At 31.7% G+C, this 104,701-nt stretch carries 98 protein-coding genes, 1 tRNA gene, 1 rRNA gene and 14 pseudogenes; 12 read left to right on the top strand and 102 right to left on the bottom strand.

All coding sequences use genetic code 11. The features are described 5' to 3' along the window. From CS884_RS00095 to CS884_RS00140, 10 genes are all read right to left on the bottom strand, one after another. Positions 1 to 95 (bottom strand): 16S ribosomal RNA (locus CS884_RS00095); the annotation flags it as partial. Between the two features lie 264 nt (positions 96 to 359). Further along, entirely contained in the window at positions 360 to 1,565 is a 1,206-nt protein-coding gene (locus CS884_RS00100; protein ID WP_099320116.1) for a glycosyltransferase family 4 protein, read from the bottom strand. Next, on the bottom strand, positions 1,562 to 2,494 hold the full coding sequence (locus tag CS884_RS00105) for an ABC transporter ATP-binding protein (protein WP_257875709.1): 933 nt from the start codon (positions 2,492 to 2,494) through the stop codon (positions 1,562 to 1,564). The genes CS884_RS00100 and CS884_RS00105 overlap by 4 nt, the downstream gene beginning before the upstream one ends. After that, entirely contained in the window at positions 2,475 to 4,118 is a 1,644-nt protein-coding gene (locus CS884_RS00110; protein ID WP_099320117.1) for an iron ABC transporter permease, read from the bottom strand. Before CS884_RS00110 ends, CS884_RS00105 begins: the two co-directional genes overlap by 20 nt. 54 nt (positions 4,119 to 4,172) lie before the next feature. Continuing rightward, complete coding sequence (locus tag CS884_RS00115) at positions 4,173 to 5,327, bottom strand: ABC transporter substrate-binding protein (RefSeq protein ID WP_099320118.1); 1,155 nt, start codon at positions 5,325 to 5,327, stop codon at positions 4,173 to 4,175. Between the two features lie 58 nt (positions 5,328 to 5,385). Continuing rightward, a complete protein-coding gene (msrA, locus tag CS884_RS00120) occupies positions 5,386 to 5,871 on the bottom strand; it encodes a peptide-methionine (S)-S-oxide reductase MsrA (protein ID WP_099320119.1) in 486 nt (161 codons plus the stop codon). Then, entirely contained in the window at positions 5,868 to 6,338 is a 471-nt protein-coding gene (locus CS884_RS00125) for a threonine/serine exporter family protein (RefSeq protein WP_099320120.1), read from the bottom strand. Before CS884_RS00125 ends, msrA begins: the two co-directional genes overlap by 4 nt. Beyond that, entirely contained in the window at positions 6,335 to 7,120 is a 786-nt protein-coding gene (locus tag CS884_RS00130; protein ID WP_099320121.1) for a threonine/serine exporter family protein, read from the bottom strand. The genes CS884_RS00125 and CS884_RS00130 overlap by 4 nt, the downstream gene beginning before the upstream one ends. Positions 7,121 to 7,129: 9 nt before the next feature. Continuing rightward, complete coding sequence (locus CS884_RS00135) at positions 7,130 to 7,912, bottom strand: J domain-containing protein (protein WP_099320122.1); 783 nt, start codon at positions 7,910 to 7,912, stop codon at positions 7,130 to 7,132. Positions 7,913 to 7,969: 57 nt separating this feature from the next. Next, positions 7,970 to 9,739 (bottom strand): ABC transporter ATP-binding protein, encoded by a 1,770-nt coding sequence (locus CS884_RS00140; protein ID WP_099320123.1) that lies wholly within the window; start codon positions 9,737 to 9,739, stop codon positions 7,970 to 7,972. A gap of 125 nt (positions 9,740 to 9,864) precedes the next feature. On the opposite strand from CS884_RS00140, the gene CS884_RS00145 reads away from it, so the two are divergent. Beyond that, a complete protein-coding gene (locus CS884_RS00145; RefSeq protein ID WP_099320124.1) occupies positions 9,865 to 10,701 on the top strand; it encodes a sulfide/dihydroorotate dehydrogenase-like FAD/NAD-binding protein in 837 nt (278 codons plus the stop codon). After that, positions 10,694 to 12,094, top strand: a complete 1,401-nt coding sequence (gene gltA, locus CS884_RS00150; RefSeq protein ID WP_099320125.1) for an NADPH-dependent glutamate synthase — start codon at positions 10,694 to 10,696, stop codon at positions 12,092 to 12,094. Before CS884_RS00145 ends, gltA begins: the two co-directional genes overlap by 8 nt. A gap of 296 nt (positions 12,095 to 12,390) precedes the next feature. Here gltA and CS884_RS00155 read toward each other — a convergent pair whose 3' ends face one another. After that, on the bottom strand, positions 12,391 to 13,380 hold the full coding sequence (locus CS884_RS00155) for a hypothetical protein (protein ID WP_099320126.1): 990 nt from the start codon (positions 13,378 to 13,380) through the stop codon (positions 12,391 to 12,393). A gap of 175 nt (positions 13,381 to 13,555) precedes the next feature. Between CS884_RS00155 and ymfI the strand changes: the two genes are divergently transcribed. Beyond that, positions 13,556 to 14,284, top strand: a complete 729-nt coding sequence (gene ymfI / locus CS884_RS00160; RefSeq protein WP_099320127.1) for an elongation factor P 5-aminopentanone reductase — start codon at positions 13,556 to 13,558, stop codon at positions 14,282 to 14,284. Between the two features lie 15 nt (positions 14,285 to 14,299). Here ymfI and CS884_RS00165 read toward each other — a convergent pair whose 3' ends face one another. The 8 genes from CS884_RS00165 to CS884_RS00200 are packed head-to-tail and all read right to left on the bottom strand — an operon-like array spanning position 14,300 to position 28,520. Beyond that, positions 14,300 to 17,665: a UvrD-helicase domain-containing protein gene (locus tag CS884_RS00165; protein ID WP_099320128.1), complete on the bottom strand. Its 3,366-nt coding sequence runs from the start codon at positions 17,663 to 17,665 to the stop codon at positions 14,300 to 14,302. Then, on the bottom strand, positions 17,666 to 21,019 hold the full coding sequence (locus tag CS884_RS00170; RefSeq protein WP_099320129.1) for a PD-(D/E)XK nuclease family protein: 3,354 nt from the start codon (positions 21,017 to 21,019) through the stop codon (positions 17,666 to 17,668). Then, positions 21,016 to 24,072: an AAA family ATPase gene (locus CS884_RS00175; RefSeq protein ID WP_099320130.1), complete on the bottom strand. Its 3,057-nt coding sequence runs from the start codon at positions 24,070 to 24,072 to the stop codon at positions 21,016 to 21,018. The genes CS884_RS00170 and CS884_RS00175 overlap by 4 nt, the downstream gene beginning before the upstream one ends. Continuing rightward, positions 24,069 to 25,169: an exonuclease SbcCD subunit D gene (locus tag CS884_RS00180; protein WP_099320131.1), complete on the bottom strand. Its 1,101-nt coding sequence runs from the start codon at positions 25,167 to 25,169 to the stop codon at positions 24,069 to 24,071. The genes CS884_RS00175 and CS884_RS00180 overlap by 4 nt, the downstream gene beginning before the upstream one ends. Further along, positions 25,166 to 25,888: a YaaA family protein gene (locus CS884_RS00185; RefSeq protein WP_099320132.1), complete on the bottom strand. Its 723-nt coding sequence runs from the start codon at positions 25,886 to 25,888 to the stop codon at positions 25,166 to 25,168. Before CS884_RS00185 ends, CS884_RS00180 begins: the two co-directional genes overlap by 4 nt. A gap of 44 nt (positions 25,889 to 25,932) precedes the next feature. Next, entirely contained in the window at positions 25,933 to 26,742 is an 810-nt protein-coding gene (locus CS884_RS00190; RefSeq protein WP_099320133.1) for a metal ABC transporter permease, read from the bottom strand. Further along, positions 26,735 to 27,400, bottom strand: a complete 666-nt coding sequence (locus tag CS884_RS00195) for a metal ABC transporter ATP-binding protein (RefSeq protein WP_099320170.1) — start codon at positions 27,398 to 27,400, stop codon at positions 26,735 to 26,737. Before CS884_RS00195 ends, CS884_RS00190 begins: the two co-directional genes overlap by 8 nt. 1 nt (position 27,401) lies before the next feature. Then, positions 27,402 to 28,520, bottom strand: coding sequence for a metal ABC transporter solute-binding protein, Zn/Mn family (locus tag CS884_RS00200; protein WP_099320134.1), 1,119 nt, complete (start codon positions 28,518 to 28,520; stop codon positions 27,402 to 27,404). 102 nt (positions 28,521 to 28,622) lie between these two features. On the opposite strand from CS884_RS00200, the gene CS884_RS00205 reads away from it, so the two are divergent. Further along, positions 28,623 to 29,036: a Fur family transcriptional regulator gene (locus tag CS884_RS00205; RefSeq protein WP_099320135.1), complete on the top strand. Its 414-nt coding sequence runs from the start codon at positions 28,623 to 28,625 to the stop codon at positions 29,034 to 29,036. Positions 29,037 to 29,151: 115 nt separating this feature from the next. Here the strand turns inward: CS884_RS00205 and CS884_RS00210 are convergent, their stop codons facing one another. The 18 genes and pseudogenes from CS884_RS00210 to CS884_RS00300 form a co-directional block, all read right to left on the bottom strand. Beyond that, positions 29,152 to 29,457 (bottom strand): hypothetical protein, encoded by a 306-nt coding sequence (locus CS884_RS00210; RefSeq protein WP_099320136.1) that lies wholly within the window; start codon positions 29,455 to 29,457, stop codon positions 29,152 to 29,154. Positions 29,458 to 29,698: 241 nt separating this feature from the next. Further along, positions 29,699 to 29,896, bottom strand: a complete 198-nt coding sequence (locus CS884_RS00215; RefSeq protein ID WP_099320137.1) for a hypothetical protein — start codon at positions 29,894 to 29,896, stop codon at positions 29,699 to 29,701. Then, positions 29,883 to 30,617, bottom strand: coding sequence for a minor capsid protein (locus tag CS884_RS00220; protein ID WP_099320138.1), 735 nt, complete (start codon positions 30,615 to 30,617; stop codon positions 29,883 to 29,885). Before CS884_RS00220 ends, CS884_RS00215 begins: the two co-directional genes overlap by 14 nt. Before the next feature lie 158 nt (positions 30,618 to 30,775). Beyond that, positions 30,776 to 30,862: transfer RNA gene (locus tag CS884_RS00225), tRNA-Leu, on the bottom strand. Positions 30,863 to 30,896: 34 nt separating this feature from the next. Then, positions 30,897 to 31,454 carry a phosphatase PAP2 family protein gene (locus CS884_RS00230; RefSeq protein WP_257875710.1) on the bottom strand — a complete coding sequence of 186 codons (558 nt, stop codon included), beginning with the start codon at positions 31,452 to 31,454 and terminating at the stop codon, positions 30,897 to 30,899. Then, a complete protein-coding gene (locus CS884_RS00235) occupies positions 31,454 to 32,767 on the bottom strand; it encodes a CapA family protein (protein WP_099320139.1) in 1,314 nt (437 codons plus the stop codon). Before CS884_RS00235 ends, CS884_RS00230 begins: the two co-directional genes overlap by 1 nt. A gap of 76 nt (positions 32,768 to 32,843) precedes the next feature. Beyond that, entirely contained in the window at positions 32,844 to 33,428 is a 585-nt protein-coding gene (locus tag CS884_RS00240) for a DUF3841 domain-containing protein (RefSeq protein WP_099320140.1), read from the bottom strand. A 96-nt stretch (positions 33,429 to 33,524) separates the two neighbouring features. Continuing rightward, a pseudogene (locus tag CS884_RS00245) lies at positions 33,525 to 33,972 on the bottom strand (lysine--tRNA ligase); the annotation flags it as partial. Beyond that, positions 33,972 to 34,250, bottom strand: a pseudogene (locus CS884_RS00250) (MobA/MobL family protein); the annotation flags it as partial. The pseudogenes CS884_RS00250 and CS884_RS00245, both read right to left, overlap by 1 nt. 456 nt (positions 34,251 to 34,706) lie before the next feature. After that, complete coding sequence (locus CS884_RS00255) at positions 34,707 to 34,997, bottom strand: DUF3847 domain-containing protein (protein WP_099320141.1); 291 nt, start codon at positions 34,995 to 34,997, stop codon at positions 34,707 to 34,709. Between the two features lie 172 nt (positions 34,998 to 35,169). Then, a complete protein-coding gene (ltrA, locus tag CS884_RS00260; protein WP_099320142.1) occupies positions 35,170 to 36,450 on the bottom strand; it encodes a group II intron reverse transcriptase/maturase in 1,281 nt (426 codons plus the stop codon). A 531-nt stretch (positions 36,451 to 36,981) separates the two neighbouring features. Then, entirely contained in the window at positions 36,982 to 37,173 is a 192-nt protein-coding gene (locus tag CS884_RS00265; RefSeq protein ID WP_009430407.1) for a helix-turn-helix transcriptional regulator, read from the bottom strand. Between the two features lie 5 nt (positions 37,174 to 37,178). Then, positions 37,179 to 37,505: a hypothetical protein gene (locus tag CS884_RS00270; RefSeq protein ID WP_099320143.1), complete on the bottom strand. Its 327-nt coding sequence runs from the start codon at positions 37,503 to 37,505 to the stop codon at positions 37,179 to 37,181. A gap of 197 nt (positions 37,506 to 37,702) precedes the next feature. Then, positions 37,703 to 38,623, bottom strand: coding sequence for a toll/interleukin-1 receptor domain-containing protein (locus CS884_RS00275; RefSeq protein ID WP_099320144.1), 921 nt, complete (start codon positions 38,621 to 38,623; stop codon positions 37,703 to 37,705). Positions 38,624 to 38,634: 11 nt separating this feature from the next. After that, the gene (locus CS884_RS00280) at positions 38,635 to 39,012 is read right to left on the bottom strand and encodes a hypothetical protein (protein WP_099320145.1); all 378 of its coding nucleotides are present in this window, start codon (positions 39,010 to 39,012) and stop codon (positions 38,635 to 38,637) included. Positions 39,013 to 39,153: 141 nt separating this feature from the next. Beyond that, entirely contained in the window at positions 39,154 to 39,636 is a 483-nt protein-coding gene (locus CS884_RS00285) for a Csac_0668 family 2Fe-2S cluster-binding (seleno)protein (RefSeq protein ID WP_219350570.1), read from the bottom strand. Positions 39,637 to 40,085: 449 nt separating this feature from the next. Continuing rightward, positions 40,086 to 40,562, bottom strand: a pseudogene (gene metG, locus CS884_RS00295) (methionine--tRNA ligase subunit beta); the annotation flags it as partial. A 144-nt stretch (positions 40,563 to 40,706) separates the two neighbouring features. Then, positions 40,707 to 41,672: pseudogene (locus tag CS884_RS00300) on the bottom strand (tyrosine-type recombinase/integrase); the annotation flags it as partial. A 265-nt stretch (positions 41,673 to 41,937) separates the two neighbouring features. Between CS884_RS00300 and CS884_RS00305 the strand changes: the two are divergent. Both CS884_RS00305 and CS884_RS00310 read left to right on the top strand, forming a co-directional pair. Further along, positions 41,938 to 42,648 (top strand): annotated as a pseudogene (locus CS884_RS00305) (lantibiotic protection ABC transporter ATP-binding protein). After that, a complete protein-coding gene (locus tag CS884_RS00310; RefSeq protein ID WP_257875711.1) occupies positions 42,641 to 43,198 on the top strand; it encodes an ABC transporter permease in 558 nt (185 codons plus the stop codon). Before CS884_RS00305 ends, CS884_RS00310 begins: the two are co-directional and overlap by 8 nt. Before the next feature lie 181 nt (positions 43,199 to 43,379). Here CS884_RS00310 and CS884_RS00315 read toward each other — a convergent pair whose 3' ends face one another. From CS884_RS00315 to CS884_RS00385, 15 genes and pseudogenes are all read right to left on the bottom strand, one after another. Further along, complete coding sequence (locus CS884_RS00315; RefSeq protein WP_099320147.1) at positions 43,380 to 44,582, bottom strand: ABC transporter permease; 1,203 nt, start codon at positions 44,580 to 44,582, stop codon at positions 43,380 to 43,382. Further along, on the bottom strand, positions 44,582 to 45,007 hold the full coding sequence (locus CS884_RS00320) for an FMN-binding protein (protein ID WP_099320148.1): 426 nt from the start codon (positions 45,005 to 45,007) through the stop codon (positions 44,582 to 44,584). The genes CS884_RS00315 and CS884_RS00320 overlap by 1 nt, the downstream gene beginning before the upstream one ends. After that, positions 45,004 to 45,723 carry an ABC transporter ATP-binding protein gene (locus CS884_RS00325; RefSeq protein ID WP_099320149.1) on the bottom strand — a complete coding sequence of 240 codons (720 nt, stop codon included), beginning with the start codon at positions 45,721 to 45,723 and terminating at the stop codon, positions 45,004 to 45,006. The genes CS884_RS00320 and CS884_RS00325 overlap by 4 nt, the downstream gene beginning before the upstream one ends. Positions 45,724 to 45,734: 11 nt before the next feature. Next, positions 45,735 to 46,883 (bottom strand): FtsX-like permease family protein, encoded by a 1,149-nt coding sequence (locus CS884_RS00330; RefSeq protein ID WP_099320150.1) that lies wholly within the window; start codon positions 46,881 to 46,883, stop codon positions 45,735 to 45,737. Further along, entirely contained in the window at positions 46,873 to 48,156 is a 1,284-nt protein-coding gene (locus CS884_RS00335; RefSeq protein WP_023055694.1) for an ABC transporter permease, read from the bottom strand. Before CS884_RS00335 ends, CS884_RS00330 begins: the two co-directional genes overlap by 11 nt. An 8-nt stretch (positions 48,157 to 48,164) precedes the next feature. Continuing rightward, the gene (locus CS884_RS00340; protein ID WP_099320151.1) at positions 48,165 to 49,448 is read right to left on the bottom strand and encodes a DUF2318 domain-containing protein; all 1,284 of its coding nucleotides are present in this window, start codon (positions 49,446 to 49,448) and stop codon (positions 48,165 to 48,167) included. Between the two features lie 36 nt (positions 49,449 to 49,484). Continuing rightward, positions 49,485 to 50,186: an iron transporter gene (locus CS884_RS00345; RefSeq protein WP_099320152.1), complete on the bottom strand. Its 702-nt coding sequence runs from the start codon at positions 50,184 to 50,186 to the stop codon at positions 49,485 to 49,487. 9 nt (positions 50,187 to 50,195) lie between these two features. Further along, on the bottom strand, positions 50,196 to 51,533 hold the full coding sequence (locus CS884_RS00350; RefSeq protein ID WP_099320153.1) for an FTR1 family protein: 1,338 nt from the start codon (positions 51,531 to 51,533) through the stop codon (positions 50,196 to 50,198). Next, positions 51,508 to 52,212: an ABC transporter ATP-binding protein gene (locus CS884_RS00355; protein ID WP_099320154.1), complete on the bottom strand. Its 705-nt coding sequence runs from the start codon at positions 52,210 to 52,212 to the stop codon at positions 51,508 to 51,510. The genes CS884_RS00350 and CS884_RS00355 overlap by 26 nt, the downstream gene beginning before the upstream one ends. Continuing rightward, positions 52,212 to 52,607 (bottom strand): DUF4418 family protein, encoded by a 396-nt coding sequence (locus CS884_RS00360; protein ID WP_099320155.1) that lies wholly within the window; start codon positions 52,605 to 52,607, stop codon positions 52,212 to 52,214. Before CS884_RS00360 ends, CS884_RS00355 begins: the two co-directional genes overlap by 1 nt. Before the next feature lie 59 nt (positions 52,608 to 52,666). Further along, positions 52,667 to 52,803 (bottom strand): annotated as a pseudogene (locus CS884_RS00365) (FeoB small GTPase domain-containing protein); the annotation flags it as partial. A 1-nt stretch (position 52,804) separates the two neighbouring features. After that, positions 52,805 to 53,048: pseudogene (locus tag CS884_RS00370) on the bottom strand (ferrous iron transport protein A). Between the two features lie 3 nt (positions 53,049 to 53,051). Next, positions 53,052 to 53,282 carry a FeoA family protein gene (locus CS884_RS00375; RefSeq protein WP_099320156.1) on the bottom strand — a complete coding sequence of 77 codons (231 nt, stop codon included), beginning with the start codon at positions 53,280 to 53,282 and terminating at the stop codon, positions 53,052 to 53,054. A 147-nt stretch (positions 53,283 to 53,429) separates the two neighbouring features. After that, positions 53,430 to 53,918, bottom strand: a pseudogene (gene mobQ, locus CS884_RS00380) (MobQ family relaxase); the annotation flags it as partial. Between the two features lie 266 nt (positions 53,919 to 54,184). Continuing rightward, positions 54,185 to 54,465, bottom strand: a pseudogene (locus CS884_RS00385) (DUF3847 domain-containing protein). 325 nt (positions 54,466 to 54,790) lie between these two features. Here CS884_RS00385 and CS884_RS00390 point away from each other — a divergent pair. Then, on the top strand, positions 54,791 to 55,219 hold the full coding sequence (locus CS884_RS00390; protein WP_099320158.1) for a DNA starvation/stationary phase protection protein: 429 nt from the start codon (positions 54,791 to 54,793) through the stop codon (positions 55,217 to 55,219). A gap of 416 nt (positions 55,220 to 55,635) precedes the next feature. Here the strand turns inward: CS884_RS00390 and CS884_RS00395 are convergent, their stop codons facing one another. The 9 genes and pseudogenes from CS884_RS00395 to CS884_RS00430 form a co-directional block, all read right to left on the bottom strand. Continuing rightward, positions 55,636 to 56,130, bottom strand: coding sequence for a hypothetical protein (locus CS884_RS00395; protein ID WP_099320159.1), 495 nt, complete (start codon positions 56,128 to 56,130; stop codon positions 55,636 to 55,638). Positions 56,131 to 56,150: 20 nt separating this feature from the next. Then, a pseudogene (locus CS884_RS10735) lies at positions 56,151 to 56,348 on the bottom strand (hypothetical protein); the annotation flags it as partial. Between the two features lie 197 nt (positions 56,349 to 56,545). Next, positions 56,546 to 56,689, bottom strand: coding sequence for a hypothetical protein (locus CS884_RS10545; RefSeq protein ID WP_180753276.1), 144 nt, complete (start codon positions 56,687 to 56,689; stop codon positions 56,546 to 56,548). A 558-nt stretch (positions 56,690 to 57,247) separates the two neighbouring features. Continuing rightward, a complete protein-coding gene (gene ltrA, locus CS884_RS00405; RefSeq protein WP_099320160.1) occupies positions 57,248 to 59,107 on the bottom strand; it encodes a group II intron reverse transcriptase/maturase in 1,860 nt (619 codons plus the stop codon). A 720-nt stretch (positions 59,108 to 59,827) separates the two neighbouring features. Beyond that, positions 59,828 to 59,977 (bottom strand): annotated as a pseudogene (locus tag CS884_RS10550) (Maff2 family mobile element protein); the annotation flags it as partial. A 267-nt stretch (positions 59,978 to 60,244) separates the two neighbouring features. Then, the gene (locus tag CS884_RS00415) at positions 60,245 to 60,892 is read right to left on the bottom strand and encodes a cupin domain-containing protein (RefSeq protein WP_099320161.1); all 648 of its coding nucleotides are present in this window, start codon (positions 60,890 to 60,892) and stop codon (positions 60,245 to 60,247) included. Position 60,893: 1 nt separating this feature from the next. Then, positions 60,894 to 61,697: an ABC transporter ATP-binding protein gene (locus CS884_RS00420; RefSeq protein WP_099320162.1), complete on the bottom strand. Its 804-nt coding sequence runs from the start codon at positions 61,695 to 61,697 to the stop codon at positions 60,894 to 60,896. After that, positions 61,684 to 62,658 carry an iron chelate uptake ABC transporter family permease subunit gene (locus CS884_RS10740; RefSeq protein WP_099320163.1) on the bottom strand — a complete coding sequence of 325 codons (975 nt, stop codon included), beginning with the start codon at positions 62,656 to 62,658 and terminating at the stop codon, positions 61,684 to 61,686. Before CS884_RS10740 ends, CS884_RS00420 begins: the two co-directional genes overlap by 14 nt. 59 nt (positions 62,659 to 62,717) lie before the next feature. Next, on the bottom strand, positions 62,718 to 63,476 hold the full coding sequence (locus CS884_RS00430) for a class I SAM-dependent methyltransferase (protein ID WP_099320164.1): 759 nt from the start codon (positions 63,474 to 63,476) through the stop codon (positions 62,718 to 62,720). A gap of 95 nt (positions 63,477 to 63,571) precedes the next feature. On the opposite strand from CS884_RS00430, the gene CS884_RS00435 reads away from it, so the two are divergent. Continuing rightward, positions 63,572 to 64,165: a Crp/Fnr family transcriptional regulator gene (locus tag CS884_RS00435; protein ID WP_099320165.1), complete on the top strand. Its 594-nt coding sequence runs from the start codon at positions 63,572 to 63,574 to the stop codon at positions 64,163 to 64,165. A 150-nt stretch (positions 64,166 to 64,315) separates the two neighbouring features. On the opposite strand, the gene CS884_RS10745 is transcribed toward CS884_RS00435, so the two are convergent. The 12 genes and pseudogenes from CS884_RS10745 to CS884_RS00495 form a co-directional block, all read right to left on the bottom strand. After that, positions 64,316 to 64,450, bottom strand: coding sequence for a hypothetical protein (locus tag CS884_RS10745; protein ID WP_002840487.1), 135 nt, complete (start codon positions 64,448 to 64,450; stop codon positions 64,316 to 64,318). A gap of 207 nt (positions 64,451 to 64,657) precedes the next feature. After that, positions 64,658 to 65,134: pseudogene (gene metG / locus CS884_RS00440) on the bottom strand (methionine--tRNA ligase subunit beta); the annotation flags it as partial. 144 nt (positions 65,135 to 65,278) lie between these two features. After that, positions 65,279 to 66,514: a tyrosine-type recombinase/integrase gene (locus CS884_RS00445; protein ID WP_099320166.1), complete on the bottom strand. Its 1,236-nt coding sequence runs from the start codon at positions 66,512 to 66,514 to the stop codon at positions 65,279 to 65,281. 77 nt (positions 66,515 to 66,591) lie between these two features. Beyond that, complete coding sequence (locus CS884_RS00450) at positions 66,592 to 66,801, bottom strand: excisionase (protein WP_035109578.1); 210 nt, start codon at positions 66,799 to 66,801, stop codon at positions 66,592 to 66,594. Positions 66,802 to 67,236: 435 nt separating this feature from the next. After that, complete coding sequence (locus tag CS884_RS00455; protein ID WP_002836635.1) at positions 67,237 to 67,647, bottom strand: sigma-70 family RNA polymerase sigma factor; 411 nt, start codon at positions 67,645 to 67,647, stop codon at positions 67,237 to 67,239. 319 nt (positions 67,648 to 67,966) lie between these two features. After that, the gene (locus CS884_RS00465; protein WP_002836636.1) at positions 67,967 to 69,316 is read right to left on the bottom strand and encodes an MATE family efflux transporter; all 1,350 of its coding nucleotides are present in this window, start codon (positions 69,314 to 69,316) and stop codon (positions 67,967 to 67,969) included. A gap of 36 nt (positions 69,317 to 69,352) precedes the next feature. Then, the gene (locus tag CS884_RS00470; protein ID WP_002836637.1) at positions 69,353 to 71,086 is read right to left on the bottom strand and encodes an ABC transporter ATP-binding protein; all 1,734 of its coding nucleotides are present in this window, start codon (positions 71,084 to 71,086) and stop codon (positions 69,353 to 69,355) included. Beyond that, on the bottom strand, positions 71,083 to 72,825 hold the full coding sequence (locus CS884_RS00475) for an ABC transporter ATP-binding protein (RefSeq protein WP_002836638.1): 1,743 nt from the start codon (positions 72,823 to 72,825) through the stop codon (positions 71,083 to 71,085). The genes CS884_RS00470 and CS884_RS00475 overlap by 4 nt, the downstream gene beginning before the upstream one ends. A 35-nt stretch (positions 72,826 to 72,860) precedes the next feature. After that, positions 72,861 to 74,252 carry an ATP-binding cassette domain-containing protein gene (locus CS884_RS00480; protein ID WP_002836639.1) on the bottom strand — a complete coding sequence of 464 codons (1,392 nt, stop codon included), beginning with the start codon at positions 74,250 to 74,252 and terminating at the stop codon, positions 72,861 to 72,863. Further along, a complete protein-coding gene (locus CS884_RS00485) occupies positions 74,245 to 74,946 on the bottom strand; it encodes an energy-coupling factor transporter transmembrane component T (protein WP_002836640.1) in 702 nt (233 codons plus the stop codon). The genes CS884_RS00480 and CS884_RS00485 overlap by 8 nt, the downstream gene beginning before the upstream one ends. A gap of 24 nt (positions 74,947 to 74,970) precedes the next feature. Further along, positions 74,971 to 75,552 carry an MptD family putative ECF transporter S component gene (locus tag CS884_RS00490; protein WP_002836642.1) on the bottom strand — a complete coding sequence of 194 codons (582 nt, stop codon included), beginning with the start codon at positions 75,550 to 75,552 and terminating at the stop codon, positions 74,971 to 74,973. Positions 75,553 to 75,569: 17 nt separating this feature from the next. Continuing rightward, positions 75,570 to 76,163 carry a TetR/AcrR family transcriptional regulator gene (locus CS884_RS00495; protein WP_009345225.1) on the bottom strand — a complete coding sequence of 198 codons (594 nt, stop codon included), beginning with the start codon at positions 76,161 to 76,163 and terminating at the stop codon, positions 75,570 to 75,572. A 329-nt stretch (positions 76,164 to 76,492) separates the two neighbouring features. On the opposite strand from CS884_RS00495, the gene mobC reads away from it, so the two are divergent. Then, positions 76,493 to 76,849 carry a plasmid mobilization relaxosome protein MobC gene (mobC, locus tag CS884_RS00500; protein WP_016502679.1) on the top strand — a complete coding sequence of 119 codons (357 nt, stop codon included), beginning with the start codon at positions 76,493 to 76,495 and terminating at the stop codon, positions 76,847 to 76,849. A 1-nt stretch (position 76,850) separates the two neighbouring features. Then, on the top strand, positions 76,851 to 78,182 hold the full coding sequence (locus CS884_RS00505; RefSeq protein WP_094205834.1) for a relaxase/mobilization nuclease domain-containing protein: 1,332 nt from the start codon (positions 76,851 to 76,853) through the stop codon (positions 78,180 to 78,182). A 73-nt stretch (positions 78,183 to 78,255) separates the two neighbouring features. Here CS884_RS00505 and CS884_RS00510 read toward each other — a convergent pair whose 3' ends face one another. From CS884_RS00510 to CS884_RS00525, 4 genes are all read right to left on the bottom strand, one after another. After that, on the bottom strand, positions 78,256 to 78,522 hold the full coding sequence (locus tag CS884_RS00510; RefSeq protein WP_000676624.1) for a hypothetical protein: 267 nt from the start codon (positions 78,520 to 78,522) through the stop codon (positions 78,256 to 78,258). Positions 78,523 to 78,564: 42 nt separating this feature from the next. Continuing rightward, on the bottom strand, positions 78,565 to 78,933 hold the full coding sequence (locus tag CS884_RS00515) for a hypothetical protein (RefSeq protein ID WP_000470658.1): 369 nt from the start codon (positions 78,931 to 78,933) through the stop codon (positions 78,565 to 78,567). 168 nt (positions 78,934 to 79,101) lie between these two features. After that, the gene (locus tag CS884_RS00520) at positions 79,102 to 80,319 is read right to left on the bottom strand and encodes a tyrosine-type recombinase/integrase (RefSeq protein ID WP_001291561.1); all 1,218 of its coding nucleotides are present in this window, start codon (positions 80,317 to 80,319) and stop codon (positions 79,102 to 79,104) included. A gap of 81 nt (positions 80,320 to 80,400) precedes the next feature. Further along, entirely contained in the window at positions 80,401 to 80,604 is a 204-nt protein-coding gene (locus CS884_RS00525; protein ID WP_000814511.1) for an excisionase, read from the bottom strand. Between CS884_RS00525 and CS884_RS10750 the strand changes: the two genes are divergently transcribed. Further along, positions 80,588 to 80,839: a hypothetical protein gene (locus CS884_RS10750; RefSeq protein ID WP_001845478.1), complete on the top strand. Its 252-nt coding sequence runs from the start codon at positions 80,588 to 80,590 to the stop codon at positions 80,837 to 80,839. The genes CS884_RS00525 and CS884_RS10750 overlap by 17 nt on opposite strands. 225 nt (positions 80,840 to 81,064) lie before the next feature. Here CS884_RS10750 and CS884_RS00535 read toward each other — a convergent pair whose 3' ends face one another. Both CS884_RS00535 and CS884_RS00540 read right to left on the bottom strand, forming a co-directional pair. Next, positions 81,065 to 81,295 carry a helix-turn-helix domain-containing protein gene (locus tag CS884_RS00535; protein WP_000857133.1) on the bottom strand — a complete coding sequence of 77 codons (231 nt, stop codon included), beginning with the start codon at positions 81,293 to 81,295 and terminating at the stop codon, positions 81,065 to 81,067. Next, a complete protein-coding gene (locus tag CS884_RS00540) occupies positions 81,292 to 81,714 on the bottom strand; it encodes a sigma-70 family RNA polymerase sigma factor (RefSeq protein WP_000804885.1) in 423 nt (140 codons plus the stop codon). The genes CS884_RS00535 and CS884_RS00540 overlap by 4 nt, the downstream gene beginning before the upstream one ends. A 504-nt stretch (positions 81,715 to 82,218) precedes the next feature. On the opposite strand from CS884_RS00540, the gene CS884_RS00550 reads away from it, so the two are divergent. Next, positions 82,219 to 82,572, top strand: coding sequence for a helix-turn-helix transcriptional regulator (locus CS884_RS00550; protein ID WP_001227347.1), 354 nt, complete (start codon positions 82,219 to 82,221; stop codon positions 82,570 to 82,572). Positions 82,573 to 82,631: 59 nt separating this feature from the next. Here CS884_RS00550 and CS884_RS00555 read toward each other — a convergent pair whose 3' ends face one another. The 23 genes and pseudogenes from CS884_RS00555 to CS884_RS00675 form a co-directional block, all read right to left on the bottom strand. Then, on the bottom strand, positions 82,632 to 82,799 hold the full coding sequence (locus CS884_RS00555) for a cysteine-rich KTR domain-containing protein (protein ID WP_000336323.1): 168 nt from the start codon (positions 82,797 to 82,799) through the stop codon (positions 82,632 to 82,634). Positions 82,800 to 82,917: 118 nt separating this feature from the next. Beyond that, positions 82,918 to 84,837, bottom strand: coding sequence for a tetracycline resistance ribosomal protection protein Tet(M) (gene tet(M) / locus CS884_RS00560; RefSeq protein ID WP_000691727.1), 1,920 nt, complete (start codon positions 84,835 to 84,837; stop codon positions 82,918 to 82,920). Positions 84,838 to 84,852: 15 nt separating this feature from the next. Continuing rightward, positions 84,853 to 84,969: a tetracycline resistance determinant leader peptide gene (locus CS884_RS00565; RefSeq protein ID WP_001791010.1), complete on the bottom strand. Its 117-nt coding sequence runs from the start codon at positions 84,967 to 84,969 to the stop codon at positions 84,853 to 84,855. Positions 84,970 to 85,213: 244 nt separating this feature from the next. Continuing rightward, complete coding sequence (locus CS884_RS00570; protein WP_001224320.1) at positions 85,214 to 86,149, bottom strand: conjugal transfer protein; 936 nt, start codon at positions 86,147 to 86,149, stop codon at positions 85,214 to 85,216. After that, a complete protein-coding gene (locus CS884_RS00575) occupies positions 86,146 to 87,147 on the bottom strand; it encodes a lysozyme family protein (RefSeq protein ID WP_000769868.1) in 1,002 nt (333 codons plus the stop codon). The genes CS884_RS00570 and CS884_RS00575 overlap by 4 nt, the downstream gene beginning before the upstream one ends. After that, positions 87,144 to 89,321 carry a CD3337/EF1877 family mobilome membrane protein gene (locus CS884_RS00580; protein WP_099320167.1) on the bottom strand — a complete coding sequence of 726 codons (2,178 nt, stop codon included), beginning with the start codon at positions 89,319 to 89,321 and terminating at the stop codon, positions 87,144 to 87,146. Before CS884_RS00580 ends, CS884_RS00575 begins: the two co-directional genes overlap by 4 nt. 2 nt (positions 89,322 to 89,323) lie before the next feature. Beyond that, positions 89,324 to 91,771 (bottom strand): ATP-binding protein, encoded by a 2,448-nt coding sequence (locus tag CS884_RS00585; protein ID WP_099320168.1) that lies wholly within the window; start codon positions 91,769 to 91,771, stop codon positions 89,324 to 89,326. Next, on the bottom strand, positions 91,755 to 92,147 hold the full coding sequence (locus tag CS884_RS00590; RefSeq protein ID WP_000723888.1) for a conjugal transfer protein: 393 nt from the start codon (positions 92,145 to 92,147) through the stop codon (positions 91,755 to 91,757). Before CS884_RS00590 ends, CS884_RS00585 begins: the two co-directional genes overlap by 17 nt. Before the next feature lie 88 nt (positions 92,148 to 92,235). Beyond that, a complete protein-coding gene (locus CS884_RS00595; RefSeq protein WP_000342539.1) occupies positions 92,236 to 92,733 on the bottom strand; it encodes an antirestriction protein ArdA in 498 nt (165 codons plus the stop codon). A 116-nt stretch (positions 92,734 to 92,849) separates the two neighbouring features. Next, positions 92,850 to 93,071 carry a hypothetical protein gene (locus CS884_RS00600; RefSeq protein ID WP_001009056.1) on the bottom strand — a complete coding sequence of 74 codons (222 nt, stop codon included), beginning with the start codon at positions 93,069 to 93,071 and terminating at the stop codon, positions 92,850 to 92,852. Positions 93,072 to 93,113: 42 nt separating this feature from the next. Beyond that, positions 93,114 to 94,319 carry a MobT family relaxase gene (mobT, locus tag CS884_RS00605; protein ID WP_000398284.1) on the bottom strand — a complete coding sequence of 402 codons (1,206 nt, stop codon included), beginning with the start codon at positions 94,317 to 94,319 and terminating at the stop codon, positions 93,114 to 93,116. Between the two features lie 22 nt (positions 94,320 to 94,341). Then, positions 94,342 to 94,495: pseudogene (locus CS884_RS00610) on the bottom strand (conjugal transfer protein). Positions 94,496 to 94,497: 2 nt separating this feature from the next. After that, positions 94,498 to 95,892, bottom strand: coding sequence for an FtsK/SpoIIIE domain-containing protein (locus CS884_RS00615; protein WP_000808556.1), 1,395 nt, complete (start codon positions 95,890 to 95,892; stop codon positions 94,498 to 94,500). 39 nt (positions 95,893 to 95,931) lie between these two features. After that, on the bottom strand, positions 95,932 to 96,318 hold the full coding sequence (locus tag CS884_RS00620) for a YdcP family protein (protein ID WP_000985040.1): 387 nt from the start codon (positions 96,316 to 96,318) through the stop codon (positions 95,932 to 95,934). Positions 96,319 to 96,333: 15 nt separating this feature from the next. Continuing rightward, positions 96,334 to 96,648, bottom strand: coding sequence for a YdcP family protein (locus tag CS884_RS00625; RefSeq protein ID WP_000420681.1), 315 nt, complete (start codon positions 96,646 to 96,648; stop codon positions 96,334 to 96,336). Between the two features lie 681 nt (positions 96,649 to 97,329). Further along, entirely contained in the window at positions 97,330 to 97,683 is a 354-nt protein-coding gene (locus CS884_RS00635; RefSeq protein WP_000721289.1) for a hypothetical protein, read from the bottom strand. 24 nt (positions 97,684 to 97,707) lie between these two features. Beyond that, positions 97,708 to 98,442, bottom strand: coding sequence for an ABC transporter permease (locus CS884_RS00640; RefSeq protein WP_001125177.1), 735 nt, complete (start codon positions 98,440 to 98,442; stop codon positions 97,708 to 97,710). Beyond that, positions 98,417 to 99,301 (bottom strand): ATP-binding cassette domain-containing protein, encoded by an 885-nt coding sequence (locus CS884_RS00645; protein ID WP_004026777.1) that lies wholly within the window; start codon positions 99,299 to 99,301, stop codon positions 98,417 to 98,419. Before CS884_RS00645 ends, CS884_RS00640 begins: the two co-directional genes overlap by 26 nt. A gap of 212 nt (positions 99,302 to 99,513) precedes the next feature. Continuing rightward, entirely contained in the window at positions 99,514 to 99,912 is a 399-nt protein-coding gene (locus CS884_RS00655; protein ID WP_000751463.1) for a hypothetical protein, read from the bottom strand. Positions 99,913 to 100,042: 130 nt separating this feature from the next. Beyond that, positions 100,043 to 100,648 (bottom strand): response regulator transcription factor, encoded by a 606-nt coding sequence (locus CS884_RS00660; RefSeq protein WP_000698202.1) that lies wholly within the window; start codon positions 100,646 to 100,648, stop codon positions 100,043 to 100,045. Then, positions 100,620 to 102,167, bottom strand: a complete 1,548-nt coding sequence (locus CS884_RS00665) for a hypothetical protein (protein WP_000743725.1) — start codon at positions 102,165 to 102,167, stop codon at positions 100,620 to 100,622. Before CS884_RS00665 ends, CS884_RS00660 begins: the two co-directional genes overlap by 29 nt. A 287-nt stretch (positions 102,168 to 102,454) precedes the next feature. Continuing rightward, positions 102,455 to 103,111 (bottom strand): hypothetical protein, encoded by a 657-nt coding sequence (locus CS884_RS00670; protein ID WP_000455785.1) that lies wholly within the window; start codon positions 103,109 to 103,111, stop codon positions 102,455 to 102,457. A gap of 43 nt (positions 103,112 to 103,154) precedes the next feature. Further along, positions 103,155 to 104,701: pseudogene (locus CS884_RS00675) on the bottom strand (DNA helicase); the annotation flags it as partial.

Genomic DNA, 104,701 nt, shown 5'->3' on the forward strand with positions numbered 1-104,701 from the left:
ATTCCGAAGAATTCAAATGAGTTTCATCGTTCGACTTGCATGTGTTATGCACGCCGCCAGCGTTTATCCTGAGCCAGGATCAAACTCTCATGAAAATTTATATGAGAGCTTTTGATTCAAGCTCTTTAATTCATTTACACTGATTTTTATCAATGCGTGATTTAAGTTTATCCATCCATTTATCATAGATTGAAATCATTTTTTAGACAATTTGTTTTTGTCTATAAGGTTACTCAAATTAATTGATTTTTGTTTAATTACTATTTAATTTATTGGATAAGTTTTCTTATCCGGTTCTTTTGTCGCTTGTTAACGACAAGATATATAATACCAGATTTATTTTTTTTGTCAATACTTTTTTAATTTTTTATTATTTTTAGTATTTTATTTCCTATATTTGACCAAGATAAGCTTTTTATTTCTTCTCTTACTTCTTTTGTGAACAAACTTTGATTTATTCTTTTAATTTGTTTTTCTATATTTATGCTAAGTCTTTCTACGTAAGCTTCTTTGTCTTCTTCATAAGCCTTGTCTATGTCGTAAATTCTTGGTAGCTCTGTAAATTCTATAACTTTTGCTTGTTTTATTTTTTCTCCTAATGTTTCTATTAATCCATCTATATGACTTGCTACCACGAGTCTATCGCAGGCTAGTGCTTCTATTGCAATTAATCCCAAGGCTTCAAAGTATGATGGTAAGATAAATATGTCAGATTCTCGAAGCAAATGTGCTAATTTTTTCTGATCAAGTGCATGGCAAATTATAAGTCTTTTTGAGTAATTGGCGGATTCTTTCATTAAATGAATTGATTCTTCGCTAGCATTTCCAATTATATATAATTTGATATTTGGATATTTTTTTTCAAGTATCGGCAATGTTTTGCAAAGTTCAAAAACACCTTTTGACTGACTAACTTTGCCTGCGTAGACTAAATCTATTGTATCTTTAACGTGGGTAAATTTTGGCGGATAAAATATTTTATCGTTATATCCACCACCAACGTTATGAATTTTGCTAGGATCTATCTTTAATAAATTGATAATAGCTTCATCTTCTTTGTCTGTTACTGTTAATACATAGTCTAGATCTTTTATGTGGCTTAGTCTTTTTAGAAATTTCTTATGTTTTTTTATTTGCCTAATGTCTGTTCCATGAGATATGCCAACGACTTTTTCCTTATCGAAAATTTCTCTTACCAAATCGCTTATGAAAAATAAATGGTGGGTTATTACAAGATCCGGCTTAAATTCTTCCTTGATTTCTATTAATCTTTTTTTAAAAGCTTTTAGTAAAATTTCAATCTGCTCATCTGTCATTTCTGAATAAACGGTAGATTCGTAAGGCATTTCATCGCTCATTCCACAAATTCTAAAGGGAAGTTCTTCTGTATTATAGGTAACTGGCAAAGAAATTTTGCAATTTACTTTAAGGTCATGTTCTTTTTCATAGCCATATACCGCTGCATTTTCAATGCCTAGTTGATTTAAACTTTCTATTAAATTTGTAAAATAAACTCCGCTTCCAGTTTTGGCAGGAAGTTGAGTTAAAACGTGCAATATTTTCATGATATTTTTTCCATTTCGTATGATACTTTAACTTTATCTCCTATTTTCTTGTCAAAATTATTGTTTAATGTTAGCATTTTTAACTTTCGCAAATCATTTGATAGATATAGTTCAACAAAACTTCCAACAAATATTATGTCTGTGATGGTAAATTCTTCTCCATCATCTGCAAATGTGATTTTTTCAGGTCTTACGTAGGAATCATTTACAAAGTTTTTTTGACCAATAAAATCTAAGCTTTCTTTGTTTGAAGGATGATTATAAATTTTTGAAGGATTTCCTCTGTCTATAATTTTCCCTTTGTTTAATACTATGACTTCATCAGCCATTTTGAAGGCTTCAGCTTGATCGTGGGTTACAAAAATTGTTGTAAGCTTAAATTCCTTGTGAATTTTTCTTATTTCAAGTTGCATTCTTTCTCTAAGTTTTTGATCTAGTGCACTAAAAGGCTCATCCATTAGTAAGATTTTGGGTTTTACTACAAGACTCCTTGCTAGGGCAACTCTTTGTTTTTCTCCACCAGAAAGTTCACTTGGTTTTCTATTTTCATATCCTTTAAGCCCCACCATCTCTATGGTTTTTAAGGCTAGATCTTCTTTTTCTTTGTTGGTTAAGGATTTTTGATTAAATTTTAGACCATACATTACGTTTTTCATAACTGTCATATGAGAAAATAAGCCTAGACTTTGGAAAACTGTCGCAACTTTTCTATCATTTGGATCTTTGTCTGTTATATCTTCTTCATCTAAAAAAATACTTCCCTCATGATCAATAAAACCGCCAATAGCATGTAAAATCGTACTTTTCCCAGATCCTGAAGGTCCTAGTAAACAAAGAAATTTACCTTTTTCAAGATCTATATTAATATCATCTAGGACTTTATTTTTTCCATATGTTTTTGAAAGATTTTTAATTTCTAAATACATCATTAAACCTCAACTTATTTTGCGATTGTCTAAATAATAAATTTATTGCCAGGGTAAATAATAAACAAATTATCATAATCAATAGCGCTATTACTGATCCCTCGTTGTACTTGCCACTATTAATAACATCAAACATTACTAGAGTCATAAGTTTTTTTCCTGGATAAACTAAAAATATAATGGATCCAACGGTTGTCATTGTTGTTACAAATGAGTTTATCAGTGAAATTCTAATGGAAGCTTTTATATTTGGGATAATTCCATCTTTTATTTCATAAAAAGTATTGCCACCTAAATCTCTAATTGAGTTTACGATTCCAGGATCAACTGATTTCATAGCTGCATTTCCAACCCTACTAGAAAATGGTAATTGCTTAAACAAAACATTTAAGACTACAATTATACTTGTGCCAGTAATCATAATTGGAGGGGATTTAAAATACAACAAATATCCCAATCCAAAAAATGTGCCAGGAATTATATAAGGTAAGTTTGAAAAAACATCGATGATTTTCATAAACTTGCTATTTTTTATTATTATATAGTAGCCTATTAAAAGTCCTATTAAAGTTCCAAAAAATGCCGAAATCAAGCTATATATGACAGATCTTAGCATGGCCTTGTTTATATAATTTCTAGTTTTTGCAAAGTTTTCCAAAGTTAAAATCAAATGTCCATTTTTCATTCTGCTGAAAGCACTTAAAATAATCGATCCATAAAGCAAAACTAACAATAGCAAAATAAAGATAGAAAGAACTCTAAAGATTTTAAATATGAAGCCATCTCTTTTTATATTAACGTCATTTTGAGCGTAAGAATTAGCGACCAATGTTTTTTCTTTATTAAAAATATTTGAAATAATGAAAACAAGTAGTATCGGAAACAATAGAAGAATGTTTAGTGTGCTTGCTTTAGCAAGGTTTCCATTTGCTATTACTTCAAAATAACTTTCTAGCGCTAATACGTTAAATTTGCCACCTATAATTGAAGGCGTTGCAAAATCTGACATCGCTTTAAAAAAGCTTAAAAGGAAAACTGTTATAAGTCCATTTTTTAGTTGTGGAATTATTATATCAATTATTATTGAATTTGTATCAGCTCCCAAAGATCTTGCTGAGTTTAAAATATCCTTTGACATATTGTTTAACAAGCCCAACAAAACTAGACAATTTAGGGATAAAAAAGATAGGGTTTGCATAAAGGAAACGCCCCACATATTATATGGATTAAAACTTAAATGCAAAATATTGTAAGTGATAAAACCTCTTCTGCCGAATAAATTTATATAACTTAGACTTGTTACGAAGGGAGGACTGATAAGTGTAATTGCCAAAATTACGTTAATAATTTTTTGGATTTTTTTATCTGATAAATATGTGTAAACAGATACTATCACAGAAGTTATGAGAGATAGTAGAGATGTTAATATTCCTAATTTCAAAGAATTATATAGTAAGTTTTTATTGGCTAAAATATCCTTATAGTACTTGAAATTTAAAGATCCATCTATTATTAAGCTTTCTCTAAATACGCTTAAAAATGGCATCAGTATAAATAAAATAACGGACAAAGCAAGTAAAAGCTCAAGGCTAAAATCTATTAAGTTTATTTTTTTTGATTTTTTCATAATTTTCTATATACAAATATGGAGCTGATATATCAGCCCCACAATTTTTAAAATTTATTTTTCGCTTGCTTTATCTCCAGCAAGTTCTTTAAATCTGTTTAGCACTTCTTCTCTCATAGAACCAAATGTTGATAGATCTTCTTTGATTAGTTTATCTTTTGGTAAACCTAAGTCTAGACCCTCAATTCCTGGAACTATAAGTTGGTTAGAATCTTTTCCATCTATTTCAGCTATCATGCCTTGAGCTTTTTCGCCTAGCATAAAGTCAACAAAAGCTTTAGCCACATCAGCATTTTCGCTATCTTTAAAGATTGCTACGCCTTCTGGAACCCAAGCAATACCATCTTCTGGATAAACAACTGTTAGATTGTTATCTTTTGCAGTGTCAAAAGCCATTTTGTCAACAGGAATAATTCCTATAGCAAATTCACCTTGAGCTGTTTTTTCTTGAGGATCTTTTCCTCTTTTTGAATAGAAGTCTATATTGTCATTGATTTTGCTAAATAAATCCCAACCTTCTTCTTCGCCATATAGGTCAAGAAGTCCTTTTAGTGCAGCATAGTTTGTTCCAGAAATAGCTGGGTTACTCATAATTATTTCGCCCTTATATTTTGGATCTGCTAAATCTTTCCAAGATTTTGGTGCTTCTAGTCCTTTTTCTTTAAGAATAGAATCATTTAACAAAAATCCTACTACTGTAAGTCCTTTTGAGAAATAGAAACCATCTTTATCTTTGTATTCTTCTGGCAATTTATCTGTCATTTCAGATTGATAATTTTCTAAAAGTCCATCATCTTTTGCTGCCATAAATGCATCAAGTCCACCCCCAAACCATAAGTCAGCCATTGGCTTGCCTTCAGCTTTTGTTCTTGAAATTACTTCTCCACTTGACATAGATAGAAATTCTACCTTTGCTCCAGTTTCTTTGGTAAATTCATCAAAAAGTGGAACATAAGATTCACTTGTTGCAACTACATTTAGAGTTCTGCCATCAAAGTTAGTTGCTGCTTTTTCTTCATCTTTGTTAGCTTCTTCTTTTTTGTCGCTATCTTCAGTAGTTTCTTCATTTGCCTTTGTTTGCGCACTTTCTTCTACTTTTGTTTCTTCTGTTTTGCTTTCTTCTTTGTTTGAATTATCAGCTCCACAAGAAGTTAATGCAAAGATAGCAATTAGCGCTAGTGATAACTTACTTAAAAATTTATTTTTCATTCTCTCCTCCTTTAAGTTATAGCATAATTATTATAATGTATAGCAAAGAAAAATCAAGTTATATATCTGGTTTGTCGTTAATATTTATATGACAATAACCATTTAGATTTTTGTCTAAATAGTCCTGATGATAATCTTCAGCTATGGCAAAGTTTTTTAATTTTTCTACTTCTATTACGATTTTATTTTTCTCTTTTTCTTGTTTTTTGCCAATAAAATTAATAGCTTTTTCTAAATCGCTTGTACTAGTCAAAAATATCCCAGTCCTATACTGTCTACCTCTGTCATTTCCTTGTTTATTTATGCTAAAAGGATCTACTATATAGTAAAAATATTCGAGGATTTTTTCAAAAGTTATTATTTTATCGTCATATAAAATGTGGAGAGTTTCAGCGTGGTCAGTTTCTTTCACCCTTCTATAATTAGTAATTTCTGTCTTACCATTTGCATAACCTACTTCGGTATCAATAATTCCATCAATTGTCTTAAAATAGGCTTCCATTCCCCAAAAACATCCACCAGCCAAATATATTTCTCTTATCATTTATAATCTCCTAAATAGTTGGTTCTTTTGCTTTGTCTAATTCTATAGCTTTTTAATGACTTAGAAAATGAACTTGCTAACAAAACTCCAAATGCAATAGCTCCAGCTATTACAACAGCCTTATAAAAATAACTGATAGCAATATCAGAATGTCCATTGATAAAGCTACTCATGGTATTGTATATGGCTTCTCCAGGGCATAGGTTAATAATTCCTGGAATGTTAAAAATTGAGGCTGGATATCTAAGTCTTCTTGCTTGGATTTCTGCAATTGACGCTATTAAAAGCGAAGACAAAAAAGTTGCAAAATATATGCTACCACTATAATTAAGGGTAAGTCTATATATAATCCAACCAATTCCCCCGTTTAATCCTGCAACTAGCAAAGCTTTTTTGGGAATAGAAAATACTAAACCAAAACCTATTGATGAAAGTGAACTTATTATAAATTCTAATACGTATCTCATATTTTTAAAAACCCAAACAATCCAAGTGGCATTGCAACCCCAAGTGCTAGAGCAATTGATATTAAAATTGCAAGGCTTGCTCCAGTCATTCCACTAAGTGCATCTCCACTCATTAAATCTCTAACCGCATTTGTTATCATAATTCCCGGCAAAAAAGCCATAAGCGAGCTTATTATTACGACATTTACGCTTATTGGAATAAGACTATCAATTATCAAGGTCAAGCTTGAAATCAAAAGTCCATATAAAAAATGAACTACAAAATAACTTAACTTGTTATTTTCCAAAAATAAAGAAAAGACATAACCTAAAAATCCAACCAAAAATGAAAATATTACTTCCTTAATACCTGCACCAATTAGCAAAGAAAAGGCGCCAGCTGCAAGAGTTGCTCCAAGTATTTTTAAATTTCTAGAAGTGCCTTCTGATTTCTTAATTTTATCAATTTCCTCGATGGCTTGCTTAAGTGAATACTTTCCCAAAGAAAACTCTCTAGAAAAATTATTTAGCTTATCTACATAATAAAGATTATTGGATCTTGACTTAACTCTTCTGACATTGGTGTGAACTTGGCCCTTATAAGAAAAAGAAATTATTATAACATTGAAAGTTGCAAAAACATCCACATCTTTTATCATACTATTTGACCTTAACATTATTTCCGCAGTATCTTCAACTCTGTATGTTTCCGCACCATTTGCGAGCATCATTGCTCCTGTTCCTGCAGCAATTTCCGATAAAATGAAGGCTTCTTCTAGGGTGCTAATATTGTCGTATGTCATAATTTTTACCTAACTGAAATTTTGCTTATATTTTTTGATATTTTCTTCTGTCAAAAATTCATAAGCTTGGTTAATTTTCGTAAACATCTCAGTTGCATTTGGATCTTTATTTATATCTGGATGATATTTTTTAGCTAATTTCCTGTAATTTAGTTTTACTTGGTAGATGTCTGTGTCATAGCCAAGACCTAGGGTTTGACAAGATTTTTCGTATTTTTCCTTAAAACCAATATTTTGTGGGCCATTATAAGCGCCACCATAGCCTTGATTATTATAATCATTTTGATAATATTCGCCGTAAGCATTTGAATTTGTATAAGAAAATCCTCTCATAAATTCTTCAAATCTTCTATTCATCTCTTCTTGTTGGCGACGGGCAGCTTCTTCTCTTGCTCTTCTTTGAGCTTGTTCTTGTTCATATTTGTATTTATTTGAATAATCGGATATACTTTCGTAGCCCACTTTTTGGCCTGTTATCATAGAGTCAGCCCTATCATACATCCATTCTGTTAGTGTATAATTGGCATATCTTAATAGAGAGATAAATTTTGGTCCAAGAATTGGTATAAAAATTACCGCAAATATAAAATACATGGCTTCTTTTGGCAAAAGTAGTGGAATTATAGGGAATATAAAAATAGTAGAACATCCTACAATAAATAACATCAAAAGCAATTGTCTTATCCCTTCAAAGGTTACAACAATTACGTTCATTATATTTATTAAAACGTTGAAAAAGCTCCCGATTCCAGTTGCTAGTCCATGTATTATTTTTCCAAAAATCTTTTTCATATATTATTTCTCCATTCTATAAAAGATTTTAAGATTTAATATAAGGAAAACTAAAATTTAACCAAACAAGTCCTTGTTGTTGCTATAGTACAAATTGTAGTAGATTCCTTTTTGATCTAATAATTGTTTATGGCTTCCTCTTTCAACTATACCATCATAGGTCAAAACTAAAATCTCATCTGCATTAATAATTGTAGATAATCTGTGAGCTATTGTTATAGTAGTCCTTCCTTTTGATAAAATTTCTAGTGATTTTTGAACAATTGCTTCGCTCTTATTATCCAAAGCACTTGTTGCCTCATCTAGGATTAGAATTGGTGGATTTTTCAAAAATACTCTTGCAATTGAAATTCTTTGTTTTTGACCGCCAGAAAGTTTTACTCCACGCTCTCCAATATATGTGTCATATCCATAAGGCAAATCTTTGATAAATTCTGTTGCTCCTGCAAGTTCAGCAGCTCTTTCGATTTCTTCTTCGCTTGCATCTTCCTTGCCATATCTAATATTATCTCTAACACTTCCGCTAAATAAATACACATCTTGTTGGACAATTCCAATATTATCTCTTAAAGATTCTAAAGTTAGATCTCTAACATCTTTTCCATCGATTTTAATATTTCCACTTTCTATATCATAAAATCTTGGGATTAATTTCGAAATTGTTGTTTTGCCTGCACCAGATGGACCAACTAGGGCTATATTTTCACCAACATCAACTGAAAAAGAAATATCTTCTAGGACATAAGGCTCATTATCTTGAGTTTCTGGATATTTAAAATACACATTTTCAAAATCAATTTTGCCCTTAACATCTGCTAATTCAATGGCTCTATCATGGTCAAAAATATTGCTTGTCATATCCATAATGTCGACAAATCTTTCAATACCGGTAGCGCCAGCTTGGTAGACATCGGTAAAATTAATAAGTCTTTCTATTGTTGCAACCAGCATATTTAGATACATTACAAAAGCTATAAGATCTCCTGGAGTAATTTTTTTATTTAAAACAAAATATCCACCAAGGAAAATTAAGATAGCATACATTAGTCCTGAAAAAATTTCATTTATCATGAAAAATCCAGCCATATCAAAATATCTATCTTTTTTAATATCGACAAATTTATTATTATCAACCTTAAATTTACCTTTTTCGATCTCTTCATTGGCAAAAGATTTTACAACAGAAATTCCCAAAAATGTATCTTCAACTGAAGAATTTATATCTCCAATTTGTTTTTTGACATTCATAGTCGCTTGTCTAAATTTACGCCTTTTATTTGTAGAAATTACAAACATCAAAGGAATAATCAAATAAATTACAAGGGCCAGTTGCCAATTTATTGTAAGTAAAACCATAAAGGAGAAGATCAATTTTATCATGCCAACCAAAAACTCCTCGGGTACATGGTGAGCAAATTCTGTAATATCAAACAAATCTGTCGTTATTCTACTCATCAAAGCACCAATTCTTGCTTCGTTGAAAAATTCTGTATCCATAGTTAATAAATGGTTAAAAACATCTGCCCTCATATCTCGTTCAATCCTTGCGCCCATGATATGGCCTAAGGATTGCATAAAATATTTTGCAGCTATTTCAATAATTTTAGAAACTAAAAAGACGATTCCTACCTTAATAAGTCTACTAGCATCAAGTAAGCCCAATTGCGCCCAATCTGTTAGATAAGAAAGTAATATAGGTAAAAGCAAACCTGATACTGTAGTAAGTGAAGCAGAAATAAGATCTACTGTTAATATTTTTTTATAAGGTCTATAGTAAGGCAAAAATCTTTTTATAAGATATTTATTGCTATAAGTTTTCTTTTTCATCTAAACTCCTTTAATATTTTTAATAACACATATACCTTACCATTTTACTATGAATTTACTATAAAATAAGTAGTGATTAGTTGAAATTTCTAAAGTCATTTGTTATTATAATATGGGAGGGAATAATGGCAAGAATAATTGAAAAAACTAACTTAAATGATAATACTATAAAATTTGTAGTTAACGCTCCTGATATTGCTAAAAGAGCTTTGCCAGGACAATTTATTATATTAAGATTAGACGAAAAAGGTGAAAGAGTTCCTTTTACCATATCATCAACAGATGGTGAAAATGTTACTATTATCGTTCAAATTGTCGGTGCAACAACAATGAGAATGGATAAACTTAAGGCTGGCGATGGATTCTTAGACTTTGTAGGTCCACTTGGAATTCCAACAGAGCTTGATGAGCTTAAAGGCAAAAATGTTTGTGTAGTTGGAGGCGGACTTGGAACAGCAATTGCTTATCCACAAGCTAAATACCTACACGATATAGGCGCTCATGTTGATGTAATAATCGGTTTTAGAACAAAAGATCTTATTCTTTTAGAAGATGAGCTAAAAGAAGCTAGCGAAAATTTATACATAACAACAGATGATGGATCCTACGGTTTCCATGGTTTTGTAACACAAATTTTACAAGAAAATATCGATAAGGGCAAAAAGTACGACCACATCCTAACAATAGGACCAGTTATTATGATGAAAAATGTCGTTGAAGTTACTCGCCCATACGCAATTCCAGTTACAGTTAGCATGAACTCAATAATGGTCGATGGAACAGGAATGTGCGGTTGCTGCAGACTTACAGTTGACGGAAAAATGAAATTTGCCTGCGTAGATGGTCCAGATTTTGATGGATATAAGATAGATTTTGCTGAAGCAATGAATAGAGCAAAAAATTATATTAAAGAAGAAAAAGAACATATTTGCAGACTAACTGGGGAGGTAAGAAATGCCTAAATTTAATATGAGTTTAAAAAAGGTTCCTATACCTGAACAAGACCCAAATGTTAGAAACACAAATTTTAAAGAAGTAACTCTAGGCTACACTCTTGAAATGGCTAAAGAAGAAGCTACAAGATGTATCCAATGTAAAAATAGACCTTGCATGGCAGGATGTCCTGTATCAGTTCATATACCAGAATTTATCCACCATGTAGTAAACGATGATTTGGAAGCTGCTTACGATGCAATAGCTCAAACAAATAACCTACCTGCAATTTGTGGTAGAGTTTGCCCACAAGAAAATCAATGCGAGGGAGTTTGCACAAGAGGAAGAAAAGGCGAACCAGTTGCCATAGGTAGACTTGAAAGATTTGTTGCCGATTGGTATATGAATAATTCTTACAACAAACCAGTCGAAGTAACAAGCCAAAATGCAAAAGTTGCAGTTATTGGATCTGGTCCTTCAGGTTTAACAGCAGCTGCAGATTTGGCAAAACTTGGCTATCAAGTTGTAATATTTGAAGCCTTCCACACCGCTGGTGGAGTTTTGATGTATGGTATACCAGAATTCAGACTTCCAAAACAATTAGTACAAAAAGAACTTAAAAACGTAATTGGACTTGGTGTAAAATTACAAACAAATACAATAGTTGGTAGAACAATTTCTCTAAACGATCTATTTGATCAAGGATTTGAAGCAATTTATGTATCAACTGGTGCTGGTCTTCCATCTTTCTTGGGAATTGAAGGCGAAAACCTAAATGGAGTTTATTCTGCTAACGAATTTTTGACAAGAATGAACTTGATGAAAGCTTACAAATTCCCAGAATACGATACTCCAGTTCATATAGGCAAAAAAGTTTGCGTAGTTGGTGGAGGTAACGTTGCAATGGATGCTGCAAGATCTGCAAAAAGACTTGGTGCTGATGTAACTGTTGTTTATAGAAGATCTTTTGAAGAAATGCCTGCAAGAGTTGAGGAAAGCCACCACGCTATGGAAGAAGGAATAAATTTCCTAAATCTTCACAATCCAGTAGAAATCATCGGCAAAGATGGTTGGGTAAGTGCAGTTAAAGTTGAAAAAATGGAACTTGGCGAAGAAGATAAATCTGGACGTAGAAGACCTATTCCAACTGGAGAATATGAAGAAGTTGAATTTGATTCTGTTATAGTTTCCATAGGTCAAACACCTAACCCACTTATCAAACAAACAAACCCAGATATAGAAACCGAATCTTGGGGTGGAATCATCATAAACGAAGATACCACAATGACAACAAAAGATGGAGTTTTTGCTGGTGGTGACGCTGTAAGTGGTGCTGCAACAGTAATTCTAGCAATGGGTGCTGGTAAAAAAGCTGCAGAAAATATCGATAAATATATTAGAAATAAAAAAGCAAATAATTAATAAAAATATGGGATTGTTGCAAAACTATAAATAAATATCGTCCCATCATTAGAGTGTTCTCCTAGAAAATTTTTACTTACACGAAGGCGTATAGCCTGTCGGTAAGTGAGTCTTTTCCTTAAGCTTCATCTAATGATAAGGGACGATTTATTTCTTCTGCAAAAGTTCCTTTTTTTGAAAATATTGATTTAACATAAAAACTCGAGCCTTAGCCCGAGTTTTTATAAAGAAAATCTTGTCTTAATGATTTGTAATATTTCTTTTATATTAAATTAATGTTTTAAACAAGTGTTTTATTAATACTTAGCAAGTAATTCTTTTGCTTCTTTGATTAGGATTTCTTGTTCTTCAACAAGTTTATCTAGTTTGTCAACAACTTTTGCTATTGTCTTTGGTGTATTTTCTTTTAGGAATTTTACAGCTTCTATTTTGATTTCTGCTTGTCTGATTGCTTCTAGGAGTTTTTCTCTAGTTTCTGCAGAAATTCCCTTTTCTTCTTTCTTATCAGAATCTTTTGTAGTTTCTACTGATCTGTAATTATATCCAACTACATCAGCTTCATCACCAAGAATTTCTCTTACTATTGCTTTGTTTTTCTTTATTTGTCTTATTTCTTCTTCTAGATTTTTAATTTTTTCAGAAGTTTCTTCTTTTTCTTTGTTGATTTTTTCAATTTTTTCATTTATCTCTTTGTTCTTAGCTTCTTTTTCGTCTAATACCGCTTCTATTTTATCAAGTTGTTTATCTAATTCTTCTAATTTTTCACTTAAAGGTTTAATTTTTGGAAGATACTCATCATAAGCTTTTTTTGCTTCTGCGGTTATCTTTTCTTGATCGCCCCACTTGAAGGCAAGTTCAGATTTTTTCTTTTCCAATTCCTTATTATTAGGATCAGCTTTATATGCATCATTTGCTGCCTTCCATTGTTCGTATAATTCATTTGATTTTTTTACTTCAGCCTTGTACTTAGCTAGTATTGGTTTAAACTCAGTTAATATTGGTAAATATTCTTTATATAGCTTATCACGTTCTGGCCAAATCTTATCATATTCATCATAATCTTTACTTGTGTCTTCTTTTTGATTTTCTAAGTTAGAAATCTCATCATTTTTTTTCGCTATATCTTCTTTTAGACCATCAATTTCAGCTTCCTTTCTTGGAATTTCAACATCAATTGATAGGTCTTCCTGAGCATAAGCTACATTTTGATTTGCTTCTACAAGATATGCTCCTCCAAGAACAAGTCCTGCAGATAAAGTTAGGGCTAATATATTGTTTTTTTTCATTAACTATCCTCCAAGATTTTATATTATTATTTTAATTTATTATATATAATTATATAATAAATGTTAAAAATTTGCAATACTTTAAAGTAATTTGCTGGTTATTTATAAAAATATTTTAATTTTTTTAGAGAAATTCTGTTTTTAAAATTTTCTTTCTTTATGTTATAATTAAAACATGAAAACAGTTTTAATTACAGGATCTTCTCGTGGTATCGGTGCTGCTATCGCGCAAAGATTGAATAATGAATATAAAATAGTAATAAATTATAATAATAGTAAAGATGAGGCGATGAAATTATTAGAAAATTTGAGAAAAACTAATCCTTATGTCATCGCAGTAAAGGCTGATGTTTCCAAGGAAGATGATGTGAATTTGCTTTTTGATCTTGCCGAGAAAAATTTCTCCCATGTTGATATTCTCATAAACAACGCTGGGATTTCTCATTTTTCGCAGATTCAAGATATAGAATTTGAAACTTGGAAGAAAGTCATAAATACAAATCTCAATTCAGTTTTTCTTTCAAGCAAAAGGGCCATCCCCAATATGATAAAAAACAAGTACGGAGTTATTATTAATATGAGTTCGATTTGGGGAGATTTTGGTGCAAGTATGGAAGCTTTGTATTCGACAAGCAAGGGGGCTATAAACACTTTTACCAAAGCTTTGTCAAAAGAGCTTGCTCCTTCTGGAATTAGGGTAAATGCAGTTGCTCCAGGTATTGTCGATACTGATATGATGAGAAATGATTTTTCTTACCAAGAATTAGAGGAACTAAAAAAGGAAGTGTCAGTCAATAGATTTGCAAAGCCAGAAGAAATTGCAGATTTGATAAATTATTTGATTTCTGATCAGGCAAGTTACATAACTGGCGATATTATCCATATAAACGGAGGATTTTTTTAAGGGGATTTATTCCCCTTAAATTTCCTCAATTTGCCCAAAATTGTACCAATATATTAATGATTTGCTAACTTTTTTCTTTAGACTTTCTTCGATTGCTCTTCTGTAAATTGCTAGTTGTTTATCGTAAAAATCTTGTCTGATTATCCTATCAGTTTTAAAATCGAGAACTACTGCATAATCTTTAAACTCAAAGATCAAATCTATCTGACCATTTACAAAATAATCCTCGTATTTCATCAAAAACGACTCTTCTTTTCTTATATCTTTAGCATTTTCGTATAAGTTTTTTATAGAAGGATTAGAAAAATATTTTAGTATCTTATCTTTTTCTATAACTTTTAATTCTTCTTTTTTTATTTTATTTTCTCTAATTAACCTTGAAAATTCCTCATCTAATGAGTTTTTATCGTAATTTTTGTAAGTAAGTCCTTGAAAAACTTTGTGGATTATTGTTCCAATATCCGTTGGCTTAAATTCTTTTTTTTCTAGGATGAAATTTGCTTTTCTAAATTCATTTGCTAAAGGAATTTTATCATAAAGCGGAAGTTCATAGCCGTCATTTTCTGGATTAAAATTTTTAGTAATTTCTGTTACAGATTTTTTGATTGATTCCTTGCTATCATTGATAAATTCATATTCTTTTTCATATAAATTTACAAAATTTTGATAAAGGGCCTTTTCATAATCCTCTGATTCAAGAATTGGTCTTATGTCTTTAAGGCTGAATTTTTTGTAATCTTCCTCCTTATCATAGGTCATAATTTTTACTTCATTAGAAAAATAATTTGTCTTAAAAGGCCCATCAAAAATTTCAGATGAAATTTGATCTGTCGAACAAACTGCAAGAATCCAATCTATGTATGAAGTCATATTTTCGTAATCATCTCTTCCATAGATTTTAGAAATACTTTTTAGATTTTTTGCTCCAACTATTATCAGTTTATTTATTGGTCTTGTTAGGGCAACGTATAAAACTCTCATTTCTTCTTTTTTATTATCCAAGCTGATTTTTTCATTTATCAAATCTCTTCTGACAGAGGATAATTTTACTTTATTTTCATAATCGCTAACATTGATTCCAATGCCTAGTTCTTCGTCAAAAACTATATTTGCGCTAAGATGTTTGTTGTTAAATCTTTTTCCCGTATCTGCCAAAATTACAACTGGAAATTCAAGACCTTTGGACTTATGAATTGTCATAATTCTAACCAAATTTTCATTTTCTGATAATTCTCTTACTGCATTTAGGTTATCAGTTTGGTATAAGGATAAATTTTCAACATAAGTCAAAAATCCATAAATTCCATCATCGTTGTCGTTTTCATATTCGCTCATAAGTTCTATAAAAGCTTCAACGTTATTAACTCTATCACTTGCCCTATCGCGAGCCAAAAGATAAGTGTAGTAGGTGGATTTTTCAAATATATAATTGCCAAACTCATAAAGATTCATTAGCGATAATTGGTAGCTAAAATCTTCAAATTCAGTTTTAAAATCATTTATTTTTGCAAAAATTTCATCATCTTTATCGTAAGTTTCAAAATTTTCATAAAACTTAGATTTTTTGCCATAAAGTTTGATTTTTGCCAAATCATCTTCAGAAAAATTATAAATATCGCTTCTTAAAACAGCCAAAAGACTTAGGTCATCCTTTGGATTTGCTACATATTTTAGAATATTTGTAAAAAAATCCACTTCACTTGCTCCAAAGGAAATTTTGCTAATATCGTTAAAAAATGGTATGTCAAAATCTTTAAAAGCATTTTCATATTGGTAGGATTTTGCTCCCGAACGCAAAAGGATTGCTATATCTTTGTACTGATAACCATCACTAATCAATCCTTCGATAACATGGGCAATATGATTTGCCTCATCCAGATCCTTATCCAAAATGTGAATTTCACTTTTTGCCTTTAAGCTTTCAAATTCTTTTGAGGGATTAAGCCTGTGGCCACCATTTTTGTAATCAATTCCAGAAAATTTTTTGGTCATAAGTTTATCAAAAATAAAATTATCAAAATTTAAGATGTCTTTATCGGTTCTAAAATTTTCATTTAGGTTAATTCTAGTGGATTTTCCTCCATCATTTTCATAAAGATCAAGTTTTTCTAGGAAAAGTTTAGGATTTGCTCGTCTAAAACCGTAGATGGATTGTTTTACATCCCCTACAAAAAATAAATTCTCATCTGATTTTAATTTTTCAATTATATGGTTTTGAATTTCGTTGCTATCTTGATATTCGTCAAAAAATATATAGATAAATCTTTCTTTTAGGATTCCCAAGGCTTTTTCATTATCTAGAAGTTTTATAAAATAATGCTCCATATCGTTAAAATCCAAATAGGACTTTTCTTTTTTGTAAGCCTGATAAAGATCCATGAATTTTTCTGTAAGAATTTCTAGTTCTTTTAAAATATTGGTCTCTTTTATTGAAAATTTCTCAACTATATCCGAATTTGTGTTTAAAACAAGACTTGCTAGGTCTGTAATTTTTTTCTTGTACAAATCTCTTGTTGCTTTTAGGGTTGCTTGGATATCTTTTTCATCTTTTCTTGCCCTGACCATGGACTTAAACTTAATTTTGTTAATTTCTTCAATAAATAAGTCCCAATTTTTTTCAATCAGATTTAGCTTTTCATTTACCAAATTATAATCTTCGGCAAACAAATCTCTGTATTCATCTCTTAGAGCAAATTTTTCTGTTAAATTTTGATTTTCTTCTATTTTTTCTAAAACTTCTTTAAGGCTAGTCCTTATTTGATCTTTAAAAATTTCAAAATCAAAAATTCCACTTGTTTTCTCTTTTAGCCAAAATAGAGGATCTATTTCTGCCATACTTTTCTCAAAGGTCTTTAAAACAACATCTTTTGCTTCTTTGTCGTTTCTTGAAGTTGAAAAATTGTGAATAAATTCGTGAAAATTTTCATCGCCTATTTCATATTGGTCAGAAAAAACTTGGTCTATTGCTTTTTGCTTTAGCAAAACATTGGTAGAATCACTTATAACCTTGAAATTTGGAGATAAATTTTCGAAAAAATAAAAATATTCTCTTAACATATCTGAGGCAAAGGAGTGAAGCGTTTGGATATGGGCATGCTTTATTAATTTTAGCTGATTTTTTAAAAATTTACCGGAAGGATCCTTTTCAATTTGCTTTACAATCTCATTTGTGATCCTATCTTTCATTTCTATTGAGGCTTTGTTGGTAAAGGTTACAATAATCATCTTATCGATATCAACTTTATCATTGATAAGCAAATCAATTACCCTATCAACTAAAACCCTAGTTTTGCCAGAGCCAGCAGCTGCTGATACGATTATATTTTTATTTCTAGTTTTTATAGCCTTTAATTGGCTTTGTGTATAAATAATATCAGCCATCTAAATCTCCTCGTTTTCTAAATCTTTTACAGTTTTTTTAGAATCAAAATCCCTATATTTATCAAAATCTATACTTTCATCAAACTTACAAATTCCCTTATAATCGCAATATTGACATTCATTTCTTGAATCATTGTATCTAAGCGGATTAATTTTGATATTTCCTAGTTTAATTTCTTTGATATAAGAACTTACCAGTTTTTTGGCGAAATTTTCCAAGATTTCTTCTTCTTCAAGGCTTAGTATATCAGTATTTTTCTGATCGATTACATTCATAGTTTTAATATCTGTAAAATCCTTATCTATAAGCTGAAAAATTTCTTCATTAACTTTTACTATCAAGCCATTTATCCTAAATTTATCTCTATAAATTTCTGAAAGATTATTTTTTTCATAAACTTCATTTAGTTTTAAAAGTTCATCAGCCAATGGCATATAAAATGAACCGATTGGAGTGATTTCTTTATCACTTTCTTTGGCACTAATCATATAAACAAGCAGTTGCAAATCAAGACCATTTAGCACATTAACAATTTTAAAGGTTTTTTTGCCAGTTTTATAATCTATTATTCTTAGAAAATTTCCTGCTCTATCTATTCTATCAATTCTTCCTCTCAAATAATTTTTATCATCGACAAAAACTTTTGGCAGATCATTTTCTTTGCCATAACCAAAATCCACTTCTACATCAGAAATTCTAAACTCTCCAGATTTTAATTGGCCAAGAACTTCTTTGGAATTGTTTTTGGTGTTTTTTATAATATTGTTTAAAATAAAAATATTTCTTTTATCATCTCTACGAGCCTTATCCAAATTATTTTCTATACTTTTGCTAAAATTATCGGCAATAAGATTTTCTAAATCCTCATTTGTAATATCTTCTAAATTTTTATCCTTAATAAGCTTTGAAATTTCTTCATAGCAAGAATGAACAATAGTTCCAAGCTCCATATTATCCACATCAAAATTCTGTTCTCTTTCAATTTTTAAGCCATAATTTATGAAATATCTATAAGGGCATTTTGAATAAGTTTCAATTTCTGTGATATTAAAATGATTTTTCGAATAAAGATTTGTCGCTGTAGCTAAAGACAAATTATTTTTGTCATTGGAATAAAAAAGCGCTGCCAAAATAATTTCATAAAGACCGTAATTTTTTAGATAATTATTAAAAGCTTTTGTAAATTCTAAGCTTTTCTTATCCAAATTTTCGCCTAATTTTATTTTCCATAAATTATTCATGGCAAATTTTGTAGATAAATTTTTAGAAAATTTCAAATCTTCCAAGGAAATATTTGTAAAATTAAAGGCCTTTAGTTTTGGAAAAATATTTAAAATTCCATTTAAAACGATAGATTTATTAATTCCTCCCCCATTTTTGTCACTTAGAGCATAGTTTAGATAAATTTTATCCGAGCCTTCAAACATCTTATAAAGATTTAATTTTTCTTTCTCTTCCAAATCCTCTTCGTAAATCTTTAAATCTAGATCGATATTTTTAAGCTTTTCTTTTTCATCTTTTGCCAAAATAAATTCCCTGGCACTTTTTGACGGGAAAAATGAATCATTAAGGCCTAGGGCAAAATTTATTTTTTTGTTAGGAATTCTTGGAGATTGAAAGCTTGTGATAGTCAAATGGTCCTTGCTTGGTGGGATAATTCCAATTTCAATGTCGTTACAAAGGGCGTAAATTAGAGTGTAAATATCTTTTAGACTATTTTTTCTATTTCCCATAAGACTTGCAATTTCTTCTAAAATTCCTAAAAATTTATCCCAAATCTGGCTATTTTCCTCGAATTTATCAAGGTCAGATTTTTCATTTAAAATATTTTGATAATTTGTAATTCCTCTAATAAATTTTTCATTGCTAATTAATTCATAAATTGCAGTAACTATTTCTTTGCTTTCAGATTCTTTTTTTGAAAGATCTATTAATTTTGAAAATAAATCAAGAATTTGACTTCGGATATCATTTATAAATCCATATTCTTCTTCTATTGCGCTAATTTTCTCATCTTTTTGCGGATCATTTTCATAAAATTTTTGGTAAAATTCATAATCCATAAGAAAATATTTATCAGCTAAAAACATAGAGCCTTTTATTTTTCTTGTAAGTAGATAATTTTGCAAAGTAATGGCTTTTTTGTTGGCATTTTCTCCAAAATCAAAAATATTTGACCTTAAAAAATATGAAAGATCCTGATAATCAAATCCGTAAATCACAATTCTTAAACAAGATAGGAAAGTTTTTATTATGTGATTATTGATTAGTTTATTGGTTTTGTTTAAAAAAATTGGAATATTATATCTTGTAAAAATCTTTTTTATTTCATTTTCATATTCACTTTGATCGCTTATGTAAATTGCAATATCCTTATAACGAATTTTTTCTTTTGCTATGAGTTTATTTATAGTTAATCCCACATTTTCGACTTCTGATTTTGTAGATGTTGATTCAAATAAATATATATTTTTTGGTGTTTTATCATAAATTTTGGGATTATATTTTTCAAAATTCGTACAAAGATGCCTTATGTCTTCATTATTATTTATTTCTGACTGTAAATTAATCTCATGAACTTGATCAATTTCCTTTAAGCGATGATAAAATTTAATTGCCATATCATAAATTTCAATGTCTTTTGAAAGAGGATTTTCTATAAAATTTTTATCAAGAGTTAGGCAAATACTAACTTTTTTTGAAATTTTCACTAATTTTTCAATAAAGTCCATCTTGATATCTGAAACGTAGTCGAATTTGTCAAAATAAAAATTAGCATCTTTTATAAAATCACAGCTATCAAGCTTATCAACAACTAATTCTACCATATCTTCAGCATCGATAAAGTAATCCTTGATGGCTTTTTGATAGGCATCAAAAATTAGTTTACTTTCCCTAAATTTTAGTTTTAAAACCTCATCTTCAAGATCATTGTCGATTTTCTTAAAAAATTCCTCATCGAAATTATTATCTTTTATATTTGTAATTAAATCTTTTAGGTCATTTACAAAATCAATATTTTGATAGGCATTTTTAAATAAAATAAGCTCATCATTTATATCTTTTAAAATATTAGTAATTACCATGAGTTTTCCATTTTTTCCTAATATTTCACCATCAAAACCACCAGATCTATCAATTATATAGCGGCAAAAAGAAGAAAATGATAAGACTTTGGCATCCATTATCGTTGTAAAATCAACATTTTCCAAAAGATTTATATCAGATTGCAAAGTGTATTGTTCAGGGACTATCAAAAAAGATTTTTCGCCCTTTAAGAGATTTTCATCGATTTCTTTATAAATAAATTTGCTATTATTATTTGAAGATTTTGATATTATTAGATTTATCATGCTTTAACCTCTATAAAACTTCCCTGGTTACTTGTGTATGTGACAAGAATTTTCCCATCTATTGCATCTTTTAATTCCTTGACATGAGATATTAATCCTATAAATTTATTTTCATAGGAAAGTTTTTCAATTTGTTCTATAACATTGCTTAAATAATCTTCTGACAAGGTTCCAAATCCTTCGTCGATAAAAAGTGTATCGATTTTTATCGAGCCATTTTCTGCGCTTATTTCATCTGAAAGGCCCAGAGCAAGGGCAAGAGAAGCTAAAAAAGATTCTCCACCAGAAAGAGTTGAGGAAGGTCTTTTTTTGCCAGTATTATAATCAAAAATTTCTATATCAAGACCTTGTTTTTGCCTTAAATCGTTGCCAGTTGAAGATCTAACCATCATAAATTGTCCATTTGACATGGAATCTAGCCTTTTGTTGGCGTAAGATAAGACTTTATCGAAATAATAAGTAAGAACGAAGCTTTCAAAGTCGATTTTTTCTCTGCCTGAAACTTTTCCAAATGATCCATTTGCAACTTTTGAAAGTTTTGCCAAAATTTCTGCATCTTTTTTCTTATCATCGTATAATTTGGAAATTTCATCCAAATCACTTATAGTCTGATATATATTTGATAGATTTATATTTATTTTAAGCTTTTTCTCCCTTATATCTGACAAAGATTCATTAACTTCAGATAGATTTTCATCTATTTTTTTAGTATCAATTATATCCAAATCCTTATATTGGATGTAATTTTCACTAAGAGTGATTAGTCTTTCTTGGTCTTTGAAAAAACTTGTAATTTCATCTTTGTAGGCATTAATTTCATCAAATAAGTCTAGATATTTTTCAAATTCCTCTATATTTTCAAATTTTTCTAGCATTCTTTTTTCAAAATCTTCTTTGTAAGAAATCTTATCTGCTTTTGTTTTTTCAATTAGCTCCTTTGTGTTTTTCATATTTATTTTAAGCTCTTGATCTTTTAGCTTAATTTCATCGTATAATTTTTTGTTTTCTTCAATTTCTTTTGAGATTTTTGCTATTAATTTTTGCTTTTCAGCAATTTTTTCTGCTAATAATTTAGAATCAATTTCTTCCATCTTTTCTTTATTTGCCATGTAAGAAATTTTTGTTTTTTCAAAGTCTTGGTTTTTTTCTTCTAAATAGCTTTTATTTTTTTGAAATTCATCTAATTTTGCTGAAATTTCTGCGACATTAACTTTATATTTTTTTAATTCTTCCTCGATATTTTCAATTAAAAATTGATTTTCTTTTAAAGAATTTTCTTTTTCTGCTAATTTTTTTCCTAAAATTTCTAATTCTTTTAAAAGTTCTGATTTTTCTAAAACTTCTTTTAAGGAATTTTTGAATAAATTATTTTTGCTATTTAAAGTTTCAATATCTGAGCTTACTTGTACAATATTTCTATTTACTTTGTCAATATCAATTTCAAAAGTTTGGTATTTGCTAAAATTTTCCTGATGTTTTTCTTTACAAACTGGGCAAATACCGCTTTCATTTAGCTCATCAATAAATTTGTTGATTTGTATAAGTCTTTGATTTTCAAAATAAAGTTTTTGTTTTTCTTCTAATTTTATTTTTTCTTCTTTTTTTATTTCTATTAGTTTTTTATTTTCGGATATTTTTTCTAAAATTTTTTCATTTTCTTTTATTATATCAAGCTTATTTTTAATGCTTTCTTCTTTGTTTTTTTCCTGGTAAATTGATTCCTGAATGGCTAATTTATCTGCTTTTAATTGGTTTATTTCTTTAGATTTGTCGATAAATTTATCGTTATTTTCTTTAAGATTGTTATTTAGTTGAATAATATTTCCATCAATTTTTTTTATTTCTTTTTCATCTTCTTCCATAGATAAAAATTTTTCTTTAATAATTTGAAATTCATTAAAATCATCTAACAATTTTTTATTATCATTTAGAGATATTTTTAATAGGTTCAATTCTTCTTCTTTTTTCAAAAAAATTATCTGGTCTTTTTTAATTGCTTCTAATCTTATTGAATTTTCGACAAAAAGCTCTTTTAATTTCCCTAAATCATTTTCTTCTTTTTCAAGATCAGCTTTGGCTTTATTAAAGCTTTGATAATAAATTTTAATATTTTCTCCATAGCTAGCTTTTTTCAAATCTTGGTCTAATTTTTTGTATTTTTCATTTTTTGATAAATTTTCTGCCAAATCTTTTGCTATTTGCTTATATTTTGCGATATTTTCATTTTGAATTTTGGCTTTTTCTCTATCTTCTATTAGGAGTTTTTCTTTTTTTGAAAGATCTTTTTCATTTTTTTCTAAAATTTCGTATTCTACTTGATTTTTTTCTTGGTAAGACTTGACGGTTTTTTTGATATTAGCAAAATCATGAACCAAAACATCTTCCCTGTTGATATTTTTTGAAAGATTATCGTATTTATAAATTACATCTTCAAGCCTTCTATCGATGATATCAATATTTTTATTTGCTTCTAAGGCCTCATTTTTAATCCTTTCTTGGATTTCTTTATATTCATAAGTTTTAAAAATATCGCCAAGGATCTTACTTCTATCATCTGATTTAGCCTTTAAAAATTCCTGAAATTCTCCTTGAGCTAGTAGCATTACCTTAGAAAATTGATTTTTATCTAGTCCTATTATTTGCTTGATTTTTTCGTTAACTTCGCCTATTTTTTCAGCAATTATTTTCTTTTCATTTGTTATTTCATAAAAGATTGCTGAATTTTTTATATTTTGATTTTCTTTGGTTTTTTTGGCAAATTGACTAGGGATTCTTTCTATTTCATAGATTTTTTCATCGACTTTGAATGTGAGATTGACAAAAGTATAGGGATCATTTTCGTTAAGATAATCACTTCTTAAACTATAAACATCAATCCCTCTTGAAACTTCCCCGTAAAGACCATATTGAATTGCATCAAAAATAGAGGTTTTGCCTGAACCTGTATCTCCAGAAATTACAAAAACTTTTTTGTCGTAAAGTTTAGTAAAATCTATTTCTATTTGATTTTTATAGGTCAAAAATCCTCTAAATTTTAGCCTTATTGGCTTCATGATATCACCCTTTTTATTAGTTGTTCTTCTTCATCATTCAACTTTTCATTCATCTTAAACTTATAAAATTCTTCAAATAATTCTAGTGAATTTTTGGCTGATAAATCTATGGAAAAGTCATTATCTAGATCGAATATTCCCCTATTTTTGTAGGATAATTGCACTATATTAGGGAATTTTTCTTTTAGCTTTGCCATAGGATTTTCAATAGTCATATCATCTTCAAGGATGACTTTTATATAATCATCTGAGGATTCTTCTTTGATAATCTGGTCAAATTTGCCAGTGATTATTCTAAAATCTCTTAAAGCATTTATTTCAATCTCTTCAATTTCTAATTTATCTGTCAAATCGATAAGGGTAACAGACTTTGTTTTATTTACCTCATCAAAAGAATATTTCATAAATGTTCCAGCATATCTAATTTTAGGATCCATTACAAATTGTCTATTATGAAGATGGCCAAGCGCCACATAATCAAAGTCCATAAATAAATTGGCATCCATGGCATCCGATCCACCAATTGATAAGGGTTTTTGCCAAAGATTATAGGCATTTTCTTCTTCTATGGCGTATTTATTGGCATAACAATGACTTATTAGGACATTTCTATCTTTTAATTTTCTTTTTTTCAGTATTTTTTTATAAATATCTGTATAATTTTCTATATTTTCGTCAAATAAAATTTTCCCCTGGTTAAGAGAAATAAAGGGAATTAGATGAAAATTAACTATTCCATATTCATCTTTAAGACTTATTATTTCATCCTTGAACTCGCCAAATAAATGATAATTATTAGCCTTATAAAATTTAGAATTTACGTCAAATCTTTTGGCGGAATCGTGGTTACCACTAATAGCAAGAACAATTTTTCCCATTTTGAAAATTATTTCTTCAATAAAATCTGAATACAAGGTCAAAGCTTCAACGCTTGAAATTTGCGTATCGAAAATATCTCCTGCAATCATAATTACATCTACATTTCTCTTTCTAATTATTTCAAGTATTTGCTTTAGGCAATATTTTTGATCTTCTATCAGAGAATAGTTCCCAATAGCTTTTCCCAAGTGAAGATCTGCCAAATGTAGAAGTTTCATCGATTTCTCCTAAGGAAAACTAAATTATTAGCTTTTGATAGATCTTCCTGATATTTGTAGGAATCTATTTCAATTTTCTTAATTTGATCTATATCATCTATTTTTTTGCTGATAATTTCTTTTAGCATCTTTCCTCTCATCTGTTTGGTCCAAGCAACTATCGATTTTACTTTTCCATTCCTATAATCCTTAAAATCAAGGCTTACAAACTTATCTTTATCCTTTAGAAAAGGAGTGATTGTTTTGGAATATTCCTTGCTTGCAAGATTTATTATCAAATCATCATCTTTAAATAATTCCTTGTAGAGTAAATCTCCCCAAAATTCGTACAAATCAAAGTCTGGATTGTCAAAATATAATCTATAATCGGAAATTCCAGTTAATGGTTTTGCCAAACCCCATAAAGCTGAAATTATATAAAGATGATCGTTTAAATAGGCTAAATCATCAAAATCTTTTTTATTAAATTGCTTAAAAACCAAACCGTCATAGGCAAAAATTGCTGGATTGTCCAAATTTTCTAAGTTCATTTCCTGATAATCAAAATAAGCTTTTTCTGTTAATTTATCGTTGGTTTTATTTAGATTTCCCATGTCGTTTAGGTTGTAAGTTTTTAGTTTTTCTACTAAAATTTTTGTCTTTTCTTTAAATAAAAGTGGTTCGGTTTTTATATTCTTATTTTTCTTAAAACTTTTGGCTGGCGAAATAATTATTTTCATATCTTCCTCCGATATTTATATTATAACATAGAAAAAAGTAGGCCTTAACCTACTTTCTTCAAATTATTTTTTAAATATTTTATTAAGGAAACAAGCAAAAATGTTATAATTGCAATTATAACTATTGCTCCACCTGGTTTTAGACCCAAGTAATAGCTTAAACTTATACCAGAAATCATAAAAAATACCGACAATATTATGGAAATTCCATACATTTGCTTGTAGGATTTTGATATTATCATAGAAGTTGCAACTGGTATGGACATAAGAGATGTAATCATCAAAGCACCTACAGTTTTTGCTGAAATTGCAACGGTAAGAGCTGTAATAAAGGTAAATAAAATGTTAATTGCTTTAGTATTTACCCCAGCAAGTCTTGCCAAAACTGGATTTATCGATGTATACAAAAGTGCGTAGTAAAGATAAATCGAGCTTATTACTACCAAAATAAAAACCAGCAAAACTATAAATAGATCTTCATTTCCAACGGTTGTTATTGAACCGAAAATAAAGGATTCAAAACTATTTCCACCCGGCGAAAAATCTGAAAGAATTGATGCTATGGCAATTCCTGTACTCATTACAATTGCTGTTGCCATGTCCCCATATTTGGGAAATTTTGCCCTTAATATTTCTATGGCAAAACTTGCAAAAATACAAATTAATAGTGAAGATACAAGCAAATTTATGTTTAATATTAGGCCCAAGGCAATTCCTGCCAGCGAACTATGGCTTAAAGCATCGCCAATCATTGAAGTTTTTCTATTTATCATTATAATTCCAATCATAGGAATAATTATTGCAAGCATTATTCCTACAATTAGAGATCTTCTCATAAAGGCAAACTCAAGCATCTATTAACCTACCTTCTTGGATTTTCACAATTTTACTAACGTAATTTTTTATAAGCTCCATCTCATGACTTATGATAATTATACTTATGCCATGCTTTTTATTTAGATGTTTTAGCAAATTCAAAAAATCTTCCTTATTTGCCTGGTCAATGCCAACTGTCGGCTCATCCAAAATCAAAATATCCGGACTATTTACCAAACATCTTGCAATCATCACTCTTTGCTGTTGGCCACCTGATAATTTATTAAAACTTTTATCTTTCAAATCTTCTATATTTAAGATTCTAAAAATATCGTCGACTTTTTCTAGATTTTTTTTGCCAGGTCTTTTGAACTTGTTGAAATTATTGTATAAATTTAGGACTACATATTCCTTACAAGTAAGGGGAAATGTGATATTTGACGATTCATTTAGTTGTGGTACATAGCCAATTTTATCAAAGTTATCAAATGAATTTATATCTTCTCCCAAAATTTTCACCATATCATCTTTTACTTTTAATTGTTTGGTTAAAATTTTTACTAAAGTTGTTTTCCCACTGCCATTTTCCCCACTAATTGCCAGAAAATCTCCATTTTCTAGCACAAGATTAATGTCGTCTAAAAGTAATTTGTCATCATAGGAAAATTTTAAATTTTTTATTTCTATAATATTCATATTATTTGACAAGAGATTGGTAAATTGCTTCTAAATTCTCTCTTACAAGTTCTTGATAAGTAGTGTCGTTTTTGATATTTTCATCTGTCGCCAATTCAAGAGTATTTAGCGGCTTTGTGTCAGCTCCTATTTCATCTGCCAAAGTCTTGGCATTTTTATCTGATGAACCCATTTCATAAAAAATTGTTTTGATATTTAACTCTTTAGCTTTTAAGCTTGCATCTTTCAAAGTTTTTGCATCAGTTTCTTCTGTTGATGTTAGGCTTGTAAGAGCTATTTGATTTAGAGAAAAATCTTTTGCCAAATATGAGAAAGCCTTGTGATTTACCAAGAAATTTTTATTTTCACATTCATCAAATTTTTCTTTATACTCAGCTATTAAGGCTTCTAATTCATCTTCAATTTTCTTAAAATTATCCATATAATAATCCTTGTTAGTAGGATCTATCTCTGATAATTTTTCTGCTATTACCTTTGCTTGGGAAATTGCATTTTTTGGACTTAACCAAAGATGTGGATCGTATTCACCATGGTGGTGATGATGTTCTTCTTCATTAGCATCTTCATGGTCGTGATCTTCGTCATGGTCTTGATCCTCATCGTGGTCAGCGTCTTCGTGTTCATGGTCGTGATCGTGGTCAGCATCTTCGTGTTCATGGTCGTGATCGTGGTCAGTATCTTCATTTTCATGGTCGTGATCGTGATCGTCTTCTTCACTAGCTTTTATCAATTCTATATCTTTGCTAGTATTAACTAATTCAATGTCAGTTGAATTTTTTAGGGAATCTTCCCATTCTTCCATACCTGCTCCATTGATAAACATCAATTTTGCCTTAGAAACTTCTGCCATATCCTTTGCAGATGGCTCCCAATCGTGGCTTTCAGTTTTTAGATTGGTAAAAGATTTTACCTCGAATTTATCCCCTGCAATTTGCTTAGTTAAATTATAAATTGGATAAAATGAAGCGTAAATAGTAGATTTTTCTTCTTTATCATTTACCTTTGTAGCATTTTCATCACTAGTAACTTTGTTATCATTATTAGCCATATCTTTGCTATTATTGCAAGCTGTGAAAGCTAGAGATAAGGCTAAAATCAAAAATATATTTTTAAATTTCATAAATTCCTCCTAAAAAATCTTGTTGCAAGTGATTTGCATTTATAACTATATATTAATTTTTATCTCTGTCAAATAAATGTATAATAAAATTAGAGGGTACTTATGAGCATAGAAAATATACTAAAAAACAAAAATCTAAAAGTGACGAAACAAAGAAAATTAATACTAGAAATCATAGAAAATCAAGCAAATCCTACATCAGCTGAAGATATTTATAAACTTTTACAAAATAGCGATATGGATATTTCAACAATTTACCGCAATCTAAATATTTTAGAAGAAAAAAATGTCTTGTTAAAAACTACAAATATAGACGGAATTAATTATTATCAGCTAAATACTAGTGATCACAAACATTTTATAACTTGCAATATTTGCCACAAAAAATACACAATAGAAAGCTGCCCAATCCACGATTTGGAAGAAAAAATTGAAAGAGAAACAGGCTTTATAATAAAAGCCCACAATTTTGAATTCTCAGGAATTTGTCCTGATTGTCAAAAGAAAATTAAGTAGATTATTTTAAAATTTAACTTTATGAGCTTAATAAAATTTTGTTTATAATTTTTTTAAAATTTTAATATGTAATTTTGCAAATGGAATATTGTCTATTAATATTTTGAAATCCTTATTAGCAAAACTTAGTCTTTGCCCTTTCTTCCTCGGCTCTTTCCTCAGCGGTCATCTTTGCCCTTTTCTTTTCCTCAGCAACTCTAGCCTCGACTATTTCGTTGACCTTATCCTTTGTTAAAAGTCCCTTTTTAGCTTCTTCAACCGCTTCCTCAATCGCTTTATTAAGTTCTTCTTGACTGTAGTTTTTAACTTCTTCTTCCTTAGTTTCATCTTGACCTGCGATTTGAATATCTATTGTCTTAGGATCTTCTCCTCCCTCGGCAAATCTTTGTAAATCAAATCTTTTAAGCAACAAATCTTTCATAAAAACCTCCATTTATAGTCCGTATGACTTTTTTATTTCTCCATGATTCTTTTACGTCTATCAAGTAAAAGACAATAAAAAAATCGCACGATCATCGCACGATTAATTTGTTGATATTTAATTGTTTTGTATTACTTTCACACGATTAACTCACGATTAAGCACAAAAAAAGACGGTTTTAAACCGTCTAATTTAAATATTAAAATTTGTATCTATTAATCAACCTCAATTAGCATTTGTATTATTTATTAATTGGTTCTATCTCTCCATCTTTACAATCATATATTTTATATTCAATATTGCCATCTATGTCATATGTTTTTGTATTACTTTCAATTAAATAAACATTATCTCCATTAATTTTTGAAATATCAACCACTGTTCCAATTATTCCATTATTAATTATTCTAACCTTTTCAAATTCATCAATCTTTTTCATTATTTCTATAAGCTGTTATAAACTTTGGCTTATCTCCTTTCCTTTGAACTCCCCATACTGTTTTAAAATTCTTTTTATTTTCAACTCCAAGATCGATTCTAATGTAGAAATTTTCATGTAGATACTTATTATCTCTGTCATACACTCTATCGCCTTTAGCAAAACCAATAAATAATTGATCCAACAATTGATCAACATTTGCCTCGTTAAACCCCACATCTTTAAATTCTTTATAATGTTCGGTGTTACTCTTTAATAAATAATTATATATCTTGTCAGAATGAATGCTAAAATAGACATTATCGTATGTTTTTTCTTTTCTATTATAATTATACCCATTTATATACTTGTTTTTCCATTGAAAATACTTCATATCAAAAGGCACTTTCACATTCTTACCGTCTTTGTCCTTAGCAAGCCTTGTTCTGCCCTCGGTGTCTGGATTATACTTAATAGTTGTAGTCCTACAATTAGGGTGAAACGGCGGGTAATTAACCCCCACAGCTATCTCATCAACCTTGTAATGCAAGCCATCCTTGCCCTGGCAAATTTCACTAGTTCTACTATCAAGAGTCGCCAATATTTCGTATTCCTCGACTTCAAGAGTCTTATACATTTCTACATCAGCTTGACTTTTAACATAAGCCGTCTCAGTTCTTAAAAGCCTTCTTACATTAGATTTATAAAAGTCTCCAAAAGTTTTGATATATACACGAATCAGTGAATTAAAATAATTATATTTTGATAAATGCTTTTACGCAAATATTTGAAACAATCAAAAAAAATGGATAATAAAATTATTTGATCCATAAATCCATACGATATTAATATTTATTAAAAAAAATAAACGTTGATTAATCAACGTTTTTTTAAAAATATTGGTGCCGGTGGTGGGACTCGAACCCACACGCCCAGATGGACAACAGATTTTGAGTCTGTCTCGTCTGCCAATTCCAACACACCGGCTTAATAGTTACCTATTAATTATACCACATATTTTTTACTTGTAAAAAGATAAATTTAATTTTTTTAACTTACCTTCAAAATAAAGTTTCATTGTAAAAGTAGATATTAGAAAACCAATTATTAGTCCGCTGATTACATCGCTTGGAAAATGCACATAGAGATATAAGCGGCTAAAGGCTATAAGGATTGCTAGTGTTAGGGGGAAATATTTAATTAGTTTTGTTTTTCCCATAAAAAATATTATTGATGCAAAACTTGCTGCAAAGGAAGAATGGCCAGATGGGAATGATCCGTCTGATAATGGCGGAATTAGTAATTTGAAATTATTTACTAGCTCATAGGGCCTTGTTCTATCAACTATGTTTTTTACTAACAAATTAACTATTATCAAATTTGCCAAGAATGCCACTATGATTAATTTTGCGGTGGTTTTGTATTCTTTTGTTCCAAGCATTATTATTATAAATCCTATCCATATTATTCCAACATTGCCTAGACTTGAAATATTTACCATCAAGCCATCTAAAAATGGATTTCTTAGATTTTGTATTGCATCTAGGATTTTTAATTCAAATGATGTAAATAATCCCACTAGTTAATCACTCCTTTGTTAAGGCTTTCATTTGTCATATCATAGGCTTGTTTGATTCGCGCTCTTTGAACTTCATTTACTTGGTCATATTTTGCTCCACCGTCAAGATATTCGCTTGCCAAATATGTTTGGACATTTCCACCGTAGTCATTGTAAGTAATCCCTGTCCATAGAGGATTTGCTTCAATATTTTCAATACTTGTCCTATCTTCAGTGAAATTTTTTGCTAAGGTTATATCATAGCTTACAGATTGCTCAGATCTTATATTTCCTGTTACTTCTTGAAGTTGGTAGCTTATTACATTGCCCAAAGCGTAGGCTATAAAAGCAGTTCTGCCATCTAAAGTTTCGATTTTTTCAAAAGGTTGGATTACGTGAGGGTGATTGCCGATAATCAAATCTGCTCCCCATTCAGCCATATCTCTTGCTAATTTTATTTGATCTTCTGTAGGTTGATTTTGATATTCTATGCCCCAGTGAGGATAGACAACGACAAAATCAGCTCCCTTATCCTTGGCTTCTTCTATGTCTGCTCTTATTTTTTCTGGATGCAAATAATTTAATTCTTTAACTTCCTCTCTAGGGATAAATAAGTTTTCTATGCCATTTGTTCCATAAGTATAGGATAAAAATCCAATTTTTATTCCATTAACTTCTTTAATCAACAATTTTTCAGATTCATCTCTCATTGAGCCAACATGGTCCATGCCACAATTTTCTATAGCTTCGATAGTTGTAGTAATCCCCTCGATGCCAGAATCTAGCGAATGATTATTTGCTGTTGTTACAATATCAAATCCTGCATCTGCTATGGCTTTAAGATAAGCTTCTGGTGTATTAAATCTAGGATGACCAGCGTAGGCAAGGTTTGGATTGGTTGTAGTTTCATAATTTGCAATTGAAATATCGCTGTCGCTTACATAATCCTTGATTAAGGCGAAGGAATCTGAATAATCATAAGCTCCAGCACCTTTGTTGAAAGCGTATTGATTTTGGATAGTATTTGCCATTATATCTCCAAAAACTTTTATCCTAACTTTTGCTATCTTGCTTTCCTTTTTTTCCGCAATTTGGTCTTCTTTTTTATCTTCTATTTTTTCTTCTTTTTCTTCTTTTTTATTTTCTTTTTTTGCTAATTTCTCTTCTTTCTTAGCTTTTTCTTCTGCCAAAGTTTTCTCGTATTGATCTATATTTTCAATCAAATCAACAGTTCTTGTTGTTTCTTCTTCGGTATTTTCTCTTTTTTCGCTTTTACAAGAAGTTAAAAACGCAAAAACTAAGAATAAGTAAATAATTTTTTTAAAATTTCTCATCGTTTCCTCTAATTTCTAATAATCTATAATTTAACTTTACTAAGATAAAAAATAAGGTCAAATAAATTTAATAATATTAGATTTTTTCTCCAGGTTTTATAATTCTAAGAACCCAGTCTTTTTTGATATTCCAAATATTTGCTTGAACTACAAAATCAGACCAATTATCTATTTGAAAAATCCTATCCCAAGAATTTCTTATTTTTTCTTCGATTTCTGGATACATTCCCTTATATTTACCATCAATGAAGTTATATTCGTCATTTACTCCCAGAACATCAATTTCCTTGTGGTAATTTATCCTATCTTCTTCATCTTTTGGAATATAAATATTATTTAAAACGTAGTCCCACTTGCCTCCGTCAAAGTAAATGACTTCACTTTTTGGAACTTCTATTTCGTAAACTACTTCTTTTTCTATTGGTCTAAGACAATTTCTTTTGCTAATAGAACACCAAATCGGATACTCGCTTCCCTCAGGTCTTGGGACGATTTTTTCTGCCATTTTTACAAAAAGTCTGTATTTTTCAATAAAATATGGTGCGATATCTAGCATATGAAGCCTTACATATATTTCTTTATTAGTAATTCTTCCCTTGTTTTTTAGCTCATAGAGAGAATTTTCATGTTGCCTTGTGTATAAAATTACCTTATCATTCATAAATACTCCTCTTAATATTGATACCCTTTATGCTTTTGATAAAAAGTATTTATAAAAAAACAAACTCACTTTCATGAGTTTGTCTTTAGGAATTTTTTAATATAATTTTGCACCCGCCGGGATATTTTTATCCAACATTATAAGATTTAACAACTCCTTGCCATCATATTCACAAATTGCAGATATGATCATGCCATCAGAGTCAATGCCCATCATTTTTCTTGGTGGAAGGTTTGTTATGGCAAGTAGTGTTTTGCCTATCAATGACTCTGCTGAGTAATATTCCTTGATTCATGAAAGAATAACTCTTTCTTTTTCAGAACCATCATCTAGGGTAAATTTCAAAAGTTTTTTGGATTTTGGAACTTCTTCGCAATTTTTAACTTTTACAACTCTAAAATCAGATTTTGAGAATGTATCAAAATCAACCATATCTTCAAATAATGGTTCAACTTTTATTTTTGAAAAGTCGATTTTTTCTGTCGTAAGTTTCTTTTGACGAATCCATATTTTCTGCCTTTTCTAAGCCTATTGGCTTCATTGTAAAGATATGATGAAGTTTCTTGCAAGTTGGGCATTAGAATTTTTCTCAAAAAGTTCTACCGAGTTCCACAAGGTTTTTCGGTCTTTATATTCTTTTGGTGCGTGATCTGGTAAATATATTTCTTTGCTAATTACTCCTTGTTTTTTGGTGTAGTCATGGGTTACTCCGTCCCATTCATTTTTTATTTTTTCTCCACTTATATATGCTGCACTTGCTACTGCACTTTTTCCTTTTCCTCTTGATATTATGTTTACTGAAAAATGAAAACTGTCTGCCATTTTTATCACTTCCTTTCTTTCTTGTTGTTTTAGGTGGAGGCTTAGAAGATTTTTTATATCCTCTTTGTGAATGAGCGTTTTGAAATACCCTTTGCCTAATCATTCAATCCACTCGCAAGCTCGTGGTGAATGATTGGCAGGGGCAGACCCTGATAGAATTAAAAAAGCCGACTACTGAATTAATTTTGTTGTTTCAGTATGTCGGCTTAATTGTTTATTTCATTTCAAATTTTAAAAGTAAAGGGCGAGTGTTAGCGAGTTTATTTACCCTTAACTTTCAATACCCTCGCCTAATTATCTCTACAACTCAAATAAATTTTCGTTGGAGATAATTGGCTGGGGCAGACCCATTGTTGGTCTCTGCAAGGGTTTGGCTCTAAAGGCACGCAAGCACCCTTTAGGGTGTATAATTGCGCCCTTAGAAAATCTAGGGGAGATTTAATTATTTTATTTTTCTTAATTTTCTCTCATTATTTTTAGTGTTTCTTTAAATTCTTTTGTCTTTGTTGCTTCTTCTAATAGGATTTTTATTTCTTCATCTGTTAGTTCTTCTGCATTTTCTATAAGGCTTTCTAAAATTGCTCCTCTTGTTATGAGCCTATGAGTTCTTTCTTTTCTTCTTTTTACTATGTCTTGTTTTAATATTTTCTTTTCTTGATTTTTTAGTTGCCTTAATCTTTCTTCTGTGTCATCTATTTTGTCTTTTATTTCTTTTGACTCTTGTCTTATTTGATCTAATTTTTTCATATAAAACTCCTTTCTTTAAAATAAAAAAGAGATAACATTTTTGCTATCCATTTCAAAGATTAACTATTAAAAATATTATATTATCATCTCTAAAATCAGATAATCGAATAGGGGCTAAGATCTAGCCCCTTTCACACCACCGTACGTGCCGTTCGGCATACGGCGGTTCAATTTAATTTACACATGTCCTGCTTATATAGTAATCATAAGGGTCAATTAAGCCTGTTTTGCTTAACCTTTCTTTTGTGATTGCTCTTACTAAGCAGGTTTTCGTTGCTACAAAATAATACCTATCTCCACAATAGGATGTTAATCTTGCTAGGTCTTTTACTATTCCCATTTTCCTTAACGCCCATTGTCTTTTCTTCGGTACCTTCCACATTTTCCAGCAGATTATTCTTAGTCTTGTTCTTAGGTGCTCGCTGAAACTTTTTAGTTTACTTTTCATACTAGCTATTTTAAAGTAGTTTATCCAGCCTCTTATTACTTCATTTAACTTTTTGATTCTGTATTCTAAGGATACTGACCATTTTCTTGTGGTGAGTTTCTTCATTTTGTCTTTGAATCTTTTAAATGATGTTTCATGGACTCTTGCTTTCCATTGATTTGTTTTGTTGTCTTTCCAGTAGCCAAATCCTAGATATTTTATTTTGCTTGGTCTTGTTATTTTACTTTTTTCTGCATTTACTTTTAGGCCAAGTTTCTTTTCTATGAATCTTGTTATTGAGTGCATTACTCTTGTGGCTGCTGCTTTACTTCCTACAAATATTAAGCAGTCGTCTGCGTATCTGATGTATCTAAGTTTTCTTGCTTCTAGTTCTTTGTCTAGTTTGTCTAGCATTATGTTGCTTAGCAGTGGTGATAGGTTTCCTCCTTGTGGGGTTCCTATTTCACTTTTCTCGTATATACCTTTGTTCATTATTCCCGCTTTTAGGTATTTTCTGATTAGTGATTCTGTGTCTGGTGCTTTGATGTGCTCATGGACTATGCTCATTAGTTTATCTTGTGGCACTTTGTCGAAGAATTTTTCTAGGTCTATGTCTACTACCCATTCGTACCCGTCGTTTAAATATTCTAGGCTTTTGATTATTGCCATTTGACAGTTTCTTTCTGGTCTGAAGCCATAGCTTGTTTCAGAAAATCTTTTGTCTATTATCGGGGTTAGGACTTGTACGATTGCTTGTTGGATTATTCTGTCCATTACTGTTGGTATTCCAAGTTTTCTTTTTCCTCCGTTTGGTTTTGAGATTTCTACTCGGAGTACTGGTTGTGGTTTGTAGCGTCTTTCGATTATTTCTTGTCTTATCCCTGCCCAGTTTTCTTTGATGTATTCATCTATTTCTTCTACACTTATGCCGTCTGTTCCAGCTGCTCCTTTGTTGGAGATGACTTTTACTTTTGCTTGGTGCATGTTTTCTGGGTTTAGGATTTGACTGATTAGTTTATCTTCCATGTGTGCACTTGCTCCTTTCCGCTTACATAACTTTTTCTTAGGTGTAAGATTTTGATTTCATTTACGTTTCTTCTACTTTCTCTGTCAGATTTGTTATGCTACATACATTTTGCTTGTGCTTTTAAATTGTTCGGTCCTTCGGTGTTTCCACCTACTATGACTTCTGCTGACTTCTCACTATTCGTTGTTACTACTTCTTCGCTAGTGAGACCTCACGGGATAAGCCCTAATACTTTCATCGTTTACTTGCAGAATTTACGCCTTGGGTTTACGGTTACCTTTTGGGTCTTTGCTATCTACAGCTAGCTTGCCCACCTGTTACGCCTTATATTCTGTTCCTGTTCGTCAAGCCACGATTTCGCTACCCGTTCTTCTCTCCTAGATGTCGCCACCTAAAACTTCGGGGTCGCTATTAGATTCGTTGGTAACTACGCTCTGTAGGGATTTTCACCCCAGCATTAGAACATGCCCGTCATACTGCAAAAAGTGCCTAAAATCATAGGCACTTTAAGAAAATTTTACTCAATATTTTTATTCATAAATGAATAATTCATCTACAGTGGTCTCAAGAGCTGTTGCTAGTTTAAAAGCAAGCTCAAGAGTTGGATCGTACTTATTATTTTCAATAGCATTAACAGTTTGTCTAGTGACTCCGCATATATCTGCTAATTCTTGTTGCAACAATCCTTTATCGGTTCTAAATTCTTTGATGTGATTTTTCATTTGTCTTACCTATACTTCCTCATATTAATTAGGTAGGAAATATTAAAGGCTATTGATATTATACCGACATAAATTATCGGATTATCTTCAAATCCTATACTAGAATTTTGCTCAAAGAAAATGTTCCAAATTATGTTTAAAATTAGGAATATTATCCCAACCACTAATGCAGTTAATCCAGATTTTCTTACAACATATCCCTTTCTTTCATCTCCTTTTCTTATTAAGGTCACTATCATAATTAAGGTACATACTAGTGAAGCAACCAGAAACAACCATAGTAAACCTAAAACAAACATTTGATGTGATTCAATAAATTTTATAAGATTCATATTGACCTCCTTATGTCAAATTCTTTTGACATTATTATATACCCTTAGACTTTTAATGTCAAATACTTTTGACATTAAATAATGATATTAAGTTCATATAATTAGAAGTCATTTATCATCATCGGCAGATTCACTTGTATCCTTTCTTGTAATAAAAAAGAGATAACATTTCTGCTATCCCTTTCAAAGTTTCATTATTAAAATTTTAAGTCTTTTGAAATATCTTCTATATTTCTATAATGATTTTCTATTTCTTCTTGCTTTTTTGTTTTTAATTGTTCTTCTCTTCTTCTATATTGTTTTTCTTCTTCATTTGTTTTTTCTACACACAAAATCAAGGTATCTCTATGATATTGTTTTACCTCTTCGATTGTTGTTTCATCTAAAATGATTTTATCAGATTCAACTCTAGCTATTCCAGGTCTATGCATTGATGTAAAACTTGGTGGGTAATCCCAATTTCTTAAAAACAATTCAGACCATGTGCTAGTTGGTTTGCTAGATAATCTAAAATGGATTCTATACAAAGCAGAACCTCTTGTTCCATCATTTTTTGGCAAGGTAACTTCATTTGTTATAATGCCCACTATTTTTATATCCTCTCCCTCAATTGTTATTGGTTCATATTCATCAACATAATATGGTCTTATACCTACTTTAGGTTTCTTTTTAACTTTAAACATTGATGCAATAAGATCCTTATATGAATCTTCATTAAATGGATTACCTCTTAAATCTATTGCAAGTTTTCCATCTAGGTAAGTAGGCAAAGCTGAATTAAAATCTCCTTGTCTAATGACTGGAATAAACTTCCTATCATTGTGATTATTGTAGAGTTCCGCAGATATTATATGACTTTCATAACCTACACCTTTTTCTCTATTATTAGCTTTCCTTTTATACTCTTCAGTGCAAATTATAATTACATAATCACTATCTCTTATCGAGCTTTCCATAAATTTTGGAAGTCTATCCCCTGGACTTACATCATAACTATCTATTATGGCTTCAATACCATCTACTAACAATTTATCTGCTAGAGATTTAACCCAATCAGAGTGTTCTTTGCTTTCCCACGAATATGATATAAATACTTTTGGAATATTGTTTTCTATCATTTAACACCTCATTAAAATAAATCTTCTAGCCTTTTCCAGTTTTCATTATTCATTTCTTTTGTGTAGTTTGTATTGTTAATATAAAGTCTTGTATCTTTATCTCTAACAAACCCCCAATTTATTTTACGCCTATATGCGTAATCCTTAAAAGCATAGAATTTATTTTCGATTTGCTCATCAATATTTTCCAGCTGACCTTTCTTTACCATATCCTTAAGTTTCCTTGAATTAGTTTTTCTTTTTTCACTAATATAATCTGCAAGTGGTTGGCTTTTTTCATCGGCATCTTCTATAATCTTTTTCATAGCTTTTAAAATAGCCTTTGCTGAATACTGAGTCACTTTTATCTCAATATTTATAGCCTTATTATTAACTTCATCATTTACCATATAGGTGACCTCATTTCCGGGAAAAATAAAAAAGCGGCCCAGACTTTTACATCTGAACCGTTAAAATTTTAATTCTATAGTTTTTTATTATTTTTAATTTTATTACTGTTGTGACGTACTTTATAAATTATGTTTCGCAAACTATTGTTTGCTTTTTAATGCCTTATTGATGGTTTCTTGAATAAAAGGACTACAGCATTTTCCCAAAGGATTGTTAATTTCGCACTTTCCATTTTTCATTGCCCCTGTAAGTCTAATAATATCTTTAATATTCTTTGCACCATCATATAAAACAGCGTTTATAATTTGTTGTTCTGTAACTTGGTTGCAATAGCATATATATTTGGGATTTGCATCCTTTTTAAACCATATAGGAACTTTTACATCTTCCTTATAAAAAACTCTTTCATTGTTTAAGTTATAATACACGACATCACAATCTTCATTCATACATAAATAGTAAGTTTCTTCATCTACAACCTTTCCCATAAGGTTTTCTGATACCATATGCTTTACAGTTATATTCTTAACCTTTTCTCCTATTTTGTGACATTTGGGGCAATTCGCTTTTTCTTCCACTGTACCAGTGGTTTTTTGTATTGAACCTCAGCAAGATTGATTTATCTTATTTTCTTGACTCACTTTATTTCCTCCTGTCTAAATAAATATTATTTCTATAGTTAATCAGGATATCTAATACCTCTTTCAATGGATCTACAGGTTGCAGCTCTTTTTTAGTCTTCTTTGTTCATTTTTCTTTCTACCAATAAGTGCCATAATGGATATAAGAAATTACTATATTATTACCCCTTATCCGTTTTATTGTTAAGATATATTATATCATAAATAGGTTTATAAGTCACTTTAGCCTATTTTATACTTGTGCTTTCGTTAGTATTTATTGAGATAGTCCTGGTTTTTTATTTGTCCCACTTGGAACTGCTCCAAATCGCAAGACAAATATTCATTTACTAGTTTTACTTTAAATTCTTTTGTGTATTTTGGCATACAAAAACCCCTCCATCCGTATTCTGGATTTTGGGGTTCAGGTTATTTCATAATTAGCGTGTTCTTTAATATAATTTTGATCCTGCTCGAATATTATCATCCAACATTATTAAGTTAAGTTTTTCTTCTCCGTCGTACTCGCAAATTGCAGATATAATCATACCTTCTGAGTCGATTCCCATCATCTTACGAGGAGGAAGATTACAAATCGCAAGCAGTGTCTTTCCAATTAAGCTCTCTGCGCTGTAATATTCCTTAATACCAGATAAAATAACTCTTTCTTTTTCAGAACCATCATCTAATGTAAATTTCAATAGTTTTTTAGACTTTGGAACTTCTTCGCAGTTTTTAACTTTTACAACTCTAAAATCAGATTTTGAGAATGTATCAAAATCAACCATATCTTCAAATAATGGTTCAACTTTGATTTTTGAAAGATCTAGATTTATTGATTTCCCACTTTCTTGATTTGTATTTTCATTAGAAGCTTGACCAGAATTTTCAGTTTTTTCTTTGCCAACTGGCTTCATTGTTGGGAAAATCCCCTCTATCTTAGATAATTGTCTAAATCTCTATAAAAGTCTATTTTTTGGTACTTCTCCATTTACGACAATTTGCTAACCCTCTATAAGTGCCCATAGATTTCTAGCAAATTGTCGTAAATTTGTCGTAAGCTGTCGTAAATTCTAAAATATAAATTTCATCGCTTTTTCAAATTCTCCCATCTGTTCTATCTTAAAATCTTCTGTTGCATCTACATATATATCCATTGTTGTACTAATATCAGAATGACCTAGAATAGACTGCATTGCTTTTGTATTTATATTTTGTTCATTAAGCCTTGTAGTAAAGGTGTGTCTGAAAATGTGATTGCTTAAATGTGGAACTAATAGAATATCATTAGAGTTCGATTTATTTTTATCCATTATACTTAAATTGCAATCTCTAACAATTCTTCTTAAAGCTTTATTAAGTGTTCCATTATTGTGAACCTTTCCGAACCTATTTAAAAATACAAAGTCTTTAAATCCATCGATTGAATCACAACATTCGATTCCAAAAGTCTTTTGTAACTCTCTTTCCATAAGAAAAGCATCTTTTACTTTTTGAACCATAGGAATACTTCGCTTACCTGATACTGTCTTCGGTGTATTAATAGCATATCTATTGTTTAATCCTTTACCTTTACTATAATATACCAAAGTCCTATTTACATTTATAAGACCATTATCAAAATCTAGATCGTCCCATTGCAATCCTGTAACTTCTCCAACTCTCATTCCTGTCCAAAGCATAACAATGAATATTGGATACCATTTTTTATATTCATCACTATTAGATAAATATTCTTCAAATAGCACCTGTTCTTCTATTGTCATGGCTTTTTTCTTCGGAGATTCGTTTCGATAAGCCACTTTCAATTCCTTCAAAGCATTGTCAGACGGATTAAACCTTATATATTCGTCATCCACTGCTAATTCTAAAACCTGATGTAAGACAGTATGGACACAATCTATGGTAGAAACCATCAATCTCTGGTCTTTCTTTAATCTGTTATAAAAACTTCTTACATCAGACCTTTTAATATCAGATAGTTTAATGCAACCAAAAGTCGGTTCGACAAATTGTTGATACATATAGATGTGATTTTTATGCCTTGAATTTATAATCTAAGTGCAACTCAGTTGAATGATATACTTCATAAGGCGTTTTCCAATTTAAACATTTCCTCCTCAGGACACTAAATTGATACGTATTATCATATATATTATACCATGTTTCCTTCTTTTTTATTTCATGTTTTAATATAAAAGACTCACTTACTACCTACTATGGAAATTCTTAAATTCTTATAATTTCCTTATTTTTTTCTCCTAAAATTACATACGTAAAGAAATTATAAGGAGGAAATATACTATGGATGATTTTATATTACAAACTAGAAATCTATCAAAGCAGTTCGGGAAACAAAAAGCGGTGGACTGCGTTAATATCAATGTTCCAAGAGGAAAAATTTATGGATTATTGGGACCAAACGGAGCTGGAAAGTCTACTCTTCTCAAGATGATTTGCGGTATGATTACACCTACATCTGGTGACATCATATTCAATAATAATCCTTGGAATCGTTCAAATCTCTCTGAAATTGGTGCATTGATTGAAAATGCACCACTATATCCAAACTTAACTGCCTATGAAAATTGTCGTGTACGATCAATAGCTTTAGGGATTGAAGAAGAGCAAATTCAAGAAGTTTTACAAATTGTAGGTCTTACTAATACAGGTAAAAAACGTACTGGACAATTTTCAATGGGAATGAAGCAGAGATTAGGAATTGCTTTGGCTTTACTTAGTAATCCAAAACTTTTAATTCTAGATGAACCAACTAATGGTCTTGATCCCATTGCAATAAAGGAATTGAGAGAACTTATTAGAGGTTTTTCACAACAAGGAACTACTGTAATTCTGTCTTCTCATATTTTATCTTAAGTCGAACATATTGCAGATCATATTGGAATCATTGCATCAGGACATTTAGGTTATCAAGGTGCATTTGATTCAAAAATGGATTTGGAGCAACTTTTTATGAAAGTTGTTAGTAATCAGCAAGGAGGTTTCAATGAGTAATTCAACTATATTAATGGCCGAGTTCTTGAAAACAAAAAGAACTGCAACAAGAAGAATTGCTATTGCTAGTCCTCTTTGCTTAGCACTAATGGCTATTGTTCAACAAGGTTATTTTTCCTTGAATTTATTCAACTGGTACTATGTAGTTTTTTTACCTGCCACATTCGCATTAATCAGTGCAACAGCTGTTAAAATAGATAACGGAAAGCACGGACTTCGTGCAATCCGTTGTCTACCAGTTTCTCAAGGAAAAATATGGAGCTCTAAACTTTTGGTTGTATTAGGATATGCTCTTCTTTCCTGTTTTCTATTAAGTGTTGCTGTGGTTTGTATACCATTTATTTTTAGTTTGTTTGGAATTAATCAAATTAAGCAATTAAGTATTGCTTCAATATTTTTAGGGATTATAGTCGTGTTTGTTACAGCCATGTGGCAAATCCCTTTTAGTTTTATAATTTCAAAAAAATTAGGGGTGATCTTTTCGGTATTGGTCAATTTAGCTATTTCTTTTTCAGGTGTATTTTTGGCACTAAAACTATATTGCTTGTAAGTAGGGATAAGAAAATGGTAAAATTTCGCAAAACCCCTAGGAGTCTTGTTTGCTATGTTTATTTTTAATAGTTTTTACTTATTTTAGTTTTGATATTCTATTAGCGTCTAAGTATTTATTTTTAAATGAAAAGAGAGACTCGAGTTAACAAGTCTCCCCAAAATTTGACAAAGAGCCTATTTTAATCATTATCTCTTTGCATCAATAATAATTCTACTTTATTTATTTTATTAATAGCAATAATTGAAGATATTGGTCCTAACAAGGTTCCCAAAATTATTACTATTATTAACATTAAAATCATAAGGAATATATTCGGTCTTAAAAAAGGCATATTCAAAAGTGATGAAAATACATTATTGAAAGTTATACTTAAAACAAAGGAAAGCACAGAACCTATGACTGCACCTGTACCATTAATTAGCATAGATTCAATAAGAACAACTTCACTGAGTTTTTTCTTTGTTGCTCCTAATATCCTTATGGTTGCAAATTCTCTTTTCCTTTCCTTAACTGATAAGGTATTTACAAGACTTAAAATAAAGAAAGCTAGTATCCAAATCAAAGCTATCAATATATACACATATACAAGCATGTTTTTTGCTGAATCTGAAACTTGTGTCATTATTTTTCTTGGCAATAAAGGATACACTTTTTCTTTTTTAAATTCTTCTTTAATAAGTTTTTGAATTGTTTTTGGATCTTTGTTTTTTTCAACTTTTACTAAAATAGAAGATATATCATCTTTTTTTGCCACCGGATGATTAATTATCTTTTCATATTCCTTGGCTAATCTATGAGTTTCTTCTATTGTCATAAAAACTGAATTATCAAAACCCATGCCAGTTTTTGCAAGCCTACCTCTTATATCAAATTCTTGATTAAAAAATTTAACCTTATGATTAATATCCCCCACAATATTAGCACCTACAACAACTTGTCCAGCTTTAATTGGAGTTTTAATCTGTTTTTCAAGCCAAGGTTTAACGCTAAAGTCATCAGAAAAGTCAATTCCTATAACTTGAATGGGAAAAGAACAGCATCCAGCAGAAAGTGTAGCTAGATAAACTTGGCCACAAGCTTTTTCTATGCCCGGTATTTTTTTTACCCTACTTAATATGTCCTTGTCAAAAAAAAATGTATTAGGTTCTCCCCTTAATATTGCACCTGTAATTTTGGAATCATAACCTTCTGGAACTACTATAATGTCTGCTCCCATCCTATCTGATAAAGAATTCATGCCATTTTTAAGAGAAAAAATTATAAATGATGACATGAATAAAATAAAAGTTAAAATTCCTACAAGAAAAATCAAGGTAATTGATCTTGTCTTCTTATTTTCTATATTTTTTTTTGCTAAATTAATTGTGTATAAATCTTTCATTATTTTGCACTATCAAGAGCATTATTGCAAGCTTCGATAAATTGCTTGTAGGTTTCTGTTGCCCCCGAAATAACATCCACTCCTTCAGGATTTCCTTTTTCCACTAATTTATCTGGGTATGACTTTGCAAGATTTATGGCTTGTTGGGCTATCTTATATAGTCCTTCATTTTGGCTTTGACCATAAGATTCATCCTTTTCTTTTCCATCTCCATCAATGTTTTGCATTGTGCAAGATTCAATCTTATTGTCTTTAACACTTATATCCACTTTTACAAGTCCGCCTCTTTCATCTTTGGCAGATTCTCCATGATATGTGCCGTCCTTATAGCTTACACTTGGAGCTTCTTCTTTTTTATCTCCTCCACAAGCAACTAGGACAAGTCCCAAAGAAAAAATTATTAATAAATTTAAAATTTTTCTCATATAAACTCCTTAAGTTTATCATCTTTTTTTACAGAATCAAGAACTGGTCTTTTTCTTTTCATTTTTTCTTCTTTTGAAATTTTACCATGTTCAAGAGTTATCATTCTTTCAGATTCTTCACCGACTTCAGGGTCGTGAGTTACAACAATAATTGTTGATCCTGCATTATGAAGTTTTTCAAATATGTCAAGAACTATATATTCATTCTTTTCATCCAAATTTCCTGTGGGTTCATCGGCTAAAAGTATTGTAGGATGATTAATAAGAGCTCTAGCAATGCATACTCTTTGTTGTTCCCCACCTGATAATTGGTTGGGTAAGTGCTTGGCTCTATCAGCAAGACCTACTGCAGCCAAAGCTTCCATTGCTTCTTGTGCATCTGGCATAGAATGATAATATTGTGACATCATTACATTTTCCAAAGCACTTAAATAATTAACTAAATGAAATTGTTGGAAAATAAGTCCTATCTTATCCCTTCTAATAACTGTTAGTTCCTTAGGTGATTTTTTTGCTATATCTTCACCATCCAAAATAACTTCGCCAAGTGAAGGTTTATCCATGGCACCAATAATATTCATCATTGTTGTTTTACCAGAACCTGATGGACCCATTATAGAAATCCATTCGCCTTTTTCTACAGTTAAATTGATTTTGTCAAGGGCTTTAAGTTCACCATAAATTTTTGAAACGTCTACGAGTTTTAATATATCCATAAAATTCCTTTCTATTCTCCACGAAGCACTAAAGCTGGATCAATATCAACAGTTTTAGATACTGGTATTAAAGATGCAACTATAGTTATTACTATACAGACAATAATTGTAATAGGTACTAAAAGAGGCAAGAAACTTACCTTTCTAGCAAATACCGAAATACTTACTCTATTGGCAAATACATATCCTAATGCAACACCTAAAAGTCCACCAAAAACCCCTAAAAATACTCCTTCACCTAAAAAGTCAACGATTACTGACGAATTTGTTGCGCCCAAAGCTTTCTTAAGACCTATTTCTTTACGCCTTTCAGTTACAACTGCCATCATTGTTGTGGATACACATATCATCATTATGAATAATACTATTATCGTTACAATGAAGACAAGAGCTTGTAATTTATTCAAAACTATATCTTGTGAGGCGGTAACTCTTTTTACCATTTGTGGAGTTAGAGATCCATCCTTTTGTGAAATATTTGATACTATTTTTGAAAGTTCATTTTGTTCAGCTTCTACTGAATATTCTACGACATCAAAATTTTTGTCTTTAACAAGCTGTGAAATATCATCAATACCCATAAAAATAAGTTCTTCTTCTTTACCACCTGTTGTTACAACTCCTGAAACAACAAAATTAGTATCTATAGAACCTTCTCCATTAACTTTGGGAGTATTTATAATAATTTTATCTCCCTTTTTTAATTCCAAAGCCTTTGAAACTTCATTACCTATTAAAACTTCTCGAGGTTTTTCAGGCCATGAACCATCAATAAGCCAGTATGGAGAATTTTCTTTCGCTCCCTTTAAATCTGTACCTGCAAGCATATAAGGTTGTTCATTAATTTTTGCATTTGTATAAATATAGGGTGCCTGACCGACAAGCTTTCCTGATGGAATTAACGATTTAATTTCATCTAACTGTTCATTGGTAATTTTTTTATCAGGGTTAGTGGGAATTACCAACATATTTGCACCATAAGACCTAAACTCCTTACCCATTTGTCTAGGAATATCATAGTAAATAGTAACAAGTCCTGAAATAATTATTGCTCCCATAGCTATAGCAAGTAGTGCTGTTAACATTCTTGCACGTCTCCTTGCCAAGGAAGTCATTATCATTTTTAAGTAAAATTTATTTTTACTTTGTTTATCTGCCATGTAGTACCTCCGTTGGATTTAAATTCAAAAGGTATCTTATAGCTGGTATTGAACCCAATATTGTAACAAGAATAATAAGTATTGCTACAATAGGAACTACCATAGCTGTTGGAGCTATTGCTGAACCAAAAACTGTTAGACCAATAATCTGAGTAAGTAGCAGACCAACACCGTAACCTATAACTGTTCCAAATATCGCTGTCAAAATTATTTCCACAAGAATTATGCAAATTATCCTTCCATTTGACGCCCCTATAGCTTTTTGAAGTCCAATTTCATTAGATCTTTCCATTACAGATGCTGTAATAAGATTAGAAATACCAAAGCCTGAACCAATCAAAGTTAATACTGTAATTAAAACCATAAGAAGAGTAGTCTTATTTAAAATATCTCCTTCACTTTCTGCAACTTGGCGAATTGGCTTTGCTACAGAATCAGTCATTACTTCTGTTATTTGATAACAAATAGCAGAAACATAAGCTGTACAATACCATACTTCCCATTCCTTAATAGTTAAAGATAGTGGGTTTTTGGCAGCCTTTCTTGCTAAGTCATTGTCTGGTGTAGTAAGAGCTGATACTTCAACTTTATTTACAACTCCAGTAACTCCAGCAAATTCTTGTGCTGTTTTTAAAGTAGAATATATAAATGCATCTTCATCAGAACCTGATGAGAAAATACCCTTAACTTTTAATTTTTTGTCTAAATTATTACTTTTTAGTTGGATTTCATCACCAACTTTAAATCCATTTCTGTCTGCAAAAATCTTTCCAAGCATAACTGAATCGCTATCATTTTCTGATAACCACTCGCCTTGAACTTCCCACCAGTTTTTAAGTCTAATCATACCAGTATCAACTGATTCTCCAGTAGGCAAATCCATATGATTATTAAACCATGTTCCTACCATCTTAGTATGTTTAGAATCATTATTACAAGAAACCCAAGTGTTAAGATATGGCGTATAGTCTACAATATTGTAAGCCCAAAAAATAGTTTTAATGTTAGGAAGTTCTGATTCCTTTAAATATTTTTGAACCTGCCCCTCTTTTTCTTGCATGCCATACAAATCATCAAGAAGGGAAGCTTCCTTTGGCAATACATTAATATTTGCTCCATAGGTCTTTAATTCTTGATTAACTTTATCTCCAACACCGAGCATGGTATTTAACATTGAAGTGGCAAGAGAAGCTCCAAGGGCAACTGTAAATGCAATAAGAGCCATCTTTCCCTTTTGTCTAAAAAGCGCTCCTTTAACTATTCTCCAAAACATAAGCCCTCCTACTTAAATACATAAGACAATGCGTCAAGATCTTTTGGATCAATCTTTATCTTTTTATCATGGACAATGTATGGGAAAGGTATCGGGTTACATCCACCCTTAAAACCTATTGTACCCCTATTCATTACAACGTCGCACAACTTACAAATAACATCATCGCCTCTTTCAAAATATCCAGATGGACCACATATCTCGCAGGCATCAAGTACAACTCCATAGGAACCTTCTGATTTTTTAATGCAGAAAAATCTCAATTCTACACCATCCTTTGCCTTATACAAATATCTGTGCAAATGCATATCCTCTAAGCTACTTAAAGGAATAACAATCATTCCATTTTCAGTCTGATAATCTTCAGGTGGTGAAAGGGCCTGTTCCTTATTAGCATATGCCTTTCCAACAGTTAATGAAAAAGTATTAATAAATAGAACGACAAGGAAAAAAATTGCCCAATGTCTTTTATTCTTCATTCTATACTTTATTTTTCTTAATTGAGCCCTATTGCTATAATCTTCATTAACTTTAATATTTTGCTTATATAACATTACCGGAATAACCATCATAATTAACATTGTTGCAAATAAAAACATATTTTCGTGATTAGCTATAAATGCAATAACTCTAAAAAAGTTAACATTTCTAGGAATAATCCCTTTAGAATAAAACCTTTGAATTATGATATTAAATTGGCTGATACCCGAGCATATCAAGCTAAGAAAAACTACAATCTTTAAGTTTTTACCTTCAAGTTTAACTGAGGACTTGTATATGGCAAGCCCTGATAAAATCATCATTATTATTCCAAAAACAAATCCTAAAATCCTAAAAAGTACAATTGTTGAAACTGCACTTTCGCCATAATATACAAATTTGTTTGATTGGTTAAATACATATGGTAAATAATAAAAACAAATTCCTACAAGATAAACAACAACCGATGCTGAAATGAAATTATCATAAATTTTAGCATTTATCTTATCTTCAAATACCATAAAAATTAATATTAAAAGTACCGAGATAACTATGGGTACCATAGACAAGAAATTCAATTCTGTCCTATTAATAAAATTAGGTATATTTCTTATAATTATTGAAACAATTGCTGCAATTATCCCTAAAACTAAAGAAATTATAATAACATACTTTTTATATTTACTTTCTTTAGTTGTATAATAGGCAAGCATTAAAGAGATCATTAGAGAAAAGGCTATTCCCGCCTCCATAACTTTAATAAAAATTTTTAAAATAATTTCACCCCCAATAAATGTATATAAGGGGAACATGAATTCCCCTTATAAATATTATAAATTTTTAAAACTTTACCATTGTGGTCCGTTCCATTCGAAGTCAGTCCATTCTGCAACAAGTGGTTCTGTCCAGAATCTACCTGTTACACCAGTTTCTTTATCTACGTGTAGTAAGTAGTCATTACCTGGTGCAGTAACTTCAAATTTTACATTATAAACGCCAACACCTTCGTCAAATTTAATATTTGCACCGTAGTGTGGACCATCAGATGCGTTCATTGGCATGAAAGCTACTTCTTGAACATGGTCTGAACCTTTCTTTTGTAAATAAGCTTTTACTTGTAACCATGGAACGAAATCACCAACACCATAACCTAATGTCGCACCTTCTTGTGATGCTGTAATGTCAGCTTCAATATGGCAATCAGCTTCTTCTTTAGGAATTGAGTTTCCTGCCGGTTCCATATCTACTGGTTGGAAATATACACCTGAGATTACTAGAGGTCCTTCAGTATGGTCATCGCCAATTGGGAATTCTTCGAAGCCTGCATCTTCTCCTGGAGCTGCAGCTTTTGAATCTTCTGCTTCTTTCTTGTCTTCTGCAGCTTTTGCATCTCCTGCTTCTTCCTTGTTTCCTTCAGCTGGTGTTTTTTCTTCTGTAGAAGTTTTAGCTGTATCATTAGCTTTTGTATCTTCTTTTTTACCACAAGCTGCAAACATTAATACACACGCAAGTGTCATAACAACAAGAGATAAATTTTTCTTTTTTAACATGATATCCTCCTATTTTTTTTCTTGGCTGGCTTCAAGCTCAGCTCTAATTTTTTTGTTTCTATTATTTTGATAGATAACAGAAACAATGGTTACTACTAATAGAATAATTTGTGGAATAAGATTTTCATACCTATCGTATATACCTATAGCTTCAGCAGACCATCCATTCATCCAAGGAACTATAGTTCTGCCAATTACATCTGCTTCTTGTAATTCTCCTATGCCCTTTCCTAAGAAAGACAAGCAAAGTATAAACATTAGCCAAGAAGTAAATGTAAAGAATGGTTTTAATGGTAGCCTTACAGAAACTTTAGCAATTAAATAATATACAATTGCAAGTATTATGGCGGCAACTAAAAGTCCAATCCACATATGCATTGGATTATCAGAAATGCCTGTTCTCATACCTTGGAAAAACAAAATAAGTTCTGCACCCTCTCTTGCTACTGCTAAGAATGAAGTGAAAGATAAGGCAAAATAATTACCCCTGGAAACAGATTGTTCAACTTTGTTTTTAATGTATCTATTCCAAACTTCAACTTCAGATTTAGAAAGCATCCAATTGGATACATAAAATAGTACGATAACGGCAAGAAACATCGCAATTCCTTCGAATATTTCTTGTCCCATTCCAGACTCAACTTCTCCCACTGTATTGGCGATGATATTAAATACTCCAGCTAGGACTACTGAAAAAACAATGCCTAGCAAGGCTCCAATATATACACCTTTTAAATAAATTCTATTATTAGTCTTTGATAAATATGCAGCAATGGCAGCTACAACTAAAATGGCTTCAAGCCCTTCACGAAGTGTAAGTCCAAGAACCGCAAAAAATGTACCAAATCTTTTTAGCAGCTCTTCCAACAATTGACCTGTTGATAGGCTGTTTGCATCTTCTTGACTTTGACCACTGGACTTAGAATCTCCAGAGGTTCCATCAAGAGTATTGGCATCTTCATGAAGATAAGTTATAAGTGCATCAATTTCATCTTTAACTTCTTTTGGGTCTGCATCTTCTTTGATAGAATTTTTTGCTCTGTAAAATTGATGTTCAACCATTGAACCCCTTTGGCCTGAAATTGCAGACATAGTTGTTTTTTCAAATCCGATTTTCTCATAGAATTTAAAGTAAGCAACATTAATTGCATCTGTGGCTGCTTTTTTAGCATCCTTATCTCCAGGCTTGTAAACTTCCACGGCCTTTTGTAAATGTTCTGACATAGCATCAGCGACTTCAACCCAGTTACCATACTTTGTTTCTGCCGCAAAAGCAGACGTGAAAGTGAGGGTAATCATGATTACTATCATTGCGAAAATGCTAGCCCTTTTCTTTAATAAATTCATCTCTATCCCCCTTTTTTATTAAACTTCCATCTTCCATTTGGCAAAGTGTATTGCCATATTTTAAAATATCAAGCTCATGAGTAACTATAATAAGTGCAGTACCTTTAGAATTTATTTTTTTTAATAAATCCATTATCTCCATAGTAGTGTTTTTATCCAAATCACTTGTAGGCTCATCTAAAATCAAAAGTTCCGGCGAATTAATCATAGATCTGGCTATCAGCACTCTTTTTAGCTCTCCTCCAGATAAATTTTTAGGAAAATCATCTTTCAAATGCAAAATTCCCATCTCATCAAGAAGCATAGCTGCTTTTTCATAAGCAGAGTCATCTCTTTTAAATAGATAATAAGGAAGAGACACATTCTCTAAAACATTTAAATTTGGAAGTGTTCCTAGACTTTGTGGCACAAAACCTATGATTTCATTCCTATATTTGCTAATTTCTCTATCAGAAAAATCACTCATATCTTTGCCCTTAGCAAAAATTTTACCTTCAGTCGGCTTTAATAAACCAGACAAAAGATTTAAAAAAGTTGACTTCCCTGAACCACTTCTGCCAATTATATTGACAAAATCTCCCTCCTCCAAGGTAAAGTTTACATTTTTAACTGCAAATAGTGTATTAGAACCTCTCTTAAAACTCTTACTTAAATTTTCAGTTTTAATTATTGATTCCATTATGAATGTCTTTCTTTCATAAAATAATAAATATTAACTAAAATCAATATGCCTGCCAACAATGTGCAAAATGGAATGGTTTTTGCTCTGCAAGCCATATCGGCTTTCATACATCCACTAATAAGCACATGAGCGTTTAGTATCTCTAAAATACCAATTGCTATATTTGAAATAGATAATCCTAAAGATATTTTTGAATCTTTAACTACAATAAGAATAATTGCTAATACTAAAATGACTGCGCCAATACCTATAGTCATATTTCCCATCCAATGGCATTTCATGAACATCCCATTTTCCATAGGAGGACAAACGGGTGTTATATATTTTGGTGCAAGCACTAACAAAAAACCTATAATAGCAGAAATATATCCTAAAATCTTCTTTCTACTCATTTTAATCATCCTTTCTACTTATCTTTATTAATAACATTGTAATATAAAAACGTGTTTATTTTTTTATACTTACCAGTCTTTTTTTCAACAGTTACCCCTGGCCAGTTACCAACATATTGGTTGGAACCAGTGAGGCCGTTAAAAAGTGTTGACTTACCACTTTGGGGTTGCCGGCAAGTGCAATAGTATTAGCAATCTTAGTCCTCCTTCTTTTCTATTTCTTCAATTGCAATTAATTCAGCATCTGCTTTTCTATTGCTAAGTTCATAATGTCTAATATTAATTTGCACAGGGTCGCCAAGTGGCGCCATCTTCCTTATGTAAATTTCTGAATTTTTTGTAATTCCCATGTCCATTATCCTTCTTTTCAAAGGACCAGAACCATTGATTTTTTTTAACGATGTAGTATTTTCCTACAACTGCATCTCTTAAAGTTTGCAAGTCTTACATCTCCTCTACTAATATTTTTTTCGCTATATCTTTTCCGATTGCAACTCTGGAATCTTTAACATATACAATTAAATTACCATCGTTCTCATTAACAACTTTTATAACTGCATCTTTGACAAAACCAAGATTCGCCAGGTGGGACTCAGTTACATTACTATCTCCTAAAGACTTAATCCTTAAAATCTTATAATTAACATTTAAGGGTGCCATTACTAAGCTAAGCATCTAACCACCCGTTTCTAGTTTTAATTTTATTAAAATAAATTAATATTTGAATTTGATTATCACTCTCATGATTATTATAACATAGGAAATTTAAAATTTAAAGCAATTTTTCAGTTTTTTTTATTGGCCTATATAATAGAAGAACTTTAATAAAAAAGGCTCGTTTATTTTTTGTCCCCATGTTCCATCTTCATTTATTGGTCTTACTATGGTCATTATATGAGCATGAATGTTTTGATTTCCCTCTCTAATTTCATCATGAATTGCTAGGTCTACTATCATTCCCTCTTTTACAAAATTGTTTTTAACATATTCTTCTATCATCTTTTTATTTTCTTCTATGCTTAACTCTTTTGGTAGGGATATGATAAAGTTTCTTGCAAGTTGGGCATTAGAATTTTTCTCAAATAGTTCTACTGAATTCCACAAGGTTTTTCGATTTTTATATTCTTCTGGTGCGTGATCTGGTAAATATATTTCTTTGCTAATTACTCCTTGTTTTTTGGTGTAGTCATGGGTTACTCCGTCCCATTCATTTTTTATTTTTTCTCCACTTATATATGCTGCACTTGCTACTGCACTTTTCCCTTTTCCTCTTGATATTATGTTTACTGAAAAATGAAAACTGTCTGCCATTTTTATCACTTCCTTTCTTTCTTTGTTGTTTTAGGTGGAGGCTTAATAGATTTTCTATATCCTCTTTGTGAATGAGCGTTTTGAAATACCCTTTGCCTAATCATTCAATCCACTCGCAAGCTCGTGGTGAATGATTGGCAGGAGCAGACCCAAAGCGAATGGTTGTTGGTCTCTGCAAGAGTTTGGCTCCGCATGACGCAAGCACCCTTTAGGGTGTATAATTGCGCCCTTAGAAATCTAAGGGAGATTTGATTATTTTATTTGTTCTAATTTTCTCTGATTATTTTTAGTATTTCTTTAAATTCTCTTGTCTTTGTTGCTTCTTCTTAATTTCTTCATCTGTTAGTTCTTCTGCATTTTCTATAAGGCTTTCTAAGATTGCTCCTCTTGTTATTAGTCTATGAGTTCTTTCTTTTCTTCTTTTTACTATGTCTTGTTTTAATATCTTATTTTCTTGATTTTTTAGTTGCCTTAATCTTTCTTATGTATCATCAATTTTGTCTTTTATTTCTTTTGACTCTTGTCTTATTTGTTCTAATTTTTTCATATAAAACTCCTTTCTTTAAAATAAAAAAGAGATAACATTTTTGCTATCCTTTTCAAAGTTTCATTATTAAAATTTATAAAATACTCTTTTCGATGATATCTAATATTTCCTTTTGTATAGATTCTATCTTTATATCTATTCCTTTTTGTTGCATGATGTGATTTTGTATCTCTGAAATAATTTTCTTCTATTCATTTTTACGATATTAGAATGAAATAATAAATATTTTCTAGTAAATTTTACTCAATATTATGGACTTGACTTGTTTTTTATTATTGTATATAATGATAATGATAATCAAAATCATTTGAAAGTGAGGAATAAAATGACAAAATTAAACACATATCTTGCAAATCTTGCAGTACTAAACATTAAAATCCATAATCTACATTGGAATATCGTAGGATCCCAATTTGTGGCTGTCCATAAGTATCTTGAATCTGAATATGATAAGGCTGGTGAAAGACTTGATGAAGTTGCTGAGCTTATCAGAATGTCTGGAGAATTTCCAGTTGCTAATCTAAAAGAATATTTAGAAATTTCTACGATTCAAGAGATTGAGACTTCTAATGGAATATCTATTAAAGAAGCATTAGAAATAGTCCTATCTGACATAAAACTTCAAAAAGAACTAGCCCTAGAGATTCGAAAAGAAGCGGATGAGGCTGATAATTTCCCTGTAGCTAATGCTATGGAGGATCATATAGAGGACTATAACAAACAAATTTGGTTTGTTACGTCAAGTCTTAAATAAACAAAAGGATCTGTAAATAATTTTGTGTATCAACCTTTACCCTTTTATCAGGATTAAGGTTGATACATTTTTTATTCATCAATGTTTGTCTATTCCTATAGGAATGGAGCTTGTCTTATTTCTATACATCTTTAATAAACTGTCAAACTGTCATGAAAATTTACACTTAATTTCATACTATATTTTGAACTTAGTTAAAACCTCTCTTCATAAAATATCGATTAACTTGTCTTGTTTTTAGATATACTGACATTCAATAGAGTGAAGTGTCTTTCGGTTATATTTCTCTCTAACCTATCTTCATATAACTGTTCATGGCTTCTATCTATTTCTGATAATTGATTCTTTTAAGCTAACCCCCCTTAAAACAAATAGCCAGGAAGTTGAATTGAACATTACAAGTTATGAATTTTTAGTTAAACCAAAACGGTCAGTAAATATGCCAAAATTAGGCTCACGAAAAAGAAGATTATAATTTTTACAATCTGACTTTTTCCATTAAAACCAAAATTATCATAACCCTTTGCACCAACCGTCTCTGGGTAAACTTTAGTCGGCAATTTTAACTTGGTAAGCATGAGATAATCAAAAAAGATAATATCAAAAAGCTTATATCCTTCAAATAGTATTAAAAATCTAACAAAGGCTTGCTGAAAAGTTAAACTAAATTTTACTGTATCGACAATCGCCCAGACTAGGACGGCTGCAATGGTTAGCAATCCAAGTATCATGATAAGTCCGCCGAATACATTGACCCAAATCGGTTTATCTGGCAACTTACTCATCATAACTTTGATATCATCGGGTGCACCGAAATGCTTCGAGCCAAATTTCGGTATAATAAGTATAAAATTCACCATCATAATTGATGCTGTTAAGCAGATGATTGTTAACATACCAAGTGTTTTCATCAATTTAGTTCACCCCCTCTTTATCTTATTATTCTAGGTGTTTTTTTAAGTTCTTTTGTCTTTGTTGCTTTTCTAGGATTTTTATTTCTTCATCTGTTAGTTCTTCTGCATTTTCTATAAGGCTTTCTAAGATTGGTCTTCTTGTTATTTGCCTATAAGTTCTTTCTTTTCTACTTGTTCATTAAGATTTTTTCTTCTATATTTTTCATTGATCGTATTCCTCTCTTTCTTTTAAAATTTGAACAATAGAAAAACAGTAAACCGATTTGATTTACGGTTTTTTATACGCTGATAATTTATTTTCCAGTATCCTTGTACAATGCCATATAAAAGGTAAATAATTCAAGCACTTTTATACAAATAAATCGCCTTATTTGCGTCTTCTTTTTTTGAATTTATCTATTAAAGTCATAAATTAAACATCATAAGCTATATATAGTATAAATCCTATTATTACTCCAATTGGATTTGGAAGTCCAAAATAACTGGCAGTTATAGCAATCGCAAAAATACATGTAATAACTATAATTTGAATTATTAGATACACTATTTTACCCATTAGACTGCCTTAACATAACCAAAAGAAGAAACGTAAGAAAAAAACAACTTGCTATCATATAATTTCTTATTCTAAAAAAGAAGTACAATGAGGACAAAAACGCCGAAAATATAGCTATTATCAATATCATATTTCTGAACTTTTCTAATCTACTTTTACGCATCATAAAGCCTCCAAACTCTCTGACAATTATCTATTGCATGGTTTAATGCAGTAACTTCAACAATGCCTGCACCTGCCGCGGTAGCAGCTTCATCTTCTCTTTATTAGTTTATTTAATTATATCATAGATATTGATTTAATTCGATCTTACATTGATTTAGTGCTTTGTTTTAGAGAATTTGTTGTGTTATTCCGTCCTTATTTTGCCATAAATTGCTTAATACCTTGAGATTTAGCACCAGATTGCGATAGGTAAGCCTACAGTTTCAGTGTTTCCAGCTTTTCCCCCGCTTAGCACCGTGCATGCGACTTTCACCGCACACGGCGCCCCATCGCAAGAAAGATTTTCACGTTTTAATTAAGATTTACACACTTCTCAACAACTAGTTATTTCTTTTAAATGGTTGGCAATCCTATCATTTTTCTGAGTTCATTACATTTCTCAATTTGCTTACCTGTTAAGGCAAGTTCTTTTACATATTTTAGAATTGTATCTTCTTTTGTTGCATGGATTAGTATATGCACTTTTTCTGTTACAAGAATTAGATTGCTGTACTTGTCTGTACCACCTTTTTCAAGTGGTAGTTTATGGTGGCAATGTATATCACTTGGTGTTAATTTATTCCCTGTTACAAAACATCTTCCATATTGAGCTGCAAAGAGCGAAATCCTATTGTCTGCATACTCTATACTCTTATCAAGTACAGGGTGTTTCATTAACCAAACAAGAGTGTCTATATCAATTTGTAGATTTTTATGAATTAAAGATCTACCCTCTACAGTGTACTTGTTTATATCTTTTTTCTTGTGTTTTGCGTCCTTAGTTTGGATATACCCCACTGGAATTAATGGGCGTCCGTTAAGGAAGCGAAGTTGTTTACTTTTTCCATACTTATCTTTGATAAATCCTTTATTTAATGTCCCATTGGTCTTTAAGTCAAGCCTGTTGTTCATTTGCTTTTTAATGTGAAAGGCTATTTTAGCAAAGTCTATACTCACATTTGTTGCTATTTGGTAATAATTATGCAAGCCTGAAACAGTAGCATTATACCTAGCTATTGCTTTGTACTGCTCTTTCTCATTTGCAGGTCTCTTTATATCCGCAACACATTTAGAAATATTTTCTTTTGCATTTTTCAGTGCCTTATCACTTATATGCGACTGTACAACAAACTTTTTGCCTTTTGGTTTAACCTTAAGCTTGAAGCCTAAGAACTCCGAGTACCTTTGTTTTAGATTTGTTATTTTAGATTTTTCTTCACTTACATTTAGTTTTAATCTGTCTTGCAACCATTTTGTAACTGCCTGATAGGTTCTTTTTGCATCGTAGTAATTACGGCAAAATATCTTGAAATCATCGGCATACCTTACAATGTATATTTCTTTTAGGTTGCTTGTTCTTAAAGCTCTGTAGGTATGGCTTTTTATCTCTGTTCCTTGACTGTTCGTTCTCTGTTTATATGGATAATGCGTGGGCATTGTCAGCCATTGAGAAGAAACCCACCAATCTAATTCGTTCAAGACTACATTAGATAGTAGCGGTGATAATATACCGCCTTGTGGTGTTCCCTTTGTTGGTGTAATTACCTTTTTATCGGGCATAACTATGTCTGCTTTCAGCATTTCCTTAATGATACAAAGTAGCTTTTTGTCTTGGATACCCAAATTCCAAAGTTGCCTTATGAGCTTTGCATGATATACATTGTCGAAAAATCCTTGTATATCAATATCAACTACATAGTGTAAGTGCTGTATCTGCATTAGTCTCGCACATTCTGCAATAGCGTGTTCCGTACTCCTGTTAGGTCGAAACCCATAGGAGCTGTCATGAAACTTGGCTTCACATATTGGCTCTAAAATTTGTAAAATACATTGTTGTACAATTCTGTCTACAATAGTCGGTATTCCTAAAGGTCTTATTTTCCCATTAGGCTTTAGTATCTCCACTCTCTTTACAGGGCGTGGTTTATACCAATGAAACTGTTTTTGTATGAGAGAAATGTATTCTTCTTCATTTAGCCTTGATAGATGTTTTATTGTTCTTCCATCTACTCCTGCTGTGTGACTGCCTTTATTTCCTTTTATACTTCGATAGGCTAGTTTTATATTTTCTCTTGAAGTTATTAACCCCATTAAATTTGAAAATACTTTATCCTCACTGCTATCTTTATATAGATTATCAAGGACTTCTTGCAAGTCATAATATTCCGTATAACGGATTTTATTTTGTTTTAATCTTTGTTTCGAAGTGGACACAGGCACCATCTCCTTTCGGATTTGATTTTCTTTGTCATACTCGAAGCTGTGTTTATCTTAATTTCAGTTCTTGTTCTTTCTTGTGACTAGTGGCTATCCCTCCACGAGCTTATTATTCTCGCTTCATAGGTACTATGCCACCACTTTCACCAAGATAAAAAATAGTTATATGATCTTTTTCTTATCATTTTCCCATTTAACACTTCACTAGCATTAGACTGCTTCCATGTTCTTGGTTTACCACGTTCCAACAATCCTATCATTGAATACGTTTAGGTTCTTCCTCTAAGCCTGTGTTTAGCTCTCGCCTTATCGCCTGTAACGATATATGGACTTTCATAACAACCATTCTTACTAATCCACAAACACACCATCTTTGATGGTAATTGCCGTTAGACAAATTCAAACGTCTAGACTTGTACATTCGGAAGTGCGTCAGTGTTTTGGTATACACATTCTCACCATGCGTATTCGACACCCGGCATATAGGTAGCACCATTTACCTCTAAACAGGTTTCGTATAACTATATAGCTATTTACGGCTACTCTCTGCCGACTTCACCGAGCTTTTGACAATAAATTAGTCTAATATTTATTGCCAATCGGAGTATCAGTGTAGGCATTTTAGGGCGTTACTCCATCGTTCTACCTATCAGATTGTTAGTTCTCCTAAGTTTCGAACTTTATGTCCTTCGACTTAGTGCATAAGCTTTTCACTTATGAACGTGTCGCACGGTTATCATTACCATAACCTTCCATTTGGTTAATAACTCCCCATGCTCCTAAACCTGCACCAATCGCAGTTACAAGTGTCTTTAAAACTCCAACTCCAGCTTTTTTTCGACAATAATTATTACACACCTTTCTCATTAATCTTAATCTCTTTTGTTTGTATAGCCCTATATAAGCATATGGGTCATAACCTCTGTCTGCATCTTAGCAATAAATATTGTTTTCTTTATTAAAATCAAAAGCTGTACTTACAAGTTGCATTTTCAAATAATTTTGAGAATTTAATGTACAAGAAAGGTCATCTTTATAACAAATAAACACCAGAGCAAGCTTTAATGCTAACTCTGGTATTAGTTCCAATTTTTAGTGTTCAGATTTATGATTGAAAAATCATTCAATCTTTTTTTATTTATCTACAGATAATATTAATAACATTTTAAATCTTGTAATTGCAGTTACATTATGCATTACATTTGCCGGAAATACTATTTGTTCTCCGGATTCAATCTCCACTTCCTTATCTCCAACAAGAAGCTTTGCCTTGCCCTCAAGTGCTAGGACAAGAGCGTCTCCAGGAGCCTTGTGTGGTTTTAGCCCCTCTCCCGCATCAAAAGCCATCATCACCACCCTAAAATCATCTTTTGAAACAAGGTCAATATTGGCTATGGCTCCATCAATATAATCCAAATAGTCAACTAATTTTATTTTTTGTCCCTTATCAATATTTTTCATCTCTTCCTCCTTTAAGTTAATTGCGATTTCTAAAAATATACTTTTTTCCCTTGCCTCTATATTAAAAAGTTTATTTTTTTCAAAAAGTATTAGTTCGTTATTTATAAGTCTTTCATTATTAAATTTAAGCTCGCCTTTTAAAGCAAAATATATTCTTTCTTCAGCATAAAATTCAGGGGAAATGCTGGTGTTTTGATCAAGACTCATAAGTAAGATGTGAAGATCATATAAATCTACAAGTTTCTTGCTTATAGTTTGGTTTTCTCTTACAGGTATCATCTCTTCTGCCTTTAAGATTATTCCCTTACTAATATTTTTCATTTTAATCTCCCACTATGCTAATTGGTATTATAGTATTATATTCTCTCTTATCGTTTTTTATTTTTTCAAGTATAACCTCTACCCCAAAGGCGTCTTTCATATTTTCCTTGCAGATAATATCAGATGTTTTGCCTATTTTATGTCTAGCATTTTTCATTAATATCAAGCATTTATCCGCTATTTCAAGAGCGTGGGCTGGGTAATGAGTATTTATAATAACACTAATATTGTCTACCTTGGATAGTTTTTTGATTAATGAAATTATTTTAAGTTGATTTTTAAAATCAAGACCACTTTCTGGCTCATCTAATATGATTAAGCTTGGATCTGATATTAAGGCTCTGGCTATTAGAACCATCTGAAGTTCTCCTCCACTCATTACTGAACAAGACTTATCCTTAAGCTTCTCTATAGCTAAGCTTTTCATAATATTATTTGCTTTCTTATAATCTCTTTCACCTGGTTTTGCAAAAGGCCCAAGCTTGCTAGCAAGGCCTAGAACTACCATATCTATACCAGAATATTCAAAAGAAAATGATCTTTTTTGAGGAACGTATGATATATTAGACCATAATTCCCTTCGGCTAAAGCTTGCAATATCTTTTCCATCCATAAAACTATTTCCTAGTTTCCATTTTTCAAAATCACATATGCATCTTATAAGGCTAGTCTTACCAACACCATTGGGCCCTAAGATAGATAAAACCTGACCTTGAGCCAGACTAAAAGATAAATTCTTAAATAATTCATGATTTTTATCATAATAAAATCCTGCATTTTTTACTTCTAATTTAATTGAAACCACCCCCAGTTTTTCTAATTAGGCTTATAAAAATTGGAGCTCCAATTATTGCCGTAAGAACTGAAATAGGTAGTTCTATTACAGAAACCGCTCTTGATAAAGCTTCTATTAGTACCATAAGACTTGCGCCTAAAGATATACTAAAAGGTAGGGTGTGAGTATTATTAGCTCCCACCATCATCCTTGCCATGTGAGGAATTATCAAACCAATCCATCCGACTTGACCACACATTGATATAGATGAGGCTGTAATAAGTGTTGAAGCAAAAATAAAAATAAGCCTAGTTTTTTTTACATTAACTCCAAGACTTTTTGCTTCATCTTCTGAAAGGCTCATAATATTTAGCCTAAATATCAAGAATCTTATTATGATGACTCCCAAAATTATTAGGGGTGCAGAAAGCATCAAGTTTTTATAAGATGATCTTGCAAAAGAACCCATAAGCCAATAACTGATAGCTGGTAACTTATCTGTCGGGTCTGCTGGTCCATTTGTACCAACCGTAGCAAATCCTACACAAGGAATCCCAGTCTTTTTAAGAGTTTCATAGTGTTCTTTATTCGAAGCATTATAAAAAATAACATCTGGTTTAAGCTTCATTATTTCCTCAATATTAATGTCAGATTGAGCTTGAACTGTATTTTGGCTATCTAGAAGCTCTGGAGCAATGTCCTTTAAAACTGTATTTGAAATTACTTGCTTAAGTGATCCAGCATATCCTACGATATACGGAGCCTTTCCATGATGATAGGCCATATATGTAGATAAAATTGGAATCTGATCTATTACTATTCTTTCAATTTTCTCTGGAACTTCTACCTCATTACCTGCATGATCTGTAATTGTCCTAACTTTTTTATTTTCATCCTTGGTTTCTTCTGTTTTTTCTTCCTTTTTCTCAGCTTGAGTCACTTCCTTGCTTTCTGATTTTTGTTCAGTTTTTGTATTGCCACAAGCAGTCATACCTGTTAAGGCAAGCACTGTCAGACATAAAATTAATGATATTTTTTAATAGCTTTCGTCTAATCCTCCTTTTTACTCGCTAAAACTATATATGAAATGCTTGAATTTTTAGACCTTTCTAGCATTTTCACAAATCTATCCTTATTTTCTTGTGCATAAGCATTTTTATAAAAATTTGCAGCTCCAACTGGTCCCTCATCTTTTATAATTGTGTCCCTGTCTAAGAGAATCATCCTGCCAGTTCTTTGTGAAAAAGGTCTAAAGGAATTATCTATAAACAGTTTGTTCCAATTTTCTACGGTTAGAGGATACACGTCCATGTTTGTAAATCTTGAAAGTTGCCTTCTTATATCTTCACTTTCATTTTCCACTGCCACATCATGAGTTAATAAATAGCCGCCTTTTTTTAAAACCCTGTTATAATTTTTAAGAGCTTTTGCTTTTTCTTCATTTGGAAGCATGGTAAGCATTGCCTCATTAATTATTAAATCAAATGTTTCATCCTCAAAATCTAACTTTAAGGCATCCATATTCATAACTTCAATTTCTTTGTCTAAGCCCAAAAGCTTTATATTCTCTAAGGCTTGGTCTATGACAACTTGGTCATTATCTATGCCTATTATTTTGCATTTATATTTAGTATAAACTCTTATTAGGTTATCTCCTCTATTGCAAGCAACTTCCAAAACTTGCATATCTTTATCAATCTGTACCTGATCAAGTAACCAATCGGTCATAAGACCGCCGCCTGGTCTGAGTCTTGTTCTTCCAAGCATCTTTAAAAAATCATGTCCAAATTTAATTTTGTTTTTTTCCATTTGTTTTCCTCTCCTTGATATTGATAATCATTACATATATAATTATAACATATCTGATTTTTATTGTAGTTGCTAAAGCAACAAGAAAGGATTTTATGGAAAAAATTATTTTGAAAAGTAAATTATTTTATGGTTTAGACGAAAGTACTATAGGCCATATACTTTCTTGTATTGATCATAAAACCTTAATTTTTAATAAAGGCCAATATCTATATGATTTTTCTAAGGGCTTTAAGGCAGGTATAGTTTTGAACGGAAGAATTGATCTATCTACAATAGATGATGATAAGGAAATTATAGATAGGATTTATGAGACTTCAGATTCTTTTTCTTTAAATTTTTCTTCCCTAGCTGATAGATTCATGGTTGCAAAAAAAGATTCTGAAGTTTTAGCACTTGATGTTAGCAAAATCTTTGAAGAAAATAAAAGGTCTTGTTCAAGCAGACCGATTTTTATGGAAAATATTATAAAATTGTATGATGAGCAAATTTCATACTTAACTTACAAATTAGATATATATTCTAAGCCTAAAATTAGGGAGAAAATTAATAAATATATAGATAAATATGGTAAGAACTCCTTATTTTCTAATAAATTATCCAGAGAGGATTTGGCGAAATTTTTAGCTTGTAATAGGCCTGCCCTTTCAAGAGAGTTATCTCTTATGATAAAAGAGGGATTAATATAAAAGCATTAATCTTATGGCTGGCTAAATATAAACAAAAATTACAAAAAATCAGTCCTAAGAGAATACGGATCTCATTTTAAACTCAAATGATATTTTTAGCTGTATAATAAACAAATCTCCATATTGAATTAGGTTCTTTTTCCTAGACTTTTACCCTTGAAAATTTCTATCTTTTGGTATCCTATCTACTTCAAATGATAAACCTGTTTTATATAAATAAACGGGAAGTCCTACTAAGGTTTCAGCTAAAACTCTCACACATGAATAAGCTGCTATTATCTGCATGGCAGTAAATTCATTGACATTTCTACCATTTGTTGTTCTTCCAAATAAAAAAGACGATAGAGTTTTTAATTTCTATCGCCAGTGATTATCTAATATTTATTTTTCTTTATATTGATTTTATTGTATAGCTTAATAATTCTATTATTGCAACAATAAAAATTAAACTGGGATTCATAACAAACCCCAGTTTTATAATTAGCGTGTTCTTTAATATAATTTTGATCCTGCTGGAATATTATCATCCAACATTATTAAGTTAAGTTTTTCTTCTCCGTCGTACTCGCAAATTGCAGATATAATCATACCTTCTGAGTCGATTCCCATCATCTTACGAGGAGGAAGATTACAAATCGCAAGCAGTGTCTTTCCAATTAAGCTCTCTGCGCTGTAATATTCCTTAATACCAGATAAAATAACTCTTTCTTTTTCAGAACCATCATCTAATGTAAATTTCAATAGTTTTTTAGACTTTGGAACTTCTTCGCAGTTTTTAACTTTTACAACTCTAAAATCAGATTTTGAGAATGTATCAAAATCAACCATATCTTCAAATAATGGTTCAACTTTGATTTTTGAAAGATCTAGATTTATTGATTTCCCACTTTCTTGATTTGTATTTTCATTAGAAGCTTGACCAGAATTTTCAGTTTTTTCTTTGCCAACTGGCTTCATTGTTGGGAAAATCCCCTCTATCTTAGATAATTGTCTAAATCTCTATAAAAGTCTATTTTTTGGTACTTCTCCATTTACGACAATTTGCTAACCCTCTATAAGTGCCCATAGATTTCTAGCAAATTGTCGTAAATTTGTCGTAAGCTGTCGTAAATTCTAAAATATAAATTTCATCGCTTTTTCAAATTCTCCCATCTGTTCTATCTTAAAATCTTCTGTTGCATCTACATATATATCCATTGTTGTACTAATATCAGAATGACCTAGAATAGACTGCATTGCTTTTGTATTTATATTTTGTTCATTAAGCCTTGTAGTAAAGGTGTGTCTGAAAATGTGATTGCTTAAATGTGGAACTAATAGAATATCATTAGAGTTCGATTTATTTTTATCCATTATACTTAAATTGCAATCTCTAACAATTCTTCTTAAAGCTTTATTAAGTGTTCCATTATTGTGAACCTTTCCGAACCTATTTAAAAATACAAAGTCTTTAAATCCATCGATTGAATCACAACATTCGATTCCAAAAGTCTTTTGTAACTCTCTTTCCATAAGAAAAGCATCTTTTACTTTTTGAACCATAGGAATACTTCGCTTACCTGATACTGTCTTCGGTGTATTAATAGCATATCTATTGTTTAATCCTTTACCTTTACTATAATATACCAAAGTCCTATTTACATTTATAAGACCATTATCAAAATCTAGATCGTCCCATTGCAATCCTGTAACTTCTCCAACTCTCATTCCTGTCCAAAGCATAACAATGAATATTGGATACCATTTTTTATATTCATCACTATTAGATAAATATTCTTCAAATAGCACCTGTTCTTCTATTGTCATGGCTTTTTTCTTCGGAGATTCGTTTCGATAAGCCACTTTCAATTCCTTCAAAGCATTGTCAGACGGATTAAACCTTATATATTCGTCATCCACTGCTAATTCTAAAACCTGATGTAAGACAGTATGGACACAATCTATGGTAGAAACCATCAATCTCTGGTCTTTCTTTAATCTGTTATAAAAACTTCTTACATCAGACCTTTTAATATCAGATAGTTTAATGCAACCAAAAGTCGGTTCGACAAATTGTTGATACATATAGATGTAATTTTTAAAGGTATTATCTTTTAAACCTCTTTTTACCTTTGTCCATAGCTTAAAAGTATCATTTACAGATAAGCTACTTCCTTCGTTGTTGATTCCATCTATAGTATTGCGTAAAATATCTAATTCCTTTTCTCTTAATTCTTTTAGAGTTTTCGCATAGATAGATTTTCTACGACCTATTTTGTCTTGCCACTTAAATTCATAAGTGCCATTTGATCTTTGATATTCACCGTCTTTTAAAACAACCCCTTTACTATCTTTGCGTCTTTTTACCATAAAAATTCTCCTTTTTTGATAAAAGACACGCTATAATTATTATACCGCATTAAGCGTGTTTTATATATAGTTTTAGATTAAATAGAGAACTGTCTATTTAAATATTCTTCCATTAACTTTTTCTTAATAAGACGCTTACTACCATTAAATAATACAAAATCGCAATCATTTTCATCCGTTAATTGTCTAACTTTATCTTGACCAATATTAAAATATTCAGATGCTTCTTTTAATGTTAGAAATGCTTTTTCACAAACACGAACTACTTTTATATTTTCATTAATCATAAATCCTCCAAATAATATATTTAAAATATTTATTTTAATATTTTTAAAGTTTTTTGACATTGACAAGTGCATTGGATTAGCAACATAGGAATCTCACCTCCGCCTCTGTTCAGGATGAGCCGGCTTCAACCTTAGAAGTATCATTATCCTCATTTTCTTCATAGCGAATAGGGTATCCCTCCCTATGTTCAAACTCTTACTTATCGCTCCCTTTCTTCTTCCCTTGCTTTTTGCTTAGCAGTACTTGTTTTACCGAATTATTCAGCAGAAAGATCTTGGCGGATAGGTTATTACGCTCCAAAAATGATTAATGTCTTGTCTTGGTCTATTCAATTGTTAAGGTTCAAATATTATTTAGATTGCTTTTAAAATAGAAAGAGGACAAAACTCCCCTCACTTTATAAAGGAAAATTTGCCCTCTTTGGTAACCAGAAACTATATTTCTTCTATAAATTTCTTTAGTTTTTCTAAAATCTTATCTCGCCTTTTTATTAAAGCAGTATGTGATATATTTTGAGTCTTTGATACTGCACGAAGTGTTTCATCATTGAAATATAATCTTTCAATTATTTCTCGTTCATCCTTATTTAACTTTGACATTGCATTTCTTAGTGCTTCAATCATCATTTGTGTAGCTACAACTTTTTCAACATCAACATTTTTATCTTCTAGATTATCTTCAAAATTCCCATCGTGATTTAGAGACGAAAAAAATAGCAAGTGGTTTTTCTTGTCCACCTGCTCCAAATACTTTTCGTGTTCTTTTTCTCGCCAGTAGACTTTATAAATATCTTCACTGACTTTTACCTTTTGCCCTCTGACATAAAGGTAATACTCTTTTGCCATAAAGTTTCCTCCATTTCTTTTTTGTCTATTTGTTTTTCAGACAAAAAAGGAGGACTCCTGCATCTTGGCATAAGAAGTCCTCTGAAATGAAAGAAATCCGTTCTTTCTTTTACTATATTTAATTGTTTAGACGAGAAAATGTAAAGACAGACAACTACAAGAATTATAGAAAAAAGGAGTATTTTTATTCCATTTCAATTCTACAAGGTAACTTATACACTTGTTCATCTCCCTTTCCCTCCGTTCATTATAGATAAATAGCATCCATACCTACAGCCTCTTTTGATTATTTTCGCTTTTATATCAAATGTCCTTGTATTTATGCTTTGTCTTTTCCCATTTTCCTAAGTCCATTAAGCATTAAAAACAGTCCCAACATAATCATACTAAAATCTACGATAGGTTCTGTCCACCAAACTGCTGACGCTCCAAATGCCTTTGGAAATAGTAATATTGCAGGAATAAATAAAACTAACTGTCTAAGCATTACAATCATGCCTGCTTTTTTTCCATCTCCTATGGATTGGAAAAATGTAAGTGTCATAATCATAATTCCATATAAGATGAATGTTGAATAAAACATCTTAAAGTTTACAACACCAACTTCAATAATCTCCCTTCTCACACTGAATAATGATAGTAATTTTTCTGAACAAAACATTGATGGTATCCATGAAGCAGCTGCAAGAATTGTTGCACCATACATAAAAATCTTCATCGTATCTTTTACTCTTCCGTATTGTTTTGCTCCGAAATTAGCTCCAATAACAGGTTGTAAGCCTTGACTCATACCCCACAGTGGAATAAAGGAAAACATATATAATCGCATTGTAGCAGACATCAAAATTCCCCAATCATCTCCTCCATACGCAAAGGCTTGCTTAAACAAAAATGTTTGCTGTACTGCAAATAAAATTTGCATCATCATTGCTGAACTTCCTATACTGAACATTTCGCTATAAATTGCCTTGTATTTTTGAATTTTATGGATCCCTACAAAAGCACTTTTCTTTGAAAAATAGTGGAATGTCAATATTGCTTGTACAATTTGAGATATTACAGTTGCAATAGCTGCACCTTCAATCGCATATTCACCCATCAACTTCATAAAAATAGGATCTAAAATAATGTTTAATATAGCTCCCGCGCCCATAATCATCATTGATTGCTTTAATGCACCTTCGCCACGCATTGTCATATTTCCCGCTTGAGCAAAATTCACAAATATAGAGCCAAAGAAAACTATTCTTAAATATCTCACACCAAGTTCTTTAATATTTCCTTTAGCTCCTACCAAATCTAAAAAATGAGGTGCAAAAACCAAACCCAATATCGTGATAATTACAGAAAAAAATATTACCCAGTAACAAAAATTCCCGAATATTTTATCTGTCGTTTCTTTATCGCCCTTTCCGATTGCTCTTGATAGTATTGAGGCACTTCCAACGCCAATCAATGCCGATATTCCTCCATTTATAATCGTTAAGGACATAGACACACTAATGGCTGACATAGCATAATCACCAATGAGCCATCCTGCAAACACACCATCCATAAATGGATACAATCCTATGACAATCATCCCGATTATTCCGGGAATTGCCAACTTAAATAACAGTTCTTTAGGACTTTTGGTTAATAGTTGTGTTTTCATATCTTGTTTTCCCATATGACTTCCTCCAGTTGTTTTCAATATTTTTATAACTTATGACAACTGCCACTTTGCTGCCACTTGTCTTGCTTCAACAAATTTTTTGTAGATACCATCAACTTGAATAAGTTCTTCATGTGTACCTTGTTGCGTTATCTTTCCATTAGCCAAGACAAGAATTTGATTTGCATTTTTTATGGTTTTTAGTCTGTGTGCAATCATTATTACAGTTTTATCTCTTGTAAGTTCTTCCATAGCAATCTGTAGTTTATCCTCATTTTCAGGGTCTACATTTGCAGTAGCTTCGTCAAAAATAATAATCGGGGCATTTTTTATCATAGCCCTTGCTATAGATATTCTTTGTCTTTCTCCACCAGATAAACTTGCACCTCCCTCTCCTATAACTGTTTCATATTGTTCAGGAAGTTTCATAATAAATTCATGACAACACGCTTTCTTTGCAGCTTCTATAACTTCCTCATGAGTAGCATCTGGCTTGGCAAACTTTATATTGTTTTCAATAGTGTCTTGAAATAAATAAACATTTTGAAAAACCATACTAATTTGTCTCATTAATGACTCCAATGAATATTCTTTAATATTATGTTTACCTATGCTGATTTCTCCTTTCTCTACATCCCAAAATCTCGCTATCAAATTACAAAATGTAGTTTTTCCAGCTCCTGAAGCTCCAACTATAGCTGTCATTTGTTTTTGTGGTATCTTGACCGAAATATCATCAAGGATTTTTTTGCCTGAATATGAAAACTCTACATTATCAAAAGAAATATCGAAAGTAGTAGGCTTTATGTCTTTTCCATCAATATCCATCTGTGGAAATTCCTCTAACTTCTTTGTTTGTTCAATAGATCCACTAACAACTCTGAGAGAGGTTGTTGCACTTCCTGCCAATTTTATTTGAGAAAAAGCAAGAAAAGAAATTATAATCGTCATAACTGTATTTAAGAATGAAAGTTCTCCATTAATATAAAAGAAAATACCTGCACCTATTATCAAAATGCTAAACAAATCCAAAAGAATATTTTGCAAAATCGTATAAGGTGTAAACAGTTTTTCACAATCAAGATTTATTTTTCTACTATTTTCAATAGCATCTCTGACTTTTTCATCTCCTTTCCCTGTTAAATTGAAGGATTTTATAACAGCCATTCCACCTATTTGTTCTAAAATAGTGTCAACTAATTTTGCCGATGCCACTTGTCTTTTAGGAAGAACATTTCTTGACTTGTTTTCCATTTTTGAAAGAATTAATAAGTACAACAAGCATCCAATTGTAACAATAAGACCGATCCTCCATTCAAAAGCCAAAATCATTATTGTAAAAATTATTGTGTTAATAAAACCAGATAAGGTATTTACCATAACCATTGCCGCAGTATTTTCTACATCTTCCAAAACAGTTGTAGAAATTCCAACGATTTCACCAATATTATTTTCATTAAAGAATCCCATAGGTATTTTTTTGAGCATTTCACCTATTGCAACTCTTTTATTTGCCACCATAAAATAACTTGCATGGCATTGCTGTAACTGTGAATAATAATTTGCAACACTTCTGCCAACTATGCTTATAACAAGAAGTATCAAAGCAATCCATGCAGGTGTCATACTCATATCTTTTTCAACAATAGCTTTAACAATAATGTATATTGCACTGATTTGGAGCATGTGAAAAATTGCAAACAAGAAACTTACCCATATAGAATGGTATACATTTTTCTTCTCATCACCTGAGAAGTCTAAAATTTTCTTTAAGGCACTTATCATTTTATTTCACCATCCTTTACTCCAATATGGGCATTCCACATCTTTTGGTATAACTCAGAATCTTCCATAAGTTCTTCATGCTTACCATGTGAAACAAGCTCTCCATTCTCAATTAAGAATATTTGTTCTGCATCTGTTATAGTTGATAACCTATGAGCAATAATAATCACCGTTTTATCTTTTATAAGCTTTGATAAAGCTTGCTTTATAATCACTTCATTTTCAGGATCTATATATGAAGTAGCTTCATCAAGTATTACAATAGGTGCATTTTTGAGCATTGCTCTTGCAATTGATATTCTTTGTCTTTCTCCACCAGAAACATGGCTCCCACTACTTCCGACAACCGTATCGTAACCATGTTCCATTTTCATAATAAAATCATGACAACCCGATTTCTTAGCAATGTCTTCTACTTCTTTATCACTGGCACTTGGATTGCCCATTCTTATATTCTCCCTAATACTTTCGTTGAACAAAAAATTATCCTGAGAAACAAAGGCGGTCAAACTATATAATTGCTTTAATGGAATTTCCTTAAGATTGTGTCCACCAATATTTATATTTCCTTCCATGCTATCCCAATATCCAGCTATTAATTTTGCTAAAGTTGACTTGCCACTTCCACTTGGTCCAACAAAAGCCACTGTTGTACCTTCTTTTATGTTTAGGGATATTCCATGAAGAATTTCTTTTTCTTCTTCATATCCAAACTTTACATTTTGTAAATCAATATTATATTGCTGGATAGTCACTTCTCTATCAGAATGCTTTTGTTCTTTTCCTTCTAAAATTAAGTTAATAGAATTTGCAATAGTCCCTATCTTAGCAAGACCATCAACAAAATTGATTGTTTCAAGTAAAGGTCCTGCAATACCTAAAGATAGAATAATTACAGATATAAATACTTCTGCACTTAAACTGCCGCTAATGTAGAAATACCAACCAAATGGAAGCACTGTGATCATTGTAGTAGGAGATATGTTTTTAGATAAAGATACAGGTAACTGACAGCTCTTCATCCATTCATAAAAGTATCTTGCATTTGCAATGACTTTATCTTTGTACTTTGCGTACGATCTCTTGTCTTGATTAAATGTTTTTATCACTTCTATTCCATTAACATACTCAATAATTGCAGAATTCATTTCTCGATTTACCTTTACAGATCCTTCATATTGAACAGCATAATTTTTCATTACGAGTCCCATAAAAAGCATCCCCACAGGAATGGATACTAATGATAAAAGAGCCATTCTCCAATCAAGAAATAATAAGTAAATAAATATACTCAAAGAACCTAAGAGATTCGATGTCATTTCAGGCAACAGGTGAGCGAGCGGTTTCTCCATACTTTCAACCTGATCCACTATAATCTGCTTAAAGTTTCCGCTTGGAACAGAGATTATTTCTCCTAACTGCATCTTCGGAAGTTTATCAATCATTCTCAAGCGAATATCTTTCAATACACTAAAAGTCGCTTTATGAGATACAGATAACGCCGTAGAGTATAAAACAGATTTTAAAATATAAGATAACAGACCTATTCCCATCCATAAAAAATAGACCTTGAAATCTGCAATTCCATTTAATAAATAGACTAAAATACGGCTTGCAGCAATGTATGGAACAATTCCGGCAATAACACCGATACTTGCTATAAATACAGATGTTTTTAACTTTGAATGTTCCTTATATGCAAGCTCCCACAATATTACAGCAGGACTTTTTTCTTTCATAATTTAACACCTCCATAATTGTATCCATTTGCATTTTATTTTAGAAATTCATATATTGTACCATCACAGTGTTTTATAAATTCAAAATCGTGTGTAATAATTATAATGAGTTTTCCTTCTCTCTCCATATCGTGTAGGAAATTAATTAATGTATTCATCTGTGGTTTACATAATCCACTTGTAGGCTCATCTAAGATAATAATAGGTTTATTACTAAGCCTTGCTATAGCAATCAACAATCTTTGCTTCTCTCCTCCCGATAAACTTTGAGGATGTTTTTCAAGCTTTGATAATAATCCCATCTTTTCCAACATTTTTTCATTTAGGCTTTTATCTTCACTTACTGTTGATACTTCCGATAATACACTTTCTGTAAAAAGCTGGGAGCTAGGATCTTGCATTACCATAAAAATTTCTTTATTTTGTTTTGTAACTTTTTTTTGATTAACAAATACATCTCCGTGACCTTTTGTAATACCGGTCAATAATTTAATGAAAGTACTTTTCCCTATTCCATTTTTTCCAATGATAAAATTTACTCCCTTATTAAAGGAAATACTAAAGTCAAAAATTTTATTCTTTTCATATTTTTTCTTAAAATTATGACATGATAAATCTCCATTGCTAAAATTATTTTTATCATCCAATAAATTCACTTTATAATATTTATTAATTTCTAAATCACTTTTCTCTATTTTATTAAATGTTCTAAGTTCATATCCTTCTGCAATAGCTTTCAAATTATAATCATTTAAATCTTCTTTTTCGTATAAATTTAAAGACCCATTATCAATAATACATAGCTTATCCATTATATTTTTTAAATAAAATAATCTATGTTCCACAACAATTATTATCTTATTTAATTCTTTTAATTTCACTAAGGCTTCTTTTAACCTTTCTATAGATTCATTATCTAATGATGAAGATGGTTCATCTAATAAAATAATATCATTTTCAGAAATTGCACAAGCTGCAAGTGCTATCATTTGCTTTTCTCCACCAGATAAATCAAATATATTTTTATCTAATAAGTATTCTATATTTAAGAGTTTTGAGTATTTCTTTATTCTATTGATTATCTCTGACTTGTCAGTATTTCTATTTTCTAGCTGAAAGGCTAACTCCTCAGTGGAATTCATACAGTAAAATTGAGATTTTGGATTTTGAAATACATTTGAAATAATACATGATCTTTCAAATATATTTTTACTAAGTAAATCTAGGCTGTTATATTTTATTTCTCCATTAATATTAGCATCAAGGTATTCAGGTATTACTCCATTAATTGCTTTTAATAGTGTGCTTTTTCCACATCCAGAATGTCCTGTAATAACTGTAATTTCACCAGCTTTACATTCAAAATTTAGATTTTTTAAGATATTTTCATCATCAAAAGATAAATCAAGCTTTCTTATTTTAAGCATATTTTCTACCTCTTATATAAAAAAATAAAACTAAAATAGAAACAAAAAAAATTAAATAGTCAGCAAATGTTAACTTTGCTTCTCTAATATTTGATCTATTTTGATTGACAGCAAGACCCTTAGTTAATGAAGCTACTGTCAATTCATCAGCAGAATTTGATAGGGTCATCAATAGTGGGATTATCCTATATTCAATTAATAAAATAGGATTCTTTAAAAATTTCCTAAAACTTATACCCCTCAAATAAATAGCTTGTTTTATTTGTCTATACTCAATTCTTGTTGCATAAAAATATCTAACCATAACCGCAACAGGAATGGCTATCTGATCAGGACACTTCACCTTTTTTAATGAACAAATTGCTTCTCCTACACTAGTCGTTAAAATTATATAATTTCCCATAACCATAGGTGCAAAAACTCTTTTTATTATAATTATAACTATGTGTATAAGTGATAATATTATAGAATCATTTAATTCCCTAATATTAATTTCTATAATATTCAATATTATAAAAAGTATGATTGATTTAATCCCGGATTTTATATGTCCAGATAAAAATAATAAAAAAGTAGGGAGCATACATATTAATACATAATATATAGGATTTAGGCTTTGAATATTTCCAATTGTCATAATAAAAGAAATAACCATCATTAAAAATAATTTTGCTCTAAAATCTATCCTTATCATATCTAATAACCCGCTCCCTAATTCTTACTTACCAATTTTTGAAAAATGTTTTTTCAAAAACACAATTCCTAAGCTACAACCTACAAAAGCACCAATAAATCCTAAAATAGCCATAACTATTAAAATCCAATCAGGCATAACTTTCATCATTGTGTCAATAAATTCTTGCTTATAACCTTGATTTAAAAGCCCTTGTGCATACTCATTTCTTGAGATGATAATCGGAACATAGTTTCCTAAAGTGCAAAGACTTGAAAAAGAAAATGCTAATCTAGATTTTCCTTTACTGTCATAAGAGCCTGATTTTAATATTATTTCTCCAATAAATCCTGCAATTGCTCCTGTTAAAAGTGCCCATGGACCATGACCCATGATGACATAAGCTAAAGATATTAGCATTGTTTGAATAAAAAGCATTCCTGGCTTCTTAATTTTTGTTGAAAAAAGCATGTTACTAGGTCCAACTAAAATTCCCTGTACTAAGGGAACAATTGGCATCAAAACAGGAACCATAGCTGTAAATGAGCCTATTAGCATAAAAATAAACCCAAGTACTGCAAACAAACCAACATTAATTAAATCTCTAACTTCTAATTTTTTATTCATTTCTGAAACCTCCTTAGTTATCTATTTTTTTCTAAATCTAAAATATAATTTAAAATTGTATCTTTTAGATATTTCCTATTCTCATCATATGAATCTCTTGCATTAAGAACTTGCGAGCTTAATATCATTCCATTTATATAATTTACTAAAAAACCATCTTCAAAAATCTTTGAATCAATTCCTAATTTATTAGATATTGAATCTAATTGATTTACTGTTTCTGTTTTCAAATCTTGAAACATCTTTTCTAAATCTTCATTATATTTTTTTGATTGTAATAAAAGAGAATAAACCTTAGTAATATCTGTATCTGGTAGACACTTATCCACTAAAATTTCACTCATCTGTTCATATTTATCTTGACCTATGTGAGCTTCTAAATAATTATCAATTAAATTATTTCTATACTGATTTCCATCAAGCATTAAATCTTTAAGCATTTCAGCTGTGCTTTTATAATGATGATAGACACCACCTGTGCTCATGCCAACTTCTTTAATCACATCTTCCATTGTTGTATTCTGAAATCCTTTATTCAAAAAACATCTCATTGCTGCATCTCGAATTTCTTTTTTTCTAATTTGACCAACTTTTGTTTCCTTATCTTTCAATAAAATACCTCCAATCATTCAATTATTTTCCGAGGATTCCCTCGGTTTTTATTATATCTTAATTGAAAAATATTTTCAATATCAATCAAATTATAAATTTTGCTCTACTCTACCGTATACTTCTTAATTAATTTATTTAAATGCGGTATAATTAATAAAACTGAATAAACGCTTAACGCTTATAACTTTAATAGCAAGCACAGTAAGTGAGTACCCACTTACGAAAAATTGATGAAGCAGAACCTTTATGGACTGCTTCTTTTTTTATCAATTTTACCTTGTTAGGGAGAACCCTAAGACCCCAATATTTTATGATAAGGAGATATACTATGGATAATAGAAAAAGAAATAATCAACTAAAAATATATTTAACAGATGAAGAAAAAGAAATCTTTGAAAAGAAAATGAAACTTGCAAACTGCAAAACTATGTCCCACTTTCTTAGGAAATGTGTGTTAGAAAAAGAGATTTATGTTGTAGATTTAGAACCATTTAGAAACCTACAATGGCTACTTTCGAATGCAACAAATAATATAAACCAGATTGCAAAAGCTACTAATACAACTGGTGTTATTTACAAAAATGAAATTGAATCAATGAATAAACAGATAGAAAAATTATCAAAAGAAATATGGCAGATCCATTCCCTACTTCTTAATAAATCAAAAGAAAGTTCTGGTGATTAGTATGGCAATTACGAAAATACATCCTATAAAATCAACTCTAAATTTGGCAATAGACTATATAACTAAGAGTGAAAAAACTGATGAAAAAATCTTGGTATCTTCATTCAAATGTCATCCATCTACTGCACACATTCAATTTATGAAAACACGAGAAGACAATGATACTAAAGGTACAGTTTTGGCTAGACATTTAATTCAATCTTTTCTACCAGGAGAGGTTGATCCTATAAAAGCTAATGAAATTGGAATGGAATTATGTAAGAAAATTTTAAAAGAAGATTATGAATTTGTTCTTGCAACTCATATAGATAGAGGGCATATCCATAACCATATTATTTTTAATAATGTTAATTATAAGACTGGTAAATGCTACCAATCTAACAAAAAAACTTACCATAAAATCAGGTATCAAAGTGATGAATTGTGTAAAGAAAATAAGCTTTCAGTCATTGATAAATATTATGAAGCTTACAAAAGAAAATATAAAACTTCTGGTAAATCCTGGTATGAATATGACCAAAACAAGAAAGGAAATTCTTGGAAGTCTAAACTGCAATTTGATATAGATAGAATGATTAATAAGTCTAACTCGTGGAAAGAGTTTTTAGAAAATATGAAATCTCTTGATTATGAAATTAAGTTTGGTAAACATATTGCTTTTCGTCATAAAGATAAGCAAAGATTTACAAGAGCAAAGACTATCGGAGAAGATTATACTGAAGATAAAATTAAAGAAAGAATAGATTTAGCTATTATGAACAAAGCTAATCCTATTAAAAAACGTGTAGGAAATGTTATTGATATATCTACTAATGAAAAAGTACAATCCTCTAAAGGTTACGAAGTCTGGGCAAGAAAACATAATATCAAAACAATGGCTGATTCAATAATTAAACTTAGAGAACAAGGAATTAATTCAATTACACAACTTGATGATCTAATAAAAAAATCTGCCGATGATAGACAAGACTTGTTAGATAAAATAAAGAAAGTTGAAAGTGAAATGAAAAGTTTATCCCAAGATATGGAAGATATTAATACTATAAATAAGTATCGTGAAATCTATAAATACCATAAGAAAAATCCTGAAGATAAGCAATTTGCAGACGAGTATTATAGCGAACTTTCCATTTATAAAATAGCCGCAAAAGAAATCTTAGAAAATTATAATAAGCTACCAAAGACAAAAGAAATACTATCCAAACTCGATAAATTGCAAGAAAAAAAGAACACCCTTATGCAAGAGTATTCTTTGAATAAAGAACAATTTTCTGACCTTGTTCAGTATAGGAAAAACTATGAAAATTATTATGGAAAGGAAGTAGAGAGATAAAAAGCTATAAGCGGATAAACTTATAGCTTTTTAAAATTATTTATAAATTTTTAATCTAAACTTATTATCTCACTTAAAGAGATCCTACTAGATGACCTGCGAACATTGATATAGGAAGTAATAAGATCAAAAGGATATTTAATAACATAAACAACTTATCCTTTTCCTTTACTCCAAATATTAAACCTATTAGTCCAATAATTGGGCAAACAAACATTGATGTGATTCCGGTTGGTCTTAAACTTGTATAGCTTTCAAATATACCTACTGGAAGTAGATAAGAGATCACAAATATCACAAGTCCGAGTAGAAATATCTTCTTACTTATTTTTCCTTTCATAAACACTCCTAATAAATTTTTAATTAATTTAATTATATACAATTAATATTTTTTAATTTCTTCAAATTCAATAAGTTTTACTTCATTATTTTTAATCTCCAATATACATGGTATAGTATTAATAGAATAATACTCTAAAATTTTATTAAGATCAGCATTGTTAAAATATTCATCTATATCTAAATCTACGATATTTTTTGATAAATCATGTTCTTTCCCTTCTTTTTTTGCTAACTCTACTCCATTGCTTATATAATGTAAGCAATATGGGCAATCCTTAGATGTTAATAGACATATGCCGTCTTTTCTTTCTATATCTTTCCAATCCACTTGATTCAGCTGTCTTTTTTCTATTTCATAATTAAATAATTCATAAAATTGTTTATAATTATTAATATTTCTAATAAACAAAACATAGATTTCTAATTATCCTTTTAAATCTCATTAAATGCTCGTAAAGCCTTATTCTATGTGCTTTCGAGTATTTTTACTGTAGGAAGATACTTCACGTTTCTTTGCATATTTCCTCATGTCTTAGCTGTCAGAAGTGGTAAATAAGTAGTAAATTCATTTGTACTACTAAGCAACAAGACGCTCCTGTTGCTTCTCTTTATTCAAGCGTTTCATTTCTGCCATTGCAGAATCGAATGTTGCATGTGCGTAATAGTTCAGCGTCATGGCTATATTAGCATGTCCCATAATGTACTGTAATGCCTTTGGATTCATTCCTGCATTTGCATAGTTGGTACAGAATGTATGTCGCAAACTATGTGGAGTGATGTGTGGCAATTTATCCTCGTTATACTTATTGTATTTCTTAACAAGACCTTTCATCATGCCGTTGTAATCACTTGCCACTTTTGGATAGTTCTTTCTATTAAGAAAGAGGAAATCACTATATCCATCAATCTCAACACGCTTATCATTCTTTCGATTCGCTAACACTCGCTTAAATGCTTGATAGGCTTCTTCAACCATAGGAACTTGACGTTCGCCACTTTTGGTCTTTGGTGTTTCAATGTAGTACCCAATTTCAGTATCTCTCAATAGCTGATGGTCTATATTGACAAGACGATTCTCAAAATCTAAATCTGGAAGTGTCAAACCACCAAACTCTGAAATACGAAGACCTGTTTTTAAGAGTATCAGAATTTCATCATAATTTTTGCTGTAGGTTTTATCAGCTTTTGCAAAGGCTAACAGTTTTTCTTCCTGTTCTTCTGTTAGTACGGTCTTAGGGACAGTATCATCATCAAGAACTGCTTTCAGTTGAAAGTCAAATGGATTCTTCCGAACACAATCATCTTGTATAGCAATATAGAATGAAGCCTTTAAAGAACGTTTGTAGTTATTGATGGTTTGATAAGCATAACCATTTTCACTCATTCTAATAGCCCATTCTTTAGCGTCTGATGGCTTAATACTGTCAATACTTCTTACACCTAACTTGTCTTTCTTCAAAATATCCATAAGATATTTGCGTCCAGTTTCAGTGTTTTTTCTAACCTTTGGTCTTTGAGCGTTCTGTTTTGCGTAAAGCTGGCAGAGTGTCATTTTCTTTCCTACAACATCAATACCATCATGAATGTCTTTCTGTAACTCTGCGATTTTCTCTCTAAGTGAGATACAATCACGCTTTCCTGCTGGTACTCGGTCTGTAGCCACAAGTTTCCACGAGTAAACAAATTGCGGTTCTCCAAATGAATCTATATATTTGTATAAGTATCTTCCGTCTTTTCGTTGGCTCTCTCCAGTCTTTAAGATTCGACCTTTATTGTCACGTCTTTTTTCTGACATGGCATTTGCTCCTTTCCTTTATGGAAAGAGCCTTGATACGACTTAATACTATTTTATCATATACAAGACCCTTTGGCGACGCTAGATTGCGTCCAATGTATCTATAATTTTTTCAAATTGTTTTCGTTTAATCTGAATACGATTGCCATTCATAATCAGCCAATTTGCATTTTTATTTTCCTCTGCCAAGCGTCGTAGCTTGTTTTCGCCAATACGAAAATATTTTGACGCTTCTTCAATGGTTAGGGTATAACGTTCCCAAATAGGAATGTCAGTCTGCTTCATAAAATCCTCCTTTCCAAATCACTTATTTGGATTTCATAAAAGTTGTTTTACCAGCAATCGAACAGCTTTAGCAAAGCTCACGGGAGTTCCACCCCTGCATGGTTCTCATGTAGCCATACTCATTGCCTGCGACGGTTTTATCACGCTCGGACTATTGACTGTATGGGAGTATCATTATCACGATAAGAATGTCGTTGCAGGCAATCCTGCTAAAGATTGCTTCTCGGATCACTAACATGAATCGCTCGCTATCTTTATAAGATAGGTCATGGCGGTTAGTTCCGTTGGCTCTTTTCTTATCGAAACGTATTCGATTACTTTTATTCAGTTTTCAAAGAACAATGGCTCGTTAGCCTATCAAAACACATTGAAAGCTCAATATGCTTTGGTGGAATAACAAACCTCCCTGTTCGGGAAGCGTGGAATGGTTTAGCACGCTTCCACGAAAGGAGAGAGGATATTACTTAATTTCAAATGACAAAATCTTTGTAATCAGTCTGGTTTCCATTCTTCCACGTAAGACTTCATCAACGACCATACTTTGATTGCCATATTCATCTTTCATAAGTCGTAGGGAACGCTTCGTTATGTACCCTCTGTAATGATGTAGAATCTGGTTAATCGCTTCGGTATCGCCATCTGTTGCCTTTACAATGAGAGGAAAGGGAATCATAGGATATTGTGTTTTCATTCTTCAAATTCCTCCATAAACTTTTTAATTAAGGCTAGTCCACTGGTTCTATGCCGATAGACAGTAGAACGGTTCAATTTCAACAGGTCTGCAATTTCTGAATCGCTCATGTCCATAAAGTAAAACAGCAGTAGAATTTCACGTTTCTTGTCTGGCAACTCACGTAATGCTTCACTCAACAAATCATTTTCAACGCCTACTGATAACCCATTGAGTGTAAAAATCTGAAAGTCAGTTGAATAGTTATCTGTTGTCGCAAACTGGCTAACAAGATAATCGCCAACATCCGAAAAGGACACCTCACGCTTTGCAATCCTTGAAAGATAAAGCATATAATTCTTTCGCTCGTCTTCCATAGCACGTTTACAGATATAGTCAAACTGATTTTCTATTGTGGTCTGAAAAGAAGATGGTTTCATGTTTCTCACCCCCTTTCTGTCTAGGAAAGGAAGTGAGCCTTGCTCGTTTATCTCCTTTCACTCTTAGTCCCAATGTGAAAGGGGGATTTGTTGCATTACTGATAAATAAACTTTGTAAAAAAGTTCTGAATAGCCAAAAAAGCATATAAACAGATTTATTTCTCTGTTTACATGCTTCTGTTATTCTATCTATATGATTTATAAAACCACATTGGTGGACGTACTTATCTATTGCAGATAGACGACTTTTTTTGACAAGAACCCAATGTAAGGAAATTTATTGTATATGATGTACTTCATGGCGACGTTGACCTCCAACAAACCGCCATTTGGAAGTAATATACAATATTTTAACAGCGTAAATAGCACTACCATATAACGGTTTTTTTTATTGGCGTTTAGTAGTGCTTTTTATTAAATATAAACCTATAAACCATATAACACGTTTTTCTATACCTGTTTTTAATTCAGTAGGAACAATAAAATGTATAGAGGTGGTCTACTATGCGTAAAAAAGAAGATAAATATGATTTTAGAGCCTTTGGTTTAGCCATTAAAGAAGCTCGATTGAAACGAGGTTTAACTCGTGAACAAGTGGGAGCATTGATTGAAATTGACCCACGGTACTTAACTAATATTGAAAATAAAGGGCAACACCCCAGCATACAAGTTCTTTATGACCTTGTATCGTTACTTCATGTTTCCGTTGATGAATTTTTCTTACCTGCTAATAACTTGGTAAAAAGCACCCGACGATTACAGATAGAGAAATACATGGATAGCTTTACAGACAAAGAACTATCCTTAATGGAATCTTTAGCCAGCGGTATCAACGAAGCAAGAAACATCGAAGACTAATTAAAAGAATCCATACATAACGGAAAGAGCCGATAAAATGAGATTGTATTAATCTCATTTTATCGGCTCTGCGTCTTTGCGTCTGGCTCTGTAATCACAGTTACTTTGAACTGCTTTATTTCAATTAAATTTTCTTGTCTGCATTTCGGACAATAGAGGGGGAATTTTTTTAATTCAGTATCTTCCCTTATCTTTAATCGTGTTTTATTTCCACATACAGGACACAATATCCACTTGTAGTTTATAATAACTATCTCCTCCTTTACACTTTAATTCAAATCTTTATTAAAAAATATTTCATCTTATTTAACAAGAAACCATATTTATATAACAACATAAAATACACTAAGTTATTTTATTGAACATATATCGTACTTTATCTATACGACTATTTGGACGACGGGGCTGGCAAACAGGTTCACCGGTAGTAACATGGTACCCTTTTAACTCTGTTAAACAAACACTACGTCCATTTGTAAAGAAAGTTAAATCACTACGATATTCTTGAATACATCGAGCAGGGATTTCTCCACTAAGAATGACCTCATTATTTTTCAATTGAGTGTCTACGATGTTCGCACAATATTTAGGAGCATCGTTGTATGCTCGTGAAAGATATTCCTGTGGCGCATAAATTTTAAAACTAAGATATGGCTCTAACAATTCTGTTCCAGCTTTTTTTAAGACTTGTTCCAATACAATAGGAGCAAGCATTCGAAAATCTGCTGGGGTACTAACAGGGCTATAGTATAAGCCATACTTAAAACAGATTTTACAATCCGTCACATTCCAACCATATAATCCTTGTTCGCAACCATAGCGTATCCCTTCCATAACTGCATTTTGAAATGATTGATTTAAGTATCCAAGAGAAACCGAGCTCTCATACTGCATTCCACTTCCCAACGGAAGCGGTGATACAGATAAACCAATGGAAGCCCAGAAAGGATTTGGCGGCACTTCGATGTGAATGGTATATTCTGCATTTTTTAACGGTCTCTCCATATAAATGACTGTAGGCTCTTTTAGTTCTATCTCCACATGATACTTTTCTTGCAACAGTGCACTAATCACTTCCATTTGTACTTTCCCTAAGAAAGAAAGTATAATTTCATGTGTCGTAGAATCCACGTAATATCGTAGAAGCGGATCACTATCTGAGATTTCCAAAAGGGCATCAAGCAACATTTCTCTCTGTTCAGGTTTACTCGGTTCAACAGTTGTTTGTAGTAGAGGGTGCGGATTTTCAATCTTTTTTCTCTGTGGCAATAGTTTTGTATCTCCAAGAACACTATTTAACTTCAAAAACTCATTTTGCAAAATAACAATTTCTCCAGAATAAGCTCTATCAATCTTACATAATTCACCATTTATTGAAGTATACATTTCTGTAACTTTTATTTTTTCTTTTTCTGATACTCTAACCGAATCTCGTAAATGTAGTACTCCACTATAAAGGCGTATATATGCAAGACGTTGTCTTTTTTTTGTATATTCAATTTTGAAAACATTTCCGCAAAGTTCAGACGGACCTCGATGTGTTGATGAATAAAATTTATTCGTAATCACTTCTATAAGGTTATCAATCCCTATATTGTTTTTTGCACTTCCGTGATAAACAGGGAACAGGGAACAATTATGAAATCTTATGCTTTCCTCTTGTTCGAGTTCCAATGCTTCTAATGATTTACCGGACATATATTTCTCTAAAAGGTCATCGTTTCCCTCTATTACCGTATCCCATTGTTCAGATTCGGTAAAGTTCGTCACACACATATTAGGATACAGTTCTACCTTCTGTTTGATTACAATTTCGGCAGAAAGTTTCTCTTTAATATCCTGATAAACCGTTGATAAATCAATTCCATTTTGGTCAATCTTATTGATAAAAAAGATTGTGGGAATCCCCATTTTCCTAAGTGCATGAAATAATATACGAGTTTGTGCTTGTACGCCATCTTTTGCAGAAATCAGTAGAATTGCCCCATCTAAAACTGATAATGAACGATATACTTCTGCTAAGAAATCCATATGTCCTGGCGTGTCTATGATGTTCACCTTCGTATTTTCCCACTGAAAAGAGGTTATTCCTGTCTGAATTGTAATTCCTCTCTGACGTTCTAAAAGCGTATTATCCGTCCTCGTTGTACCTTTGTCCACGCTTCCTAATTCTGTAATCGCTCCACTGTTATATAATAAGCTTTCTGTTAAGGTAGTTTTTCCTGCATCAACATGAGCTAAAACTCCAATATTAATAATTTTCATGTGATTTTCCTCCATTCAAAAACCCAAAAGGGCATAAAAATCCCAGTGATAAATACTTTTATCACTGGGATTTTTATGCATAACCATAGGTATACAAAGCATACAGATATTCTCTGGATACTTTAGAATCACATGATAAAGGTATTCTTAAACTGGGTACAAAAAACTAAGCCCTCCTAAAAAAGGACATCCAATTATTTGTTCCCACTATCAAATTGACAGTTTATTTAAGAATACCTTGCTGCATATTTATTAACTCCTTTTAAATAGATACTTAAATAATAGCACGTAAGAGCATATTTGTAAAGGAATCTCCAATTTTTTATCAAAGAGAGTACGTGATTACAAAATAGCTGTAATAATGTACCAATATTTGTTATTCTATAATCTTCCAATTACTCCCGTTCTTTTCAAGTACCAAATCAAATTGAGATACCTGCGTTGCTTTGGTCTGCTGGTCGATATACTCCACTGTCAGCGATACCGTGACTTGATTATCCTTACGATTGTGAATAGGATTTACCAGTTCTTGAAAGATGTACTCTTTTCCGATTGGTTTTAATATCCCGTCATTCACATAGTAGGAAAGTTCACTGGCTGTCGCTGTAGGATAGAGCTTGAAGAACGTCGTTAAAAACTCATTGATTTCATTGGTTGTAATGGAATCAACCGTCCCCTCACTTTCAATGGCTTTTGGTTTATAACTTGATTTCTTAGGTATGTTGGTAATGGTCGGATTCTTAACCAGTACCATATTTCCAGAACCATCTACATAGACACTCACTATATAAGCAGAGTGGACGGTCTTTGTATTTTCTCCCTCTGTAATGAGCTGGTCTACACTGTAGGTTACATTAAACTCATTGTCGCCAGTTGGCTCTACCGTCCATATCTGAAATCCTCTTACAGAAGACGATACAGGAATATCTTTGCGTACTGTATCAACATTGAGAGCTTGAAGTTCATCTGTCAGATAGCCTTTTAGACTTTCCATTCGATTATCAATGGACTTATCGGATTGCTCCCATGAATAGTAGACTTTCGCAAAGTTCTCTACAAAATTTTCTACATGATGAGTATCAACGTATTCCTTTTCTATGATAGTTGTTTCGTGAATAGTATGAGTATCTATAGCTGTAAAGTGCTTGAATATCGCAAAGCTGAAACTAAGCCCTAAAAGTACCCACAAGGCAATCACAACCTTTTTATGAGGATTGACCTTATAGTAGACACGAGGTTTCTTTTCCTTTGGTATCTGTTTTTCTTTATTCTGATTTTTTCTAAATTTCATCATTAAATCTTCCTTTCTCATTGTTTGATTCGTCCTGCTCCCACTAAATGCTGTTGCCAGTAGGGGCTTGTTAAGTCGGCATAACCGATTGGGTCGCCTGCATGAAACATACGGTTATTGCCAAGGTATATCCCAACATGAGTAATATAAGAGCCAGCGTTATAGGTAGAATGAAAGAAAACCAAATCGCCAGCTTGTGCTTCCGATAGTGGGATATGCTGGGTCACATCATATTGCTGTTGTGCGGTTCGTGGTAAGTTAATTCCAGCTTTTCCATACGTCCATTGTGTCAGTCCGCTACAATCAAAAGAAGTAGTCGGGGAAGCTCCACCGTAAACGTATCGCCAGCCCTCATATTTCAGTGCTTCGTCCATGATGGCTTGTACCGTATCATCATCAAACTCTGTTGTGACAAGATACTGCGTTACCAGTTGCACATAAAACATATTGCCATAGTTGTATCGCCAGCCCCCATTGATAGGTATGGCTATGGGATTGGGGTAAGACACTTTTTCGCCACCTGAATACTCTTTTGAGAAACTTTGAGCCAGTTCAAAGGTATATTTATTTCCACGATTAGCCACATACCCTAAGAAACCACCACCATAATTGTAGGACTGGATAACCGATTCTAAATCTACACTGAGCCTTTCGCTACTGGCTAATAATTCACTGAAATACTTCACACCTTGCTTAATGGATTCTTCTGTACTCAATGAATTAGGTGGAAGACCGAGGGATTCCGAGGACTGCATAACATCTTCCGCAGTACCGCCCGATTCCACCTGTATAATCGCAAGAAGTATGTTGACATATTCTTCAACGCCATATTCTTTGGCATATTTTTCTACCATAGGCTTATGAGCCAGCACTTCTGCGGAAACATTCACACCTCCATAATGAATATTGGAAATTCCGCTGTCCTGTTCATCTGAAAATAAAATGGCAACAAACAGAAGCAGTGAGAAGACCATCAAGAATAATCCAGAACCACCAATCACTAAAGTTTTCAACTTCATGGTTTCTTACCGACTTTCTTAATGGTGGCGGTTTTGATTGGTGGTCTACTTCTTGTATTTTGTAGTGGTACTCTTTGAACAGTAGACGGACGTTCTTTTGTGATTGGACGTTGTGAAGTTCTATCTGCTGTAGTGGTTGAAGTTGCTGGCTTTTGAACGGTTTTTTCTTGAACGGTATTGCCTTGGCGTTCCACTTTTGGACTTGAAAAATCGGACTTAACTGCTGGACGCTCTTGTTTGGCTTGTTGAGATTCCTTATATGAAGTCTGAATATTAGACTGTTTTGAGGTCTGTTCATCATGATATTGTTCTTGTCTTGTAGTCGGTCTTTCATGAACAGAAGAAGCAGGCTGTTTTTTCTGTTTGACCTGTTCCATTTCAGAGCGACGCTTCGCAATGGTTTTTCGCCTTTGTTCCTGCTGTTCCTTGCGTCCACTGGCTCTGTCCGCTTTGGTTTGAGAAATACTACTGGTTAAATCACGGACATTCTCTTTTACTTTGGATTTTCCTTGATATACTGCATATCTTGCATTGGTCGGCAAATCTTTAACCTGTTCTTTCAAACCACTAGCAGTGTCTACCATTCTGTCTTTGGTATCAGCTACTGTACCGATGGTTTGACCGATACGTTTTCCAAGTGTTGATTTTTCCTTTCCGTCTGGTCGGGAGTGATCTGCTTGTGTCCTTGCAGAACTCCCCGAACCCGACTGTCCTTTTTTACCTGTAACAATGGCAGACCCAGCCCCTAGAGTAGTCATGGAACGTCCAAGTTTCCGCTGTAGACGGTGCATGTGAGCGTGCATAAGCATACGAGGTTTTCTCATCACACGACTTCCCACACTTTGAGAATCGTTACTCTGTAGAGAAAACATACTCATTAAATCGCCCAGCTTGAAGTAGATTCCTGCAAAGGTCACAATCTGTAGAAAAGCAATCAAAAAGAACGGATAACCAGCCGATAAGGTATAGAGCATGGTTGAAATACTAAATGCTGTCGTAATAATCAATGTGATTCCAGCTCGTGTCAAAATGGTATTAAAGAGCTTTGTTATGGCTCGTTTTGACATACCATCAAATGATGGAATCATGCTTAAAATAAAGCTCACAGGCAGAAACATAGCATAGATGATAAAAAGTACCTGCGAGAAAATCATGATTCCTGTTAATAGGAATACAAATATGGAAATCCCAATATTGAAGACAAATAGGAAGAAGACTGTACCTAAACGGTTAATGGTCTTTGTAATGGTTAGATTGGTATTGCTTCTGTCTTCAATTTCTTCCGCAACAATTTTTTCTCTGTCTTCGCCATTGTTGGAATCTGGGCTGGTGGAGAGCAGGCTTTCCACACGGTCAATACCGATACTTTCAATGTCTGAACTGTTGTATTGAAGCAGTAGCCACGGTTGCTGAACCTGTATGGAAAACAGGCTATCTCTGATTAAGTCCACGCTGTCCTTGCCTTGACTATCGGAATGGGGCATGACAATCTTCGTGCCAAGTGATAAACTGGCATTACTGATGTCTGATGAAAAGTCATTGATTTTTTTAATGTAGTCGGGAGCGTAGGCAATAAAGGAAGCCGATAGGATAAACACCAGCACAAAATTCATAATGGCATGAATTGCCTTTGTGGTTTCTCTCTTTATCAGTCCCGTATAGGCAACATAAACCCCAAGAACCAAAATCAAGAGTAAGAGGAATCCAACATAGAAACCCTCTGTTGAAAATCCGTTTGCACTCACACCAGCTAAGGTCTGCATATTCTTACCAATGGAATCTGCTGTAGCGGAAATGAAGTCTAAGGAATAGGCTTCCTGTACTAAGTAACCTGTCGCATTGGAAACATACAAACTGATTGTCCAAATAAAATTGGTAATGGCATATAGTCCATACATGACCTGTTTTCCAATCCCGCCCGACCAGTTCCACGGAAGCCAGCCCCAGCTATTATCCACATAAAAATCCAGTTGATAGTTTTCAAGTGGGTATCGGCTGTATTCATTTGCCACATTGACCGTATCATCTACCAAGCCCGCAGCTTGAACCACCGTTCCCAGCATGGCTAAAAGAAAAATGGCAATCACAAGTGTGAAAGCCACTGTCATTGCCACTTTACCTAGACGTTTCAGCGTCCAGTTTGATTTTATTCTGTTTACTATTGATGGTTTCACATTTACACCTCTTTTCGCACAGGTGGTCTGGTATCAAAGGCATGGAGCAGTTCTTCAAATACAGGGTGGAACTGTATCACACCGACACGACCATATAAATCACTGATAAGGCATTGCCCGTTTTCCAAATCACGCAATCGCTTCTGATTGTTTTCGTCCTCTGGGTCTACACCAAAAAAGGCTAAGGTCTTTTTAATCTCGTTAAGGTCAGTGGAACGAAATGCAAATTTTAAGCCGAGGTTATTTTTCAGTTTTTCATCTAAGAGGTCGTCTGTATTTTGGGTCACGAAATATACCCCAGCGTTCATAGCACGACCAGCCCGAACCAGCTTCATAGATAGTGTTTTTCCTTGTGCTACCTGTAAAAAGCTCCATGCTTCGTCTAAATCTACAATCTTGAAAATGCTTCGGTCTGTATGGATAAAGTCTAAAGCAAAGGTACTAATGACAATCAGCATAGCAACGGATAAAAGCTCCATAGTGGTATATTCCTCAAAGGAAGTTTCCTTGTCGGGAAGTACCAAGTCCGCAACCTGTATAATGTTCAGTTGTTTTTCTAAGCTGATAGACTGCTCCACATAACCATTACTGAATAATAAATGTGCAAAGTCATAGTCTGTAAAACTTTCGATATGGTCGGCTATACTGGTACTTAGTGGCGTATTCTCAACCCGTAATTCCTCAATCACTTTCATCAACCCTCGTACTTCACTATTGGTTACTGCACGAATGGCTTTTCTAAGGATTGGGAAGCGTTCCCCATCACGAGAGGAAATCCCCGTAAGGAATGTCAGAATATCAATAGCCAGTGATTCAGAATCTTTGGGATTTTTCATAATCACATAAGGGTCAAGTAAGCCTTTGTTTTTCTCATCAGAAGTCAGAGTGACGATATTGATTTCATGGGAAATCTCTGGCAAGGTTTCTTTCCATCTGCCACGTTCTGCTTTTGGGTCTACAATCACTGCTTGTGCCCCATAAAGCACCGCATAATAGACGATAAGGTTATTCGCAAAGGATTTACCACCACCCAGCGAACCAACAAAAGCCGACGCTAACGCATTGGTTACTGAACCCTTAACCCCTTGACTGGCAAGAGCAGGTTTCAGATAGACATTGCGTCCAGTATCTAAGCTGTAGCCAACATAAATCCCCTCATTTTCCCCCAGCATTTGAGTAGCACCAAAACCTAAACCAGCGAGGAAATCAGAGGTCACGTATTGAATATAATCATTCATATAACGCTTGCTGGCAGGTAAAAATTCTTCATGTAAGCCGAGCATATCCCCAAATGGTCGTACCAGTTTTACGCTTAAATCGTCATAAAAATCTTTCACTTCATTACAACGACGTTTGAGTTCGTCAAGATCATTTGCTGATACCCTTACCACATAAGACAGCTTGTACATAGATTCCTTGCTTTGGTCTAAATTGGTTTCCAGCTCATTCACACTTTCCAGAGCTTCCGCCACATTGGAGCTGGTTTCATTATCACTTTGCCAAGCGTGGTTATCCAAGTCTTTCAGTTCTTTCTTTTTATTGCGGACAGTAGATAGGGCTTTACGATTCGCTACAATTTCCACATTCATTGACGTATCAATCGGGAATGTAAATTGCTGTTGCTGGTAGTAGAAGATTTCAGAGGACGGGAAGTCCAGTTCTCCGACAATGCTGTTAATGGTAAAGTAAGCTACATAGACGGTTTCATCTTCCTGCTGGATTTTCAAATATCGCTGTTTTTCTTCCACCAAACAGCGAGTAGGCTTAATCAAGTCATAGTATTTAATCAGCGTTTCATTATCCAGCTTTTTCTTTGATAGATGGTACTCATACTCTTCATAGGCAGTGCCTGTCTGTCCGTAAAGGTGTTCAATCAGATAGCCGAAGTCGTCCTTATCTAACCTGCGGATTTTGAAACGACGAGAGATTTTATTTTCTAAGAGCTTTTCCATCTTCTGAAAACGCAGGATTTCATCATTACTCATACTAACAAAATCGCCCATCAGCTTATGGTTCACATCATAGACAAAATCAGACAAAGCATTTTTTGCTTCAACGGTAAGACTTTTCATAGAAAACTCCTGATCGTTGAGAAGCAACTTAAAGCCGATAAAGAAACGGTAGTTCACTTGATTTTCGCCAATCATGGATATTAAAGCGTCTGTCTGTTGGTCGATTTTGTCATAGGCAACCGCTTTGAGCTTGCCAGCGACTTCATTTTTGGAACGCTCTTGTGCAGAACGTATGCTGGATTCTGTACTGATTTGTAAAGCATGAATTTTGCCATCACGATTTTGTGCGATAAGCTGTCTGAAAGAATCATGCACTTGTATTTTCTGTTCTGGACTTAGAAATGAGTAATTGTAAGGAACAAGCTCATAGTAAGCATAACATTCCCCGTCTTTATTCCAGACGAGATTGTTTTCAATGTATTTAATTGGATATGCCATAAAATTCACTCCTAACTGCTGTAATGGCTTCTTGTGGCTGGTTTCTGCCAAGCGTTACTTTTTTTCCTGCATAGGTCAGCTTTGGTCGCAGTGCATAAGCAATGACAGACTTCAAAAATCCATAAGGCTTTTTACCATCAAAAGTTTTTGTAGACATAAACCATGTGAAAGCCACAGGAATCCCAAAGTATTTGAGAAATGCTCCCTCTATCATGGAAAGAGGGGGCAAGTTGCCAAGTATCATCACTGCAAAGAGTGACACGACAAACCATGTCATTTGCGTAAAGGTTATGGGAAACGGAAGTCTAAAATCATTGATAGAATACAGTACCTTTTCCACAGACCAGATACTGGTATAGCTTCGTATTTTCTTCATGTAATCAATCCTTTCATAAAAAATAGGGGTAGCTGATTGAGCCACCCCGTAAAATAGAAAATCTGCCAGTAGTAATGTACCGACAGATTTAATAGACGATTTCAAAAATCCCATGATTGGTTGAGATAAACGTTCCTGAAAGGTCTAAATCCCGACCATAGGCTTGATAATCAATATAGTTTTGAAGACTAGCTGGTACTTCGCCTAAAGCACCCGTTTCTTCAATGTAGTAGCGTGCCACGTCATACATATCATCACAATCGGAATGAATGATAATATCCTCTTGATGTTCGCTTAGTTCTTCAATGCTTGAAAAATGAGTGAGCAGAGCAGATAGCTCCGATTGTAATTCTTCGGGTAATTCCGATACCATTTCCCATAGTCGATTGAGTTCGCCAATGGAAGTGTATTCGTCAACCGTAAAGGGTAACTCGTAGTCATGAATGGCGTATTCCTCATATTCATCATTCAAGCCGATTTTCTCTTTGACTTCCTCAAAGTCAATGGGAAAGGTAAACCACGCACCGACCAATTCGCCCTCATTGTATTTGCCTAAATTCGCAATATAGACTTGCATATCGTCCATATATTCACGTCCTTTCTTTGTAGAGATTCAAAAATCCCTACCGCACTTCGTTTGGTGTACCATTCCTTTGCGGAACATAAGAAAACCACTTATATTCCACAAAAGAACGGTTTTATTTAAGCACCAATAATGCGATTGAATAGCTCTAGTAAAATGTCTTTTACTCCAGCAGCGTTGAAGACTAAGCCAACCGCAATAATCGCAATAATTAAAAAGCCAATCAGTTTGCTAAACTCACGCTTGAAGCCAAGATACAAGCCAATCACAACGATTGCTAAAAGCACCAGTGATTGAGCGTTTGATAGAAACCAGTTATAAAGGTTTTGTCCAAAATTCATAAAAATGTTCTCCTCTCTATATTCAATGAATTTGTATTTGAGTTATTTTTTTGTTGTTATCACGTCCTGTTCTTTTACTGACTGTTGCTTCAAAATCTGCTTGTGTCGGTCTGTCAGTTTCGCATGGTCGAGAATGTCTTTTACAACCTGCGTCTGGTTGATTTCATCAAGTTTAATCGCAACCTTTAAGGTCGGGGCAACTTGATGAGATAGCCAGTTCAGCGTCCTTTGGAAGGAGTAAGGCTCTGGTTTTGTGGTTAGTTTTAATCGTTCACGATTGTTCCCAATAAACCAAGCCCATTCTTCATTCAGTTTCCAATCAGAACGAGGTTTGGAATCGTCTTTATCTACAAAACGGATATACCGATTGATAATTTTAAAGGCGGTATGCTCTGGATTGTCATAGACGAGTAAATCACGGACTGCATAATAGGCACGCTCATTTTTCAATCGAATCTCAAAACGGTTTTTTACTTCTGCGTCTTCAATGGGAATATCATTTTTCTTGTACTGCTCGTAGTCCTTTTCATAGATACAGAAATAAACTTCACTTTGTAATGAACCGATATAGAGGGTGTTTCCCATACATTCCTTTTCCTCTTTGCGTACCAGTTCGCCACTGCGATAGCTTTTAAAACTGCGGAAGACGGAGATACATTCTTCCTGTTGGCACTTTTCAGTGAGTACAGGGATATTCAAAATCCCTGTCTTATCGTTAATGGCAAGGTCAAGGCGTTTCATCACACCGCCAGCCACCAAAACGTCCATAAAGAACTCATACCAGCTTCTTTGTTGTGCCAGAAGATAGCTTTCAAATTGTCTGCACCCACGACCTTTCAATTCCACCAGAACTCCTTTGTCCAGTTCATGGGAGCAAAGGACGAATATGTCGCCTAAAGCATAATGCTCTGAATAAGAATAGAAACCATAGTCCTCATGAAGAAAATAGGACAGTTTCAGTTGTAAGATGTTTTCGACCACCTGCTGTACGTCTGTTGTCGGAAAGCGAATCCTTACATAATCAAACAGCATTTCAAGGGGAGCGTCGGGATTGAAGCGTTCCAGAGCTTCCCAAAGGGACTGCTGTAAATCCTCTGATGGCTTGACTTTTCCTGTTTCAATATCGCTTAGATACTGCCTTGTAATACCAGTCGCAACAGCTAAACGGTTTTGAGATAGTCCATAAGCCAAGCGTTTTTCTTTTAAATGCTGTAACCAAGTTTGTTCATTCAGTAAAAATCCCTCCAATCAAAAAGGCGTATGTCAACTTTTAAAGCCCATTTGACATACGCTGAAATTTTGTAAATCCCTTGTAACCAAAGGATTTTCTAATGTTTTTTTGACTGTTTCCTGTCGATTTGTACCCCCCTGTTAGATACGGGGGGGTTAAGTGCTGGCGTGGCTATTGCCACACCAGCCAGCAAGATCAGTCCACACCTGCGACTTCCGCTTCGCACGTCGCCTGCGTGGACTGTCTGCTGTTGGATAACTTTTTAATTTCCTCCAAGAAATCATATCCTTTTGGTACAAGGGGAGTATAAAACTCTGATATGACACTTGTTCCTACATCAACATAGCCACGACCTTTGATTCGCTTTAAGAAGAAATCCTTTTGTACGTCACTGCCAAACATCATGCCATAGCCCATTTCAGACATACGACCTAAAGCCACTCTGAAATTAAACTGATCACGGATTCCGTCGCCTAAATATTTTGCGTCTGGACGTTGACAAGCCAGTATTAGAAAGAAGCCAGCTTGACGACCTAACATGACAATCTGTTTCAGCTTATTCATAACTGCGGTGTTTTCTTTTGTTCCCAGCATTTCCATGAAAGCGACGTATTCATCAAAGATTAAGAAGTGTGCCGGGAGACCTAAGTAAGCATAATTTTTGCCAGTCTTATAGTTCTTCATCTGCTTCATTTCCTCACTACGTTTCATCATTTCTTCATAGAATGTTTCAATGCAAGAAAGCAAGTCTTCTTTTCTATAGTAGACATTTGCCATCACAGAACCTAAGTCCGCAAGGTCAGCATTTTTCGGGTCAAGAATATACAGTTTTGAATCTGTATGAAGCAAGGCTTCAATCAGTGTCAGTATAAAGTAAGTTTTACCGCCACCTGTACCACCAGCAATCAACATATGAGGGAGCTTATCATATTCCCACCATACGTTTTTCATTAAGCGAAGTTTACCATCTTTAGCTTCTACTTCATCAATAGAAATACGACTGGCTATGGTGTCATAGAGCAAAGTATATTCCACATAGGAATCCTTTAACTCTTTATCCGTCAGCTCACAGTACAAGCCACTCTCTAATTTCTTTTCCAAGTGTAAGAGTTGGTCTTGATATTTTCCCAGCGTGATTTCCACCCGTATCTGTATCAAGCCATTTTTAAGTCGATAAAATATTTTGGGAAAGTAGGTTATCTTTTCCTTAGTACGACTGGACGAATCTTTGAAGAAGCCATCTGTTTTGACCTGTTCCGATTCATACCACTTGTTTTCAAGTACCATCTTAGCCAGCTTTTGACGGTGGTACAGTTGTTTTACTGTATCATATCTATATCTTTTGAATAGAAATGCCACCAGCAAGCAGACAAGAATTGCGACACTAACACTAATAACTAAATAGGGAATGTGAATCTTGTCTACTTGTGATAGGTTAAAATCCTGCCAGTTGATCTGCTGGATTGTCTTCACATGAAACAGTCCGATAACCAGCAGGAAAATTGGCAGTAAGGACGCTACTGTAAAATGAAAGACTAAATCCTTGTCACTTGGGCGAATCCTTTTACCACGAATGCCAAACTGTTTCATGCGGGATTTCCTCCTTTCTCTCTAGTGGAAGTAGCATGACTATTTATCCGTGGCTGGCTCTTTTTTAGGTTGTGGCTGATTTTTAAAGGTACTGGAATCTTTCGTCAATACAATATCGTCTGCCTTGATATACCAGTCAACATCTGCCCCTCGGAAGGTAGCGGTAGCGACGGTATCTGCAACTGGATTGATGATTTCCACTTTTGCGTTATAGTCAAACTCTTTCAAAGGAACACTGGCAGGAATACTCACTTGAATCATACGTCCTTGCCCTTTGGATTTTAAATCATAGGTACGTTCTTTGATTTCATCTGAAACCGTACCGTCGTCATTTTGGATTCGTACTTCACGACGGAGTGCTGAAAACTTTAATTCTCCAAATGTAGCGTCTTTATCTAATACAATGCCATTAGGTAATCTCATCATTTTTCCTCTCTTTCTTTATTCTTTTATCATGTCGTCCGCATGTAAAAGGTAATTTGTGAATCCACGAGTACCAATTTTATAGCCCTCTGCGGTAATACGTGGATTGACTAACATTACACGTTCCTCAAAGCCGAAATGTTTTTCTCCAGCTTCAGCAGGAAGCACCACCACAATATCATCTGCTCTTTGAACGTCAGAATAGAGGTTGTAGCTTCGAGATAAGACAGTTAATTGTCCGTTGATTCTTCGCTGTTCTACTTTATCCTCGCCAGCAAATTCTAAATTGCCAAATGTTTTTTCCATGTTGGGAATCACAAATTTAAGTTCCATATTTTTACCTATCCTTTCTTTTTATTGTTTGATAAATCTTGTTTGTTTGATGGTCTTAAAGGGAGGGGAGCGACCTTTTGATTCTTGATTTTCTGTTTTCATAAGTTCACTTCCTTTCAAATATTGGGTAAAAAAATAGACACCTCATTTTTTGAAGTGTCTACCTATTAAATATTCAATTTTATTGGAAGTATCTTTGTATCTTCACTTTTCAAGGATAAATCGTCGTATCAAAGCTCATTCATAAGTAGTAAATTAGTAGTAAATTGAGTGGTTTTGACCTTGATAAAGTGTGATAAGTCCAGTGTTTATGCGGATAATTAGATTTTTATACTGTTTTTAATTTAAACAATTTAAGCATTAATAAAATAACAACTACCAGATATATCCCTTTGATTATATTTTTTATTTTTCATACCAATTATTCAAAAAATAAATTTCCCAAAAACATAGTAATTGAAAAAGATAATATTAATATTAAGTTTAATATAGAAAACAATATAGACTTTCTTTTAAACGAAAAAATCAATCCAATTATTCCCAATATAGGGCATATAAAAAATGTACTCAATCCTAATGGTTTTAATTCCGTAAATCTATTTAGCATATTTATAGGAAGATTGTATGAAACAATAAATACTATTACTCCCATCACAAATGTATATTTCTCTATCTTGTCCTTTAACATCCTTTCTTTTTTAATTCTCCTATTAATTTATCTATTATTTTATTCTTTATAACTCGATTTGTTCCTAGACTAACATTAATTATATCTACATCCATTAATAAACACTTTTCCAAAGCCCAATATAAATCCCTTAATTCTCCAAAATTATTTAAATTGAGAATCGGTAAAATGACAAATTCTATATTTCTTTCACAAGAATCGCCTAATTTGTTTTTTATTAAATCAAGTATTATTTTTGTGTGAAAATTATTAATATTTTGAATTTTACTATTATTAACTGTTATTATATTTTTTTCTTCGTCGTTTCTGTAATAACCATCTATTATCCCTATTTTTATTTTTTTCATACTAAATATACCGTATTTATAAATTTAAAATTCCTGTTTTTTTAATATATGAATAGCCAGGAATAAAGATATGAAAACAATTATTATAATAGAAGCCATCTCCCATATTTTATACGGATTATTAGCATTGAATATTAAAATATATGCTGAACTCCAAGGCAATATATATGGTATAATATTATTAGCTTGTAAGAATCCAACAGACAATAGAATAGTAATCGCTCCTGAAATAAAGGACACTATATAATTCTTCTTTTGAGCTATACATACTACTATATTAGGAATTAAGATAAGAAATCCTAATATCAATGTTTTTAAATATATAATAGATAAATATTCAATATAACTAGAATATTCAAGATTTTTAAAAATAACTAACCCACCAATTAATGCCATTAAATAACTACATATTGTTATTATTAAATGTAAACTAAACCAAATAGCAATTTTACCTATAATAAAGTCAAATCTATTTTTTAAATATGCAAGTAAGTTTTGTGTAATATTATTTGAATACTCTCTTTGAATTATTAAAGTTATAAAAATTATGCTTATCATATGTAATAGTATAAAATTACCAATCAATATATTTGACCATACCCATTTTTCAACTCCTATTCTTCTAACTGACTCAGCCATAAAAACATCTTTAAAAACTATAAAACCTGTCAATATAATTGACGCATATATAGAACCCAAATAAATCTTTGTCCCTTTAATTTTTAAAAATTCTCTATTTAATCTTTCCAATTTTGGCACCTACCATTTCTTCAAAATGCTCTTCTAGAGAAGTTCGTTGAAAATATATCTCTGAAATTCTGAATTTATTCTTATATATTAAATCTAAGATTCTTTCGGAATTTATAACTTCACCTTGAATGACTAACGTTTGTTCATAAATTTTATAAAAATAATTTAATTTATATTTTTCGAGCATTTGTTTTATTTCTTTTGGATTATTAGATTTTACTATAAGTTTATTCATCTGTTGTATATCAGACATATTAAAACTTTCTACAATTCTCTTGTCGTATAGTAAATCAATTTCATCTGCTATCTTCTCGATTTCTGGCAAATTATGACTTGATACTAAAATTGATTTTCCAGAATAAGTCAATTTTTTCAATAAATTTCTAATTTCTATTATTCCAGAAGGATCTAGCCCATTAAATGGTTCATCTAATATTAATAAATCTGGATTAGCTAATATAGCTCTGGCTAAACCTAATCTTTGTTTCATTCCTAAAGAATAATTATCAAAAATCACATCAGTATACTTATAAAGCCCAACTTCTTTTATCACTTCACTTATTCTTTCGTTTTTAATATCTAATAACGATGCAAAAATTTTAAGATTATCAAAAGCAGATAAATTTGGATAAAATGCAGGATATTCTATTAAAAATCCTAACTTGTTTTTCCCTTTAAATTTAAAATTAATTTCTCCTGAATCTATTTTTACCAAACCAACTATACATTTCATTAAAGTTGACTTTCCTGCACCATTTTCACCTAATAATCCTACAATTTTCCCCGAATCAATTGTTAAATTAATATTATTTAAAATTGTTTTTTTGTCATATGATTTTGTTAAATCACTTATTTCTAAACAACTCATTCCAAGATCTCCTTTCTTTCAAATCAAGTATGTAATTCTTAGACTTCCCAGATATAAATTCTTTTAAATTTTCCTTACAACTTTGTTGTTTATCATAATTAAACAATGAAAAAATAATTAATTCTTTAAAAAATTCACAATTACAACGTTTATTTTTACAATCCAAATTACAAGCATTAGTTAGCATAACTTTAATCAAATAATCACCAACCTTATTCATTTAACTGAACATCTAGATATTCAGTTAAATTATCTTTTGATTTCTTTTTATCACTAAAAGAAATTTCCTTTCTTATATTTCCATTATCTATAACTATCAAATATGGAACTTTATTTTTATCGATTTTTACATCAACATTTTTAGGATTAACTTTATCAATATTTAGTTCTCTTATATAAATTTTTTCATCATTAGCTATTGTTTCAATATACTTATTAAAGTCTTTGTTTTCATCGTTTGTTATATACATACAATATTTTTTTATATCTTCTCCTTGGTGAAAATCTCTATACCAGTCTTTATTTTTCCTAAGATTACTAAATATTATTATTACAAAAACAATTACGCACGTAATTAATAAAATATTGATTCCTTTTTTTGTTTTTTTCATTCTATCTCCTTATAAATATAAATTATAAATCCAATTTCTTACATATTAAGTTTATAATATCTTAATTTTCATTTCAGCTAACTTTTGTGAATAAAAAAAGCACTCGGAATTAAAGTCCTAATGCTGATTATTAAAATGAATCTACATAGCCTAGTTCTCTGACCTTATCTATCATTTCTTGATAATTTCTAACGCCTAACTTTTGATATATTCGTGATAAGGATACTGCCAGGCTTCTTACATTTGTATTTAGCTCTTTGGCTAACTCTTTCCTTGATAGTCCGTTTGAATATAGTTTAACTATATGAATTTCACTTTTTGTTAATGGTTCTAACATATGATTATCTTCTGGAAAAATCGCTTTGTCTTTCAAGGCGATAGATTTTATATCTTCTATTAGGTTAGATGTCTCTTCTTCCTTGGAAATAAATCCTTTACATCCAATTCTTTTTGCTCTTTTAATATAAAAGTCTAATTTATATGCTGTTAATATTACTATTTTAAGATCTACATATTTATTAATAAATTCTTCAGCCACATCTAAACCATTTATCGTTCCTTCTATTCCTGTTAAATTAATATCTATTAGTAACAAATCATATTTAAGAACATATTCATTTATACATAGGTCTCTAACATTATTTACTATATCTACAGAAATAGATTCGTCCATCTCTAGGCTCATTTTCAAAGAAGTTGCAACCATTTTATGATCTTCTATTAATAAGATTTTCATTTACTACACTCCTTTCTACTGGAATTTCTATTTTAAATTTTACAAATGATTCATCTAGTTCATTTTGATTATTGGAAAAATTAAAATCAAATTTTCCGCCGTATTCTCTTAAGTTTAATCTTAAAATATTTAATCCTATATTTCCCTCTACTATTTTTTCTTCATCTTCTAAATAATCCCCATAATTTTTTATTGTAAGATCAATTTTATCTTCTAAATTTATAAGAACTATATCCGTGCTATATCCTTTTGAATGTTTTAATGCATTTATTAATAATTCATTGATACATTTGTAAATCAATTCAGCATAAGGACTGGGTAAATCTATATTTCTATCACATTCAAATTCTATAAGCATTTCATTATCTAAATACATATTTTCTATATCAACTATAAGTCTACTATATGCGTCATAAAGAGAACTATAATCATTGAGCGTTGGATTAAATGAATTTATTTCATGGCGAATCAAGTCGTTTAACTTATCCAGATTTTCTATAATGTATTTTTTGCCAGATCCTGAAAGATTATCTCCTATCCACCTTCTTATAGCTATTATAATCTGTAGAATGTCATCATGTAAAAAGGTCTGTATCCTTAGAGCATTCAATTTTTCAATTTCTAAATTTCTATGTTTTTCAACATAATAGTTATTCAACATCTCCTCAAAAGTTATATAATTGGATTTTTTATGTTTTTCGAACAAGCTAAATTCTACCAAAAACATAAAAAAGCTTAAAGAAAATAATATAACTCCCGAAAAAGATAATGAAGTTAAATAGAGCATTAGAAACAAAATTAAAAATTCAGGAAATATTTTTTTCAAAGAACGGGAGAAAAATAATAAACCGCTTTTGATTTTTGTCTTACTAATCCTATACAGCAATATAGATTCAATGAAGATACATGTAAACAGTTGATACTCACTTATTGAAACTAGACCTAAACCTTCATACTTCTTATATATGAAGAAAGTTATTATAAATAAAGTTTGCAATATTATAATTGTCTTGCTTTCATATTTTCGAATATTCTTATCATTTGAATATAATATTATTGGAGTCAATAATAAAATAATCACAACATAATTAAATATTGAAGATGCTAAATAAGTATTAAATTTCATCATTATTATTGATATAATAATCCCTACAGTTGTAATTAATGGCATGAACTTAATTCTATTTGATGAGCTTAAAAGATTGAAACTTGCAAATAGTATCAAGCTATATATTAATAGTTCGATGTGTTTACCTATTATTAAGTCTCTTAATATTAAGTCTTCTAGAAAATTAAAAATAATAAATAATTCAACTACTAGGCTATGGATTAAAATATATTTTTTTTCAGAATTTAATATGCATATAATATAGGATATGAAATTTATAATACTTAGTAAAAAAACTATTAAAATTCCTATATCTAGCCTCTGTTGATATCTTATAAATGGCGCTATAGGCATAAACAAAATAACTTGCAATAAAATATGTGTAATTAAAATCAAATCTTGTTTTTTCATCCTGCCCTCCTTTTATATTTTAAACCCTATAATCTTTATCTATATACAATCTGATTTTCTTAACTCCGAAAAGGATCTATTAAAATTATACATAATATTCTGGTATTAATTACAAATTTCAATATATCGTAATATTTTTGTGTTCCTATTTTAACTTCAGCTTTTAATACTATTATAGACGTATTAAGATATAATTACAGCTAACTTTTGTGTATCATACCTAACGTCACTATACAATCTGTTTAAATATGGCAAAAAAATAAAGGCAGTCCGAAGACTGCCGATATTTATCTCTCTGTATCTTTGCTATGGTCTTTCTTATTTGACTTAACTTTGTCATCTGTCTTGAAGCTTTTTATTTGCCCTAATATGGACTTTTTATCTTTATCTTGACTCTTTACTTGTTCTTTTGCTTTTAATAGCTTAGAAGACAAAATACGAACATTTTTATGTTCTTTTCCGTTGTTGTCAATGCTTGTTTTTACTTGTCCGAAGATTTTAACAAAATCTCCTTGTTTTAGATTCTCTATATCTTTTGTCTTATCTCCATAGGCTGAACAATTGGTATAAATTTTATTCCCATCGTCATCTTTTGAAACAAGAGAAAAATTACTTACTTTAAACTTTTCTCCATTAGCATTTTCTCTTTCAAGATTTTCTACTTTGCCAGCTATATTACCCACGAGATTTATGAGGTCGTCTTTTTCTTCAAGTTCATTGGTATTTTCAACAATCTTACCTTGTTCTTTCATATCATCAATCATATAGTCAAAGTCATCGCTTAGTAGACCTGTTGTGTCATTGTTCATATATAAAACATAGACTTCTTCAAGTGCCTTTTCATCAGTAACGCCTTTTTCTATGCTTACAAGTGCTTTTATAAAATCCTTGTAGTTATCATTCATCATTTCTTCTAAGTTTTCTCTAATATCTTTGTATTCCATATTTTCCTCCTTGTACTAAATAAGGAGAGCTTTTCGCCCTCCTCTATCGTTCTTGTCCTTTTTCACTTTTTTCTTGATTTTTATCTTTTTCTTCTTCTGATTTAAATTTTGATATTTGCCCCAATATTGATGGTTTCTCTTCCCTTGCGTGTAGATTATCCTCTACATCATAGGTTGATTCAAAGTAATCACTATCTTTAAAATCATTGTCATACCTATCTGGTATTCCATCATTGTCAAGATCTTTTGCTAGCGGATCATAGAAGTTTCCATCATCATCTATTTCTAATCCTAAAGCTTGTTTTAAATCTTCTTCATCTACTGATACCAGATCATCAAAACTTGACATCTTTATGGCTTCAGTCATATCTTTAAGAGCTTGTGAATTAGATATATCTTCCTCTACAAAAGATTCTGTTCTAATAGCTACATTATCTACATACTGAGTCCATGTTTTTTCTTCCAAATTTACTTCATATTGAATAGAATGCTTACCATCAGGTGTTTCTGTATAGGCAAGTCCTATATGACTTAAATCAGGGTATAGTTTGTCAAAGTCTTCATAGTTATTAGATTCTGAAAACTCGTAGTTAGAATAATCAACTATCGCCCTTTTTAAATCTTCTAATAGTGGTGATTGATTTTCTAATTCTTCTACTTCTCCCATATCTAAAAGTTTATTAATTTCAGCTAGTCTTAGTGTCTTGTCCCTTAACTCATCTGCTTTTTCAAATGGTTTAGTTAATTCTACTTTGGCATTTTCTAAAGATTCTTTATAGTTTTCAAGGTTTTGATTTAACCTTTCAAGTCTTGAAGGCATTTTTTCAATTGCATTATCAAGTCTTGTTATATTACCATCAGTAGAGTTTGAAAACTCTCCGAAGTATTCTGCTTTTCCTAGGAGTTTAAAAGTGTGAGTATTAGTCATAAAGTTATACGAAACTTGTAAATCTAGATTTCTATATTTACCAATAACCTTGCTATCATTTATCTTTACTTTTTTTATTTCTTCTAATAATTTCTCTCCAGCTTCTTTCTTATCTAAAATTTTATTTTCACCAAGACTGATTGAAGTGAATTTGCTATCTCCTTCTCCTAATTTCTCAACATTTGCAATATCTTCTTTAACTGCTTGTATTTCCATTTCAGTTTTTAAAATACTTTGAGGATAAATTTTATTTACCTTATCTTCAAGCTTATATTTATTAGACTTGTAGTTTGCTTCAAGCATTTTTAGCTTTGTAACTTCGTTATCTAAATCCATTTTTTCTTTAATTAAAGGATTTCCAGTAGCTAAAGCCTTAATTTCTGAATAGGATAGACTTGCTTCATCAACATCTTCTGCAACACGCACAGGCGTCTTGCTTGTCATTATTTGGGATATGAATTTCTGCTTATTCTCTATCGTCTGCCACAAATAAGAATCAAATGTATTCTCTGTTACATATCTAAAGATATTGACTTTATCATTTTCATTACCTTGACGAACAATTCTACCACTTCTTTGCTCTAGGTCAGACGGTCTCCAAGGGACGTCTAAATCGTGTAAGGCTATTAGTTTATTTTGTACATTTGTACCTGCTCCCATTT

The organism is Anaerococcus sp. Marseille-P3625 (assembly GCF_900232825.1).
Taxonomy (GTDB): domain Bacteria; phylum Bacillota; class Clostridia; order Tissierellales; family Peptoniphilaceae; genus Anaerococcus.

Coding starts and splice junctions, on each gene's coding strand:
- CS884_RS00395 (WP_099320159.1), bottom strand. CDS start 56,130: ATGAAAACACTTGGTATGTTAACAATCATCTGCTTAACAGCATCAATT.
- CS884_RS00625 (WP_000420681.1), bottom strand. CDS start 96,648: ATGGAACTTAAATTTGTGATTCCCAACATGGAAAAAACATTTGGCAAT.
- CS884_RS00525 (WP_000814511.1), bottom strand. CDS start 80,604: ATGAAGCAGACTGACATTCCTATTTGGGAACGTTATACCCTAACCATT.
- CS884_RS10545 (WP_180753276.1), bottom strand. CDS start 56,689: ATGGGTAAAATAGTGTATCTAATAATTCAAATTATAGTTATTACATGT.
- CS884_RS00445 (WP_099320166.1), bottom strand. CDS start 66,514: ATGGTAAAAAGACGCAAAGATAGTAAAGGGGTTGTTTTAAAAGACGGT.
- CS884_RS00465 (WP_002836636.1), bottom strand. CDS start 69,316: ATGGGAAAACAAGATATGAAAACACAACTATTAACCAAAAGTCCTAAA.
- CS884_RS00340 (WP_099320151.1), bottom strand. CDS start 49,448: ATGTTCCCCTTATATACATTTATTGGGGGTGAAATTATTTTAAAAATT.
- ymfI (WP_099320127.1), top strand. CDS start 13,556: ATGAAAACAGTTTTAATTACAGGATCTTCTCGTGGTATCGGTGCTGCT.
- CS884_RS10740 (WP_099320163.1), bottom strand. CDS start 62,658: ATGACTGCTTGTGGCAATACAAAAACTGAACAAAAATCAGAAAGCAAG.
- msrA (WP_099320119.1), bottom strand. CDS start 5,871: ATGATAAGAGAAATATATTTGGCTGGTGGATGTTTTTGGGGAATGGAA.
- CS884_RS00520 (WP_001291561.1), bottom strand. CDS start 80,319: ATGTCAGAAAAAAGACGTGACAATAAAGGTCGAATCTTAAAGACTGGA.
- CS884_RS00205 (WP_099320135.1), top strand. CDS start 28,623: ATGAGCATAGAAAATATACTAAAAAACAAAAATCTAAAAGTGACGAAA.
- CS884_RS00210 (WP_099320136.1), bottom strand. CDS start 29,457: ATGAAAGATTTGTTGCTTAAAAGATTTGATTTACAAAGATTTGCCGAG.
- CS884_RS00615 (WP_000808556.1), bottom strand. CDS start 95,892: ATGAAACAGTTTGGCATTCGTGGTAAAAGGATTCGCCCAAGTGACAAG.
- CS884_RS00435 (WP_099320165.1), top strand. CDS start 63,572: ATGGAAAAAATTATTTTGAAAAGTAAATTATTTTATGGTTTAGACGAA.
- CS884_RS00270 (WP_099320143.1), bottom strand. CDS start 37,505: ATGAATCTTATAAAATTTATTGAATCACATCAAATGTTTGTTTTAGGT.
- CS884_RS00430 (WP_099320164.1), bottom strand. CDS start 63,476: ATGGAAAAAAACAAAATTAAATTTGGACATGATTTTTTAAAGATGCTT.
- CS884_RS00275 (WP_099320144.1), bottom strand. CDS start 38,623: ATGATAGAAAACAATATTCCAAAAGTATTTATATCATATTCGTGGGAA.
- CS884_RS00105 (WP_257875709.1), bottom strand. CDS start 2,494: ATGATGTATTTAGAAATTAAAAATCTTTCAAAAACATATGGAAAAAAT.
- CS884_RS00575 (WP_000769868.1), bottom strand. CDS start 87,147: ATGAAGTTGAAAACTTTAGTGATTGGTGGTTCTGGATTATTCTTGATG.
- CS884_RS00355 (WP_099320154.1), bottom strand. CDS start 52,212: ATGGAATCAATAATTAAAACTGAAAATTTAAGTAAGAGTTTTAAGAGA.
- CS884_RS00165 (WP_099320128.1), bottom strand. CDS start 17,665: ATGGCTGATATTATTTATACACAAAGCCAATTAAAGGCTATAAAAACT.
- CS884_RS00135 (WP_099320122.1), bottom strand. CDS start 7,912: ATGAAAAAGATTTTTGGAAAAATAATACATGGACTAGCAACTGGAATC.
- CS884_RS00585 (WP_099320168.1), bottom strand. CDS start 91,771: ATGGCATATCCAATTAAATACATTGAAAACAATCTCGTCTGGAATAAA.
- CS884_RS00540 (WP_000804885.1), bottom strand. CDS start 81,714: ATGAAACCATCTTCTTTTCAGACCACAATAGAAAATCAGTTTGACTAT.
- CS884_RS00600 (WP_001009056.1), bottom strand. CDS start 93,071: ATGAATTTTGGACAAAACCTTTATAACTGGTTTCTATCAAACGCTCAA.
- CS884_RS00450 (WP_035109578.1), bottom strand. CDS start 66,801: ATGATTAATGAAAATATAAAAGTAGTTCGTGTTTGTGAAAAAGCATTT.
- CS884_RS00110 (WP_099320117.1), bottom strand. CDS start 4,118: ATGAAAAAATCAAAAAAAATAAACTTAATAGATTTTAGCCTTGAGCTT.
- CS884_RS00645 (WP_004026777.1), bottom strand. CDS start 99,301: ATGAGTTGTTTAGAAATAAGTGATTTAACAAAATCATATGACAAAAAA.
- CS884_RS00280 (WP_099320145.1), bottom strand. CDS start 39,012: ATGGTAAATGATGAAGTTAATAATAAGGCTATAAATATTGAGATAAAA.
- CS884_RS00665 (WP_000743725.1), bottom strand. CDS start 102,167: ATGAAAAAACAAGATTTGATTTTAATTACACATATTTTATTGCAAGTT.
- CS884_RS00535 (WP_000857133.1), bottom strand. CDS start 81,295: ATGAAAACACAATATCCTATGATTCCCTTTCCTCTCATTGTAAAGGCA.
- CS884_RS00375 (WP_099320156.1), bottom strand. CDS start 53,282: ATGCTTAGCTTAGTAATGGCACCCTTAAATGTTAATTATAAGATTTTA.
- CS884_RS00345 (WP_099320152.1), bottom strand. CDS start 50,186: ATGTTAAAAAAGAAAAATTTATCTCTTGTTGTTATGACACTTGCGTGT.
- CS884_RS00550 (WP_001227347.1), top strand. CDS start 82,219: ATGCGTAAAAAAGAAGATAAATATGATTTTAGAGCCTTTGGTTTAGCC.
- CS884_RS00190 (WP_099320133.1), bottom strand. CDS start 26,742: ATGCTTGAGTTTGCCTTTATGAGAAGATCTCTAATTGTAGGAATAATG.
- CS884_RS00255 (WP_099320141.1), bottom strand. CDS start 34,997: ATGAAAAAATTAGATCAAATAAGACAAGAGTCAAAAGAAATAAAAGAC.
- CS884_RS00660 (WP_000698202.1), bottom strand. CDS start 100,648: ATGAAAATCTTATTAATAGAAGATCATAAAATGGTTGCAACTTCTTTG.
- CS884_RS00620 (WP_000985040.1), bottom strand. CDS start 96,318: ATGATGAGATTACCTAATGGCATTGTATTAGATAAAGACGCTACATTT.
- CS884_RS00350 (WP_099320153.1), bottom strand. CDS start 51,533: ATGAATTTATTAAAGAAAAGGGCTAGCATTTTCGCAATGATAGTAATC.
- CS884_RS00635 (WP_000721289.1), bottom strand. CDS start 97,683: ATGAAAAAAATAAAAATAGGGATAATAGATGGTTATTACAGAAACGAC.
- CS884_RS00180 (WP_099320131.1), bottom strand. CDS start 25,169: ATGAAACTTCTACATTTGGCAGATCTTCACTTGGGAAAAGCTATTGGG.
- CS884_RS00670 (WP_000455785.1), bottom strand. CDS start 103,111: ATGGAATACAAAGATATTAGAGAAAACTTAGAAGAAATGATGAATGAT.
- CS884_RS10745 (WP_002840487.1), bottom strand. CDS start 64,450: ATGCAGATAATAGCAGCTTATTCATGTGTGAGAGTTTTAGCTGAAACC.
- CS884_RS00505 (WP_094205834.1), top strand. CDS start 76,851: ATGGCAATTACGAAAATACATCCTATAAAATCAACTCTAAATTTGGCA.
- CS884_RS00475 (WP_002836638.1), bottom strand. CDS start 72,825: ATGAAAGAAAAAAGTCCTGCTGTAATATTGTGGGAGCTTGCATATAAG.
- CS884_RS00570 (WP_001224320.1), bottom strand. CDS start 86,149: ATGAGAAAGGAAGATTTAATGATGAAATTTAGAAAAAATCAGAATAAA.
- gltA (WP_099320125.1), top strand. CDS start 10,694: ATGCCTAAATTTAATATGAGTTTAAAAAAGGTTCCTATACCTGAACAA.
- ltrA (WP_099320142.1), bottom strand. CDS start 36,450: ATGGAAGATAAACTAATCAGTCAAATCCTAAACCCAGAAAACATGCAC.
- CS884_RS00310 (WP_257875711.1), top strand. CDS start 42,641: ATGAGTAATTCAACTATATTAATGGCCGAGTTCTTGAAAACAAAAAGA.
- CS884_RS00175 (WP_099320130.1), bottom strand. CDS start 24,072: ATGAAGCCAATAAGGCTAAAATTTAGAGGATTTTTGACCTATAAAAAT.
- CS884_RS00100 (WP_099320116.1), bottom strand. CDS start 1,565: ATGAAAATATTGCACGTTTTAACTCAACTTCCTGCCAAAACTGGAAGC.
- CS884_RS00590 (WP_000723888.1), bottom strand. CDS start 92,147: ATGAAGAAAATACGAAGCTATACCAGTATCTGGTCTGTGGAAAAGGTA.
- CS884_RS00655 (WP_000751463.1), bottom strand. CDS start 99,912: ATGAAAAAAACAAAAAAAGGAATCAATATTTTATTAATTACGTGCGTA.
- CS884_RS00170 (WP_099320129.1), bottom strand. CDS start 21,019: ATGATAAATCTAATAATATCAAAATCTTCAAATAATAATAGCAAATTT.
- CS884_RS00195 (WP_099320170.1), bottom strand. CDS start 27,400: ATGAATATTATAGAAATAAAAAATTTAAAATTTTCCTATGATGACAAA.
- CS884_RS00115 (WP_099320118.1), bottom strand. CDS start 5,327: ATGAAAAATAAATTTTTAAGTAAGTTATCACTAGCGCTAATTGCTATC.
- CS884_RS00140 (WP_099320123.1), bottom strand. CDS start 9,739: ATGAAAAAGAAAACTTATAGCAATAAATATCTTATAAAAAGATTTTTG.
- CS884_RS00490 (WP_002836642.1), bottom strand. CDS start 75,552: ATGAATAAAAAATTAGAAGTTAGAGATTTAATTAATGTTGGTTTGTTT.
- CS884_RS00185 (WP_099320132.1), bottom strand. CDS start 25,888: ATGAAAATAATTATTTCGCCAGCCAAAAGTTTTAAGAAAAATAAGAAT.
- CS884_RS00265 (WP_009430407.1), bottom strand. CDS start 37,173: ATGAAAAATCACATCAAAGAATTTAGAACCGATAAAGGATTGTTGCAA.
- CS884_RS00215 (WP_099320137.1), bottom strand. CDS start 29,896: ATGAAAAAGATTGATGAATTTGAAAAGGTTAGAATAATTAATAATGGA.
- CS884_RS00335 (WP_023055694.1), bottom strand. CDS start 48,156: ATGTTTTGGAGAATAGTTAAAGGAGCGCTTTTTAGACAAAAGGGAAAG.
- CS884_RS00240 (WP_099320140.1), bottom strand. CDS start 33,428: ATGAATGATAAGGTAATTTTATACACAAGGCAACATGAAAATTCTCTC.
- CS884_RS00480 (WP_002836639.1), bottom strand. CDS start 74,252: ATGCTTAAAATAAGAAAGCTTGATTTATCTTTTGATGATGAAAATATC.
- CS884_RS00595 (WP_000342539.1), bottom strand. CDS start 92,733: ATGGACGATATGCAAGTCTATATTGCGAATTTAGGCAAATACAATGAG.
- CS884_RS00510 (WP_000676624.1), bottom strand. CDS start 78,522: ATGAAAGGAAAAATAAGTAAGAAGATATTTCTACTCGGACTTGTGATA.
- CS884_RS00200 (WP_099320134.1), bottom strand. CDS start 28,520: ATGAAATTTAAAAATATATTTTTGATTTTAGCCTTATCTCTAGCTTTC.
- CS884_RS00360 (WP_099320155.1), bottom strand. CDS start 52,607: ATGAGTAGAAAGAAGATTTTAGGATATATTTCTGCTATTATAGGTTTT.
- CS884_RS00235 (WP_099320139.1), bottom strand. CDS start 32,767: ATGAGAAATTTTAAAAAAATTATTTACTTATTCTTAGTTTTTGCGTTT.
- CS884_RS10750 (WP_001845478.1), top strand. CDS start 80,588: ATGTCAGTCTGCTTCATAAAATCCTCCTTTCCAAATCACTTATTTGGA.
- CS884_RS00145 (WP_099320124.1), top strand. CDS start 9,865: ATGGCAAGAATAATTGAAAAAACTAACTTAAATGATAATACTATAAAA.
- CS884_RS00125 (WP_099320120.1), bottom strand. CDS start 6,338: ATGAGATACGTATTAGAATTTATAATAAGTTCACTTTCATCAATAGGT.
- CS884_RS00155 (WP_099320126.1), bottom strand. CDS start 13,380: ATGAAAAAAAACAATATATTAGCCCTAACTTTATCTGCAGGACTTGTT.
- CS884_RS00330 (WP_099320150.1), bottom strand. CDS start 46,883: ATGGCAGATAAACAAAGTAAAAATAAATTTTACTTAAAAATGATAATG.
- CS884_RS00320 (WP_099320148.1), bottom strand. CDS start 45,007: ATGAGAAAAATTTTAAATTTATTAATAATTTTTTCTTTGGGACTTGTC.
- CS884_RS00470 (WP_002836637.1), bottom strand. CDS start 71,086: ATGATAAGTGCCTTAAAGAAAATTTTAGACTTCTCAGGTGATGAGAAG.
- CS884_RS00130 (WP_099320121.1), bottom strand. CDS start 7,120: ATGACATACGACAATATTAGCACCCTAGAAGAAGCCTTCATTTTATCG.
- CS884_RS00390 (WP_099320158.1), top strand. CDS start 54,791: ATGACAAAATTAAACACATATCTTGCAAATCTTGCAGTACTAAACATT.
- CS884_RS00325 (WP_099320149.1), bottom strand. CDS start 45,723: ATGGATATATTAAAACTCGTAGACGTTTCAAAAATTTATGGTGAACTT.
- CS884_RS00415 (WP_099320161.1), bottom strand. CDS start 60,892: ATGAAAAATATTAGTAAGGGAATAATCTTAAAGGCAGAAGAGATGATA.
- CS884_RS00455 (WP_002836635.1), bottom strand. CDS start 67,647: ATGGCAAAAGAGTATTACCTTTATGTCAGAGGGCAAAAGGTAAAAGTC.
- CS884_RS00485 (WP_002836640.1), bottom strand. CDS start 74,946: ATGATAAGGATAGATTTTAGAGCAAAATTATTTTTAATGATGGTTATT.
- mobC (WP_016502679.1), top strand. CDS start 76,493: ATGGATAATAGAAAAAGAAATAATCAACTAAAAATATATTTAACAGAT.
- CS884_RS00315 (WP_099320147.1), bottom strand. CDS start 44,582: ATGAAAGATTTATACACAATTAATTTAGCAAAAAAAAATATAGAAAAT.